The sequence below is a fragment of the Acidobacteriota bacterium genome (genome assembly GCA_016196035.1).
Lineage (GTDB): Bacteria > Acidobacteriota > Blastocatellia > RBC074 > RBC074 > JACPYM01.
Genome location: JACPYM010000008.1, coordinates 1 through 115,343 on the forward strand (window position 1 = coordinate 1; position 115,343 = coordinate 115,343).

At 58.9% G+C, this 115,343-nt stretch carries 81 protein-coding genes, 1 tRNA gene and 1 pseudogene (1 of these 83 running past the window's edge); 40 read left to right on the forward strand and 43 right to left on the reverse strand.

Annotated features, from left to right (window positions below; genetic code table 11):
- Nucleotides 1-448: 448 nt before the first annotated feature.
- The 3 genes from HY011_03140 to HY011_03150 form a co-directional block, all read right to left on the reverse strand.
- On the reverse strand, nt 449-793 hold the full coding sequence (locus HY011_03140) for a hypothetical protein (protein ID MBI3421908.1): 345 nt from the start codon (nt 791-793) through the stop codon (nt 449-451).
- Between the two features lie 201 nt (nt 794-994).
- Nucleotides 995-1,957, reverse strand: a complete 963-nt coding sequence (locus tag HY011_03145; protein ID MBI3421909.1) for a COX15/CtaA family protein — start codon at nt 1,955-1,957, stop codon at nt 995-997.
- Nucleotides 1,958-2,066: 109 nt separating this feature from the next.
- Nucleotides 2,067-2,348 (reverse strand): hypothetical protein, encoded by a 282-nt coding sequence (locus HY011_03150; protein MBI3421910.1) that lies wholly within the window; start codon nt 2,346-2,348, stop codon nt 2,067-2,069.
- 248 nt (nt 2,349-2,596) lie between these two features.
- Here HY011_03150 and HY011_03155 point away from each other — a divergent pair, with 248 nt between their 5' ends.
- The 4 genes from HY011_03155 to HY011_03170 are packed head-to-tail and all read left to right on the forward strand — an operon-like array spanning nt 2,597 to nt 7,652.
- Entirely contained in the window at nt 2,597-3,076 is a 480-nt protein-coding gene (locus HY011_03155) for an SRPBCC family protein (protein MBI3421911.1), read from the forward strand.
- Nucleotides 3,077-3,089: 13 nt separating this feature from the next.
- Nucleotides 3,090-3,830, forward strand: a complete 741-nt coding sequence (locus HY011_03160) for an ABC transporter ATP-binding protein (protein MBI3421912.1) — start codon at nt 3,090-3,092, stop codon at nt 3,828-3,830.
- Nucleotides 3,817-6,444, forward strand: coding sequence for an ABC transporter permease (locus HY011_03165; GenBank protein ID MBI3421913.1), 2,628 nt, complete (start codon nt 3,817-3,819; stop codon nt 6,442-6,444). The genes HY011_03160 and HY011_03165 overlap by 14 nt, the downstream gene beginning before the upstream one ends.
- Before the next feature lie 2 nt (nt 6,445-6,446).
- Nucleotides 6,447-7,652, forward strand: coding sequence for a carotenoid 1,2-hydratase (locus HY011_03170; GenBank protein ID MBI3421914.1), 1,206 nt, complete (start codon nt 6,447-6,449; stop codon nt 7,650-7,652).
- Nucleotides 7,653-7,761: 109 nt separating this feature from the next.
- Here the strand turns inward: HY011_03170 and thiL are convergent, their stop codons facing one another.
- The gene (gene thiL / locus HY011_03175) at nt 7,762-8,856 is read right to left on the reverse strand and encodes a thiamine-phosphate kinase (protein ID MBI3421915.1); all 1,095 of its coding nucleotides are present in this window, start codon (nt 8,854-8,856) and stop codon (nt 7,762-7,764) included.
- A 409-nt stretch (nt 8,857-9,265) separates the two neighbouring features.
- Between thiL and HY011_03180 the strand changes: the two genes are divergently transcribed.
- The 3 genes from HY011_03180 to HY011_03190 all read left to right on the forward strand — a co-directional run bounded on the left by HY011_03180 (nt 9,266) and on the right by HY011_03190 (nt 12,088).
- Entirely contained in the window at nt 9,266-9,850 is a 585-nt protein-coding gene (locus tag HY011_03180; GenBank protein ID MBI3421916.1) for a hypothetical protein, read from the forward strand.
- Between the two features lie 86 nt (nt 9,851-9,936).
- Complete coding sequence (locus HY011_03185; GenBank protein MBI3421917.1) at nt 9,937-11,460, forward strand: DUF2271 domain-containing protein; 1,524 nt, start codon at nt 9,937-9,939, stop codon at nt 11,458-11,460.
- 10 nt (nt 11,461-11,470) lie between these two features.
- Nucleotides 11,471-12,088, forward strand: a complete 618-nt coding sequence (locus tag HY011_03190) for a PepSY-associated TM helix domain-containing protein (protein MBI3421918.1) — start codon at nt 11,471-11,473, stop codon at nt 12,086-12,088.
- Between the two features lie 159 nt (nt 12,089-12,247).
- Here HY011_03190 and HY011_03195 read toward each other — a convergent pair whose 3' ends face one another.
- Nucleotides 12,248-15,166: an insulinase family protein gene (locus tag HY011_03195; GenBank protein ID MBI3421919.1), complete on the reverse strand. Its 2,919-nt coding sequence runs from the start codon at nt 15,164-15,166 to the stop codon at nt 12,248-12,250.
- Between the two features lie 324 nt (nt 15,167-15,490).
- On the opposite strand from HY011_03195, the gene HY011_03200 reads away from it, so the two are divergent.
- Nucleotides 15,491-15,940: a peptidylprolyl isomerase gene (locus tag HY011_03200; GenBank protein MBI3421920.1), complete on the forward strand. Its 450-nt coding sequence runs from the start codon at nt 15,491-15,493 to the stop codon at nt 15,938-15,940.
- Nucleotides 15,941-16,109: 169 nt separating this feature from the next.
- Here the strand turns inward: HY011_03200 and HY011_03205 are convergent, their stop codons facing one another.
- On the reverse strand, nt 16,110-18,950 hold the full coding sequence (locus HY011_03205; GenBank protein ID MBI3421921.1) for an AsmA family protein: 2,841 nt from the start codon (nt 18,948-18,950) through the stop codon (nt 16,110-16,112).
- Between HY011_03205 and HY011_03210 the strand changes: the two genes are divergently transcribed.
- Both HY011_03210 and HY011_03215 read left to right on the forward strand, forming a co-directional pair.
- Nucleotides 18,949-19,122 (forward strand): hypothetical protein, encoded by a 174-nt coding sequence (locus HY011_03210; protein MBI3421922.1) that lies wholly within the window; start codon nt 18,949-18,951, stop codon nt 19,120-19,122. The genes HY011_03205 and HY011_03210 overlap by 2 nt on opposite strands.
- A gap of 555 nt (nt 19,123-19,677) precedes the next feature.
- Complete coding sequence (locus tag HY011_03215) at nt 19,678-20,130, forward strand: response regulator (GenBank protein MBI3421923.1); 453 nt, start codon at nt 19,678-19,680, stop codon at nt 20,128-20,130.
- Nucleotides 20,131-20,260: 130 nt separating this feature from the next.
- Here HY011_03215 and HY011_03220 read toward each other — a convergent pair whose 3' ends face one another.
- The 8 genes from HY011_03220 to HY011_03255 all read right to left on the reverse strand — a co-directional run bounded on the left by HY011_03220 (nt 20,261) and on the right by HY011_03255 (nt 33,875).
- Nucleotides 20,261-20,641 carry a BON domain-containing protein gene (locus HY011_03220; GenBank protein ID MBI3421924.1) on the reverse strand — a complete coding sequence of 127 codons (381 nt, stop codon included), beginning with the start codon at nt 20,639-20,641 and terminating at the stop codon, nt 20,261-20,263.
- A gap of 266 nt (nt 20,642-20,907) precedes the next feature.
- A complete protein-coding gene (locus HY011_03225) occupies nt 20,908-21,675 on the reverse strand; it encodes a hypothetical protein (GenBank protein ID MBI3421925.1) in 768 nt (255 codons plus the stop codon).
- Nucleotides 21,676-21,756: 81 nt separating this feature from the next.
- Nucleotides 21,757-23,031: a S8 family peptidase gene (locus HY011_03230; protein MBI3421926.1), complete on the reverse strand. Its 1,275-nt coding sequence runs from the start codon at nt 23,029-23,031 to the stop codon at nt 21,757-21,759.
- Nucleotides 23,032-23,427: 396 nt separating this feature from the next.
- Nucleotides 23,428-26,352 (reverse strand): hypothetical protein, encoded by a 2,925-nt coding sequence (locus tag HY011_03235; protein MBI3421927.1) that lies wholly within the window; start codon nt 26,350-26,352, stop codon nt 23,428-23,430.
- A 449-nt stretch (nt 26,353-26,801) separates the two neighbouring features.
- A complete protein-coding gene (locus HY011_03240; protein MBI3421928.1) occupies nt 26,802-28,652 on the reverse strand; it encodes a hypothetical protein in 1,851 nt (616 codons plus the stop codon).
- Between the two features lie 179 nt (nt 28,653-28,831).
- Nucleotides 28,832-29,803, reverse strand: coding sequence for a hypothetical protein (locus HY011_03245; GenBank protein MBI3421929.1), 972 nt, complete (start codon nt 29,801-29,803; stop codon nt 28,832-28,834).
- A gap of 81 nt (nt 29,804-29,884) precedes the next feature.
- Nucleotides 29,885-30,508 carry a hypothetical protein gene (locus HY011_03250; GenBank protein MBI3421930.1) on the reverse strand — a complete coding sequence of 208 codons (624 nt, stop codon included), beginning with the start codon at nt 30,506-30,508 and terminating at the stop codon, nt 29,885-29,887.
- 10 nt (nt 30,509-30,518) lie between these two features.
- The gene (locus tag HY011_03255) at nt 30,519-33,875 is read right to left on the reverse strand and encodes a CHAT domain-containing protein (protein MBI3421931.1); all 3,357 of its coding nucleotides are present in this window, start codon (nt 33,873-33,875) and stop codon (nt 30,519-30,521) included.
- Between the two features lie 270 nt (nt 33,876-34,145).
- Here HY011_03255 and HY011_03260 point away from each other — a divergent pair, with 270 nt between their 5' ends.
- On the forward strand, nt 34,146-34,460 hold the full coding sequence (locus HY011_03260) for a nitrite reductase (NAD(P)H) small subunit (GenBank protein ID MBI3421932.1): 315 nt from the start codon (nt 34,146-34,148) through the stop codon (nt 34,458-34,460).
- A gap of 31 nt (nt 34,461-34,491) precedes the next feature.
- Here HY011_03260 and HY011_03265 read toward each other — a convergent pair whose 3' ends face one another.
- The 4 genes from HY011_03265 to HY011_03280 form a co-directional block, all read right to left on the reverse strand.
- Nucleotides 34,492-34,893, reverse strand: a complete 402-nt coding sequence (locus HY011_03265) for a hypothetical protein (GenBank protein ID MBI3421933.1) — start codon at nt 34,891-34,893, stop codon at nt 34,492-34,494.
- A gap of 66 nt (nt 34,894-34,959) precedes the next feature.
- The gene (nadA, locus tag HY011_03270) at nt 34,960-36,096 is read right to left on the reverse strand and encodes a quinolinate synthase NadA (GenBank protein ID MBI3421934.1); all 1,137 of its coding nucleotides are present in this window, start codon (nt 36,094-36,096) and stop codon (nt 34,960-34,962) included.
- Nucleotides 36,097-36,257: 161 nt separating this feature from the next.
- Nucleotides 36,258-37,613, reverse strand: a complete 1,356-nt coding sequence (locus HY011_03275; protein MBI3421935.1) for a sigma-54-dependent Fis family transcriptional regulator — start codon at nt 37,611-37,613, stop codon at nt 36,258-36,260.
- Nucleotides 37,614-37,763: 150 nt separating this feature from the next.
- Nucleotides 37,764-40,004 (reverse strand): HAMP domain-containing protein, encoded by a 2,241-nt coding sequence (locus HY011_03280; GenBank protein MBI3421936.1) that lies wholly within the window; start codon nt 40,002-40,004, stop codon nt 37,764-37,766.
- 74 nt (nt 40,005-40,078) lie between these two features.
- Here HY011_03280 and HY011_03285 point away from each other — a divergent pair, with 74 nt between their 5' ends.
- Together HY011_03285 and HY011_03290 are read left to right on the forward strand one after the other, a co-directional pair.
- On the forward strand, nt 40,079-41,086 hold the full coding sequence (locus HY011_03285) for a CPBP family intramembrane metalloprotease (GenBank protein MBI3421937.1): 1,008 nt from the start codon (nt 40,079-40,081) through the stop codon (nt 41,084-41,086).
- 222 nt (nt 41,087-41,308) lie between these two features.
- The gene (locus tag HY011_03290; protein ID MBI3421938.1) at nt 41,309-42,937 is read left to right on the forward strand and encodes a phosphoenolpyruvate carboxykinase; all 1,629 of its coding nucleotides are present in this window, start codon (nt 41,309-41,311) and stop codon (nt 42,935-42,937) included.
- A gap of 147 nt (nt 42,938-43,084) precedes the next feature.
- Here HY011_03290 and HY011_03295 read toward each other — a convergent pair whose 3' ends face one another.
- The 4 genes from HY011_03295 to queD all read right to left on the reverse strand — a co-directional run bounded on the left by HY011_03295 (nt 43,085) and on the right by queD (nt 47,004).
- On the reverse strand, nt 43,085-44,848 hold the full coding sequence (locus HY011_03295; protein ID MBI3421939.1) for a tail fiber domain-containing protein: 1,764 nt from the start codon (nt 44,846-44,848) through the stop codon (nt 43,085-43,087).
- 314 nt (nt 44,849-45,162) lie between these two features.
- Nucleotides 45,163-46,305, reverse strand: a complete 1,143-nt coding sequence (gene thiO, locus HY011_03300; protein ID MBI3421940.1) for a glycine oxidase ThiO — start codon at nt 46,303-46,305, stop codon at nt 45,163-45,165.
- A gap of 12 nt (nt 46,306-46,317) precedes the next feature.
- Entirely contained in the window at nt 46,318-46,602 is a 285-nt protein-coding gene (locus tag HY011_03305; protein ID MBI3421941.1) for a hypothetical protein, read from the reverse strand.
- Nucleotides 46,603-46,626: 24 nt separating this feature from the next.
- The gene (gene queD, locus HY011_03310; protein ID MBI3421942.1) at nt 46,627-47,004 is read right to left on the reverse strand and encodes a 6-carboxytetrahydropterin synthase QueD; all 378 of its coding nucleotides are present in this window, start codon (nt 47,002-47,004) and stop codon (nt 46,627-46,629) included.
- Between the two features lie 120 nt (nt 47,005-47,124).
- Between queD and HY011_03315 the strand changes: the two genes are divergently transcribed.
- Nucleotides 47,125-48,138, forward strand: a complete 1,014-nt coding sequence (locus HY011_03315) for an isocitrate dehydrogenase (NAD(+)) (GenBank protein ID MBI3421943.1) — start codon at nt 47,125-47,127, stop codon at nt 48,136-48,138.
- Between the two features lie 80 nt (nt 48,139-48,218).
- On the opposite strand, the gene HY011_03320 is transcribed toward HY011_03315, so the two are convergent.
- The 8 genes from HY011_03320 to HY011_03355 form a co-directional block, all read right to left on the reverse strand.
- Nucleotides 48,219-48,545 carry a cupin domain-containing protein gene (locus HY011_03320; protein MBI3421944.1) on the reverse strand — a complete coding sequence of 109 codons (327 nt, stop codon included), beginning with the start codon at nt 48,543-48,545 and terminating at the stop codon, nt 48,219-48,221.
- A gap of 59 nt (nt 48,546-48,604) precedes the next feature.
- Nucleotides 48,605-49,354, reverse strand: a complete 750-nt coding sequence (locus HY011_03325) for a hypothetical protein (GenBank protein ID MBI3421945.1) — start codon at nt 49,352-49,354, stop codon at nt 48,605-48,607.
- Between the two features lie 308 nt (nt 49,355-49,662).
- Entirely contained in the window at nt 49,663-53,652 is a 3,990-nt protein-coding gene (locus tag HY011_03330) for a carboxypeptidase regulatory-like domain-containing protein (GenBank protein MBI3421946.1), read from the reverse strand.
- 420 nt (nt 53,653-54,072) lie between these two features.
- Entirely contained in the window at nt 54,073-58,038 is a 3,966-nt protein-coding gene (locus tag HY011_03335; GenBank protein MBI3421947.1) for a TonB-dependent receptor, read from the reverse strand.
- A gap of 335 nt (nt 58,039-58,373) precedes the next feature.
- Nucleotides 58,374-58,748: a hypothetical protein gene (locus tag HY011_03340; protein MBI3421948.1), complete on the reverse strand. Its 375-nt coding sequence runs from the start codon at nt 58,746-58,748 to the stop codon at nt 58,374-58,376.
- 12 nt (nt 58,749-58,760) lie between these two features.
- Nucleotides 58,761-59,780 (reverse strand): 3-deoxy-7-phosphoheptulonate synthase, encoded by a 1,020-nt coding sequence (gene aroF, locus HY011_03345; GenBank protein MBI3421949.1) that lies wholly within the window; start codon nt 59,778-59,780, stop codon nt 58,761-58,763.
- A 63-nt stretch (nt 59,781-59,843) separates the two neighbouring features.
- The gene (pheA, locus tag HY011_03350; GenBank protein MBI3421950.1) at nt 59,844-60,695 is read right to left on the reverse strand and encodes a prephenate dehydratase; all 852 of its coding nucleotides are present in this window, start codon (nt 60,693-60,695) and stop codon (nt 59,844-59,846) included.
- 451 nt (nt 60,696-61,146) lie between these two features.
- The gene (locus HY011_03355; protein ID MBI3421951.1) at nt 61,147-61,794 is read right to left on the reverse strand and encodes a YdcF family protein; all 648 of its coding nucleotides are present in this window, start codon (nt 61,792-61,794) and stop codon (nt 61,147-61,149) included.
- Nucleotides 61,795-62,078: 284 nt separating this feature from the next.
- On the opposite strand from HY011_03355, the gene HY011_03360 reads away from it, so the two are divergent.
- From HY011_03360 to HY011_03415, 12 genes are all read left to right on the forward strand, one after another.
- Nucleotides 62,079-63,353, forward strand: coding sequence for a Gfo/Idh/MocA family oxidoreductase (locus HY011_03360; protein ID MBI3421952.1), 1,275 nt, complete (start codon nt 62,079-62,081; stop codon nt 63,351-63,353).
- A 90-nt stretch (nt 63,354-63,443) separates the two neighbouring features.
- Nucleotides 63,444-63,794: a hypothetical protein gene (locus HY011_03365; GenBank protein ID MBI3421953.1), complete on the forward strand. Its 351-nt coding sequence runs from the start codon at nt 63,444-63,446 to the stop codon at nt 63,792-63,794.
- Nucleotides 63,795-63,858: 64 nt separating this feature from the next.
- Nucleotides 63,859-65,505 (forward strand): NAD(P)H-hydrate dehydratase, encoded by a 1,647-nt coding sequence (locus HY011_03370; GenBank protein MBI3421954.1) that lies wholly within the window; start codon nt 63,859-63,861, stop codon nt 65,503-65,505.
- Entirely contained in the window at nt 65,505-66,071 is a 567-nt protein-coding gene (gene tsaE, locus HY011_03375; protein ID MBI3421955.1) for a tRNA (adenosine(37)-N6)-threonylcarbamoyltransferase complex ATPase subunit type 1 TsaE, read from the forward strand. Before HY011_03370 ends, tsaE begins: the two co-directional genes overlap by 1 nt.
- 650 nt (nt 66,072-66,721) lie before the next feature.
- Complete coding sequence (locus HY011_03380; GenBank protein MBI3421956.1) at nt 66,722-67,639, forward strand: LysR family transcriptional regulator; 918 nt, start codon at nt 66,722-66,724, stop codon at nt 67,637-67,639.
- Nucleotides 67,640-67,709: 70 nt separating this feature from the next.
- Nucleotides 67,710-68,903: a hypothetical protein gene (locus HY011_03385; GenBank protein ID MBI3421957.1), complete on the forward strand. Its 1,194-nt coding sequence runs from the start codon at nt 67,710-67,712 to the stop codon at nt 68,901-68,903.
- A 165-nt stretch (nt 68,904-69,068) separates the two neighbouring features.
- Nucleotides 69,069-69,491 carry a Holliday junction resolvase RuvX gene (ruvX, locus tag HY011_03390; GenBank protein MBI3421958.1) on the forward strand — a complete coding sequence of 141 codons (423 nt, stop codon included), beginning with the start codon at nt 69,069-69,071 and terminating at the stop codon, nt 69,489-69,491.
- 20 nt (nt 69,492-69,511) lie between these two features.
- Nucleotides 69,512-70,687, forward strand: coding sequence for an endolytic transglycosylase MltG (gene mltG, locus HY011_03395; GenBank protein MBI3421959.1), 1,176 nt, complete (start codon nt 69,512-69,514; stop codon nt 70,685-70,687).
- A gap of 282 nt (nt 70,688-70,969) precedes the next feature.
- Nucleotides 70,970-72,523 (forward strand): hypothetical protein, encoded by a 1,554-nt coding sequence (locus HY011_03400; GenBank protein ID MBI3421960.1) that lies wholly within the window; start codon nt 70,970-70,972, stop codon nt 72,521-72,523.
- A 9-nt stretch (nt 72,524-72,532) separates the two neighbouring features.
- Nucleotides 72,533-73,438: a DUF4350 domain-containing protein gene (locus HY011_03405; GenBank protein ID MBI3421961.1), complete on the forward strand. Its 906-nt coding sequence runs from the start codon at nt 72,533-72,535 to the stop codon at nt 73,436-73,438.
- 799 nt (nt 73,439-74,237) lie between these two features.
- On the forward strand, nt 74,238-76,418 hold the full coding sequence (locus HY011_03410) for a hypothetical protein (GenBank protein ID MBI3421962.1): 2,181 nt from the start codon (nt 74,238-74,240) through the stop codon (nt 76,416-76,418).
- Between the two features lie 213 nt (nt 76,419-76,631).
- Nucleotides 76,632-78,887, forward strand: a complete 2,256-nt coding sequence (locus tag HY011_03415; GenBank protein ID MBI3421963.1) for a transglycosylase SLT domain-containing protein — start codon at nt 76,632-76,634, stop codon at nt 78,885-78,887.
- Nucleotides 78,888-79,083: 196 nt separating this feature from the next.
- On the opposite strand, the gene HY011_03420 is transcribed toward HY011_03415, so the two are convergent.
- Entirely contained in the window at nt 79,084-82,506 is a 3,423-nt protein-coding gene (locus tag HY011_03420) for a PD40 domain-containing protein (protein MBI3421964.1), read from the reverse strand.
- 357 nt (nt 82,507-82,863) lie between these two features.
- On the opposite strand from HY011_03420, the gene HY011_03425 reads away from it, so the two are divergent.
- The 4 genes from HY011_03425 to HY011_03440 are packed head-to-tail and all read left to right on the forward strand — an operon-like array spanning nt 82,864 to nt 87,546.
- A complete protein-coding gene (locus HY011_03425) occupies nt 82,864-84,699 on the forward strand; it encodes a hypothetical protein (GenBank protein ID MBI3421965.1) in 1,836 nt (611 codons plus the stop codon).
- Between the two features lie 24 nt (nt 84,700-84,723).
- The gene (locus HY011_03430) at nt 84,724-85,605 is read left to right on the forward strand and encodes a sugar phosphate isomerase/epimerase (protein MBI3421966.1); all 882 of its coding nucleotides are present in this window, start codon (nt 84,724-84,726) and stop codon (nt 85,603-85,605) included.
- Between the two features lie 50 nt (nt 85,606-85,655).
- On the forward strand, nt 85,656-86,111 hold the full coding sequence (locus HY011_03435; GenBank protein MBI3421967.1) for a DUF1311 domain-containing protein: 456 nt from the start codon (nt 85,656-85,658) through the stop codon (nt 86,109-86,111).
- 4 nt (nt 86,112-86,115) lie between these two features.
- Nucleotides 86,116-87,546, forward strand: a complete 1,431-nt coding sequence (locus tag HY011_03440) for a hypothetical protein (protein MBI3421968.1) — start codon at nt 86,116-86,118, stop codon at nt 87,544-87,546.
- 239 nt (nt 87,547-87,785) lie between these two features.
- Here HY011_03440 and HY011_03445 read toward each other — a convergent pair whose 3' ends face one another.
- Together HY011_03445 and HY011_03450 are read right to left on the reverse strand one after the other, a co-directional pair.
- Entirely contained in the window at nt 87,786-88,664 is an 879-nt protein-coding gene (locus tag HY011_03445) for a tetratricopeptide repeat protein (GenBank protein ID MBI3421969.1), read from the reverse strand.
- 174 nt (nt 88,665-88,838) lie between these two features.
- A complete protein-coding gene (locus HY011_03450; protein MBI3421970.1) occupies nt 88,839-89,024 on the reverse strand; it encodes a hypothetical protein in 186 nt (61 codons plus the stop codon).
- A 264-nt stretch (nt 89,025-89,288) separates the two neighbouring features.
- Between HY011_03450 and HY011_03455 the strand changes: the two genes are divergently transcribed.
- Genes HY011_03455 through HY011_03465 form a run of 3 tightly spaced genes read left to right on the forward strand, consistent with a single transcriptional unit; the run spans nt 89,289 to nt 93,791 of the window.
- Nucleotides 89,289-89,873 (forward strand): sigma-70 family RNA polymerase sigma factor, encoded by a 585-nt coding sequence (locus HY011_03455; GenBank protein MBI3421971.1) that lies wholly within the window; start codon nt 89,289-89,291, stop codon nt 89,871-89,873.
- Nucleotides 89,863-92,436: a protein kinase gene (locus HY011_03460; GenBank protein ID MBI3421972.1), complete on the forward strand. Its 2,574-nt coding sequence runs from the start codon at nt 89,863-89,865 to the stop codon at nt 92,434-92,436. The genes HY011_03455 and HY011_03460 overlap by 11 nt, the downstream gene beginning before the upstream one ends.
- Nucleotides 92,437-92,465: 29 nt before the next feature.
- Nucleotides 92,466-93,791 carry an amidohydrolase family protein gene (locus HY011_03465; GenBank protein ID MBI3421973.1) on the forward strand — a complete coding sequence of 442 codons (1,326 nt, stop codon included), beginning with the start codon at nt 92,466-92,468 and terminating at the stop codon, nt 93,789-93,791.
- 61 nt (nt 93,792-93,852) lie between these two features.
- Here HY011_03465 and HY011_03470 read toward each other — a convergent pair whose 3' ends face one another.
- Entirely contained in the window at nt 93,853-94,392 is a 540-nt protein-coding gene (locus tag HY011_03470) for a hypothetical protein (protein ID MBI3421974.1), read from the reverse strand.
- An 80-nt stretch (nt 94,393-94,472) separates the two neighbouring features.
- Here HY011_03470 and HY011_03475 point away from each other — a divergent pair, with 80 nt between their 5' ends.
- Nucleotides 94,473-94,871, forward strand: coding sequence for a tetratricopeptide repeat protein (locus HY011_03475; GenBank protein ID MBI3421975.1), 399 nt, complete (start codon nt 94,473-94,475; stop codon nt 94,869-94,871).
- A 106-nt stretch (nt 94,872-94,977) separates the two neighbouring features.
- On the opposite strand, the gene HY011_03480 is transcribed toward HY011_03475, so the two are convergent.
- The 5 genes and pseudogenes from HY011_03480 to HY011_03500 form a co-directional block, all read right to left on the reverse strand.
- A complete protein-coding gene (locus HY011_03480; protein ID MBI3421976.1) occupies nt 94,978-98,943 on the reverse strand; it encodes a DUF11 domain-containing protein in 3,966 nt (1,321 codons plus the stop codon).
- Nucleotides 98,944-98,970: 27 nt separating this feature from the next.
- Nucleotides 98,971-99,372 carry a hypothetical protein gene (locus HY011_03485; protein MBI3421977.1) on the reverse strand — a complete coding sequence of 134 codons (402 nt, stop codon included), beginning with the start codon at nt 99,370-99,372 and terminating at the stop codon, nt 98,971-98,973.
- On the reverse strand, nt 99,336-101,045 hold the full coding sequence (locus HY011_03490; GenBank protein MBI3421978.1) for an SBBP repeat-containing protein: 1,710 nt from the start codon (nt 101,043-101,045) through the stop codon (nt 99,336-99,338). Before HY011_03490 ends, HY011_03485 begins: the two co-directional genes overlap by 37 nt.
- A 145-nt stretch (nt 101,046-101,190) precedes the next feature.
- Nucleotides 101,191-101,595: pseudogene (locus tag HY011_03495) on the reverse strand (SBBP repeat-containing protein).
- Nucleotides 101,517-103,298, reverse strand: coding sequence for an SBBP repeat-containing protein (locus HY011_03500; GenBank protein MBI3421979.1), 1,782 nt, complete (start codon nt 103,296-103,298; stop codon nt 101,517-101,519). The pseudogene HY011_03495 and the gene HY011_03500 overlap by 79 nt, the downstream one beginning before the upstream one ends.
- 345 nt (nt 103,299-103,643) lie before the next feature.
- Between HY011_03500 and HY011_03505 the strand changes: the two genes are divergently transcribed.
- From HY011_03505 to HY011_03520, 4 genes are all read left to right on the forward strand, one after another.
- Complete coding sequence (locus HY011_03505) at nt 103,644-106,157, forward strand: protein kinase (GenBank protein ID MBI3421980.1); 2,514 nt, start codon at nt 103,644-103,646, stop codon at nt 106,155-106,157.
- A gap of 158 nt (nt 106,158-106,315) precedes the next feature.
- Complete coding sequence (locus tag HY011_03510) at nt 106,316-108,349, forward strand: S9 family peptidase (protein ID MBI3421981.1); 2,034 nt, start codon at nt 106,316-106,318, stop codon at nt 108,347-108,349.
- Nucleotides 108,350-108,464: 115 nt separating this feature from the next.
- Entirely contained in the window at nt 108,465-108,830 is a 366-nt protein-coding gene (locus HY011_03515) for a type II toxin-antitoxin system RelE/ParE family toxin (GenBank protein ID MBI3421982.1), read from the forward strand.
- 5 nt (nt 108,831-108,835) lie between these two features.
- Complete coding sequence (locus HY011_03520; GenBank protein MBI3421983.1) at nt 108,836-109,162, forward strand: XRE family transcriptional regulator; 327 nt, start codon at nt 108,836-108,838, stop codon at nt 109,160-109,162.
- A gap of 242 nt (nt 109,163-109,404) precedes the next feature.
- On the opposite strand, the gene vsr is transcribed toward HY011_03520, so the two are convergent.
- Together vsr and HY011_03530 are read right to left on the reverse strand one after the other, a co-directional pair.
- Nucleotides 109,405-109,812: a DNA mismatch endonuclease Vsr gene (gene vsr, locus HY011_03525; protein MBI3421984.1), complete on the reverse strand. Its 408-nt coding sequence runs from the start codon at nt 109,810-109,812 to the stop codon at nt 109,405-109,407.
- 4 nt (nt 109,813-109,816) lie between these two features.
- Nucleotides 109,817-110,671, reverse strand: a complete 855-nt coding sequence (locus HY011_03530) for a restriction endonuclease (protein MBI3421985.1) — start codon at nt 110,669-110,671, stop codon at nt 109,817-109,819.
- A 192-nt stretch (nt 110,672-110,863) separates the two neighbouring features.
- On the opposite strand from HY011_03530, the gene HY011_03535 reads away from it, so the two are divergent.
- Nucleotides 110,864-111,661 (forward strand): restriction endonuclease, encoded by a 798-nt coding sequence (locus HY011_03535; GenBank protein ID MBI3421986.1) that lies wholly within the window; start codon nt 110,864-110,866, stop codon nt 111,659-111,661.
- Nucleotides 111,662-111,954: 293 nt separating this feature from the next.
- Here HY011_03535 and HY011_03540 read toward each other — a convergent pair whose 3' ends face one another.
- A complete protein-coding gene (locus tag HY011_03540; protein ID MBI3421987.1) occupies nt 111,955-112,923 on the reverse strand; it encodes a quinone oxidoreductase in 969 nt (322 codons plus the stop codon).
- Between the two features lie 171 nt (nt 112,924-113,094).
- Nucleotides 113,095-113,178, reverse strand: a tRNA-Leu gene (locus HY011_03545).
- A gap of 421 nt (nt 113,179-113,599) precedes the next feature.
- Here HY011_03545 and HY011_03550 point away from each other — a divergent pair.
- Nucleotides 113,600-115,343: the 5' portion of a beta-propeller fold lactonase family protein gene (locus HY011_03550; GenBank protein ID MBI3421988.1), read on the forward strand. 671 nt of this gene lie beyond the right edge of the window; the window shows 1,744 of its 2,415 coding nt (coding positions 1-1,744); the start codon lies at nt 113,600-113,602; its stop codon lies off the right edge, out of view.

Here is a 115,343-nt window from a genome sequence, read left to right on the forward strand (position 1 = left end):
TTCGGTCAGCAGGTTCGATTAGTCTCCTTTACGTGGTCAATCGCCACAACGAGATGATTCAACCTCTGACCTATCTACTCCAGCTACTTTCGCAACTGGAGTTTACCGCCGCACCTCTTACTCATCATGCCGTCTCCTTTGGAATAATTGGATGCGCGGCAAATTTTTCATTCACCTGCTTTCAAAGAACTGAGCAAGGACTATGCCAGCTTGCGAGTCATATCAGTCACACTGATATGACTATGGTTACTCTTCCTAATGTCGGGAACGGCGAAGCTGCACCATCCATTTTTCTGAATTTCGTTTTGGTTTTCGTTTTTCTAAAGCGAGCATTTCTCAAAGCCCGAAGCTAAAGCCAGAAAACTACGGCTGGCAGGCCGGTGGAAACGAAGCCGAGGGTGCCCTCAACGTGGCAGTATACCGGGCGTCAATATACTGCTGTGCTTGTTTATATCGTATCCAAACGCAAGGCAAGGGCTGCGTAATCAGGCCGGTCTGCCGAGGTCCGGTGAAAGTGACTCCGTAGGATTTGCCCAGCTTGAATCAAAAACACACCAGGCATTTGCAACGTGTCGCCGATGGGCAAACCGACCGGATGCCCATTTTTAATGCAGGATTCGAAGCCGCGCACCCAAACGCGCAGCCCCATCACCTGGCCCAAACCGCCGCGTTTCAGCTTGAATGCTTTGTAAAGTCTGGCCCCCGGATCACTCACGCGCGGCACATCGCCGAGGCCGTAACGCGCGAAAAGTTCTGCACCTTGTTGTTCATTGCCCATGTGCACGAACGCCAACTGCGTTCCGATCGCAGCGATGGCCGTGCGTTGTGCCTGCACATCGGCCAGCGCTTCGCGGCAGAACGTTCAACCCAGGTGGCGCAGAAAGACGAGCAGCAAGGGGCGCTCCGCCGAAAGCTCGGCGAGCGTCGTACCGAATTGCGTCCGTGCGGACGATAAGTCAGGTGTGGGTTGATGCATAAATGCCTCGCGTGATGTTCAAGCTGTCGCAGCCGCTTCGATGGTTGCCAGCCTTGCGCTGTGCAACTGCGGTGTCAGCGCGGCGGCGGTGAGCAGCACCAGCGCAATCCAAATCAAATCGGAAAGCAGCAGGTGCACAAGCTGCAACCAGGTGGGCGCGTGCAAGAGCAAATTGCTGATGCCCACAGTCAGTTGAAGCACGACCAACACGATCAACGAAATTGACAGCCAGTTCGTCCAAACGCTGGGCCGTTGCGCGCGAATCGTGTTGGCGACGAAGGCGAGCAATGTGCTGACGAAAAGCGCGATCAAGGGATGATAAAACCGCAAACGGATGAGCAGATGTGAGGTTGGCGACAGGTCTTGCTGCAAGCCTTCGGCCAGTGAGGTGACGGGGAAAAGTGTGGCGCCCAAGGCGGTGATGGCGCCGCTGACGCCCAAAATCAAAGTGCCCGCGAGTGCCGCCGTCAGCAGCCAGGCACTGTTGTCCTGTTTAGGTGGTGTTGTGGGTTGGGGTTGCTGGTCTTCGATGGCGGCCCACAGTGTTAACGTAAAAGCGCCCAGCATCAGGAAGGTGTTGATCAAATGGCCTGACATCCACAGCGCGCGGGCGCTGGATTTGTTTTCGGCGACATATTCAAACAACACCAGACCCGCGCCGACCAGCGCTTCGGTCAGGATGAAGAAGCCAGAAAAAAAGGCCCAGCGCCGCACGGCATGTCCGCGCTCGTAAGCGCGAAACGCCCAAGCGATTAGGCCTGCGACCAACAACAATGCGAGACCACTGGTCAGGCGGTGCGAATACTCAATCAGCGTTTGCAACGTGGGCGCGCGCGGAATGATTTCGCCATTGCAGAGCGGCCAATGGCTGCCGCAACCAGCGCCGGAACCCGAGGCGCGGACGTAAGCTCCCCAGGCGATCACGGCCAGGTTAAAGGCCAAGACCACACAGGCGTACTTCGCAAAACGATTCAGCTTCATGACGGCTTAAACCTCGCAAAGGAAGATAAAGATGATGCTCGCAGGCAGCATACACCCGGCAAGGTGGCGTCACCAAAAGTTGCGGTTCGAGTTAGCGAATTGCCGTGAATTACAACTCACGCGGGCTGACATATTGCTCGTAACGGCGCAGCGGTTCCCAGTTCGGATCGTAATCGAGCCGCGTTTCGGGCGCGCGCGCTTCGAGATTGACGACTTCGACGGCTTCGATAAAGAGGCGGTCAAGGCTCTCGATGGGGCTGCCGTTACGCACACAAGCGGCCAAATGCGTCTTGACGACTTTGGCGACCTGTTCACGCGTATCGTCAGAAAGTTTGCTGATCAATTTGACGGTTTGGTCGGATAACTTCGGTAAGGGTGCCTGAAATTTCATTGCTGCCTTCTCCTTTTTATGTGTGAGGGATGATAAGTCTGCTTTTTGCGCGTAAATTGAAACCGACTTGATAAACTGCTTGGGCCAAAATTTCAATAGCTTAGAAAAATAAATGCGCGCCAGGCTGAAATAAATGTTGTGGTCAAGCCATCTGTACATCACTTACGAGGCATTACGGCGCGCTTGCCGTAACACTGCGAATGCCGGGCTAAACTCTCTACACAAAAGGGATGAAAGAAACGCCTTCAATGCAAACACAGACTTTTCGACAAGAATCCGAGATCCATGCGCCGCCAGCGGCAGTCTTCGCCTGGCACGAACGGCCAGGGGCGATTGAAGAGTTGACGCCGCCCTGGGAACGGGTCGAAGTGTTGGAGCGGGCGCGTAATTTGCAAATTGGCGCGCGCATGGTTTTCAAAATTCGCAGCGGGCCACTATCGCAACTCTGGGTGGCGGAACACATTGAAGATGATCCGCCGCTTCTTTTCACCGATGTACAGCGGCGGGGGCCGTTCGCGTACTGGGTGCATCGCCATCGTTTTGAACCGTCGGCGTCAGGCCAGACGCGGATGATTGACGAGGTCGAATACGCGCTGCCGTTGGGCTGGCTAGGCGAACTGTTGGCGGGCTGGTTTGTGCGCGCGAAGTTGCAGAGAATGTTCGCCTATCGTCATCAAATCGTAACGCAGGCGCTGAGTCGTAACGAGTCTGCTGCCAAAGCGGATTAACCCATGCGGCTGGATTGCTGAGGTACACGTGGCTGTATTGTTTGCTGAACAAATCAAGAAAACCTATCAGGACGGGGAAGCGCCCTTCGCCGCCGTGCGTGACGTCAGCCTGACGCTTGCGGCGGGCGAATTCGTGGCGTTGATGGGCCCCTCCGGCTGCGGCAAGTCTACGTTGTTACATTTGTGCGGTGCGATGGAACGCCCGACGAGGGGCCGGTTGGAAATCGAAGGCCGCGACCTAAGTCAGTTGAATGACGATCAGTTGACGCGGTTACGGCGCGAACGGCTTGGTTTCGTCTTTCAGTTTTTCAACCTGTTGCCGACGCTGACGGTGATCGAAAACATCGCGTTGCCGCTGCAATTGGCTGGCGCTGACACGCGCCAAGCCGAAACACGCGCACAAGCATTGGCCGACCGCGTAGGCCTGAGCCACCGTTTGCGCCATTACCCGCAGCAGCTTTCCGGCGGTGAACTGCAACGTGCGGCGATTGCGCGGGCGATTTTGCATCAACCGGCGCTGCTGATCGCCGACGAACCGACCGGTAATCTGGATTCGGAAAACGGCGCGCGCGTGCTGGCGTTGCTGGACGAACTCAATCGCGAAATGGGCGTGACGATGTTGCTGGCGACGCACAGCGCCGAAATTGCCGCTGCCGCCCAGCGCGTCGTTCACATGCGCGATGGCTTGATTGAAAAGATCGTTGCAGGCCGCGCCTCTTCAGCACAAATGGCGGAGTTGCATGCGGCAATTTAACCGGCTGTTTGCCCAATTCATCATCCGCCACCTACTGCAAGAACGGTTGCGTTCGGCTGCAACCATTCTCGGTATTGCGCTCGGCATCGCCGTCATCATCGCCATTCAATTGACCAACGCCAGTTCGGTGCGCGGTTTTGCCAAAGCGCTCGAAACGATGTCGGGTAAGACTTCGCTCGAAGTCTTCAATGCCGGGGGCGCGGGCTTGGGCTTTGACGAATTGCGTCTGCGCGATTTGGGTTGGTTACGCGCTTACGGGCAAATCAGTCCCGTGATCGAGGGCGATGCCGATGTGAAAACTGGCCCCAGCACGCGCGAAAGCGTGCGCGTGCTGGGCGTAGACATCCTGCGTGACCGTTCTTTTCGCGCTTACAGCCTGCTGGAATTCGCCGCGAAAGGGCGCCAGCCCAGTCGCCAGGAATTTCTGACGCTGCTCATTGATCCGCACGCCGTCATCCTGACCGAAAAATTCGCGCGGCGACACGGCTGGCAAGTCGGCAGCACGGTTGAAATGACCTGCGCCGATCAAGCGGAAAACTTTGTCGTGCGCGGCTTGCTGAAAGACGAAGGCGTGGGACGGACGCTGGATGGCAACTTCGCTTTGATGGACATCGCTGCCGCCCAGTTGGCGTTTCAGCGGTTGGGGCGGATTGATCGGCTGGATGTGTTGCTACAGGCAGACCAAGCGATTGACCTTGCCGAAGAGCAGATCAAACAGCGCTTGGCGACGAACGAAACGTTGCGGGGCTTGCAAGTGCAACGCCTGGCGCGGCGCGGGCGGCAGATCGAAAAGATGCTCGAAGCCTTTCATTTCAACCTGACGGCGCTGTCATACATCGCGCTGCTGGTCGGGCTGTTTTTGATTTACAACACGGTTTCGATCTCGGTCATCACGCGGCGCGCTGAAATCGGCACGCTGCGCGCGTTGGGCGCGACCAGCCAACAAGTGCTCGTCTTATTCTTGGCCGAAGCCGCGTTGCTCGCCGTGCTCGGCTGCGCGCTCGGTGTGCTCTTCGGGCGGCTGCTTTCCTACGGCGCAGTCAAGCTGACGGCAACGACGGTCAACGCGCTTTATATCGCGACCGCCGCCGCGCCGCCGCCGTTGGAATTCAGGCATCTCGTCCTGGCGTTTGCGTTGGGCTTGCCGCTGGCCCTGCTCGCGGCCACGTTGCCCGCGTTGGAGGCGGCGCGCGTGACGCCGACGACGGCGATGCGCGGGCACGACCGGCTGGAATCGCGCTTCCGGTTGCGCGCCTTGTCTTGGGTCGCGCCCTTATTGCTGCTCGCCTTTACCTGGTGGTTCGCGCAGCAACGCGCCGTCGCGGGCCTGCCGCTGTTCGGTTATGCGGCGGCGCTCGCCATCGTATTTGGCGCGGCCTTGCTGGTGCCTGCGGTGTTGTTCGTCGTGGGGCGTTTGGGGCGGCGTCCGTTGACCGCGTTATTCGCCGTCGAAGGGCGCTTGGCGAACGCCAACTTGGCAGGCGCGATCCCACGGCTTTCGATTTCCGTCGCGGCGCTGGCGGTCAGCCTTTCGATGATGACGGCGGTGGCGGTGTTAATCGGCAGCTTCCGCGAAACGGTCGTGTATTGGGTCGAGCAAACTTTGCAGGCCGATTTGTATATGCGCCCGGCGGCGCGGCACAACGTCGCGACCGAGGCGACGTTTTCGCCCGCAGCCGTCGCGCAGGTGCGTGCGCATCCGGCAGTCGCGGCGGCAGAGGCCTTTCGCAATTTCGATGTGCCTTACGGCAGCGGACTGGTCACGGTCGGTGCGGGCGAATTCGGCGTCGTGTTGGCGCGCGGCAAGTTGCTCTTCAAAGACCCGGCTAACTTAGAGGCGGGCAAAGCGGCCATGCGCGGGGCGATTGGGCGCGACGCGGTGGTGGTGTCGGAAAGCTTCGCCATCAAGTATGACAAGCGCGTCGGTGACGTGATCACTTTGCCGACACCGCAAGGCGCGCGTACCTTTCAAATCGTCGCGGTGTATTACGACTATTCCAGCGATCGCGGCATTGTGGTGATGCAGCGCGGCACGCTGGCGAAATACTGGGGCGAGCAATTGCCGACTAGCTTGACTGCGTACCTAAAAGATGGCGCGAACGCCGATGCGGTGAAAGACGAGTTGTTGAAAGCTTTTGGCGAGCGTTATCGCGTGCTGATTTACACCAACACCGGCATCCGGCAGGAAGTCCTGCGCATTTTCGACAGCACCTTTGCGATCACCTACGCGCTGGAAGCCATTGCGATTTTCGTGGCGATTCTCGGCGTCGCCAGCACTTTGCTGACGCTGCTGCTCGAACGCAAACGCGAATTGGCGCTGTTACGCCTGATCGGCGCTGACCGGCAGCAGGTGCGCAAGATGGTGATGATCGAAGCGGCGTTGATCGGCGGTGTCAGCCAGAGCATGGGGCTGGTCGTTGGGCTGTTGTTATCGCTGGTGCTGATTTATGTGATCAACGTGCAAAGCTTCGGCTGGACGATCCAGTTTCATCTGCCGGTGCTATTTTTGCTGCAATCGTCGTTGCTGATTTTGGTAGTGACGACGTTGTCGGGCATTTACCCGGCGAATCGCGCGGCAGAGATGCATGCGGCGGCAGAGGTGAGCGAGGAATAACAATGGATGAGAACGTGGCTCAAAGCAAAAAGGACAAGAGTGGCAAGAAGAAGCAAAACAAATTCCTGGTTTTGCTTTCTTTGTTCTTTTGCCTTTTTTGTGTTTACTCGCGACTTCCCGCGCAAGGCTCGTCGGCAGGACAAGTCAATCCACCAGCGTCTGCGCAGTTGGCCGGTAATTGGAAACAAGCCTTGCCGCCGTACCAATTCAACTTTCCCGCCGCCCATGCCAGCCATCCCGAATACAAAATCGAGTGGTGGTATTACACCGGCAATTTGGCCGCGCAGGGTGGGCGGCGCTTTGGTTATCAACTGACCTTCTTCCGCATCGGTGTGGAGCGTATGCCACAAAATGCCTCGCGCTGGGCCGTGCGCGATTTGTACGCGGCGCATCTGGCCGTGACCGATGTGGCGGGTCAGCGCTTCCGCTTTGGCGATAAACTGAATCGCGCGGGCATTGGCTGGGCGGGCGCAGAGACCGCCACCTATCGCGTTTGGAACGAAGATTGGGAAGCGCGGCAGGACGTGAACGGCCAACATCTGTTGCGAGCGTTCGAGCGTGAGTTTGGCTTAGACTTACAACTGGCCGAGGGCAAAGTGCCCGTGGCGCACGGTGCGCGCGGCGTCAGCCAGAAAGGCACACAGCCCGGCAATGCCTCGCATTACTATTCGCTGACGCGCATGCCGACGCGCGGGACCTTGACGCTGAACGGCGAACGCATTCCGGTCGAAGGCGCAAGCTGGATGGATCACGAGTTCGGCACGAGCTATTTGGAACCCGCGCAACTCGGCTGGGATTGGTTCTCGTTACAATTGGATGACGGAACGGAACTGATGTTGTATCGCTTCCGGCGGCAGGACGGCGCGCGTGACCCGTTGTCGAGCGGGACGCTGGTCGCAGCCAATGGCCAAACAACCGGCTTGAAGTTCGATGCCTTTGCATTGACGCCCTTGCGCGAATGGCGTTCGGATAGCGGCGCGCGCTATCCCGTCGAATGGCGCGTGCAGATTCCCGCGCGCGAGTTGGAATTGATTGTGCATGCGGCCCTCGACCAACAAGAACTGCGCACCGAAGGCTCGACCGGCGTGAGTTATTGGGAAGGCGCCATCGAAGTCAGCGGCACGCAACGCGGGCGTGCAGTGACAGGTCGCGGATACTTGGAGCTGACCGGCTACGCGGGCCAGGCGATGGGGGCGGTAATGCAGTGAGCAGACGAGGCCAGGGATTCGGGGCGCGCGACTAGCTGTCTTTGTATCCGACGTAAGCCACGCCCAAAACCAAACCTAGCCCCCAGCCCCGAATCCCTACCCCTTGTCCTTACCTAAATTTTTGCGTTTTTTGCTCCGGAGGGGCAGTGGGCAGTGGCCGGGTATGGAATCCAATGTCCTTGAAATGCTCGTAACCGTGCGTGTTCAGCGGTCTGATTTCAGCGCCGGTGCGCAACAGAACTTTTGTTTGAGAGTCTGCCGCGACAATCTCGCCAATGCGCGTGAGCGGCAAGCCGCAAACTTGCGCCAGTTGCTGCAATTCGGCTTCGGCTTTGCCATTCGCCGTAAACAGCAATTCGTAATCCTCGCCGCCGCTCACGGCCAATTGAAACGCGGCGTGCGCTGCCGTAGCGATTAAGCCGACTTCTTTGGCCACGGGAACCGCAACTTGGTCTAGCACGGCGCTGACGTGGCTCGCTTCGCACAGGTGCTCTAAATCCTGTGCCAGTCCATCACTCACATCAATCATTGCATGCGCCAAGCCGCGTTCGCCTAAAAGTTGCCCGAACTCGCTGCGTGCCGCTGGCCGCAAGTGTGCGCGGAGCGCTTGCTGTTCCAGGCTCGTGCTGGTTTCGTCCACGCGCGCGCCACGCAACAACAACTGCAAGCCCGCTGCTGCTGCGCCCAAGTATCCGGTGACATAAATGCCATCGCCGATTTGCGCGCCGCTGCGCCGCAGCGCGCGCCCGGCCTCGCAATCGCCCAGCACGCACGAATCAATGGCCAACCCGTGCAGCGTCGCCGAAATGTCGCCGCCGATGAGCACTACGCCACGGCGTTCGGCGAGCGCGAAGTAGCCGTCAAAAAACGCTTCCCAAAATAAATCTGATCGAAGCGCTGCCGAAATTGCCAGCGTGAGCATGGCATAGCGCGGGACGCCGCCCATCGCGGCAATATCGCTGAGGCTGACGGCCAACGCCTTGTGACCGAGCCAGGCAGGGAGGGCGTATTCAAGTTTGAAATCAATGTCCTCGACCAGCATGTCTGTGGTAATCAGCAACTCGCGGCCAGCGCGTGGGCGAAAGACCGCCGCGTCATCGCCAACGCCCAACGACAATTCCGGCGCTGGCACGCGACTCTGTTGCACGCGTTCACGAATACGATTGATAAAAGCGAATTCGCCATTCATAGAAAAGTCCGCCATAGAAAAGTCCGCTTGAGCGGGCGTGATGTTTGTTTGCGCTGCCGATTGTGCAGAAACCAAAACAAGCAAGCAATCCACGCGCACGCCAAACCCGCGCGTCATTTTCCGCATTGGTCAGCCTGAACAACAGCCGCAGCCGTTCCAAATTTCAGTTTGTGGCAGTGTCGTGCTTGAGGGTCGAATGCTGGTGCCTGGCGCCTGATTCCTGCTAAGCCGAAAATCAGCCATCATTTTTAGCCTGGCGGGAATCGGGCGCCAGGCACCAGCATTCGGTTTAAGCCTCACTGGTCACTGCTCCCTTCAACTGAGATTGCAAACAATGTGACCGGCGCGTTTGGATGAGCGTCATGTAGGCAGCCAGATCAACTGGCGGCAGAATGATCATCAGTTCGTTAAGGGAGAAATGAAGATGAGCAAACGTCTTATTGTGGGCATTGTCGTGAGTGTATTCACCTTGGGTTTAGCAGCTTTGTATGCGCAAGACGGGCCGCCAGGCGGCAGACGTGGCGGCGGGCGCGAGATGCTGCGCATGTTTCCGTTGATGGCCGCACTCGATGCCGATGGCGACGGTGTGCTTTCCGCCGAAGAAATCAGCAATGCCGCTGCGGCTTTGCGCAAACTCGACAAAAATGGCGATGGCCAACTGACCGAAGAAGAACTCCGCCCCAACTTCCCGCCGGGCGGGCCGGGTGGCCCGGGTGGATTTGGCGGACGAGAGGGCAGAGGCCCTGAAGGAGCGGGCGGCCCCAACCCCGACGAAATGGTCAAGCAGTTGCTGGAATTCGATAAGAACGGCGATGGCCAACTCCAAAAGGCTGAAGTCCCCGAACGCATGCTCGGTCTGTTTGAACGCGGCGACACCAACAAAGACGGCGTGCTGAGCAAAGAAGAGTTACGCAAACTGGCCGAAACCCAAAGCCAAGGCGTAAGACGCGATGAACGCGACGAACATCGTGAAGGCGAGCGGCGTCCCCAGCGTCCGCAAGACAATTAACCGAACTCCCCATCAGACATCATCAAATTTGCGGGGCTCGCGGGGCTCAGGTTGGGCCCCGCCTAACTATCCGTTTGGCAATAAGCATGAAAATTCGATTTTTATTGGCAATTTGTCTGTGCGCGCTGGTATGCAACGGCAGCAGCAAACCGGCTGCGGCACGTGCGAACTGGCATGTCGCGCAATTTGAAAACGTGCTGGGCACTTCGCTCGAAATGAAGTTCGCCGCCGCTTCTGACGCAGTCGCCGCGCGCGCTGAAAATGCCGCGCTGGCCGAAATCGAACGCGTCTCGCACCTCTTGAGCGGCTATGAGCAAACCAGCGAATTCAACCGTTGGCTTAAAACGTCCGGCGAACCCGTGCGCGTATCGCCTGAGTTGTTTGAAGTGCTCAGCCTGTTTGAGCAATGGCGCGCGCAAACCAATGGCGCGCTCGATCCGGCGGCGCAGGTCGTCTCGACCTTGTGGAAGCAAGCCGCCGCACAACAACGTGTGCCGACCACGGCTGAATTGCAAGCCGCCGTCAGCGCGATTCGCCAACCGCATTATCGCCTCGACGCGGCGGCGCAAACGGCGACGCGCTTGAGCGCTGCGCCGTTAATTCTCAATTCATTTGCCAAAAGCTATATCGTGAATCGTGCCGCCGAGGCCGCGCTGGCTGCGGTGAAACTCGACGGCATCGTTGTCAACAGCGGCGGCGATTTGGTCGTGCGCGGCGCGCTGGCCGAACCCGTGCGCATTGCTGATCCCCAAGCCGATGCTGAAAACGATGCGCCGCTGGCGCGCCTGTTGATTCGCAATCGCGCCGTCGCCACCAGCGGCAATTACCGGCGCGGCGTCACGATCAAGGGGCAGTGGTATTCGCACATTGTTGACCCGCGCACCGCGCAACCCGTTGATCACGTCATCAGCGCCACCGTCGTTGCGCCGCAAGCCGCCGACGCGGGCGCACTGGCGACGACGTTCTGTGTCTTGCAACCCGCCGAAAGCGCCAAGCTGGCCGCGACGGTGCCAGGCATCGAGTATTTGCTGATTACCAAAACCGGTGAACGCATCGAAAGCAAAGGCTGGCGCGCCTTGGAAATGCCTGCCGCACCGCGCGCGCAGGCGGCGGCAAAATCGGCGGCGGCGCCGGGCGCACAGGCTTGGGATCAATCGTTTGAATTGGCGATCAACTTCGAACTGGCGCGCCTTGACGACATGCGCGCGCGGCGGCCTTATGTCGCGGTGTGGGTCGAGGACAAAGATCACTTCCCCGTGCGCACCATCGCGCTGTGGTATCAGAAGCCGCGTTGGTTGCCTGACCTGAAATCGTGGTCACACGGCGACCGTATGCGCTCAATGGCCGAGGGCACAGATTTGGCGAGTTCCGTTTCCAGCGCAACGCGCTCGCCCGGCAAGTACACGCTCAAATGGGACGGCAAAGACAACAGCGGCAAGTTCGTCGCGCCGGGCAAATACACCGTGTTCATCGAAGCGGCGCGCGAACACGGCACCTATCAACTGATGCGGCAGGAAATGGATTTCAAAGGCGTCGCCGCGCAAGCTAACTTGCCGGGTAATACCGAAATCACTGCGGCCTCGCTGGATTATCGCAAGAAGAGCCGTTGAGACTGCACGCATGGCTGAACAAAAATCGCATCACTATACGCACCTGCGGCATCAGGTCGCTTCGTGGGGACGCTGGCTGCACATTTACCTTTCGATGGCGAGCTTCGCCATCCTGTTTTTCTTTGCCGTGACGGGGTTGACGCTCAATCACACAGACTGGTTCAGCGCGCAACAACGCACGGCGCAACTCAAAGGCAACGTCGAGACCAAGTGGGTGCAAGTTGCCGATGCCGAAGTCAACAAACTCGCTCTCGTCGAACACCTGCGCAACACCCACGGCATCAAAGGAGCGTTGAGTGACCTGCGGCTCGACGACGCGCAATGCGCCGTTTCGTTCAAAGGGCCGGGTTACGCGGCGGATGCGTTTATCAATCGCGAGACGGGCGCCTACGAGTTAACCGAAACGCGCAGCGGCTTTGTCGCGGTTCTGAATGACTTGCACAAGGGCCGCGACTCGGGCCGCGTGTGGTCGTGGTTGATTGATCTTTCCGCAGTCTTGATGACGCTGGTTTCGCTCACCGGGATGCTGCTGATCTGGTTCGTCAAAAAGCGGCGGATGAGCGGGCTGATCTTGGCGGGCGTGGGCGCAGTGGTTTGCTATTTGGTGTATGTGATTTGGATTCCGTGACGGCATTGGGTGCGCCACCTGGGAGCGCAGGCGTCTCGCCTGCTGTAAAAGAAGCCGCGCAGCCTTCCTCATCCCTAACCTCGCGAGCGGCGAAAGCAGGGATAAGGAAGCTGCGCGGCTTCTATCTTTGCAGGCAAGGATGCCTGCGTACCCAGGGCTTTACTGCCCGCGCACGACGCCGCGCCCAATCTGCGTCGGCTTGACGATCTTTTCGGCCACGCGTGTGAAATCGGAGCGCTTGACCGCGCGCAACAAATCCGGCTGGTTCTCAATCTCAGAAGGTTTGCGCCCGACCAGCACGGCGCGCGCGTATTCGAGCGCCCGCAATTCATTTTGCTGCAAGTCAATGGCGTAAGAGCCAATCGTGAAATTGCGCCCGCGCTCAAACTCTTCATCCGTCGGCGCTTTGGAAATCAACAACGCAAATTCATCGCGCACCGTTTCAAACGCCTTTTGCTCGTTGGCAGGATCGGTCGTCAGGAAGGCATAGAACGCGCCTGATGCCAGCCGCAAATCGGGTTGCACGGCGACCGGATCGGTGATGCCCTGCTTGGCGCGCAATTCGTCAGGAAAGCGGCCCGTCGAAGTCAGTGCGCCGAGCATCCGCAGCACCAAATAATCCGCCGCATCTTTTTCCGCCGTGCGGAAGCCGATGGCTTGGGCAGTTTGCGGACGCGGGCGTTGTTCGATCATCTCTTGCGGCGGCATGGTCAGTGGCGGCAGATTGGCTTTCATCGTCTTGTCCAAATCGCCGCGTTTGAAGCCGTCGGAAAAGATGCGCGAGACCAGCGCCGAACCGTCGGTGTCACCGGCGATGATGACCAGCGGGAATTGCCGTTTGACGGTTTTAGCGTGCCAGGCTTCCAGCTTGTCTTCGGTCAGCCCTTTGATAACATCGGCGGAACCGAGACGCGGCAAGCCATACGGATGGCCGCCGGGATAGAGCGAGGCCCAGAGCAATTCGAGGGCGCGCGCTTTGGCGTTGTCGCGCAGTTTCAATTGATCGGCCAGCAGCGCATCGCGTTCGCGCGTCAGTTCAGGTTTGTCGAAATAAGGATTTTCCAGAATATCAATCAACAGCTTGACCGCCGGTTCGGCGTTGCGCGAAAGCACATCGAGCGTGTAGCCGAAAAAGTCTGGCTCGTTCACGACGCGAATGTCGCCGCCATAGCTTTCCAATTCAAGCGCGATCAAATCGCCCTTGCGCGAAGTCGTGCTGCGCAACATCGAACGCAGCATCAATTCGGTTGTGCCGTTGGTGGCGGCGTCTTCGGTCAAGCGCCCGCCTTGAAAGTAAACGCCGACCGTGAGTTTGGGCAGCGACTTGTCTTCGCGCACGTATGCGCGCGGCCCACGCAGGACAGAAAAGTCTTTGATTGGCTGGGGCAGTTCGGCAATCAACACGTTGCGGCCTTCGATCACGCCGCCGCGCTCTTCGCCTTGTTTGAAGGTTTTCAGTGCGACCGCCGGTTTGACCTCTTCGGGCTTGATGGGTTGCGCGGCGTTGGGCGCAAAGGTCACCACCAACTCGGCAAATTTGTCGGGCGTGAAAGTGCGCGGCGTCGCGGTGGCCGGTTCGTATTCGTGCACGCTGGTGTTGGCGAGCGTCAGGTATCTGGCCGCCGCCGCTTGCACCTGTTGCGCGGTGACGGCGCGCGTGCGTTCGACAAAGGTGTCGAGCGCGCGGTAATCGCCGAGCAGCGCATAGTAATTGCCCACCAAGGCCGCCTCTTCGCTTTGCCCGCCCAAGTCGTCAAAGTAGCGCTTTTCGAGCAAGGCTTTGGCGCGTTGCAATTCGCCCTCGCTCAGCAATTCGCGTTTGAATTTTTCCAATTCGCGGAAGTAATCGGCCTCGACGCGATCAATGCGGCCCGGTTCGACGCGCAATTGCACGGCGAACATCCCGACATTGGGCAGCGTGTAATAACTCGCGCCCGATTCGGTCGGCAAGCCCGAACGCTCGGGCAACATCTGCGCCAGGCGCGCGCCGCGACCCAAGCCGAGCGTGGCGGCCAGCACTTCCAATACGGCTTGTTCCTGCTGCGCCTCTTTCGTTTTATCCAACGCCGCCACGCGATAGCCGATGGTCACGAGCGTCTGGCTGATGTCGCCGCGTGTATTGCTGTAACGCAGCCTGGCTTGCGGCGCTTCTTCCAGCGTGCTCTGTGTTGAAGGCGTCGGCGTCGGCGTCGGTGTCGGAGTGGGCGTCGGCGTCGGTTTGCCTTTGGCGGGCGCGGGCGTGGGCGTTGGTTTGGGTGTTGGCGCGGGCTTGTTCAAATTGCCAAAGGTCATTTGTATTTGTCCAGCGGCCTGCACGGCGAAAATGTCGCCGACCAGCGTCAGCACGATGTATTGCGGTTGATAATGTTCCTGCCAGAAAGCCAGCACCTGTTCGCGCGTCACGGTTGAGAGCATCGTCTCGTTCACGCTGCGCCCGCGTTTCAAGCGGTGCGTCGTGAAGGCGGTGGCGAACATGCGATCCAAGCCGTAAGCATCCAACCGCTCGGTCTGGCGCTTGCTTTCCTGCGCCATCCCGGCGGCGACCTGCTTCAATTCCCTTTCGTCAAAGGCCGGGTTGAGCATCAAGTCGGTCAGCAATTCCAGCATGCCGTTCAGGCTTTCGGCGGGCGCAATGAGGCTGAACGAAGCGTGATCGTAATCGCTCTCGGCTTGCAGCACCCCGCCCAAACGCGCGGCTTCTTTTTCAATCGTGCCCGCCGGACGTTTGGCCGTCCCGCGCAAAATCAGGCGCTGGACGAGTTGCGCCAGGCCTGCCTGTTCGTCGGTTTCGCTCAGCGTGCCGACTCTGACCAGCACATTGATGGCGACCAGCGGCGTGGCGTGGCGTTCGCGGATGAGTATGTGCATCCCGTTTTTCAGCACGCAGCGCGTGGTGATGCCGTCAATATCGAAGCGCAACAATTTGCCGCCGTCGGGCGGATTGAGCACGGTTTTCGGAATGTTGACAGCAGGTGCTGGCGCTTTGGGCGGCGGCGGCGGCGTATTGCGCCCGCGCCCACTTTGCGCATGAGCCAGCACAGAGAAACTAAGAATGAAAGCGATGAGTTGGTGACGCATGCTAAAAACCTTTTGCTTTGGAATTACCGCAATCGTTGAACGGCTGCACGCCCGATTGCTTGCCCAATTTAGCATAGCCAGGCGTCAAATACGGCTTGGCTGAAGTAGCGCAACCCGCCGAGGTTGCGCCGCTCATTAACTACGATCAGGGTTACGCTGTCCACATGACGCTACTGATGAAGCAGCGCAACCTCGGCAGGTTGCGCTACTATTGCGGCGGCATTCAGGGTCGGATGATTTTACAAGTGCCCCAATGTGCGGAAGAATGCAGCAGCGAATTACGGCTAATCGTAATTTCCGAAATACTGACAGAGGAGTCAAAACATGGCTGATACCAACAACCGCTCGGCAATCATCGAAACCAACAAAGGCACGATCACCTTTGAATTGTTTGAATCCGACGCGCCGATTACGACCGAAAATTTTATCACCCTGGCCGAACAGGGCTTTTATGACGGACTGACCTTTCACCGCTATGTCGCCGATTTCGTCATCCAGGGTGGCTGTCCGCAAGGCACGGGCACGGGCGGTTCGGGCCGCAACATCCCACTTGAGGTCAAAGCCCATTTGAAACATGGTGAAGCGGGCGGGGTGGCAATGGCGCGCTCCCAGCATCCTGACAGCGCCAGTTCGCAGTTTTACATCACGCTTGCGCCCGCGCCGTTTTTGGACATGCAATATGCTGTTTTTGGGCGTGTGACTGACGGTCTGGATGTCGCGTTGAATTTGCGCCAGGGCGACAAGATGACCAAAGTCACCATCGCCGATGCGTAAGCAAGCATGCGGCTTAACTCGAAAAGGAGAAAGGCTAACCACGTGCGGGTTAGCCTTTCCTGTTTCCTGGGTACGCACCGCTGCCAGCGTGCAGGACTGATTCAGAAGTACAGGGGGTTCGACTGTGCTCACAGCCGAGTCGGCACGCTGGCAGCGGTGCGTACCCAGGCTAGGGCTTATCTTTCTTCCGCAACTTGTCGAAGACGCCTTTCAACAAATCCGCCGGTTTCGTCGCCGGCGTCGGCTTTGTTTCCGCCGGTTTATTCGGGTCTGCCTGCGGGGCGTCAGGTTTGGTTGGATTAATCTTTTTCTTGAGTTGATCGAACAGGCTCTCTTTCAATTGCGCCGTCGCGCGTTTTTGCAGCAACGCGGAATTCAGGCCGAAACTCGGCTCTTTCAACGATCCTGAGACCTTCAGCGGCAAGGCCAGCACGCCTTGATCCACAAAGAAATTGCCAAACAGCGCAGACAGCCCGGCAGGCGCTTTGGCCGCTGTCGCGCTGCCAGTCGTTGCGTCGGCGCTGGCCGCGTTGCCCGGTAAGAAACGCTTGGTCAACGCCGCGCTGAGCCGCACCAGCAGGTCATAATTGATCGTTGGCACGGCTCCCAATTGCATCGCGCCGTCACCGTTGACCTGTATGTCATCCATCACAATCTGCAACGCATCCATCGTCAGCCGTCCCTGCTCAAAACGCAGATTGGTTTTCAGCGAACGGAAGGCCGTGCCCGCGCCGCCCGTAGGCAGGTTGGTGAACTTGCCCAACACCTCGACCTGTTTCATCAAATCGAAGCTCGTGAATTTGCCGTTGTTGATGGCAATCGCGCCGTTGCCGACGAGCGATTGCGCCAACTGCTCGCCCGCGTGACCGCGCCCGCGCACGTCAATCGAACCGTCGGCCTGCCCATAAATCGCGCTCGGCTGCCCGCCCGACGACAGCAGTTGATTGATGTTCAAATTGTTGAAGCGGCCTTGCAACCCGACGGCGGGCGGATTTTGCGCCTGATCAATGCGCAGCGTGCCTTGATAGCTGCCGCCGAAAGCTTTGAGCGTGACCGGGTCGAGCGTCGTCACCTGATTGACCAATGTGACGTTGCTGCTCACGTCGGTCGCGGTCAGCGTTTCAAGCTGCAACTTGCCGACGGAAAGTTTGCCTTCGGCGCGCATATCATTGCCTGCCGCCTGGCGCTTGGGCGCGTTGTCCGTCGCGCCGCTTTCATTCAAGGCCTGCTGCAATTCGGCGACGTTGAGTTGATTGGCTTGCAGATCAAAGGCGACCAACGATTGCGCAAAGGATTTGATTTGCACCCAGCCCGCCGCCTGACTTGCGCCGAGTTGCGCTTGCAAGTTGTCGAGCCGCGCGCTGTCGCCGGTGAAATTCAAATTGGCGTTGGCGATTTCCAGCGGTTTTTTTAGTTGCGCCGGTTGCAAACGCACGCCAGACAATTTGCCCTGCCCGTTGATTTGCAACGCGCGACCCGCCTTGCCCAGGTTCGTCTCCAGCGTCGCGGTCAGCGAAGCCGTGCCGCTGCCGCTGGCGTTAGGCCGCGCGCCAAAGGCTTCAGCAATATGCAGCAGGTCGCCGACCTGGGCGTTGCTGGTGGCAAGTTCCAGATGCGCGCGCGGCGCTTGGTCGAGTGGGCCGTAATTGCTCAGCGTCAGCCCTTTGAAATCCACCGTGGTTTGCGAAAGGGTCGAGCGAAACGGCGCGGCGGTGATCGTTTGCGGTGTGCAATTCAATTTCAGTTCGCTGACTTGCATGGCTTGCGGCAATTGGGCGCTTTGGAATTTCAGGTCGCGCACTTCGGCCTGGCCCTGCAAGGCGACGTTTTGCGAATTGCCAGTGGCGCGCAATTTTATCGTCGCCGCGCCACTGGCCTTGGTTCCGGCGGGCGGGCCAAAGCCCAGCGCGTAAGCCGATTCGAGCAAGCTGTCGAGCGCGATGCGGTCGCCTTGCAGTTGCAAATCGTAAGTCGGGTGCGCGGGCAATTGATTGATTTGCCCGGTGACGCTGACGGCGGTTTTGCCCAGCGTGAGATCGCCTTGTTCGATCTGCACGCCGATGTTGGTGGCGCCCGTGGCGTCTTTAACAGACTTGGCGATGAGTTTGAATTTGGCTGCGAGCGGCGTGCGGGCCGGTTCGACAGCGGCGACGAAGCGCCATTGTTCGGCTTTGAATTGTCCGCTGGTTTTCAATCCGTCCGCCAATTTGCCCGCGATTTCAGCGTCTACGGTGAGCTTGCCCGCGTGTGCGCTTTGCTCGCCCAGCAACGCTTCGAGGCTGGCGAGTTCGACCTGTTGCAGCTTCACCCGCGCGTCCAGCGGCGTTTGCGTGGCGTCTTTGGCGTCGAGCGGCCCCGCCGTGCCGCTGATTTGCAATTGGCCCGCCTGTGCGCCCGGCATCGTCACACCGAGTTCAAAATCGAAGGCGCGGCGCGGCGCAAAACCCGCGAGCATGAGATTCACGCCGCTATAGGTTTTCTCGACCGGCGGCGTCAGCGTGCGGTCAATCAATTTGAAGCTGCCGTTGGTGACGCGCAAATTCAACGGCGCTGGTTCAGCCTCACCGCCCGCCGCTTGCAGCGGTTTGAGCGTGCTCCAGTTCCACTTTTCCGGCGTCGCCTTGATCAACGTCACGACGGGTTCGATCAACTCCAGCCCCGCCACTTGCGGATTGCCGCGCAAGAGCGACAGCCAGCCCAGCCGCAAGCGCACGGCTTTGGCCTGCACAAAGGCGCCCGACGCAATTTGCGGATCATCGCCGATTTGCACGTCATCCACATTGACGTTGAGCAGCGGCCAAACGTGCAAGCTCAGCGCACCCAAGCCGACCTGGCGGCCCAACCGCTGTTCGAGTTGGCCGGCGATTTGCGGGCGGTAATTGTTAATGTTGATCAGATGCGGCAGGGCCAATGCGCTTAGCAACAACAAACCAAGCAGGGCGGCCAAGCCCAGGGCTGGTTTGAACCAGCGGCTGGCGCGCAACGATTTCCAAGCGGCGGGGCTAGTCATGATCTTCCTCAACAGTCAGGGGAGTTATCACAGATATGTCTATGCGCAGCTTACTCTCAACCGGCTCGAAATGACATGCGCACATGCCGCCGCGCGTCAAAATCCTGCCGACGCACAAATTGATTTTCGCAAACATGGGCGTGCGCTGGTGAATGAAAAAACTGCTGCGTAAAAGCAGCACGCGAATACTTGGCAAAACGTGCCAGCGCGTAACAAATACACGCCCAGCGTGTAGAAAGGTAAAGTTTCGCCTTTGCATGACTGCGCTTACTCCTTGTCCGGGTTGACGCTGTACCGCGCTAACATTTCTTTTTCCTGGTTCGGCCAAAAGACAAATCACCCAATAAAAATAGGCATTTTGCCCAGTTGTTGCCTTCCTTTTCCGAAGTGACTTAACAAAGCCATATCGTAGTGCCAACGCAATGGCACACTGGTTGCGAATGTGTATGGCGTCAGTCAACGAGTAGTTGGCGTTAGGTGAGGCGCAGGGTCGTGCGCAAGAAACAGGTGAGTTTGAATAACAAAAGTTGAAGTTGACGTTACAGCAAAAGTTGTGCGGGTCTATCGGTTTTCAGACAAGGCGCAACGATTCGCATTTGATATGGGGATGCCAAAGGCGAATCGGGAAAACCGTTGCTGGGGTGAGCGACGATTCTCGTCTGAAGGCCGGTAGGCCCGGCAATCCTCTCAAGCCAATCGGCAAAGCCATTCGGTGAGGTAACAAGCTATGGCTACGAGAGAGAACAACAAACAGGCTGGACACGCTGGGAATTTGGTTTTGATTGCCGACGATAACGCTGATGTACAGGCGGTGCTCGGCATCTTGTTGCGCGGCGCTGGGTTTCAAACGGTCACAGCGTTTGATGGTGAAGAGGCCGTGGATGTGGCGGCGCAAACGCAACCTGATCTGGTTTTAATGGATATTGTTTTGCCGCGTCTGGATGGTCTGACGGCGGCCCGCAGGATTCGCAAGCTCGCGGGGATGGAGCGCGTCCCGATTGTCGGTTGTTCGGCTTACGAACCGGAAAACCCGGAGAACGAAGCAGAAGCCGAAAGCACGCGCACCCAATACGGGCAATTGAATGCGTTTCTGCGCAAACCTACGGATTTTTCTACGCTGCTCACGGTAATGCAGTACCTCCTTGAGCAGCCTCCTCTGGCTCAGACCGGTTTTCACTGACCGGACTGACCAATGCCCTCCCCAACACTCCCGCCTTTCCGCTCGTGTCGTCCTCTCGGACAAAAAATGGGGAACGTCGTAAGAGTCGCAACGACGTTCCCCAACCGCTTTTCAAGCCTGCCTGAACAAACTAATTCTTCTTTTCCGCCGGTTTCTTTTCGGCTTTCTTTGCGCCTGCGGCCACGGTCATGTCGTTCTTGACCTGTTTTGCGCCGCAGCCTTTGGCATAGCGTGTCGCCGCACCTTTTGCGCCGCCATTCTTGGCCTCGCCCGTAATGGTCGCCGTGCCACCGCTGACCGTCACGCTGGGCGGTTTGTCTTTCAAACTCGCCGCCCCGGCGAATTTATCCTGAATGCATTTGAGAATGTCGGCGTCCGCCGTGGGCAGCGCCGCTTTGGCTTTGGCGGCTTTCGGCTTGGCCTCGGTTTTTTTCTGCATGTCCTGCGCCATGACGTTGCATGTAAGCAGGACAAACACTGCAATGGTCAATACAGCATTGATTCGTTTCATTTAGATCTCTCCATGGTTAATCGAAAAGGGTTAGTCGAAGGAACCGGGACACGCAATCAATGGCACGCTGCGTTTCCCGCTGAGTCCGCGCAATTCTCAAAACCTGCTGGGTATGTTCGGCTCTTGCTGAATCTCATGCGGCTTTGGATTTGCGAGTCGCATTGTGCAGACATTGTTGTTTTTTGGCAATGCCGCTTGGCTTTGGTCAGGACTTTTGCAAACCTCTCAAATGACCTTTGCCCCTTTGGAGCAGTTTGCAATCGAGTTTACGGCAAAGGCAGATGCCCCGTGTCAGTCAAGGAGAACGGCAGCGGCTTCGTGCTGCGCATGCGCCGCAACCGCCGAAACACGAGCAGATGCCCGAACCACGCCGCTTGCACCAAAAACGCGGGCAACCAGACCCAGGGCCAATCGGCGATGAACGTATTCGCCGGTTCATTGAAAAAACGGCGTAGCGGCAGCGGAGCCGAGAGTAAGGCGATGGTAACGATGTTGATGAGCAGCGCGAGACCGATCAGGTTGAACGCCCAAAGCGCCCAGTGCGGCAGCGCTGTGCGTTTGCTCCAGAGCAGCAAGAGCAACGCCAGCGTGCCGGTGATAATGTCGAAGTTGCGCCCGGCATAAGTCATTTGCACTGGGACGACGTTTTCCTGATAGAGCCGATGCAACAGCCATTCGAGCGGCAGCCGAAACACTTGAAACCCGATCAGCCAGCCGATAGGGAGGCCTTCGATCAAACGTGTGCCATAACTCGAAAACGCCAGCCACGTCGTCAGCAAGAAGGCTGAAACCAGCAGCAAGGGGAATCGCGGCGGGCGGGCGGTGAAATCGTGCAGCCAGCCGCTCAATGCAAGCGCCGCCGGTACAGCCAGCCAGACCAGCAAAATGAAGAGGACGTTGCGTGTCCACCGATTCGTTGTCGCAGCCGTTTCGCTGTCAGCAGCGGCCTGGCGCTGGCCTATCCACCAGCAACCGGCGACGAACGCGACGAGCAGTAAAAAGACTATTTGAGAGAGAGTAGATGCTTGGGACATTAGTCTTTCCTTGTGTTTGGGTCTTCGGATTTCGCAGGGCGGCGTAGAGCAGGTCGGGAACCTGCTCTACGCATTGTATGGTTAAGGTCGCTGCATCCAGAAGTCATAAAAGCCATTGCCGCTGTAGGCATAAACCCTCCACATGTAATAGCCCGGTATGCCGTAAAACGAGATGTCTTCATTCGGCGTAGGGCTTTCAGAACTGGCGACGATCACCCATTGTGTACCGTTCCACCACCAGAGATACAAATCGAAATCCGTGCCTTCGGGGGCGCGTAATGATCCTCTGTGAGAGCCGTAAGAAGCGCTGTAGTAATACGTCCCGTTCGGCTCGAAAGACTCCTGCCCCTTGAATAGCAGACCTGTGTAATGCTCGCTATTACCGCCGCCACCGTTATCGGCGAATTGCGCAAAAAGCAATTTGTCAGGTGAACCCGGTCCGGCCTCGCTGACCGCGCCCGCCGTGGCGTTGTCGAGCAGCGCGCGATTGACCTCGGCGGGTGTCGCATTAGGGTGGGTTTCGAGGTAAAGCGCCGCCGCGCCCGCCACGTGCGGCGTCGCCATCGAAGTGCCGCTCATGACCTGCGTGGCGTAATCGTTCGCAATGCCCGCGCTGGTGATCCCCGAGCCAGGGGCGAAGATGTTTACGCAGGCGCCGTAATTGGAAAACGAAGAGCGCACATCGGCATTGGTTGCGGCGCCCACGGTGATGGTGCCTTCGGCGCGCGCGGGCGAAACGTTGCACGCATCCTGATGATCGTTCATGGCGGCTACGACGAAGGTCACACCTGCCGCGATAGCGTTTTTCACGGCGGTATCCATGGCCTGGCTTACCGGGCCGCCGCCGCTCAGGTTGGCGATGGCGGGTTTAATGTGATTGGCCGTCACCCAATCTACTCCTGCGATCATGTCCGACATATTCCCCACGCCCTGGCAGTCGAAGATGCGCACGGCATAAAGGTTCACTCCCTTGGCTACGCCATACGTTGCGCCGCCAATCGTACCCGCGACGTGCGTGCCGTGCCCGTGACAATCGTTGATGCCATTTCCGTCATTGACCGCGTCGAAGGCGGGCGTCACGCGCCCATTGAATTCCGTATGCGTCGCGCGAATGCCAGTGTCAATCACATAAACATTCACGCCGCGCCCGGTCGTGTTGTAAGTGTAGCTGTTGTCCAGCGGCAGTTGGCGCTGATCTATGCGGTCAAGTCCCCAGGTAGCGTTGCCTTGCGTCAGATTTTCCGGCGTGGTTTCGTCCGGCGTAAGTGGCTCAACGCCGACTTCGGTGTCTTCTTCGACATAGGCAACACGCGGGTCTTGGCTGAGCGCCAGGGCCTGCGCCTCACTCATTTCCATCACATAACCGTTGAGCGCGTGTTGGTACGTCCGCCTGATCTGCGCGCCATAACCGGCCTCAAGCGCGCCGCCAATGGCCGCGACCGAGGCTTCACGCGCGAAGCTATTCACAGCCTCAGCGTGCAAAACGACGATGTAGCGATTGGCGATGGCTCGCGCATTGGCGTGTTTGCGAAATTTGGTCTGCACGACTTGCGCTTGAAACTTGGCCTGGCCGTGCACCGGCGTGAGTCTGGGCAACGCCGCCCACAACGCCGTCAGCACCAGCAAGGTCAGCGGCAAATGCCGCGCGAGTTGGCGCCGCCGAGTTATCACACTGCTGCAAAATGTCTTCGTCATCTGAGTTTTCATACGACTTCTCCTTCTCCGAATGTTTTGGCAGCCATTGGGCCTGCCTTATTTGATGTTGATTCTGACTGTGTTTGCCGCCTTGCCATCCACCACCAGCACCAAGTCCTGTTCGCCGCGCCCCAGCAGGCTACGCGGTAGCAAGGCATTGATTTGATCCCCGCCAGGGTCGCTCGGATTCGCGCCCGCGAATTGCACGGGTAAGACAATGCCGCCGAGTTTGAGACTGACGCTCGACAACCCCGGGTGATTGCGCAGCCCGGTGCCGAACAGAATCAAGTAGACCTGTTCGCTCGCGCCGCCCAGATCAATCGGACGCGGCACGAAGCGGCGTTGCGCGGCGTCATATTGTGCGACTTCCTCAAAGCTCAGCTTCTCGTCTTTGACGCGCACGGTGACTGCCGTCGGCACGCCTTGCCCGTTGCCGTTCGCGGTGAAAAGTCCCGGCGCGACCGCCACGATTTGCGCCGTGCCCGTCGAAACCGTGCCGTCGCCGCTGGTCACGGTGATCGTCACCGGCCCGACAGCCGTTTGCCACGGCAGGTAGTAATTGATCTGATTGGGCGAGACGAAAAAGAGACCGGCGGCGCGGGTCACACCCTGGCTATCGGTGATTTTGACCGTCGTGCCCAGCAGCACGGGCGCCACAAACCCTGCCGCCACGCCCGTCGCCAGCCGCTCGCCAAAGGCCGTCACGATCATGCCGCTCGCCAATTCGCCGCCTCTGAAACTCGCCGCCGAGACATTCGCCAGCTTGCCCTGGGTTGGCGCGCCGGTGGCCGTGGCCTTGATTTTGAAAGTGGCCGGGCCGGGGCCGTAATTGATGACCATCACGTAATACGTGCCGACCCGCAACGCTGGCGCACTGGCGGGCGTGATGGTGAGCGATTCAGAGTACGCATCCGTCTCCACTTTGTAGTCGGTGGTCAGGTAACCGCCTTCCAGCCCGACGCGTTCGCCGAAGCGCACGCAAAAATCCATGTCCGTATTGGCGTCCAATTCGATTTTGAGTTGCGTCGCGCCGCTGGGCACCTGAATCGTGTACTGCGTGCCAGAGGCCCAGCCGATATAAGGATCAAATCTGACCATGTAGGCGTCTTGCGGCACGCCCGAAGTCAGCGCCACCGTGGCGGGGCCGGGCATGGGCGTCGGGGTTGGCACGGGCGTCGGCGTGGGCGTGGGGGCCGGGCCGCCAATTTGCACCAACGCGCGGATCAGAGCGTTGGCCGGGGGGTCGCCAGGGTCGGTGATCGACGCAAAGCTCGCGCCGTTGTTATCCGAATAGAAACTGCGCGTTTCCGCCGCGCCGTTTTGGTCAATGGCGAAGCCCGTTCCCAGATACGGCGCGGGCGCTTGATAGCCGACATAAAAATCGCCGCTGGTAAGCGTCGGACCGTTGGGAATAGGGAATTCCAAAAACAGCTCGTTGCTGGCGCTGGGCACGGTCGTTTCGATGCGCGTGAATTGATTGCCCGCCGGTGGTTGCCCATTCGCGTTTTGCTGGGCAGCGATCCACAACGTGATCGGTTGCCCGGTCGGATTAGGCTCTTCCCCAATTTGGGGAACCATCAGGCGCAGCTTGCGCAAAGTGGCCGGGTAACTGGGCGGCGTCAAACGATTGACCACGATCAACCCATCGCCAAAGCCGGCAAATTCCTGCGTCCCGTCATCGAGTTTCAATTCGGCCTCGCGCGGATTGGGCAGCGGGTTGGTGCGATAGCCGATCCACTCCATGGCCGCGCGGTCGTTCTCGGTCAAATCATAGCGGTACCCCCGCAGCGTGAGCGGGTCCATTACACCGAGATATTGTTGGGTATAGAAGAAGTCTTTCCAGTGTCCGGCTTGCCGTAAATCGCCGCCGCTGTGATCACTCCGGCCCGTCGAGAGCGGCAGTTCCGCACCGCCGCCAAAAAAGACCTGCTCGCCGCCGGACGATTGCACGCGCAACGCCGACCCAAAGGTCGCAGCCGTTACACCGGGACGGAAGCGGAACAAGTCCAACACCGAAAGCATAGGCGGTTGATCCAGGCGTAATTCCTTTCTGCCGACGCCCGAGAAAAAGCCGAGCACGTGGCCGATCTCGTGAATGGCGGTCGCCGTGAAATCGGACCGCTTGAGCTTGATGCCGTCACTCTGATCGAAATCAAAGTTGAGGGCCGAATTGAAACCGATGCGCGGCGGCGGCCCCCAGCCTTCCGGCTCATGCTCCGGATCAGCCACGGGCGCAATTCGTCCGAGCGCGCGCAACATGGCCGAGCTATAGAACATTTCCGTGGCGGGGCCTTGGTTGGTCGGCACGTGATCTGGCGGCAGCGCGCGGTAAAAGGCCGCTTCTTGCGGACTGCCCGCGCCGTTGATGAGTTCAGTGCGGATAAGCGGGTAAGCATTTGGACGCGAGAGATTCTGCGAATGCGTTTTACCGCCATAACCGTCAAAAGATTGGCCGAAGAAGGTCGGCCCAAAATCCACGTCAATCACTACGGTGATCGGATTTTGAATCAGCGCCTCCCACACGCGGGCCGCGCGCAGGAAAGCCGTCTTGGCTTCGGGGAACTGATCGAGCTGCGAGGTGCCGCGCAAGACGATCTTCAAACCCGGCTGCACCTGCCCTGGCGCGCCGGGCGCAACCGCCTCGTCATTGAGCGCCTGTAAGGGCAAGCCGTGCGCGCGCCGCAGCGCCTGCGCCTCCGCAACGGTCGCTTCGCGGCAATCCAACTGCCCCGCGCGCAGTTCGAGCACCATGCCGCCCTCCACCGCCGCGAGTTGCGGATCGGCTTGCGGTTGGGTGGCAGGCGTTGCCGGATGCGCCGCGCGCACGCGCTGCACGGGACGTTGCGGCGCTGCGGCGGCACGCGCGGCAGACGCCGGTTGTAACTTCGCGCCAACCACGCCCGCCATCAACAGACAGCCGAGCGCGGTCAAAAACAGCGTTGTGCGCAGGCCGGATACGGCGTTGCGGATGTGTCGTTTCATGTTTCCCTCCTCCGATTATTTTCTCTGGTGATCGTTCCTCGTCCGTAGTCCCGGCTGATGGTGTTTGAAAAATAGATTTAACAAACGGATCGAACCACTGGGAACACTGGGAACACTGGGAAAATCAATGGGTTACCGGCTTTCCCAGTGTCCCCCGTGTCCCCAGTGGTTGCTTCACTTTGATTGTTAAACTTATTTTTCAAAGACCATCAGCCGGAAGCTTCCATAGTTCGAGACTTCCGCCTGAAGGCGGGGCTACGAACGGGTTTATTAGATCGGTTTTCATTTGCGTGTACGGTAGGCGCGCCGCGCCGGGACAGTACCGCGCGCGTGAGCAAGCGGCGCTTCGGTGTTGCGTCAGTCAGCCGTGCTTGACGCGCCGCTTGCTCACGCGCGCGGTACTGTCCCGCTGCGCGGCTTTTTTGCCATACACCGAAGTGAAAACCGATCTAGTTGCTGATGTCTATTGCGCTGGGAAGGCGCGTGTCCGGCGGCACGGGCGGCAGACCGACGACGCGGCGCTCGCCCTGAGGGTGCTCCGGCGTGAAGACGTCCACCCACTCGAAGGGGCCGGCGTTCCCCGGCACGCGCGCCGCCACCGTCCACTGGCCGTCCGCGTTGCGCACGAGCGCCAGCGGTACGCCGTGTTCGTCAAGGCGCATTTGGTAAGCTTGGCGGAGTTGCATCCACGCCTGCGTCTGCGCGAATTCGTCGCCCGCCAGCGGCGTTGACGGTCCGCCATCGGGCAACGGCGAATGGTAATCGGCTAGGCCGCCGCTCGCGCGAAACACGAGGATGCCGTGGTTGTCGAGCAGCGCCGCGTTCGGCCCGCGCCCCTCGGTCAATTGCAGGCGCACGATGATTTGTGTTTGCCGGGCTGGCCCGCCGGTGGAATTGGCGCGCGTGACGCTCTGCAACTGCAAGCCGAAATTCGGCCCGAGGCCGAGTCTGCTTTGATTGGCTTGCAACGCCTGCGCGATCTGTTCGTCGCCCCATGACGGCAGCAGGTACAGTTGCGGCAGGGCCGCTTCGTGCGCTTGCCATTCGCGCACCGAATCGGCGTCGAAAATTTCGCGCCGCATGAATTCGTCCACCAGCACGGTGTGATAGCGGCTGCCGAAAAATTCCTTATCTACTTTGAGGTAGGCTTTGCCGACGTCTTCCAACGTCATCTGGTTTTCGGGCGTGAAATCGGTGGCGCGCATTTGGATGATGCCCATGATCTCGCCGGCCTGGCGCATGGCTTCAGCAGCGCCCAGCGCGCCTTTCAACTCGTCGTAAATCCGCAGGAAGATTTTGTAGGCCGCACCGGTCAGCACTTCCGAGCGGTGGTGTATTTCTTCATCGGTGTCGGAAACTTTCTTGTCGTTGAAGGCGTCACGTAAAGCCGTGCCCGCGCCCAACAGCGCCGCGAAGGCTTCATTCATGCGCGTGGCCGCGCTCGACTGGTTTAAGTCGCCGTGGGTTTCGTTCAGCAATTGTTGCACCCGCGCCGGGTTGCGCAACGAAGCCCACAACGCGGTTTGGTCGCCGAACGATTCGCCCCAGAAACTAAAGCCCAGGTCGTCGCCATACGAGTTCGGCTTGAGCGCGAAATGCAGCGCATGCCCGGACTCATGCGCCGCGATCTCCCACGAAGACGCCAGCTCGTAAAACTTGATGTCCGTTTCGCCGGGCAGACGGTAAGGCACAATGCCAAAGAACAGGCCGTGCGCGGAACGGCTGTGAAAGGCATTGAAGTCAATGTAAAAGTGCGGGCGAATCAGCAACAGCCCGTCGCTGCCCCAGGCGATGTCGCGCCCCGCCCAGGCCTCCGCCGCGTCTTTGGCGGCATTGGCCGCCGCGAAGGCGGTGTTCATCCCCAGGTGCAAATTATTCGGCGACCAGACTTGCAAGCCTTCGCGGCGGATGATCTTGCCGTCCGGCCCGCGTTCGGGAGTGAACAAGGGAAAGCGCGCTTCATGTGGGAACCGGAAATCGCCTTGCTGATTCGCCAACGGCAGCGGCCAGGGATTCCAGGCAACCGCCTCAAGCTCCCATTTGATAGGGTCTAGCGTGTTGAAAATAACGCGCTCGTCCTCAACCCAAACCTGCTTGTTTCTGAGTATGAGGCACCCGCTTTCGTCCATTCCGAACTTGGCCGCATCCAGATGTTCAATGTCCGCCACTGCCACAAACGGGTCGTCGCGATAACACGAAAGCGGAATGAACGCCCCTCTGGCGGGAATCGTCTGTGCCTGTACGACCGGCAGTAGCAACGCCAGCAACACAAATTTGAACAGCAACAATTGCTTTTTCATGGTGAATCCCTCTCTCCTCTCCAAACGTTAATCAGTTGCGGCGCGGCCATCTGGCGGCGCGCGCGTTTTCTTTCACCCCGTACTGGCAGGAGTTCGGAAAACACCACACAGAAATTTTTATCACTTGGCGGAATTGCGTGAATTCATCAAGAAGCGGGCTAAGTCGGCTTTGGTAGGAATTATTTCTTCAGCACGTCGAAGTAGTAATAACGCACCGCTTCGGTTTGTTGCGTCGCGGTCACGCCCTTGAGCGTCAGTTCGTATTGGCCCGCGCTGAGCGTGCTGGCAGGGATGGTCAGTTGAATGACGCGGCCCGCGCGCGCGGTTTGCGGACGCAACTGATCGCGTGCCCAGACCGGCTGGCCTTGCGCGGTGCGGAGTTCGACGCGGTAGCGCTTGAAATCGTCTGCGCGCTCAAGCCCGACCTGCAACCGCGTCGTGCGCACCATGGGCGGCAGCAGCAACTGCGGACGGGTGGTGCCGCCACGCGCGATGCCCGGCGGCAAAAACAGCGCCGCAAAGAACGGCGCGCTGACGGCGCTGCCCGGCGTATGCTGGCGTTCGAGCTGTTGGGCCAACTCCTGGCTGTGCGCGCGTTCGCGTTCGAGTTGCGCGGCGAGCTCGGCGTTGCGCGCGCGTTCGCTGGCGGCTTGCTGGCGCAACGTTTCTGCCTGCTGCTGCCGCGTGTGCTGCTCCGCTTGAAGCTGTGCGAGTTGTGAGCGCAACCCGCGCGTCACGTTGAATAGCCACAGTCCGCCGATCACGAGCAGCAACGCCGCCGCCGCTAACGAAAATTGCAGCGCCGGCTGCCAGCCGCGCAGGAAAGCGCTTAACGCTTCCCACCAATGAGCCGTGGCCGGTTGCTCAGCCGCTTCAACCGCAGGGACGAGGCGCGCCAACGCGCGCGCGAATTCGACTTTCTTTTGTCGTTCGACAGAAACGAGAAAGCGGCTTTCAAACTGTTTTCGTTCCGTTTCGTTAAGCGCCCCGCGCACATATTCGTCAATCAAATCGTTCTCGGCATCCTCGATGTGGCGCAGGTAGTCGCGCTCTGCAAACGCGCGCTCTTCCAACCGCGCCTGCTCGTCTTCGGGCAAATCGCCCAGCAGATAACGCACGATCAATTGTTCATTCGCAGCTTTCAGTTCCATGTTCTTCTGCGGCTCCTGGGGATGTCTCGAACGGGAGAAGATGATTACCTTCACCCCGTACTGACGCGCCGCCAAAATCCATCACAGCTTTTTTTTCAAACACTGCTCGACACATTCTTGCAACTTCTCGCGCAACCGCAGCGCCCGCATCCGCAGCGTATTGATCGGCACTTTGAAGTGATCGGTCAGCCGCTTGCGGTTCTCAATCTTTGCGCCTTTATCGCCCTGGTAGTAATGCAAGATCAGTTCGCGGTTCTCAGCCGAGAGGCTTTGCAGGCAATGTTCCAGGCACGCAACGCGCGGGTCTAGCTCTTCAAATTCATAAACAACCGGTTCGGCGTTGCCGAGTTCGCTCAATGCGGTTTGCTGTTTAGCCAGTTCCTTGCGAATTTCGAGCAGCAACAACCGCGCGACGCCGATGGCGTATTGGGCCGGTTCCCGCAGCGTTTCGCCCGCGCTGAGTTTGCGGGCGACGCGGTTGAGCGTTTCATCGGCGTGTTCTTCAGGAAACGGGCAGCCGCGCCATTCAAACAGGCGCAGCAAATTGCCGCGCACTTCCAGATATTTCTTCCCGGCAATTTCGCGGTCTGCGTCAAAAGCGGCTAGCAACAGATCAAAGGCGTCCTGGGTCAAGGCCCATTGGCGGCGCGGCGCCGACGCGGCGGACGCATTGCTTTCCAAGTTGGCATCGGCGCGCTGATCCATCGTGCTGCGTTCACTTCCATTCGCCCTGCAACGTAAAGACGGCCCAGTAATACGGCGTTTCCCAGCGTTTGTCTTGCCACAGCGAAACCTGCGCCGCGCGCAAGGCCGCCGCCGCTGTCATTTTTTCGCCCAACATGCGTTGGTAAAAACGCTTCATCAATTCCGCCGCCGCGCGGTCGTCGGTGCGCCACAGGCTGGCAGCCACACGCGGCGCGCCCGCGTACATAAACCCGCGTGTCAGGCCGATCATGCCTTCGCCTTTGACTTCTTTGCCGAGCGCTGTTTCGCAGGCGCTGAGCACGACGAGTTCCGCCGACAAGCGCAGGTTATAAATTTCGTGCAGCCGCAAAAACCCGTTGCGCGGCTGTCCCCGTTCATCCACTTGTGACAAGACGATGCCGGAAAGTTCAGGATGCTGCTGGTTGATCAGCGCATGCGTCGCAAAATGCACGATGCGGTAATCGCCCAACTCCGCGCTGGTCGCCGTTTCACGATTGGCGGCGAAATCGAGCGCCTTCAGCGTCTGCGCGGCGGGCGCGAGGCTGGCAATCTCTTCGGCTTCGGCGCGGCTGAAGCGCAATCGAACAAACTCCGCCTCGCCCGTGCGCGTGGCGTTTGCCGTCGCCAGGCGCGGGTCGTTGCCTTGAAAGACCGGATCGGCCAACACGGCCAGCGCCTTCCCGGCTGATTTGCGGCTGGCGTTTTCCTGCCGCAGCACAGCGAGTACAGACGCCGAGGGCAGGCTGACGATTTCGTGGGCGGCAATCAGGGGCTGGGGGCTAGGGGCTGGGGGCTGCTTCTGCTTAGCCCCTAATCTCCCGTCGCTAGCTGCTGCTGCTGGCAACTGCTTCTGCTTAGCCCCTAACCCCCAGTCCCTCGCCCCTAATTCTGGCAGCGCCGCGAACGGCACGTATTGCAGCACGCTGTCGGCCACGATCAGCAACCGTTTCGCGCCCAATTCGGCGGCGACCGGGCTTAACAACACCTGGCTCAGCGCCGCCGCCGCGGGCGAATAGGCGGCGGCGGCTTGCTCCAAACGCCGTCGGCGTTGTTCCGGCGTTTCATTTGCGGGAGCTTGGTTGCGCGCGGTCAACGAGTCGTAAACGCGCCGCGCCGCCACTTCGATGTCGGCGCGCTTGGGCAAGGCAAAACTCTTGATAGAGGTTGGTGTAACGGCCCAGAGCCAACTCCGCTCTTCGCCCAGCGCGTATTCGAGCAAGAGCGTGTCGGCGTCAAGCACCGTGGTTTGAATCTCGTTCAGGTTGAGCGGCGCGGGTTGCGTGAGCGCGGCATAGCGCGGACTGGCGCGCCGAATCTCTGTTTGCACCTGTTCATAGTCGGTCGTCAACGCGCTGATTTCTTTGGCGGCGGTGGCGGCTTGTTCAGTCGTGTGCTTGCCGTTGAGCAACCGCATCTGGGCTGCCGCTTTTGTATCGAGCGCTTGTTGCAGCGTGTGTTCGCGGGCCAGCAAATCGGATGAAACGCCCTGCCGCAGGTCGGCGCGGGCTTCGGTCAGGAGTTCGAGCAAGCTGCGGGCGTGGGCGCGTTCGCAAGTTTGCAGCGCAACGGCAGCGTAGCCTGCGGCGGGTTGCTGCTCGTGCAAGCGCATCAGCAAATCAATGTCGAGTTCGTAATACTGTTGGACGGACGCCAGGTAAGAAGTGCGCAGCCCCTGACTGGCGACTTTGGTGCGCAGCGCTTCCACGAGGGCGAGCGCGGCTGCGCTTTGCGCCTGGGCATCCGTCAGTTGATTGAGGTCGCGTTGCGCGACGGCCAGGTTATACCGCGTGATCGCTTCCCCGCTGCGGTCGCTGATGATTTGCCGCAAGGACAGCGCCTGCTTGAAGCATTCGAGCGCTTTCGGGAATTCGCCCAATCCGCGGTATGCGCGCCCTTGATTGGTGAGCGTGATGGCCTCGCCGCGCCGGTCGCCGATTTCGCGCCGAAGCTGTAATGCCTGTTCATAAAACTGTAGCGCTTTGCGCTGATCGCCTAAATCGCCGTAGGTCTTACCCAGATTGCCCAAGGTGGTCGCTTCCATCGAACGCGCTCCCCGGCTGAGTGGCAGGGCGCGTTGATAGTATTCCAGCGCCTTTTGATGTTCTTTCAACTTGCCATAGGCCACGGCGATGTTATTGAGCGCGGTGGCTTCTTCGACGCGGTTCCCGGTGGCGCGCTTGAGTTCCAGCACTTGTTCCAGAAACTCCAACGCCTTCAGCGGGTCGCCCAAGTCATCATAGAGTGTGGCGATGTTATTGAGTGCCGTGCTTTCCCCCGCCCGATGATTGAGCGCCCGGTAAAGCGGCAGGGCGCGCTGATAAGAGTCCAGCGCCTGCTGGCTCTCACCCAGATAATTCTGTACGAGGCCGATGTTATTCAGCAGCGTGGCCTCGCCGTATGGATCGCGCATGGCCCGCTTGAGTACTAGCGCGCGGTTGAAAAGCTCCAACGCCTGTTGTTGTTCGCCGAGGCCGCTGTAAATCACGCCCATGTTGCCGAACACGGCGGCTTCCATTGAACGATCACCCAGCGCCTGATAGATGTCCAACGCCTGCTGATACGGCGTGAGCGCCTTTTGCGGATCGCCCAATTCGCCATAAACCGCGCCCATGTTATAGAGCGTTTGGGCGGCGCCGCTGCGGTTGCCAGCCGCCTGATGGAGCGGCAACGCCCGTTGCTGATAGGCCAGTGCCTGCCGGGATTCGCCGAGTAGTTTGTACAAATGCCCGATGGTGGAGAGCGTAACGGCCTCTTGGCCGCGATCTCCCAGGGCCTGCCAGAGCGGAATCACTTTTTCGTATTTCTCAATCCCCTGCCGCACGGAATCCGCCGATCCCTGATAGGTAATCGTGGCCTCCGCAAAGGCACGTTCGGCGATGATGCGCGCTTTGTCCTGTGGTGTCGCCGCCCGCACCTCTTCTAGCCTCACCTCATAACGCCCCTGCGGCGCATGCTGCTGCATCGGGCGCACCTGCAACCGATAAGCGCCAGAGGTTTCCGCAACCAGCGAAACCGGCTCCGGGCCTTCCGCGCCAACCGGGCTGTCGAGATCGGCGAGCTTCTGACCGTTGGGGCTGTAAAGCGTGACCAGCAAATTAACGCCCTGTTGCTCAACCACCGCGCGCATGAACTGCCCGGCGGCAAGTTCGATCTGGTAGGCGTGCGTTTCGCCGCCGCTGATTTCCCGGCTCAGCGGTTTGCCCAGTTCGAGCGACACATTGTCTTGCGCAAACAAGCGGGCGGGCGGGTGCATCGTCAGCAGGCTCAGGGCCAGCAGACTGGCGCAAAACGCACGCCAAACATTCGGGCCGCGGCGGAAGTCGGTCTGAACAGCAGAACTGGCGAGATGGAAACAAGGCTGGCGCATAACTGTGCTCCTGTGTTGAACCTGCGCATGCGGTTCGCGTCGTTCGTAACCACGCTCAAAGCGCGGGCGACCTTGCAAAAGCTTCGGGCAATCTGTAACTCAAAAAAGTAGGCGTGGCAACTTCATGCCCGTCTAAAAGGTGCGGGTTCCTCCGCCTGCCCTTAACATGCCCGAAGCCGCAACAACGCGCGTTTGTGGCCTCAGCAAAGTACGCACTACGGCAACGCGCAGGTTTGAGTTGCCGAAATTGTTCGGCATAATCCAGCGCCTATGCCAGACGAAAAACGCTTCCACCGCGTCGCCACCCGCGCCGAAATCACACCACAAACCGGCCTGCGAGTGCAGGTCGGGACGCATGAAATCGCCATCTTCAATCGCGCGGGCACTCTTTACGCGCTCGACAACCACTGCCCCCATCGCGGCGCTTCGCTCGCTGAAGGTTTTGTGGATGGCGGGCGTGTGCTTTGCCCGCTGCACCTATTCGATTTTGATTTGCAGACGGGGATGTGCGGTGCGGTAGGTGAATTGAAAGTGATGACGTATGAGGTGAAGGTGGAAAGTGATGAGGTCTTTGTGCTGGTTTGAACCGTTTGGTGGAATACAATTTGGCAGCGTTTCAACTGCACAGCTTATTCAGCCCCCTTGCTTCTACCCAGCCAAAAACACGCTTTAACACCCACCACGGCACACCGGCGACATCCAGTTCGATTTCAATGTCAGAAAACTGATCTGTGAAATCCGCGAGCCAGATCGGCCCAACCTGTTCAAGCGATTCGCCTGCCTCGGTACACACTCGGAGAGCAAGCGCATCTTTGGCTCTGAAGGTGGCGATGCCCTCTGGCGTACTGGAATTGGTGTAGTCTGAATATCGGATGGTGTTCCAGATGACGGGCTGAATTCTCTGATACGCATCGGTTGGGTGGAATACGCCCGACACGCCACCCATTGATGGGTCTGTCGGCGTGAGATCAGCCCAACCAACTAGGTCATTACCAGCGAATAGTAGAATTCTTGTCACGGTTGTCCTTCACGCCAGAGTTCACCAGGGTAGCAGCCGAACTATCAGTTCGCTGGAGATAAGCCATCATTGAATCTGCAACATCCGATCCAACGCCACCCGCGCCCAGCGCGCCGTCTCGTCATCCACTTTGATCTGATTGACGACGTGGCCCGCCGCCAGATTCTCTAACGACCAGGCCAGATTTTCGGGCGCGATGCGGAACATGGTCGCGCACATGCACAAGTCGGGTGCGAGCAGCGTGACCAGCTTGTCGGGGTGCTGTTTCGTCAGGCGATTGACCAGATTCAATTCCGTGCCCACGGCCCATTGGCTGCCTGCCGGAGCTTCACAAACGGTCTTGATGATGTATTCGGTCGAGCCGTTCAGATCGGCTTTACTGACGACTTCATATTTGCATTCGGGATGCACCAGCACCTTAATGCCCGGATGTTCGGCGCGGCGGTCGTCCACGTGACGCGGCAAAAAGCGCCCGTGCACCGAACAGAAACCTTTCCACAAAATCAGCTTGGCCGCGCGCAACTGCTCCGGCGTGTTGCCGCCCAGTGGTTGGCGCGGGTCCCACACCGCCATACGGTCGAGCGGGATGCCGAACTTGACGCCCGTGTTGCGGCCCAGATGTTCATCGGGGAAGAAGAACAATTTCTCGCTCTGTCGCAGCGCCCAATCAAACAGCGGCACGGCATTGGATGAAGTGCAAACCACGCCTTCGTGACGGCCACAAAATGCCTTGATGGCCGCCGATGAATTCATATAGGTGATCGGCAACATTGAGGCGATGCCCAGCTCTTCTAATTGCTCCCAAGCCGACTCGACCTGTTCGATCTGCGCCATGTCGGCCATCGAACAGCCCGCCGCCAGATCGGGCAGGATGACCTGCTGCTGCGCGCCGCTCAGGATGTCCGCCGATTCGGCCATGAAATGCACGCCGCAAAACACGATGTAATCGGCGTCGGGGCGCGTGTTGGCCTGCTGCGCCAGTTTGAACGAATCACCCGTGAAATCGGCGTGGCAGACGACATCGTCGCGCTGATAGTGATGCCCCAGAATCACGACGCGGTCGCCGAGCGCGCGCTTGGCCGCTTGGATGCGGTCGTAAAGTTCATGTTCGCCCAGGCTCAGATAGTCTTCGATTTTTTTCACGCCGCCCGGATTCATCGTGACGTGCGGAGCGTAGGTTGGTGTCGCGGTTGTCGTGCTCATGCTTCCTCCTGCTTGTTTTGGTTAGTGTACTTTGTACACCGCAGGCAAAGTGTACTGGTGACACTAAGTCTGCGCAAGTGGATTTTTGGTTGAAGGGGATTAAAGAAAGATTGTGCTGAAATTGATCGAACTTTTGCTTGGCGAAGCGACACAGATAGCCATCAACTCTCTTGTCCCCGATTGATGCCGAGCGCCTTCATGCGCCGGTAAAGATGGCTGCGATCAATGCCCATCAGTTCAGCCGTGCGCGTAATGTGGCCTTCGGTTTCGGCCAGTTTGCGCAGAATGTATTCGCGTTCATAAGTCTCAGCGGCCGCGCGGTAAGAGTCGAAATTGTAGCTGGACGCGGGCGGCACCTCGGCCCCCAGAATCGGCAGGTCGTCGGCTTCGATCTGTGGCCGCGCGTGCATGATGATGACGCGCTCGACCGTGTTGCGCAGTTCGCGCACGTTGCCGGGCCAACTGTAACTTTGCATCCGCTCAATAGCCGAAGGTTTGAACTCTTTGGGCGGGCGGCCATTGGCGACCGAAAATTCGCGGCGGAAGTGTTCGACCAGCAGCGGCACGTCTTCCAGCCGTTCGCGCAACGGCGGGATTTCAAACGGGATGACGTTCAGGCGATAAAACAGATCAGCGCGAAAGGCGCCGCTCTCGATTTCTTCTTCCAGCTTCTTGTTGGTGGCGGCGATCACACGCACATCCACGTTGACCGTCGCTTCTGATCCCACTGGCTCGAAGCGTTGCTCTTCCAGGGCGCGCAAAACTTTGGATTGCGTCCTCAGACTCATATCGCCGACTTCATCGAGAAAGAGCGTCGCGCCATCGGCCCGCTCGAACTTGCCGCGCTTGGCCTGGGTCGCGCCGCTGAACGCGCCTTTGAGGTGGCCAAAGAGTTCCGATTCGATCAACTCTTCTGGGATCGCGGCGCAATTCACTTCGACGAAGGGTTTGCTGGCGCGCAGGGATTGAGCGTGCAGCGCGCGTGCGACCAGTTCTTTGCCGGTGCCCGATTCGCCATACAACAGCACGCGCCCGCTGGTCGGCGCGGCGTAACGAATCTGCTGGCGCAAGGCGCGCATCGGCACCGATTCGCCGATCATCGCGTAGCCGCGTTCGAGTTGGGCCTGCAATTCGGAGTTGGCAGTTTCGAGTTCGCGCTGGCGAATTGCGTTCTTGATGGTCAGCACGGTCTTTTCGAGCGCCAAGGGTTTTTCGATGAAATCGTAAGCGCCCAGCTTGGTCGCGCGCACGGCGGTCTCGATGCGCCCGTGGCCTGAGATCATCACGACGCTGACATCGGGATAGGCCGCTTTGATGCGCGCCAGTGTTTCCAACCCATCCATGCCCGGCATCCAAACGTCCAGCAGCACGCAGGCAAACAAGCGGCGTTCGAGCGCGTGCAAAGACTCTTCGCCACTTGCCACGGCAGTGACGCTGAAACCTTCGTCTTCGAGCACGCCGGTCAGCGATTGGCGGATGCCGGGTTCGTCATCCACGATTAATATCGAATGGGCCATAAGTTCAGTGCTTGGCCCTGGGAGCGCAGGCATCTCTGCCTGCTATAAAAGAAGTCGCGCAGCCTTCCTTATCCCTGATCTGGGAAGAAGGAAGGCTTCGCCACTTTTTATAAAACAGGCAAGGGTGCCTGCGCTCCCAGGTTTATACGTTCAATTATTCAACGGCAACTCAAGCGTGAAGCGGGCGCCGCGCGGCAGGTTTTCGCTCACGCGGATGCGCCCCTGATGTTCGGCCACGATACGGCTAACGATGGCCAGCCCCAAGCCGGTGCCGCGTTTGCGCGTCGAAAAGTATGGGTCAAAGATACGTTCGCGGTCAGCGGGCACAATGCCGGGGCCGGTGTCGGCGACGGTCAGTTCCAGCGCATCGCGGTCGGCGAGTTCGCGCGTTTCAACCGTGATGCGGCGTTCGTGTTGCGCATCGTTGCTGCTGGAGATTGCCTCAGCAGCATTATCAATCAAGTTGACCAATACGCGTTTGAGCTGTTCGGGATCGAGCCAGACCGATGGTAAATCAGAAGCCAGCCGCGTTTCCAAGCGCACACCATCCAACCGTTCGTCATAAAGTTTGAGCGCGCCCGCGACCACGACATTCAACGAACTGAGTTCGAGTTGTGCGTTAGGCAAACGAGCGAAAGTCGAAAATTCATCCACCATGCGTTGCAGCGTCTCGACCTCGGTGCCGATCAACGTCGTGCATTCGCGCACCAGCTTTGACTGGCGTTCGGTCAGATTGGACGGCGAACCATTCGAGCCATTCGTACCATCTGCGTTCAGCAACAGGTTTTTCGCCAGCCGATCTGCGGACAAACGAATCGGCGTCAGCGGATTTTTGATCTCGTGCGCCATGCGGCGGGCGACCTCGCTCCAGGCGGCGCGGCGTTGGGCTTCGATCAGTTCGCTTAAATCTTCCAGCACGATGACCGCGCCGCGCGTTTGGCCCGCCGGATCGTGCAGCGCCGTGACCGTGATGGCGGCGTCGAGCTTGGCATTGTTGGCAAGCGTGAAATGGACTTCGCGCGTGACCGAATTGACGCGGGCGGCGCGGCGCGTCATACGGCGTAACTCTTCGCGTTGCTCTTCGGGCAGCAGCGCGCCCAGTGCTACGCCGGATTCGGGCGGCGCATCCAGATGCAATAGGCGTTGCGCCGCCGGATTGATCGTCGTGATGTTGCTGTGTTCGTCCAGCGAGATCACGCCCGCCGAGAGGCTTTGCAAAATGGTTTCGATGTAGCGGCGGCGCTCTTCCAGCGTGCGCCGGTTGGACGACATTTCCGCCGTCATCTCATTGAACGACGTGGCCAGCGCGGCCAATTCGTCATCGCCCACGACGCTGGCGCGATAATCCAGATCGCCTTGCCGTATGTGTTGCGTTGCTTGCGCCAGTTGTTGCACCGGATCGGCGATGCCGCGCGCGACATAGAGCGCCAGCCAGAAGGCGATGAACAGCACCAGCAGCGTCAGCAGCAAGAGCGTTTGCATTGAAGTCTGGCGAATGGCGCGTTTGTCGCTTTTGAGTTTTTCGTAAGTCGTCTCGACCTCGCGGATGCGGTTGATGTTGTTGGCGAAATCTTCTTCGGCTGGCTGGGCGATGACAAAGGCGCCGCCCTGTTCGGTGGGCACGGCGGCGACCAAATGGATCGTGGCTTTGCCCTGCGCCGCCGATTCGGTCAATTCGGCGCTGAAACGTGCGCCCTGCAAGGCCTTTGCGCGCGCTGCCAGCCAAGTCTGGCGAAACTTGTCGGAAAGCTGCCGGGGATCGAGCTGGCCATGCTGGGCGATGATTTGTCCGTCTTTGTCGTGCAATTGCCCCAGTTCCAGATGCTGCGTGGCGGCCTCTTTGCCAAGGATCGCGAAACGTTGTTCGGGCGCGGCGTGCAAAAGCATACGGCTAATCGTCTCGGCGGTGCGTTCCAACCCTTCGCGTTCGCCTTTGAGATATTGCGACTGGATGTAAAGCGCATTGGAGAGCATCTCGTCCGCCGGTAAGCTGAACCATTTCTCCAGGCTGCGATTGAGAAAGCCGTAGGCCCCGAAAAACATAAACGTCACCGGCAACAACGACAGTACGACCGAATAAAACACCAGCCGCTGTTTGAACCGCGCCCCCGACTTGCCCGCTTGCTGTTCGCGGCGCAACTTGATGATGTTGCGTACAAACACCATCAGCAACACCACAAAGGCCAGGAAGTTGAACGTCGAGAGCGCAAAGAGAATATACGTGCCGCTGGCCGTATCCGGACGCACCCAGGGCAGCGTGTCGAAGGCTTGCTGAACGAACAGCAGCGTAAACAGCAGGCCCGTGATGACCGCCAACACCACAATGCGCGTGCGGCGGCGCTGGATGCGGCGCGCGAGTTGTTCATCGGTTTGCGTGGCGGGTGTGTTCATCTTGAGTGCCTTGTAAATGTTTAGGAAAGTTGCGCCCGTGGATTCTAGCGCAGCGTTTGGAAGCGCGGCAATCTATGTTCAATAACCGCATCTTGCCCAGCCAGCAACCACGCACCTATGATGCGGCGCGTATGAGCCTTTTCATCCACCCGCAAACCGGATTGTTACGCAGCGGCTGGCGTGTGCTGGGGTTTGTGTCCATTGCCGTGCTGCCACGCATTGCGGCGGCGTTCGTTACCCTCCCAGCGCCTGCGACGGCGAAGACCGAAGCTGTCTTTGAGATGAGCGGCGCAATGATCGTGGTTTATCTGGCGCTGGTCATTTGGGTCGCACTGGTGTCGTGGTTCTGTCTGCACTTTCTGGAAGGGTTGCGTTTCGGCGCGCTCGGCTATGCACTGCATCGCGGCTGGTGGCGCGATGTCTTGCTGGGGTTGGCGATGAGCGTGTTGATGATCGTCGTGGTCGTCGCGCTGCAAACCCTGAGCGGCGGCACAAAATTGCAATTCAATCCGCTGGGCTGGCGCACGTTGATTGGCGGCTTCACACTGGCGAGTGGCTTGCTGTTGATGGCGGCGGTGTTTGAAGAAATTGTCTTTCGTGGCTATGCCTTTCAAACACTGTTACGCGATGTCCCGGCGGTCGTGCCAATGGTCTTACTCGCGTTGGTCTTCGGTTTGGCGCATTGGTCGAATCCCAACCGGACGCTGTTTTCGGCTATCAACACAGCGTTGGCGGGCGTGTGGCTGGCGGTCGCCTATCTGAAAACACGCAGCTTGTGGTTTCCGACGGCGCTGCATTTCGGCTGGAATTGGACGATGGGCTTGTGCTTTGGCTTGCCGATTAGCGGCCTGCCGTTGCGCAATTCGTTGTTGCTTTCAACCGATCAAGGGCCGCGCTGGTTGACGGGCGGCAGTTATGGTTGCGAGGGCGGCGTGCCCGCGACCATTATTTTCGCGCTCGCCACGCTTTTGATTTGGCGCGCCGGGTGGTTACGGGCGACGCCGGAGATGGTTTCGGCTACGGCTCAATGCGCACCGGAAACCGAAGCACCGCTCAAACTCGGTCTCAATGAACCTGCTTGATTGCTGGTTGGTATTACCACCTGTGACCACGCCAAACGCATTCACTTTTCCGCGCTGATTGGCTATCTTGCCCACGTAATAAAAATTCTAAATGCCCTCATTACTGCGGGTGATTGCGTTATCCACCCACACGAACAAGGCAAAACACGAAATCATCATTTCTGGCGCGAGAACCAAGCGCGCTGATGACAATCGCAACGTCATTCAACAAAGGAGCGGTTTATGGATCCGAGACCTGTGAAAGTGACGACCCAAGCGGGCTGGAATCCCAGCAGCTACGGTCTCGATAAACAAGGCTTGTTGGCCAAGCTGGCGTATTGGAATTTACCAGCCGGAGAACTTTACGAGCACGTCATTCGCCGCAACGAAGGCCAAGTCGCCCACCTGGGGCCGCTGGTCGTCAACACGGGCCAGCACACGGGCCGTTCGCCCAACGACAAATTCATCGTGCGCGAACCGTCCTGCGAAGAACACGTCTGGTGGGGCAAGGTCAATCGCCCATTTACCGAAGCCAACTTCGACCGCATTTACGCCAAGGTGTTGCAGCACCTGCAATCACAAGAAGTTTATGTCCAGGATTGTTTCGCGGGCGCCGACCCGGCCTTCCGCGTCCCGATTCGCGTGATCACCGAATACGCCTGGCACAGCCTGTTTGCGCGCCACATGTTCGTGCGCCCCGATTGGGACAAACAAGCGGCCAGCCACGTGCCCGAGTTCACCGTCATCAACACGCCCTCGTTGCAAGCCCACCCGGCGACCGATGGCACCACCTCCGGCACTTACATCCTGATGAATTTCGCGCGCAAGTTGATCCTGATCGGCGGCACCAGCTACGCGGGCGAGACCAAGAAGTCCATCTTCACGCTGTTGAATTACCTGCTGCCCTTGCGCGGCGTGCTCTCGATGCACTGTTCGGCCAACATTGGCGCGAGCGGCGACGCGGCGATTTTCTTCGGGTTGTCGGGCACAGGCAAAACGACGCTCTCGGCTGACCCCGAACGCAAGCTGATCGGCGATGATGAACACGGCTGGTCGGAACGCGGCGTCTTCAACATCGAAGGCGGCTGTTACGCCAAAGTCATCAACCTCTCGCCCGCAGCCGAACCGGAGATTTATGCCTGCACGCGCCGCTTTGCTACGGTGCTCGAAAACGTGACGATGGACCCAGTCACGCGCCGCTTGAACCTGGACGATGGTTCTGTCACCGAAAACACGCGCGCGGCCTATCCGCTGTCTTACATCTCGAACCATGAACCGTCGGGCATGGGCGGCCATCCGAAAAACATCATAATGCTCACCGCCGACGCCTTCGGCATTCTGCCGCCGATTGCGAAGCTGACGCCCGAACAGGCGATGTACCACTTCATTTCCGGCTATACGGCCAAGCTGGCGGGCACCGAAAAAGGTTTGAGCAGCGAGCCGCAAGCGACCTTTTCGACCTGCTTCGGCGCGCCGTTTATGGTGCATCATCCGGGCGTGTATGCCGAACTGTTGCGCGAACGCATCGCCAAGCACAATGCCAATTGCTGGCTGGTCAACACCGGCTGGTCGGGCGGGCCGTATGGCGTCGGGCAGCGCATGAAAATCGCCTACACACGCGCGATGGTGCGCGCCGCGCTGGACGGACGTTTGAACGATGTGCCGACCGAAGCCGATCCGATCTTCGGCGTGCATGTGCCGACGGCTTGCCCCGATGTGCCGAGCGAAGTGCTGAAACCGCGCAACACCTGGCCGGACAAAAACGCCTACGACGAAAAGGCCAGGCATCTGGCGAAGCTGTTTAACGAAAACTTCAAACAATTTGAAGCGGGCGTGACGGAAGCGGTGAAGGCGGCAGGGCCGCGCGCCTAGGTGCTAGGTGTAGCGGCGCTTGTGTGAAGATGTAAGTAGGCGGCAGCGGCTTCAAAGCTTCTGCCGCCTTTGATTTTTTACGAGCGGTTTTCGTCTTCCGCCTCGCGGCAAAGAAGTCTCGCGGCAAGCAGCACCCAAGAGCGGCCATTACTTGCAGAGCGCGGCCCTGCGATGATTGGCGCAGACCAGCTGCTTCAAGGCTTTGATCTCACCGCGCTGGCTGGCGAGTTGGGCTTGTTGTTGGTCGTTGCGCCGTTGCTCAGCGCTGAGTTGTTTTTGATATTGCGCGATCTGCGCCTGCTGTTCCTGGATGGCCCTGATCGCCACCGGCAGCAGTCCGAGGTAGTTCAGGCCGAGCGGTTGGGCTGGGTCAGCCTCACGTTGTACCAACTCCGGCAGCACATCCTCAACCTCCTGGGCGATTAGGCCGAGTTGGAGTTGCCCCTCCGGCTGCGCTTTCCACTTCCAGGTCACAGGCCGCAACCGGAGCACTTGCGACAGACCGTAGCCGAGCGGCTTGACCTGCTGTTTCAGCCGGGCGTCGGAGGGGTTTGAGAAGACGCCGTCAACGATGAGATTGCCGGTGATCCCTACTCGGCCATTGAAATAACCGGCGTGGCCGATGGTGTTGCTGTTACCGTTATCTCCGTAGACGCCCGTGCCGGAAATTGTATTTCCGGCCACTCCAAAACCACCGGGGCTATAGCCCGAAACGCCCGTGCCGCTGCCGGTACTGAGGCCGCTCACCGCAATGCCGTTAATGTTATTATCGCTTTGGCCTTGTATGCCGATGCCGCTACTGCTGAGACCATACACGCCATAGCCGCTATTGCTTCTGCCAAACACCCCATCTCCCGTGCTACTTTGGCCAGCCACGCCGCTCGCGAGGGTACTAGAGCCAATTACGCCATAATTGCTGGTGCTTTCGCCATGCACACCGAAGTTAGCGCCGCTCTTGGCAAAAATGCCGGTGTCGTTGCCACCCTCAACATGAAGCTTAACTAAAGGGTTAGTAGTCCCAATGCCCACATAGCCTGAGGCCCGCTGGATGAACAGGTGTGTCCCAATGCCGTTGCCAGCGTCGTTGTACGCATCAAGCCTGAAATTGGAGCCTGCGTTGCTGCCGCTTTCCGCGCTATTGTCGGCGAACAGCAGCCAGCGGTTGAAGTTGTTCTTGCGGTAAGCGAGGACGGAGTTTTGAGACGCCGCCGTGGCATCAATGATGACGTAGGCGTCTGCGCCGGAGCGCCGCGCCGTGACGACTGCTCCATCGCCGTTGGCGCCTGTGATCGTGACGCCGCCATTGGCCCTCAGATTGCCGCCCAGCGTGCCGTTGCCGCTGATATTGAAATTGCTGGCGGCTTGCGGGCTGGTTGTGTTCTGAATGTAATTCGCGCTGCCCGCCGTCGGCGGGCGCGCATCGCTCAAGCGCGCGTCGCCCGTCAAGATATACTGATTGGCCGCCACGCCGCCCAACTGCAAGGCATTCTGCGCCGTCATCGTGTTCAGACTCTGCACGGCATACGGCGTCGAGGTGATCGGTTGTAGCGGGCTGAGCGCAGTGAATACGCCGGTGCTCACGCCCGGCCGCACGCCGATTTCCAGCCAGCGATTCGCCCCCGAAAAAGCCGCCGCTCCGAAATCGAGCGTCACGCTGAAGATGCCATTGGCGACTGCCACATCCTCGCGGACGAGGGTCGTGCCCACCTGATTGCCGCTTACCAGCGCATCGAAGAGACGAAACTGCAAATCATACGCGCCAGTGGCGGGATTGCCCGCGTCCGTAAGTTTGCCTTGATAGGTGAACGCGGTCGTTTGGGCCAACGCGGTGGCGCAGACGCTGATCGCCAACAACAGCATCAACGACAGCCAGGCCGCCCATTTGCAATCAGCCTGAGACAGATGATTCATAGCAACTTCTCCTTTACTTGCAAACATTGATGTTCGGATGGTCAGCCGACCGGCTAACGACGCACGCGTCAACGCAAACAAGCAGTCAGTTGACCGCGTGAGAGCGCGTAATCGTAGCCTGCTCAGTGGCGATTGTGTAGCTTGCTCAAGCATAGCAGGGCGGCGGCATAAAGTAGTTTGGTAGTGATGAACAGTAAGGCTGTGGTTTTGCCGTCGCGTAGTGGCGACCTGAGTTTAGCCCGGCGTTTCAACGCTAGCATAGCGGTGTCTGTGGAAACTTGGCGTTCTTGGCGTCTTGATGTTCCGGAGATTCTTTAGTGGGCAGGCAAGTTAAACCGCGCAAGGCTGAATGGTGCGAGATCAACGGACGGCACGCCACCCAGCACCAGTTCGCTCACTACCTTAGCTGTGATCGGCGTCAACAGGATGCCGTTGCGGTAATGGCCCGTGGCATAAATCAACCCTTGCACCTCAGCATCTGCCCCCAGCACCGGCCAATCATCACCGGCTTTCGGGCGCAAACCGGCCCAGGTTTCGACCAATGGCTGCGCGGCCAGCGCAGGCGTCAGCGCACATGCACGCTGGATGATCGAAGCAATGCCGCCAGCGGTGTTGCGTTTATCGTAGCCCGCATCCTCAGTGGTGGAACCGGCAATCACGAAGCCGCTGAGGCGCGGAATCAAATAAGCGTCGCGCGCGTAAACGACGTGTTGCAGCGGTGGCTCAGGCATTTCAAACGCCACCATCTGCCCGCGCACCGGTTTGACCTTTGCCAGATGCGAAAGCAGTCCAGCCTGGAGCGGGATTGTGGTTGACCAACTGCCAGCGGCGAGGATGACGGTATTGGCGTCGAGGTGCTCACGCGAGGTCAAGACGCCGGTCACGCGCGCATCGGCAATCTCAACCGACAGGGCTTCGGTGCGCGGCTGGAACACGACGCCAGCCTTGCGCGCGGCCAGTTCGAGCGCCTTGACCAGTCGCCGATTGTCTACCTGATGATCGTCGGGGAATTTCAGCGCCCAGCGCAGCTTGTCGGTGACCAGAGGTTCCAGCTTGCGCACGCAATTGGCCTTTAGCTTTTTGACGTTCAACCCCGCCGCGTGTTGCCATTGCCAGCGGTGTTCTAGTTCCGCTTCGTCTTCGTCAGTCAGCGCCAGATAGAGCGTGCCTTCGATGCGGTATTCGATGTCAATGCCAGAGGCTGCGCGCAATTCGCGGGCGAAATCGGCGTAGAGGGCGCGGCTGGCTACGCACAGATCGAAGAAGGCATCGGCGCGGTCGGCTTCGGCCAGCGGGGCGAGCATACCGCCCGCCGCCCAGGAAGCTTCCTGACCGATAGCGCCGCGTTCGATGACGACGACGCGTTGACCGGCTTGGGCCAGGTGCCAGGCGATGGAACAGCCAATGACACCGCCACCGATGATGGCGGTGTCAAAGCTGGGAAAGGATGCTGACATGTGGGAACCGAATTACGCCGCACTGGGCGCAGCATCCGTGGGTGGCGCGGGCGGCGCGTCTTCCGTGAAGCCACAGGCGCGATCGTCTTCGCGGCGGATGTGGCGGGCGCGTTCGACGTGGCGCTCCATGCACTTAATCTCTTCGTCAATCAGCGTGTCAACGACGCTCTTGATGCCGGTCAGCACGTCTTTTTTGAATTTGGCGAAGTCGTCGGCGGTCTCTTCGGGCAGGGCGGCCCAGAGCGAACTAAACAGATCGCCCAGCGGATCGAAAACGTGGTCTTGTGGTTCAGCCATTGTGTTACTCCTTGGTTCCAACGGTTAATCAATCGAGCAACTGACGACGCAGTTGTCGGTTTCCCAGAGGCGCACCTTGTAAACCTGAAGCCGGTCGTTGTTGATTTGCGCGCCGACTTCACGCAGGAAGTAAGCGGCAATCTCTTCGGCAGTCGAATTGATCTCGCGCTCAAAGGGCGGCAGGTCGTTGATGTTGCGATGATCCAGATAATCCACTACTTTGCCGGTCGCCACTTTCAGGTCAGCGAAATCAATCAACATGCCAATTTGGTTGAGTTGGCGGCCCCGCGCGTGGACTTCGACCTTGTAATTGTGTCCGTGCAGGTTGGCGCATTTGCCTACGTAATCGCGCAGGTAATGCGCCGACGAAAAACTCATCTGGATCATGACTTCGTGCAACATCGGCGGCGAGTATAGCACGCAGAAAAGTTGAAAGTTCAAAGGGCGGCGGCTAAAGTGGCGAGGCAATCAACCCATCACGTTGAACTGACAACTGACAACTATGAATCGCTAACTCAACTTATGACACACAAAATCACCCTCATTCCCGGCGACGGCATCGGGCCGGAGATCTCAGGCGCGGTCGTGCGCATCATCGAAGCCAGTGGCGTTGACATCGAATGGGAGAGCTACATCGCAGGGGCTGAGGCGCTCGCGCGCTTTGGCGATCCGCTGCCGGACAACGTGCTCGAATCCATCCGGCGCAACAAGGTCGCCTTGAAAGGGCCGCTGACCACGCCGGTCGGCAAAGGCTTCGCCAGCGTCAACGTGCGTTTGCGCAAGACCCTAGACCTTTACGCCAACCTGCGCCCGGTGCGCACACTGCCCGCGATCAAGACGCCCTTTGGCGACCTCGATCTGATCATTGTGCGCGAAAACACCGAGGGGCTTTATGCCGGGCTGGAGCACATGGTCATCCCCGGTGTGGCGCAAAGTTTGAAGATCATCACCGAGAAGGCTTCGACGCGCATCGCGCGGTTCGCCTTCGAACTAGCGCGCCGCGATGGCCGCAAGCGGATCACTTGCATCCACAAGGCCAATATCATGAAGCTTTCCGACGGCCTGTTCCTGGACTGCTTCCGTGCGGTCGCGGCGGACTATCCTGACATCCGGGCCGACGACCGGATCGTGGACAACGCCTGCATGCAACTGGTGATGAACCCGCAGCAATTCGATATGCTGTTGCTGGAAAACCTGTATGGCGACATCGTTTCTGACTTGGCGGCTGGCCTGGTCGGCGGCCTGGGTGTCGTGCCGGGCGCTAACATTGGCGAACTGGGCGCGGTGTTTGAAGCCGTGCACGGCAGCGCACCCGACATTGCGGGCAAGAATCTAGCTAACCCGACGGCGCTGTTGCAATCTGGGATTCAGATGTTGCGCTATCTGGGCGAACGCACGGCTGCCGATTTGATTGAAAAAGCGTTGTTTCACACCCTGTCGTCAAAGAACGTCCGCACACGCGATCTGGGCGGCACGGCGCATACGACGGAGTACACCGAAGCGATTGTAGCTTCGATGAAAGAGCTGGGCGGTTGAAGCGCAAAGACAAGCATGAACAAAGAAGGGCGGCGTTGATCGAATTGGATCAACGCCGCCCTTTTGCACTGAGCAACCGTTTATTTGAAATTCGGATTGGGCGTCATAAACACGAGCAGCGTCAGCCGTTCGGCACTGGCGTTTTTCACGCCGTGCACTGAACCTGCCGGGGCGAACACGATTTGCTGCTCGCCCAATTCTTCAAACTCTTCGCCCACTTGAAACGTGCCGCGCCCGTTGAGCACGTAATAGAGCTTGTCTTCATCCGCGTGGGCGTGCGCCTTTTGCGCCTGCCCCGGTTCCAGGCAGTACACGTCGCAGAAAAAATTCCTGGTTTCAAACAGGTTCAACTTCTGCATCTTTTCAGCGGAAAAGCGCAGGTTTGCGAGCACATCTTTGTGATTCATCTCGATTGTCTATCAATCAGTTGGTTGGGGAAATCGCCAAGCCGAATCCAACACTCGGCTCAATATTCCAGCTTGCCGTTGTACATCATCTCCGGCACCTTGAACCGCATGTTGAGTTTGAAGTCCTTGCCGACCTCGGAATAAAACCGCACGTAACCGCTGTCTTCGGTGATGAACGGCTTGTCTTCATACGCTCTGGGAAAGATGAACTTGGCACCCATGCCATCGCTGATCGGGGCTTTGTAATCTTTCAGGAACAGGCGCTTGCCATCCTTGCGTTCCAGATAAGTCGCGTTGGCCAGCAACCCCAGATTGGCGGAGTTGAAAGTTTGCATGACACGGCCCGTAAAGCGTTGATCACTGCTGTCATAATCAACCGCGACCACGATCCATTCGTTGGAAGTTTGCTCGGCAAAGGCCTTCAACTGCGCTTCCATCTGCGGGTTTTGCAAGATGACGCGACGCGCAAAGGCTTCGCGCACGGGTTTGGCGGACAGGAAACGGATACGGAAATTGATATTGACCGCCTGGTTGAGCGCGCCCTGCGCATTGCGGTCGTTGCCGCCGGTCAGGCCGCCGCTGTTGCCGGTCGAAGCCGCCCCGCGCGTAGTGCCGCCGCCGCTCGCCGTCGGGCTGTAAAACATTTCCGACGTATTAGTCTCGGTCTGCGTCTGCCCCCAGGGAGAATCATTGAGCATTTTCAGCGCTTCCTTTTCATTCCATTCCTGCCAGGGTTTGAATTTCTTTTGCGCCGTGGCGAGCAGGCTGAAGGCGAGAATCAGGAAAATGGTTAGCGCGAGCAGCTTCATAGTTTACCTCCTTGTGATTGCCAGCAATCGCCGTCTGTAACGTTGAGTGATGCTCCGCCCCAGGGTTCAACTCATTATCAGTGATGGCCGGGACGGACAGGCTAACGGACGCCGGTAGTGTTGCGCGTTTGCTTAAACGACGCAAGCAGTCCGGGTTTCAGTTGCAAGGAATAGCGTTGCGCAGCTTATTCCCTGTGCAACGCGCCGCCAACCAAAACCTTGGGCGCGGCGGTGCACCATAAAAAACGGGAGGGGCGTGCCAGCAACCTGCCGCGCCCCTCCCCGTCCGATTGGGTGAACCGGAAGTTTTAGAAATTGAAGCGAGCGACCAATTGCACCAACCGTCCACCCGGGTCTTGCGTGTTGGACGAATCGGTGTAAGCCGTCGTCACCTGACCAAAGGTCTGGCTCGATGGGTTGATGAAGGCATTGCCGGTCGGGTTGAAGAAGTTGATGTTGTTAAATGCATTCAGGAATTCGCCGCGCAATTCAAAATTGTAACGCTCGGTGAATTTGACGCGCTTGACCACGCTCAAATCCCAACGGGTGAATTTCGGGCCGGTGACAAACAGGTTCTGCGGCGCGCATTGACCGTTGTAAACCTGAAGGCAGTTGGCGTTGCTAGCCGGCGCCAGATAACGGCCCGTCGGCGCGCCCGAAGCGCCGTAGCCGGTGGCCGCCGTGGCGCTGGTGCCAAAGGCCTTGATTGTATTGTCAATGATGTCCTGCGGCAGGATGTAAACGACCTTCTTCGCATCGTCGAAGCGCAGCTTGTAGGCGTCGCGTAACTCTTTCATCGTCATCCCGACCAAGCTCAAGTTGCCGCTATTGCTGGCGGCGAGGTCGAACAACTGGCCGCTCTGAATACGCGCGGAGCCGTCGAATTCCCAGCCTCCGACCAGGCTATCCATCAAGCGGCTGGTTTTGCCGAAGAACGCCTGCCCGCGTCCGAATGGCAGGCCGTACACCCAATTCACCTTGAAGGCGTGGCGCAGCGTGTTGGTGTCCAGCGCATTGATGCGCGGCGCGCGGAACGAGACGCGCTGCGAACTGAAGGCTTTGGCGAATTGATAATTGGCCTGTACCAACAGCCCTTTTGAGAGGCGGCGGCGCAGATCAATTTGCAGACCGTCGTAGCGAGTGTAGCCGCCATTGCCAGTGAAATTCGCGCCGCCGCGCAGGTCGGGATTGGTCAGCATGAAATTCGCCCCCAGCCCAGCCCGCCCGGCATTGGTGCGGAAGGTCGCGCTGGCGTCAAGATTGGCGGCGAAGCTCGACGCCTGGCACGCGCCTGTGCCGGTCGAGTTGCAGATGTTGGGATTGTTCAACGCCAGCGTATTCACAAACGTGCTGCTGGTGAAATTAGTGGAAGTATAGTTGGTCGCGATACCCGCCTGCGCCGCCGGCAGCCCTTGGAAGTACGCCAGGATGATCGGCAAAGGCGACTGCCCCGGCAGACCTCGGTAAGCGAAGCTGCAAGCGGGTTGGTTGGGTTGTCCGCAAGTCGGATTGGCGGCGATAAAGGCTTGCAGGTTCCGCTGTGCCAGCTTGAATTCATTGAGCAGGCCGTTTTCCGCGATGTTGTTCTCGACCGCGTTGAGATTGTAGGTCGTCCAGCCACGCAGGAAGCGATTGCCGACGTAGCGCACTTCGACCGCCATGCTCCTGGTGATTTCACGCTGGATGCCGAAGCTCCACGATTGCGTGTAAGGCACCTTGAGATTCGGATCGAAGGTATTCGCCGAATTCGTCACCGCGCCTGTCAGCGGATAAACCGGTGTGTCATTGAACGTGGGCGCACCCAACCGGCTGGTTTCGCGCAACAGCAACGGCAGCGCACCCAGATTGCCCGTCGCGATGTCGCGGTTGGTGGTGATGGTGATGCCGGGGTTGGCCGAAATGATTCCACGGAATTCGCCGATGCCGCGGCGACTGTAGGCCAGCGAGTAGCCGCCGCGCACCACCGTCTGGCCGCCTTCGCCGACGAGGCGTTTGAGCCAGCCGCTCTTGGCATTCGGACTCCAGGCCAGACCGAAGCTGGGCGCGAAGTTTTTGTAGTCGGTGTTGTAGGACTGATCGCCCGCCTTGAATTGATTGAACTGCGTGACGCGGCCTGGAAGCGTCGTGCTGCTCGACAGGGCAGGCTTGAAGAGATTGCCCGGCCCGGAAACGCCCCAAGCGTCGTTGATGCTGGCGTAGGTGTAGCTGCTGTTGAGCGGATAGAACGAGCCTTGCAATTCCCAACGCAAGCCGTAATTGAGCGTCAAGTTCGGACGCATGCGCCAGGTGTCCTGCGCAAAAAGACCTAGCTCTTTCTGCCGCGAACGTTCAAAAGCGTTGCCCAGATAGACATACTTGCCGGTCTTCTCGACCAACCGCGCGTTGCCGTTGATGGCCGTGATACGCCCGGTCAGGATGGCGTAAATGGCTTTGGCGTTGTTGATGTCCGTGGTGTTGGCACCCTGGAAGTTCGCTGTGGTGAACATCGCATTCGCCGGGTCGCTGGTGTCCACGCCAAAGTTGAGCGAAGGCACGAGTGTCTGAGCATTAAACGTCAAAGTGACCCAGGACAATTGGCCGCCCAGGCTGAAGCCGTGCGCGCCGCGCGTCCAGTTCACGGTGTCACTGACGGTGCGGTACAGTGGATTGCGGCGACTGGGCGCGCTGGTGGCCGTCGGGTTGCTGATGCCCGCCGCCGCAAAGAAGCCGCCCGTGCTGCCGGCGGTGCCGAAGGCGAAGCCCGCCTGATTCGCCACCGACTGGCTGAAATCCGCCGCGCTCGCGGTCGGATTGAAACGCGAAGGGCCGCCCGAAAGACCGGCGCGCAGTTCGTTGACGAGGCTCGAACTCAAAGTCGAACGCAGCGCGACGGAACCGGTATAGCGATCCGCCGGCTGACTGCCTTGATTCGGGAAGCCGGGGAATTGCGGCTCGACGTTGTTGAGAAAGTCAGGCCCGCCGCGGCCATCCAGATAGCTCCAGCTTGTTTCGACGTGATGTTTGTCGGTCACATTGACATCAAAGCGCACGGTCGGGCGCTTGTTGATGCTAAAGCCGGTCGGGTTATAGCTGAACCGTTGCAGGTTCGGATCGGTCAATTGCGTGATGCCACCGGTGGCGGCGGTCGCCGAGCGAATATCACCCAACAGTTTTCCAATGGTCGGGTCAATGGTTGAAGTGCAAGGGACAGGCGTCGCGCCTTGCGGTGCACAATTGTTACCGGCCGCCAGCGTCAACAGGTTCACCGTGCGCACCTGGCCCGACACGTTATATTGAAAAACGCCTGACTGCGTCAGCGGATTGAGAATCGTGCGTTGACGGCTGACTTGGCTCGGCTGGCGCGACTCTTCATAGTTGACGAAGAAGAAAGCTCGGTTGCGGCCATTGAAAATTTTCGGTAGCCAGATTGGCCCGCCTACGCGAAAGCCATATTGATTGAACAGCACGCGGTCACGGGGCGCTTTGCCGGTGCGCGGATCAGCCGGCAGATCGCGGTTGTTGAACCAATAGTTGGAATTGAGCCAGGGGTTGCGATGATATTCATAAAGGCTGCCGTGCAAATTATTGCTGCCCTGTCGCGAGACGAATTTGATTTGCACCGCACCCAAACCGCCGCCTTGCGCTTCGGGCGTGGCGGTGGAGACGGTGACTTCCTCAACCGAATCAAGGCTGGGCGCGACACGGGTGAAAAAGCCGTCGGTGGACTTGTTGAAATTGTCCTGAATGTTGATGCCATCCAGCGTGATGTCAATGGCGCTGGTGGGCAGCCCGTTGATCGTCGAGTTGCGATTCTGACCCGGCGTATTGACCCCCGCCATCAGCGTGACAAAGTTGAGTGGGTTGCGCGAAACCAGCGGCAGATTGGCAATCTGGTTGACGCTCAGCGTGGTGCTGATGTTGGCCGTCTGCGATTGCACGACCTCGCCCCCGCCCTGCACAACAACGGTTTCACTGGCCGCGCCGAGTTCGAGCGTGACATTGGTCGTCGCCGGTACACCCGTGTCAATTTTAACGCCTTCCACGTTGATGGATTTGAAGCCCGTGGCGGAAATGGCGACATTGTAAGTCCCAGGCCCCAGCGAGGGCACGGTGTAAGTCCCATTGCCAGCCGTGGCGGCCCTGAATTCAGCGCCGGTGGCAGTATTTTTCACCGTGACTGTGGCGCCAGGCACGACTGCCCCGTTCGGGTCAGTGACTGTTCCTGAAAGCGGTGCGGTCACCTGCCCGAAGGCTGTGACTCCCAGCAGCACCAGCAGCAGAACGAAGACAGTGGCGACATTGACGATTTTGTGTTGCATAGGTAAGCGACCTCCGATTGTCGTGTGTTGAAATAGGCTCAAACGCGGGCAGTATGAAACACTGTCCGCGTGCGTGATGATGACCAATCATTACGAAAGTAATGAGAACCCACGCCGTAACTTACAACGGCCTGGCGGCGCATTCGATTTTCGTGTCTTGCGTTGGTGGCGCTTTAGTATGTGGATGAATTCGTAACCAGAAAAGCTAGCAATGGCCGGGATCATAGCCAGATTACCGAATTCCTGCAATAAAAACTGACAGCGATTTGATCTTAATCGCCCGCTTCAGCCAAGCTTTCCGCCGATGTTGCGCGAAACAGGAAATTCATCAAAATCCCTTGAGTAATAAAAACGGAGGAGCGCGTAACAAGCTGCGCTCCTCCGTGGGTGGTCTTCGCGGTCGGGTGAACCGGAAGCTCGTTAGAAATTAAAGCGGCCGACAAATTGAACCAGCCGTCCGCCGGGATCCTGGGTATTGTTCACATCGCGATAAGCCGAGGTGACCTGACCAAAATTCGCATTGCTGGCGGTGTTACTCGGCGCGACATTGGTGTTACCCAGGAAGTTGATGTTGTTGAACGCGTTCAGGAATTCAGCCCGGAACTCGAAGTTGGTGCGCTCGGTGATGCTGACCCGTTTGATCACACTCAGATCGTAGCGGGCGAAATTCGGGCCTTGAATAATCAGGTTCGTGAAGCCGCATTGACCGGTCACGGCCTGAATACAGTTCTTGCCGTTGGCCGGCGCAATGTAACGGCCCGTGGGCGCCAGCGGCTGGCCCGCCGAATCAAGCGGATAGCCGCTTGCCGTCGTGGCGCTCACGCTGAAGGCCCGGATAGTGTTGTCCACGATGTCTTGCGGGAAGATGTAGACCCGTTTGTTGGCATCGTCGAAGCGCAGCTTGTAGGCCTTCTGCAAATCCTTGCGCGTCATCCCGACCAGATTGACGTTGCCCAGGTCGAGATTGGCGCCGGTTTGCAGGCGCGCCGTGCCGTTCCATTCCCAGCCGCCCACGAGCCGGTCCAACCCGCGGCCAGCATTGCCGAATAACCATTTGCCTTTGCCGATGGGCAGTTCATAAACCCAGTTGGCCTTGAACGCCTGCGCCAGCGTCCCGCCATTGGTCGTGAAAAGCGCATTGACACGCGGGACACGGAACGAATTGCGCAGGCCATTGAAGCTCTTGGCAAAGGTGTAGTTGCTTTCCAACAGCAGTCCCTTGGACAGGCGGCGGCGGAAGTCCACTTGCAAGCCATCATAGCGGCTGTAGCCGCCATTGCCGGTGAAATTAGCCCCGCCTTGCAAGTCCGGATTGACCAGGAATAAGTTCGCCGGTAAGCCGGCATTCAACGCATTTTGCCGGAAGGTCGCACTGCCCAACAGCCCCTGCGTAGAACTGGTTGAGGCAGGTAGGAAAGGTAGCGGATTAGTAAGCGCCAGCGGATTGACGAAATTCGCGGCGGCGAAATTGGCGGACGTGTAATTGGTAAAAACATTGGGATCAACTTTGCCGCTGAAATAGCCTAGATAGATCGGTAGCGGCGATGTGCCCGTCCCAGGGCCAAAGTAGCGGAAGTTCGCCCCGCGTCCATTCGCAATATTGGCCTGCAAGTTAGCTTGCGCCTTCTTGAACTCGTCGAGGAAGCCGTTCTCGACGATGTTGGTCTCGTTGAGATTGTAGGTCACCCACTGTTGCAAATTGAGGGTGTGCACATAGCGCACCTCAATCGCCATGTTCTTGCTCAGTTCGCGCTGCACCCCAAGCGTCCAGGATTGCGCGTAGGGCACCTGTAGGTTGGGATCGAAGATATTCGCCGAACTGGTAATAGCCACGGCGGCTGAACCCGCCACGAGTGCGCTAGCCCGGTCGGTCGAGAAATCTGCCGGGCCAAGCCGGGACGGCTGACTCAATAACACCGGCAGCGCTTCGCCCGTCTTAACCAGATTCCCAATCGTCGTGCTGCGCGTCGCCGAGAGCGTCAGACCCGGATTGGCGTCAAAGACGCCGCTGAACGAAGCGCCACCCTGACGTTCAAAGGCAATCGAATAACCGCCGCGTATCACTGTTTGTCCGCCCTCGCCCACGAGGCGTTTCAACCAGCCGTCTGTTTTGCCAACCGTCCAGGCAAACCCGACGCTCGGCGCGAAATTGTTCTTGTCGGTGTTATAGGCTTTGTCGCCATTTTTGTATTGGGTAAACCTGGTGGCGCTGCCACCCGTCGCGCCGGGTTTGAAGAGGTTGCCCGCCCCTGAGGCCCCGTACAGATCGTTCACGGACGTGATGTTGTATACGTCATTGAGCGTTTGGAACGGCAGTTGGAATTCATAGCGCAAGCCGCCGGTCAGTGTCAGGTTCTGACGCACCCGCCAGGAGTCCTGCCCATAGAAGCCCCATTCACGCATGCGGAAGCGCCGGACTTGCGGCGCGAGGTATTCATACTTATTGGTCTTTTCATTGAGCACGGCATTGGCCGTGACCGCCGTCACGCGTCCGGTCAAGACGGCATAAAGATTCTGGGCGTCGGTCAGATTGGTGCCCGATAAGCCCGTGTTCGCAGTGGTGAACACGGTAGCGGCGGGGTCGCCGGAAGCCAGGCCAAAGGTGATCGTCGGCACTAGCGTTTGATCATAGAGCCAGGTATTGACCTGCGTGAACTGGCCGCCAAAGCTCAAGTTGTGCGCGCCCCGTGTCCAGTTCAGGTTGTCGGCGAAATCCCAAATCGGCGAATTGCGGCGGCTGGGCGCGGTCGTATTCGTCGCTGTGGTGATACTGCTGAAGGCACTAATATTGAGATTGAAGCCAGCTTGATTCCCCACCGAACCGGAAAATTGCGAGGCATTGACATCCGGGAAGAAAAGTACGGTACCGCCATTCAGCCCCACGCGCGCTTCATTAACCACCGAAGATGACAGCGTCGAGCGCAACGTCAACGAATCGGCAAAGCGGTTCGAGAATTGGCCGCCGTGATTGGGGAAACCAGGGAACTGCGGGTCACGGCTATTGAGGGTGTCAATCGTGGTCACATAGCTTTGATAGTTATAGGTATTTTCCAGCCGATGCTTGTTCGTCAAATTGACATCGAAGCGGATCGTCGGCAGATAGCGAATCCCCATGCTCCCATTGCTGAAAGTGAACGTGTCTAAATTGGGATTGCTTTGCGGCACAATACCGCCGGTGTTGGCGCTTGAACTGCGAATGTCGGCCAGCAATTTCCCCACCACCGGATCAACCGTCGAGACCTGATTGTTCCGGCGGGCCAGATCCAGCAAATCCACGGTGCGCGTCTCGCCACTCACCACATACCGGAAAATGCCTTTCTGCGTATCTGTGTTCATGATCGTGCGCTGGCGCGACACTTGGTTGGGCTGACGGAATTCCTCAAAGTTGACGAAGAAGAACGCCTTGTCGCGGCCATTGAACAGCTTCGGGATTCTGATTGGCCCGCCTATACGCCCGCCGAATTGATTGAACAAATTGGCGGCCCGGGGCGCTTTGCATTTTTCGGGGTCATAGGCTTCCTGGACTCCGTTACAAAGCTTGGCCGTCTGCACGTCATAGGGCGTCGTGTCGCGGTTCGTGAACCAGTAGTTGGAATTGAGCACGGTATTGCGGTGATACTCATAGAGACTGCCGTGAAATTCATTGGTTCCTTGCCGGGTGGCGAACTTGATTTGAATCGCTCCCTGTCCACCACTTTCCGCGCCCGGTGTTGCCGTCGAGAGCGTGACCTCCTGGATCGCATCCACACTGGGCGAGATATAGCTGAAAAATCCATCACCGTTCTTGTTGAAGTTGTCTTGCGTGTTCAAGCCATCCAGCGTCACGCTGTAAGCGCTGGATGGCAGCCCGTTGATGGTGGAATTACGCGGGCTGGCCGTGGCCGCTGAACTGACACCCGGCAGCATGGTCAGAAAGTAGATGGTATTGCGCGACTGAAGCGGCAATTCAGCAATCTGTTTAGTGGAAATGGTCGTGGAGATGGTGGCGGATTGAGTTTGCAACACCTCGCCGCCGCCTTGCACTACGACCGATTCAGTGGCGGCGCCGACTTCAAGCGTTACATTGGCAGTCGCCGGGGCACCGACATCCACTTTGACATCCTGCACGATCACGCGCTTGAACCCAGCCGCCTCAACCGTCACCGTGTAAACACCCGTACCAAGCGCGGGTACAGTGTAAGTTCCGTTGCTGGCGGTGGTCACCTTGAATTCCAAACCGGTCGCGCTGTTTTTGACACTGACATGGGCGCCCTGAATGACCGCGCCGTTCGGGTCAGCGACGAGACCTGCAAGCGTGGAAGTCGAACTGCTTTGACCAAGACTGGGCAGACAGCACACGAGGGTGACGAAAATGCTGGCGACAACCCGACAGAAAAAGCTTTGCATAGGTACGAGCCTCCTGGAGGTAAAGTTGGATTCATCCTTAACCCGGTGAACCAGAGAACCAACGTTTCGCTCCATCAAGTAACCGGGCCGCGTGATGGTAATTATTCCGTTGTCTGATAATTCCGTCTCAAGAAGATGAGAGATAGGATTTCCACCTGCTTGGAAGCAAGCTGTATGCCCGTAGGAATGCTATGTCGCTGGCATTGAAGCATCACAACTTACAGGTAGTGACTTTGTAGCTAGCCCATCCGCCCCTCCATTTTTTTGGACAGGGTTGAATTTTTCGGATGACTAACTTGTTTGGCCCAATGTCAGGGCTGATTGGGAAGTCGTGTCTATTGCTTTTTGAGGCGGCGGGTTTGCAGCACTTCTGCGGTGTGAATCGGGGTCGCGTGATTGAGGACGGTATGGCTGATCGTAATTAAGAGTTGGTCATCTCTGCCACGAAAGCGTCCTTGCAAAGGGCGGTCACCGGTTTGCGTCACCACGCCCATCCGCACCCAATTCCAGAATTGCTTTTGGGTAATCCAGTATTCCTTGCCATCGTTGCAGACGATCAATGCCGTTTTTTTGACTCTCATATTTTGCGTGGTGCGGTTGCGTTGGGGAATCAACAGCGCGGTTTTGGACGGGACGGATTTTGCCACGCCGACTGAAGCATAAGCAAGCGCGCGGTCAGCCGTGCTGACGACCCCTCTGGCCGTCGGCACGGCTGATCATGATCAATTCGACTCGCTTTTACGCAAAGTAACGTAAGGTTGCAGTTCGCGCATCATCGTCGTGAATTCTTCGAAGCGCAGTGATTGCGGGCCGTCCGACCAGGCTTCTTCGGGTTTTGGATGCACTTCGGTCATCAAGCCGTCAGCGCCGACGGCGACGGCGGCCTTGGCCAGCGGGCGCACCAAGCTGCGCTTGCCCGTGCCGTGACTGGGGTCAACGATGATGGGCAGGTGGCTCAACTCATTGATCACCGGCACGGCCGCCAGGTCTAGGGTGTTGCGCGTGGCCGTCTCGAAGGTGCGAATGCCACGTTCGCATAGAATCACATCGGGATTGCCGTGCGCGACAATGTATTCCGCCGAGAGCAGGAATTCGCGGATCGTTGCCGATAGTCCGCGTTTCAACATCACCGGTTTGCCAATCGTGCCCAGCTTTTTCAACAAGGCGAAGTTCTGCATGTTACGCGCCCCGATTTGCAGGATGTCGGCGTATTCGGCCACCAATTCGACATCGTCGCTGTCCAACACTTCAGTGATCACGCGCAAGCCGGTCTTTTCGCGCGCTTCCGCCAGCAGCTTCAGCCCTTCTTCAGCCAGGCCCTGAAATTCATAAGGCGAGGTGCGCGGTTTATAGGCGCCGCCGCGCAGCAGGTTCGCGCCTTGTTTAGCGACGTGTTCGGCTGTGCTTAAGAGTTGTTCGCGCCCTTCGACCGAACAGGGGCCAGCCATCACTACAAAGCCGCCATCGCCGATGCTGACATCGCCCACGCGAATCACTGTTTTCTGTTTTTTGACCTCTTTGCTGACTAGCTTAAACGGTTGCAGGATGGGAAAAGCATCTTCCACACCGTCCGCCGACTTGATGTGTTCGATGTGTTCTTTCTTGTCACCGGGGCCGACGGCGGCGATGACGGTGCGCTCGGTGCCTTTGATAACGTGCGGGGCGTAGCCGAAGCCGCGGATGCGGTCACAGATGTGATTGATCTGGTCTTCGGATGCTCCGGGTTGCATTGCTACGATCATGGTTGTGTGCTCCTGTTGGTGAAAAAGTCGAAAAGAGTTTGAATGAAAAGGCGCCGCCGTGCCTCAGCTTTCCGGCAACGCCGCGTGCTGATAACAGCCCAGCACTTTGATGTGATGGGCGAATTCGGCCAGATGCGCCAGCGCGTGCTGGACGCGCGCCTCAGCCAGATTGCCGGTGAAATCTACATAAAAACTATATTCCCAAGGGTGACCGCCAAGTGGGCGCGATTCGATCTTCGACAGGTCAATGTCGCGCAAAGCGAACACTGCCATCGCGCGAAAGAGCGCGCCCGTTTCGTTCTTCAGCGTAAAGACAATCGAAGTTTTGTCAGCAGCGGCAGGCGAGTCGCCCGCTTCGTCAGCGCGCGTGAGCAGCAGGAAGCGGGTGAAGTTCTGGCGGTCGTCTTCGATCCCGCGCAGCAGAATTTCCGCGTTGTAAACTTCGGCGGCGGCGGCGCTGGCAATTGCGGCGGCGCCCGTCTCGCGGCTTTGCATAATCAGTTTGACGCTGCCCGCCGTGTCATACGCCGCGACTGCCTTCAGCGTGGGGTGCGTCGCAAAGAAGCGCTGGCATTGCCCCAGGGCGACCGGGTGCGAATAGACCTTTTCAATTGCTTCGAGTTGCGTGCCCGGCGCGGCAATCAGGTTGTGGACGATGCGCAGATTGACTTCGCCCACCACGCGCAACTGGTCGTGTTGCAGCAACAGGTCGTAATTCTGATGAACCGCGCCATACAACGAATTCTCAATTGGGGCGAGGCAATAGCGGCACGCGCCGTTTTCGACGGCGGCGAACATCTGTTCAAACGTCTCGCAGGGCAGCAATTCGATGGCCTCGCCCAACAGTTTGCGCGCGGCTTCGCTACTGAAGGCGCCAGCTTCGCCTTGATAGGCCACGGTTTGATTTGGGTTCATGGTTGGTTCCTCTGGGACGCTGGAACGGGACGGTACCGCGCGCGTAGGCAAGCGGCGCGTCAACTCCGGCGCATTGTCTCAACGGCACCGTCTCCGCTTGTCCAGGCGCGCGGTGCCGTCCTGTTATAAAAACCGAACGGCCCTTCTCTCGTTTGGAGAGAAGGGCCGTTCGGTTGATCTCGCTTTTGCGTCAGGCGTTAGATGAGCGAGCCTCCGACCCTTCTGTCGTTGCTAAAGTAAAAATAGAAGCTAAACGCGAAGGAGGAGCGCGCAGACCAGGACCACAACGCGGCACGCTTGCTCAGCTTTCGATTTGTGGTCAGCCTGGAATTCATACTGTTTGGTGAAAGTATCAAGACGCAGCGCATTATGCGGATGGCTTCAGAAGCTGTCAAGAAAGGCTAGGGTCGTAGGCGATAAGCAAATTGAATATACCTATAAACGGCTTGGCTCATTTAATCGGCAGGCGTTCGCCCAACACGGTCTCAGGCGGCGTCAGGCGCAGATTGAAAAAGGCTTTGATCTCAGCCGCCCATTCGCGCACACGCTGATAATCCACTTCGTGTTTGAGCTTGATGTCGCTGGCGACGCCAACCGCATCTAGCCCCAATTCGTTCGCCAGATACAGCGAGCGCGGCAAATGATAACGTTGCGTGACCAGCACCGCGTGCCGCAATCCGAAGACTTCTTTGGCGCGCAAACAGGTTTCGTAAGTCGAGCGCCCGGCATAATCAATCACCGCGTCTTTCTTATCCACCGCGTGCGTGATGAGGTATTCGTACATGGCCTTGGGTTCGTTGTAGCTGGGATGACGATTGTCACCGGAGACCAAAATCTTGTCTATCTGTTTGGCGCGATAAAGTTCGATGGCCGTGTCCACGCGGTCTTCCAGCATGGGCGAGAGTTCCCCGTTGCTGAACACGCTCGCGCCGAATACGACCGCCACGCGCGGGCGCGGCCAGTTCTCGATATTCAACCGTGCTGGATTGGCGATGATCCGCCGGTCATAACTATGAACTTCAAAATGAATGCCCCACAGGAAAAGCGCTGTGAGCAAGAGCAGGACAATGACAATGAAAAAACGCGCACGACTTGTCATTAAAGCACCAGAGGAGAAAACCGGAAATGCCGGGGCGGGCGCTATCAAACTATCTGCTCGCCAAAGCTGTCAAGCTGAATGTCACTTGACGTTGAGATTGGCTTTACCACTTCAACCGCGATTGACTACAATGCGCGCGACTGCACTAGGTTGAGATCCCAGGTTGGGATGGTTGACGCGATTTCCGCACTCCACTGCTCAAACGTAAATCATTGTGAATGGCTGGCGCTGGCTTTGCGGCTGCGCCTTTAACTTCCAAATTGACCAAATAGAGAGGACGACTTATGAAGAAAGAACAAGACCTCGTTTCACGCCGGACATTTGTCAAAGGCACCGCGGCTGTGACCGCCGCTTCAGCTTTCACGATTGTCGAAGCGAAATCGGTGCGCGGCACCACCGCCAATTCGATGGTTGAAATCGGCTGGGTCGGTAATGGCGGCCAAGGCACGCGCGACGCCCAGTTGCTGGAACAGACCGGCGAAGCCAAGATTGTCGCCGTCGGCGATTATTTCAAAACCCAGGCGGACAAGGCCGCCACGCGTTTCAAAGTGGATGCCAACCGCACTCACGTCGGCATTGACGCTTACAAAGAAGTCATCGGTTCCAAAGTGGACGCCGTGTTGCTGACCACGCCGCCGGGCTTCCGCCCCGAACATTTCAAAGCCGCCGTCGCCGCCAAAAAGCATGTTTATGCCGAAAAGCCGCTGGCTGTGGACGTGCCCGGCTGCCACATGGTGATGGAAGCGGGCGACAAGGCGAAAATGCAAAACCTGACCGTTGTGGTCGGTTTGCAACGCCACTATTCAAAAGCCTATCGCGCCGCCAAGAAGATTTTTGACGAAGGTGGAATGGGTCAGGCCGTGATGGCACATTCAGCCTGGGATCAAGGCAAAATCTGGCCCGACCGGCGCGGCAAACGCGCTGACTGGAAATCGCAGATGGATTTTGAAGTCCAGCATTGGTACTTCTTCAAATGGCTTTGCGGTGACCACATCGTCGAGCAGAACATTCACAACATTGACGTGATCAACTGGTTCATGGGCGCGCCCCCTGTGCGCGCCAGTGGCATTTGCAGCCTGACCGACAAACGCGAGGGCCTCGGCGACATCATGGATCACTTTGCGATCACGTATGAGTACGCCAACGGCGTGCTCTCGTCGAACACTTGCGTGCAAGTTGATGGCGTGGTCGGCGACGTTTCGGAAACGATTCGCGGCACCAAAGGCACCTTCACCACCACGGCCGGTAAAGGTGGCACGGGCGGCGTGCGCATCGAAGCCCTCGCCACCCGTAAAGACCCTAATCCCGCGCCGATTTACAAATACGAAGGCGGCGACGACAAGCACTACGATCAAGAGGCCGCCACCTTTGTCGCCAGCGTGCTGGGCAAGGGCGAAGGCGAAGACAAGTACCGCAACGACACCAAGTACGGCGTCGAAAGCACCTTCACTGCGATTCTCGGACGTGAATCGGCCTACCGCAAAGCGGCGCTGAACTGGAACGAACTGTGGAACGAGAACAAGAAGATCGGCTTCAAACCCGAATCGAAGGCGGACTAATCGCCAGCGCAGTTCTAATCAAAAGGCGCAAGCGGAACGTCCGCTTGCGCCTTTTCGTTAGTACGAACCAGAGATTAACCTTCGTTGCGTATGAGCCAGAGCACACCCTTTCGGCCACTCTTACCCGAAGGTTGGTTTTATCCTGATTTGGCGACCGCGCAGGGACTCTATGCTGAGCTTCAACAGGAGTTGCCGCGCGGCCATTTACTTTATGGACGCGCGGTCGAGACGTTTGCCTGGCGCGCAGGGGCAACTGATGACGTCTTGTTTCGCCACCTGGATGAGCCTACGCGCTTCACCGTTATTCATCTATCCTGGCGGGGCCGCACCGAAATCAACGCCCAATATCCGCCCGTCGAGTTTGACGGCATGTTCGACGAGTTCAGCGCCACCGAAGAACGCCTTTACGGGCTCACAGTGCCAATCAGCGAAGATGAATGAGGCGGAGGCAAAGAGCATGTGGCCTTCTTGCGCTCTTTTTGTGGCAGGCGATAATGCATAAACGATGAAGATTTTTACGGCGGCACAAATGCGCGAGTTGGATCGGCTGACGGTCGAACGTTGCGGGATTCCCTATGCGACGTTGATGGAGACGGCAGGGGGTCACGTGGTCGAAGCGATTCTCAAAGAATACGGGCCAGTTGAAGGAAAGTGGGTTGCCGTCTATTGCGGAAAAGGCAATAACGGTGGGGATGGAGCGGTGATTGCTCGGCTGCTTTGGCTACGTGGTGCGGCGCATATAGAGGTGTTTCTCTTCGGCAAACTGGATGATACAAAAGACGCAGCACGCGCGAATTTTGAGGCCGTGAAATGCTCTGGCGAGAGACCTGACAAAGTAAACTTCTTCCGTAATTCAATTTCATTCACCGAGGTAAATAAAGAGACCGATGAGGCGGACTTTATGGCTCCCGGTGCCGATCTCGTGATAGATGCGTTGTTCGGCACAGGACTAACGAAACCTGCACAAGGTCTGTTGACGAGCGCCATTAGTTGCATCAACGGCTTTGCTAAGGATGTCCCGGTGATTTCAGTAGATATCCCTTCCGGCCTTTCTTCCGACCATGAATACCCAATCGGTCCGCACGTCCGCGCTGATCTCACCGTTTCCTTCACCGGCCCCAAAATCGGTAACGTCCTGGCGCCCGCTTGTGAGGCCAACGGCAAATTGGTCATCGCGCCCATTGGCACACCTGAATGGCTTTTGGATGAAGTCGGTTCGCAACTCAACCTCGTCGAAGAACAACAAATCAAAGCTTTCCTGGACGCCTCGCGCCGTCCGGCTCACGCGCACAAAACCTCTGTCGGTGACGTACTGCTCATCGCCGGTTCGCGCGGCAAAACCGGCGCAGCGGCGCTGTCCGCCGAAACCATCCTGCGCGCCGGCGCGGGCCTCGTCACCGTTGCCACGGCGCAATCCGCCCAAGTCTTGCTTGTCACGCAATGCCAAAATGAAGTGATGACCGAGGGCTTGGACGAAAACGAAGCGGGCGCGATCACGCACGCCTCACTCGACCGCGCTTTGCAACTGGCGGCCAAGCGCACTGTACTCGCGCTCGGCCCCGGTTTGTCGGCCAGCGACAAGAGCACGCGCCACTTCGTGCGCGAATTCGTTGAACGCCGCACTGCTCCACTGGTCATTGACGCCGATGGTTTGAACGCGCGCGCGCCCTGGTCCGCTGAACTAAAAGGCACGGACGAGTTGCCAATCATCATCACGCCGCATCCGGGTGAGATGGCGCGGCTGACCGGCAAGACCAACGCCGAGATCAACGCCGACCGGCTGAATATCGCGCGCGCATTCGCCACGCAACATCACGTCATTACTGTGCTCAAAGGCAGCCGCTCGCTCATCGCCGCGCCCAACGGCCAGGTTTACGTCAATCCGACCGGCAATGCCGGAATGGCGACGGCGGGTTCGGGCGATGTGTTGACGGGCCTGCTTGCCGGTTTGCTTGCACAACATCCATCAATGCCGCTCGAAGCGACCATTGCCGCCGTTTACCTGCACGGGCTCGCCGGCGATCTTGCTGCGGCCAAACTCGGCCAACGCTCGCTAATTGCTTCTGACTTGATCGCCCATTTGAGCGAAGCCATTTTGCAAGTTGGCGGTGCGGCGGAACGCGGCCAATTCAGTTCCATCACCACGCTCTAATGCCTGAAATTCCCACCGGACAATTCACTACGCACTCTGCCGAAGAGACCTTTGAGTTGGCGTATGGCATTGGTGAGGCGCTCGACCGTGCAACTGTTTTCCTGCTGCAAGGCGATCTGGGCGCAGGCAAGACCGTCTTTGCCAAAGGCATCGCGGCGGGCCTGGACATTGATCCGGTCGAGGTCAACAGCCCTACGTTTACACTGGTCAATGCGCATCAAGGCCGCTTGAAGTTGCACCACCTTGATCTGTATCGCCTGGCTGGCCACGCGGCTGAGGTTTTCGAATTGGGGTTGAGTGAATTACTGGGTGAGCCGGACACCGTTGTGTTGATTGAATGGCCGGAGCGGCTAGTACTCCATCAAGCTGAAAATGAGGGATGTAGGGCGGGATTTAATCCCGCCCTACATCCCGGATGCGCTCTCAGCATCCATCACTTACAGCTTGATGGAGTACTAGGTTCATTTCCCATCCAAGATGCTTATCAAGTGCGGATTGAGGAGGGCGGCGAGGATGTGCGGCAGATCAGTGTTCAGCCACTCAACCCAGCAACTGTTCACGAATAAGCCGACCTTTGGTGGTCGCAAAAAATTAGGCTGCGGAAGTTATTCCGCAGCCTATTGTCAGGACGACTTGATGATGTTGCTTAACGAGCCAATGAGCATTGCCCTTACCACGTCTGCACACGGGCAAGAGCATTCGACACAGCCGTGCGGGTTGACCCGCCGGTTATGAAGACAATTGCCGTTGTGCCGAACGAATCCTTGCTTGCTTTCGGCCCAACGGTTTATGAAAGAGCAGGTATAAGAAAGAGTATGCTTCAGGCAGCGCTGCGTAACCGCGCCGCGCTCGTTTTGGCGCACGCGGACACGGCCACACGGCGCGTTATTTTCAGAGATTCGCAATTTGATCCCAGCAAAGTTGCGTTCCTTGCGAATGATGCCTCTGAGACGACTCTGTTTGGTCGTTCAATTCGTCAGTCGGGCCGCTTCAAAATTAGAAGTCAAACCCGATCCCGTTTCGCTCCTTCTCCGGCTGCCCCCTTCGTCAGTCTAGTTAAAATCCCTTACCGAAGACTGCTGCCGGGTGCTTGGAAGCTCTTTTCGACCGTGAGTATGCGAGCGGGCTTGCCATTTGTCCAATTCATTGTTCTAATCCTGGTCATCGAATCAACTAATGACTTGGGGTTCGCTCTGTGGGGGTAGTCCAGATGGAAATGACACAACTACGTACTTTTCGCTCAGTCGCCGAAACGCTCAATTTCACGCGCGCAGCAGAACGCTTGCACCTGACGCAATCCGCCGTCAGCCATCAGATCAAAGCGTTGGAAGAGGAATTGGGCGAGCCGTTATTCATCCGCGCCAAACGCGGCGTGAAGCTCTCGCAGGCCGGCAAGCTCGCGCTCGAACACGTCGAACGTATTCTGGATGAGGCCGAAGCCTTGCGCGAACGCGTCTCGGGCCGCACTAGCGAACCGCAAGGGCGTGTGCGCGTGGCGGCGGCGACGCAGGCCTTTGTTTATCTGTTCGCGCCGCTGTTTGAATCGTTCATGGATTCGCATCCGGGTGTTGATTTGGCTTTTCGCACGACGGCGAGCACAGAACAAACCGTGGCTGATATTTTGAATGGCGCGGCGGATGTGGGCTTCGCCTCCTTGGCGGTGTATTCACCAAACTTGCAGGTGACAAAAATCTTTGACGATGAACTGGTGCTGGCTGTCAGTAGCGAACATCGGCTGGCGAGAAAGCGCGCAGCAACGGTCGAAGAGATCGAACACGAGCGCTTTATTCTCTTTGAGCGTGGTGCTTCGATTCGGCGTGCGACCGATCAATTTTTCGACCAAATCGGCGTGCGGCCTGATCTGGCGTTGGAATCGAACGATACGTTCTTTATCAAACGGATGGTCGAACGTGGCGTCGGCGTGTCACTTGTTCCTTCTTGGACTGTGATGGAAGAGATCAAGGCGGGCAAGCTGGCGCAGTTACGCATCACTGGTCACCGTTTGCGGCGCTCGGTGGCAATGGTTTCATTGGGGCGCTTTCAACCCTCGCCGGCGCGCGCGTTCATTGCTTATATCTTACGCCACAAAGCTAAATTGCAGGCGATGGCGGAGGGCGAACCGAAGAGTAAGTGAGATAGACGCTGGCCGCTGCGCTGGCTATCATCGGCAACCAATCCTGAAACCGAACCTGAGGAGAGCAGACGTGATTCCGCACTTACGCGCCAAGTTTAATGCGAGCTTTACCGAAACAAAGTATCAGCAATTTTTGCAAACCCTTAACGAAGCGACCGGCACCCAGATCGAATTCCGTTCGTGCGAAACGCCTGTTTTTTTGCCGCAAGACTTGCTTCACGTGATGGCGCAAAGCGCGCGCGAACTGATCGCACAATTGCGCACGCCGGAATATCACGCGGTTTCGCCCCGCGCCATTCCGGCGGAGTTTCATGCGCCGAATGAAGGCACACACCCCAGTTTTATCGTGGTGGATTTCGCGGTGACGCGCGCGGCGGATGGGCAGTTCGCACCGAAGCTGATCGAGTTACAAGGCTGCGCTTCGCTCTATGCGTTTCAGTTGGTGATGCCACACGTGTACCAGCAATTCTATGACTTGAGCGGGTTGGACTACTTGCTTGACGGAATGAGCGATGAAAACTATCTGGCGTTGTTGCGCCGCACAATTCTGAAAGACCATGCACCTGAGCAGGTTGTGTTGCTGGAGATCGAACCCCTCGCGCAAAAAACGCTGCCCGATTTCCGGGCAACCGAAAAGTTGCTTGGCATTAAAACGGTGGATGTCGCCCATATTCAGAAACAAGGCCAGCGGCTGTTTTACGAAGAAGACGGACGGCAAATTGAAATTCGCCGTGTTTACAACCGCGTCATCATTGACGAATTGGTGCGCAAGGGCGTGCAAATCAACTTTGATTTCCGCGACGAACTCGACGTGGAATGGGCCGGCCATCCGAATTGGTATTTCCGCTTGAGCAAATTCTCGCTGCCGTATCTCAACCATCCGACGGTGCCACGCGCCTGGTTTCTGGATCAGTTGGATGCTTATCCGGACGATCTTGACCAGTTCGTGCTTAAGCCACTTTTCTCGTTTGCAGGCAGCGGCGTCAGAGTCAATATCGTGCGCGCCGATTTGGATGCGGTACCTCAGGCACAACGCGGCGATTTCCTGCTGCAAGAGAAAGTCGCATACGAACCAGTCATCCTCACACCCGATGAACCCAGCAAAGTCGAAGTACGCGTGATGTTCCTGTGGCCCGACGACGCGGCTGAGCCAATCGCCGTGACGACGCTGACACGGCTGAGCAAAGGCGTGATGATGGGCGTGGATTTCAACAAGAACAAAACCTGGGTTGGTTCATCCTGCGCTTTTTGGGAACGCCACTGAGCATTAGAATTCACACGAAAGAATCCACCACAAAGCAACAAAGAAAACGAAGAACGGCTGACAACCAATGGCATAGGGACAAAGCGCCGCTTCGTTGTTTCGTGGTTTCATTTTCTTCAAGACATCCGTTTGACGTGCCTCAGCGATGCTCGGCATACTTCCCGCGTGATGCGAGTAATGGCCTTGGATTTCGGCGCCAAAGCGATTGGCGTGGCGCTCTCGGACGAATTGCAATTGACGGCGCGCCCGTTGACGACGCTACGGCGCGACAAATTGAAATTCGCCGAAGTGCTTGAGCGGCTGGCGGCGCTGGTAACCGATCACGAAATCGGCACGCTCGTCATTGGCTTGCCGTTGAATATGGATGGCACGCGCGGCCCCGCGACCTCGCGCGTCGAAAGCTTTATCGCCGAACTCAAGCGGCACGTCACGATTCCCATTCAAATGATTGATGAACGGCTAACTTCGCACGAAGCCGATCAGAGGTTGCGCGCGCAGGGCGCAAAGCAGCGCGAACGCCGCGCCAAATCGGATGAATATGCGGCAACGTTGATCTTGCAGGACTATCTGGCCTCGCAAGCACTTTAACTCGGAAAGACTCTGTACGAATGACAGCATCTGAAACTCCCCCCACTCCCGAACCGGAAAAACCGGCGGCAACGGCTTCGACGTCTCCTGTGACGCCGCGCGCGCCGGTTGAACAGCCTGCAAAATCATTCGCGCTCCTGAAAAAGATTTTGCTCGTGTTTTTGGGTTTGACTGTCTTGGGCGTGAGCGCGCTCTTCGCCGGGCAAGCCTGGCTGAAAGGCGCGGTTAAACAACCGCACGCGCACAACGCCGCCAAAAAGATCATCACCTTCAAACCCGGCACCGGCAGTTCTGAAATCATCGCCACCTTACAACGCGAAGGCGTCTTGGCGAGCGCCCTGCCCACCAAGCTCTGGCTGCGGTTTTTCGCGGGCAATCAGAAATTCAAAGCGGGCGATTACGAATTCGCCTCGCCCATCGCGCCGCTCGAAGTCATCAACAAGCTGGTCAAAGGCGAAGTCGCCACGCATTCCTTCACCATTCCCGAAGGCTACAACCAATGGGACATCGCGCGGATTCTGGGTTCGCTGCAAGGCTTGAAACAGCCACCACTCGCCAATCCCGATGAGGCGCAGGCGTTGCTGAAAAATATTTCTCTGATTGCCGACCTAGACCCGGCGGCCCAGGATTTAGAAGGCTATCTGTTCCCCGACACCTACGAATTCACGACCACGACGACGCGTGAACAGTTGGTCGAGGCAATGGTCAAACGCTTCCGCAAAGTTTACACGCCGGAATTGCAGCAACGCGCGGCGGCCTTGGGCTGGAACGCGCGGCGCGCCGTCACCTTCGCCTCGTTGATTGAGAAAGAAGCCAAAGTGGATGCCGAGCGCGAGTTGATTTCGTCGGTCTATCACAACCGGTTGCGGCTGGGCGAACGGCTGGCCTGCGACCCGACGGTGATTTATGCCGCGCTGCTCGCAGGCAAGTATCGCGGCAAGATTTACCGCAGCGACCTGGATCGCCCGTCGCCGTATAACACCTATATGTTCCCCGGCATGCCGCCCGGCCCGATTGCCTCGCCGGGCAAACGGTCGCTGCAAGCGGCGCTCAATCCGGTGCAAAGCGACTATCTGTACTTCGTCGTAGATGTAACGAAGAACGATGGTTCGCACAAGTTTTCCGTTTCATCAGCAGATCACGACCGGGCTGTGCAGTTGTTGCGGCAACAAGAGCGGGAGACACAGCCACACTAGGTCAATTTGCAATTGAGTTTACGGTCGCATCGCGCTGGGACGGTACCGCGCGCGTGAGCAAGCGGTGTGTCAGGCTTATACCATTGGCTGAACTGCCCACGGCCCGCTTGCTCACGCGCGCGGTACCGTCCCGCTCAATGCAAGCGTGTGCCAGGTGGCCGTTCAAACGAACGCGAAGAGGACGGTCAAAAACTGCACCCGTCCGCCTCGTTTTCTGCGTTATTTTGAGGTGAACCCCTTTGCCTGAGTTTCAACCGCACACGCATTTTTGGAGAAGGAATCATGCAACAATCATGGCGAGGTCTCTCGGCGCTCTTGTTCAGTTGCGCCCTGCTGTTCATTCCACACCCAACGCTAGCCCAATCCCCTGACAAAGTCATCAAGCAAGCCATTAAAGCCATGAGCAATGGTAAAGGTGAAAAAGCCTTGCGCGCTGTGCATTCGTGGCAGATCAAAGGTCAAATCACACGGCTGAGTGACAAGGCCACCGGCAGTTATCAGGCCATGGCTATGCTGCCGAATCTTTACACCAGTTCTTTTGATGTCGCCGGTTTTGAAGTCGCGTCGGGCTTCAACGGCAAATCTTCGTGGATGCGCGATTCGCGCGAAGGCTTGCGCACGTTGACCGGTTTGGCGAGCCGCGATTTTGCCGCCGAGGCCGCCTATCGCAATGCGCGCTGGCTGGATTACAAAAAGGAAAAGGGCAAACTGTCGCTGGCCGGAACCAGCGACATCAACGGCAAGCCCGCCAATGCTGTGCAATTCACGACGGCCAAAGGCGTGAAGATCAAAATATTTTTCGACGCGGCAACCGGCTTGTTAGTGCGCGAGGAATTACCGGCGGGCGAAACGGTGCGCACCTTTGATTACACCGATCACCGGCTGGTTGACGGCGTGCTGGAAGCGCACACGATTCTGATCAATGACGGCAAAGAGCAATTCGAGATCAAGCTGGCCGAGGTTAAACACAACGTCACGCTGGACAAGGCCGCCTTTGAATTCCCAAAGCTTGCCGACGAACCGCTGCCGGACATTGACGCCTTGCTGAAAGAGGTCAAAGCGAATGAAGACCGCATAGACGAGTTGCTGGAAAAGTACACTTACACCGAAACCATCACGAGCCGTGAATTGGAACAGAACGGCCAACTGCGCGAGAAAGAATCCGAGACGTTTGAGTTGACGTTTTTCAAAGGCCATCGCATCCGCCGCCAGACCGGCAAAAACGGCAAGCCGTTCACGCCCAGCGAAGAAGCCGATGAACAGAAGCGCGTCGAGAAACGCATCCGCGACATCGAAAAGAAAGAAGCCGAAAAAGACAAGAAAGCCAAAGAACGCGAGGTGGCGCAAGGCAACAGCGGCTCGCCCGATCCTGAGCGCGGTCAACGCATCTCGATTTCGGATGTCTTGCGTGCCAGCAAACTGGTCAACCCGCGCCGCGAACGCTTTCGTGGGCGCGAGGTGATCGTCTTCGATTTCGAGCCGCTGCCCGGTTACAAACCGCAGAAGGATTACGAGAAGTTTTTTGGCAAGATGGCCGGGGCCATCTGGGTGGATGTGACTGACAAACAGGTCGCGCGCGTCGAGGCGCGTTTGGTTGAAGCTTTTAAGATCGCGGGTGGCTTGCTGGCGGCGTTGCGCGAGGGCGCATCCTTCACGCTGGAAGCGGATCGCATCAATGACGAAATCTGGTTGCCGACGCGCGCCGACATCAACCTGGCGGTCAAGGTGCTGCTGGTCAAAGGCATCAACGTGACACAATCCATTGCTTACGGAAATTACAAACGCTTCAACGTTGACGCAGAGAAAGAGAAGCTGAAAGACCCCATCAAACCATAAGGAGCCGCGATGAAACCTGGTGTTGCTGTTTGCTTGCTCGTGTTTTGTGCCGTGGCTGCGTTCGGCCAGCAAGTGCCTGATCCGAACTTCGACGTAAAAGTCGCGCGTCCGGCTTATACCAAGCAACGGCCAAAGGTGCTGTTTGACGAAGCGCACTTCAACTTCCACACGACCGATGGCCGCTATCAACCCTTTGCCGCGCTCATCACCAACGATGGTTGCGTCGTGACACCCAACAAACAGAAATTCACGAAGCAAAGTCTGGCTGGATATAACGTGCTGGTCATCGCCAATGCGCTCGGCGCGGCGCAAATGGGCGCGCCGGAAGCCAGCCAGCCGGCCTTCACCGAAGCAGAATGCCAGGCGGTGCGCGCGTGGGTGCAAGCAGGCGGCGCGTTGTTGCTCATCGCCGATCACGCGCCGATGGGCGCGGCGGCAGAACGCCTGGGCCAACAATTCGGCGTGGGGATGAGCAAGGGGTACACCTCCGACCCGGAGCACTATCCGAAAGAGTCAAACAATCAGGGCTTCATCCAATTCAATCGCGAGAATGGCTTACTCGGCGAGCACGCCATCGCACGCGGGCGCAATGCGGATGAACGTCTCAATCACATTCAATCTTTCACAGGCCAATCGCTGAAAGGGCCGCCAGACAGCGTGGCTTTTTTGAAGCTGGCCGACACTGCCGTAGACGTAAACCGCCCGACCAACACGCGCACCTCTGCGGCCGGACGGGCGCAAGGCCTTGCTTTGCAATTCGGTAACGGGCGCGTCGTCGTCATGGGCGAAGCGGCCATGCTTTCGGCGCAATTGGCCGGGCCGCAACAAATGAAAATGGGCATGAATCAGCCGGGCCTGGATAATAAGCAGTTAGTGCTAAACCTCATGCATTGGCTGACCAAGCTCTTGAAGTAAGCAGCCAGGGCTTCTTTTCTTGGTAGTGGGTCAAAGGGGAGAGAGCCAAGCCGCAGATCAACGCCGACCAACGCAGATCAATTCCATTGGCTATTCGGCTTGCTCTGCGTTTTTCAGCGTTCATCTGCGGCGAGACCTCTTCTCTTTGAGCCACCACACTTTTCTTTTCCATCTGCCAGCGTCTGAACCTGTGCCAACTGGATCGTGGGCGTTCATAAGCAGGCAAAACTTACTGGCTCGCCTGAAGGTTGCTTGAACGGATTCAAAGCTAAATCAGGCACAACCGTCCGATGAGCTTGGTGCTAGGGGCAATCGCGCGGAATACTTTCCAGACCTTAAGGCGCTGGGTAAAGTGCCAGGCGCTGAGTGGCAAATCACGCCTGACAGCGCAGGCGGTCAGCACGTCCGAAGAGCCTCTTTTTGCCTAAGGAAAGCCGCCGAACGAATGATTGACAAGCCCTGCTAAACGCATAATAATCCAGCGTCTTTGTCGTTTAATTAGACAACAGGCTGTAAGACTCCAGCGGTGCTTCAGACAGAAATTGACCGTAAGCGCTTGTGCTTCGGCTTGGCTCATTACAGCAGTTTCGGATGTATCTACTACTCCTGCTGACCCTATGTTATTGAATTCGCAAATGAGCCACGCTGCTTTCAAACAATAGAACATAAGTGCCTGTCTGAACATCTGAACGTCGTCATCCCTTTTCCCAGAGTAAAACCCGCAAGGCTAACGACACATTCATAGTTTGCCCCCCGCGCACAGTTCCCGTCGCCGAGGGTGTAAAAACGGAGGAACGCAGTGTTTGAAGACGAAAACCCGAATTGGCCAGACTGGGAAGCTGAGTTGCAGCAACGCGTCAGCGACTTGCTGTCTGCTCGTCTCAATCCGCTTCAAGCCGAGCTTGAACGCTTGCAAACCGCCGTCACCGAAGCACACACGCGGTTGCAAGAGCAAAATCAGGCAAAGGTGACAACGGAAGAAACGGCGGCCCTCAACACCCACGTCAAAACGCTGCTCGACAGTTCGGTGGGAAAAGCGGAACAGCAATTTCAGGAGCGCCTGAACGCCGAAGTCGAAAAAAGCCGGGCCGAGTTACGTCAACAACTCGAGGCTGAATTCCAAACCCAATTGGCCCAAAGCGAGGCGGCGGCCAAAGCGGCGGTCGAGGCTGAAGCGGAACAATTCCGCGCGCAAATTGCCGCACTAACAGCCAGCCAAGTCGTCAGTGCGCCTCCCACGACCGTCACGGCGCCGCCCAATTACAGTTTGCTCAAAACCGCTGTCGAAGAAATTGACGCCCAGCGCACCCAATCAGAAACGTTGACCGCGCTGATCAACCGCGCCGCGCACTTTTCGCCGCGCGTGGTGTTTTATGTTGTTAAAAGCGGCGAGGCGGTCGGCTGGAAGGCCTTGGGCTTTGACAATGGATTGAGCGATGAGACGGCCCGCTCGTTGGCTGTTTCGATTCAGGCTCCTTCTTTGCTTGGGCAAGCCCTGACCGAGCAGCACACCGCCATTGCGCTCAACCCGGCGCAAGCTGATTTGGCACCCGTGCTGGGCCGCTTTAGCCACCCGGTTCCGGCTGGTGCGGTCGCTGTGCCGTTGGTGGTGCGCGGCAAAGCCGCCGCCGTGCTGTATGCCGATTCGGGCGCTGAGTCTGACGACGCCGTGCAATTGGAAGCGCTGGAAACCTTAGTGCAGATCGCCAGCATGGCGATTGAGTTGCTCCCCGTGCGGCGCAGTGCGGGCGAAGTCGCCCGTTCGCAACCCACAGTACAACCAAACGCCCAACCGGCCGCCGCGCCGCCCGCCCAGCCTGTCGCAGTACCCGCGCCAGTGGAAGCGCCCACGCCAACGCCGGTGGCAGAACCTGCCTCGCCAGCCGCGCCACAGGCTGCGGTAGAAGAGACGCCACCACCCGCTTGGGAAAATCCGGCCCTAGCGCAAAGGACGGAAGATCCCGCGCCGGTTAGCCATACCGAGCCTTATGCAGGAGACCCCACCACGACCAGACCCGGTGAAGGGGACGCCCCAGCGACTGTGAGCGCACCCGCTGAAGCTTATGCAGCGCAAGCTCAATATATTCAATCGGTACAAACAGGAGAATTGAAACCGAGCGTTCCTGCTTACGTCGAGCCGGCTCCGCCCGCGTTCCAAACGGTCGAACCTGAGCCAGAAGCGCCCGAGTCGGAGGTGCCATCCATCTTTGATTTGGTGCGAGGCAATGCGGCGGAACCGGCCGTTGCCACGCCGCCAGCGCCTCTGCCTTTTTCCAATTTCGCACCGCCCGAAACCCCGTCCTTAGGGCTGACAGCAGAACCTGGCCCCCAATCGAGTGTCCAACTGCCGGATTGGATGCAACGACTACAGGAAGAGGAACCCGCGCCAGCAGCGTCCGTGAGTCCCGCCACGAATCCGGCCTGGGCGCCAGCGGAAGAGGCGTTTGCGCCCACGCCGCCTGCTGTTCCCCCCGCGCCGCCCACACCACCGCCCATCCGCATTCCGTCGTTATCCGAATACGCCAATCACACTGAGGACGCAGAGACAGAGCGGTTGCCTTTGCCAGTGGCACCGCCGCCGATTGCGCCCTTTCAGGCCGATGCGCCGTCCGTGCGGTTTTCCTTCAATCAACCTTCCGAACCGCCGCGTTATGCCGCCCCCTCGCTTTCGGTCACGAATGCCGCGACCGAAACGGAAGTGCGCGCCCACAATGATGCGCGGCGCTTTGCGCGCCTGCTGGTTTCAGAGATCAAGCTTTACAACGCCGCCAAAGTGAATGAAGGCCGCCGTCAGGCCGATCTTTATGATCGGTTGCGCGACGAGATCGATCGCAGCCGCAAGGTCTATGACAAGCGCGTTTCCCCCGCCGTCGCCACCAAGTTCGATTATTTCTATGACGAACTCGTGCAGACGCTGGCCGAGGGCGACCCCTCCAAGCTGGGTTCAAACTGCCCCGGCCCTGTGATGATGGGACAATAATCCCGCGCATCTAATCACAAACTTGTCTGCCGCTGACGCAATCAGGCCGATTGCGTCAGCGGTTTCCTGTGTTAAACTGCGCCCGGTTTTACCCCCCGCGCGACGGTTTCGATCAGCTCACCTGGTGCCCCGTCGGGTACGTCTGACACGCCGCCTGCATCGTCTGAAGCATGTCCCCTTGCATTACGTTTGAAGCAGTCTGGAGCTAGTTCTATGAAATATATCCCCTTTCCCCTGGTCAGACTCGTGGGAGTCGCCGGTCTGGTGTTGCTACTGTCACTGGGGCTGCGTACCGCGTATTCAACCGCGACCGCACAAACGCAGAGCAAACCGAACACCGGCGGGACTGACAACGCGCGCGCGCAATTGCGCATTGCGGTGGCCTCGAATAACGACGCCGAATTACAAAAACTAGAGACCGCTTTCCCCCACACCGAGGAAGCGGCCTTGGCGCGTTTGCTCCGCGGGTATTTGCGTCTGCAAGCCAAAGATTACGCCACTGCCATTGCGCTCTCGAGCGATCCGGCCATCGCCACTTACAGCGCGCTAGGTGATTACGCGTTGCAACAACGCGCGCAGTCCTTGCACGACAGCGGTCAAGCCGAACTCGCCGAAAAGACCTATCGCCAACTGGCCAACAAATTCCCGACCTCTCTGCTGGCCCGTCCGGCAACGCTGCAAGCCGCCGGTTCGGCCTTTCTGCGCGGCGAATATCAAACCACGCTGAATGACTTGGCCGCGCTGGCCGAGGCCAAAGACGCCACCGCGCTAAAATTGAAAGCCGATGCGCTGGAAAAACTGGGCCGCCGCGCCGATACGATCAACACGCTCCGGCAACTCTATTTTGAAGCGCCCCATTCCGCCGAGGCTGGGCAAGTCGCCGCCCGGCTCACCGCATTGGGCGCGTCTACGGCAGCCGCCGACGCCAATCAATTGCGCCACCGGGCGGACAGACTTTTCAGCAATAGCCTATATGTGCTGGCGGGGCAGGCTTACGAACAACTTGCGCGAATGAATGCCGCCGCCGCCAATGATGACGCCTGGTTGCGGGCGGGCATCAGCTATTACAAGGGCAATTCATTTGCGTCCGCCATCACTGCGTTGGGCAATGTGCGCGCACGCACGCCGAAGCTGGTGAGCGAATCGCAGTATTATCTGGGCGCTTCGAACTTCGCGTTACACAACGAAGCGCAAACGTTGGCCGCCATCACCGAGATCAAGCGCATCGTGCCGGATAGCCCATACATCGCGGCGTTGCTCTTTAGTCTCGGGCGCAGTTACGAGAAGCGTAGCCTCTTGCCTCAGGCGGCGGCCTACTACGAACAAGTCGCGCGTCAGTTTCCCACTTCCCCCAATGCCGACGAAGCTCATTTCTGGCTGGCCTGGCGGGCGCACGAAGCGAAGGATTACGCCACTGCCGCGCGCCTGCTTGCTGAACACCTCGCGCTCTATGGCAACACGACCGAGAATCGCGGCAAAGCGGCCTTCTGGGCGGCCGTTGACGCGGAACGCGCGGGCGACCGCAATCGCGCGGTGGCGTTGTATCGAGCCTTGCAAAAACGCTATGGCGCGGGCTGGTACGGCATCAATGCCGAACGCCGCGCGTCAATGCTTGTCCAAACCGGCGCGCAAGCGCTCGATCCAACCAAAGATGCGGCCCTCGCCAAAGCCATTGCCGGCTTGCAAGACATCACGCGCACGGTCGAAACGCTCAAAGACAGCGACCGCGAACGGCTGACCAAAGCCAATCAACTCGCGACCATCGCGCTGCACCAATCGGCCTTTAACGAACTGGAAGCCGCGCGCGCCAATGCCGGCACTTCGCCGTTGATCAACTTGCGCATCGCCCAGCTTTACCGGCAACGCAACGAACCGACGGCGGCCATCAATGCGCTCAAGCGTGCCTACCCCGATTACGCGCAGACCCTGCCCGAAGAGATGTCGCGCGAAGCCTGGGAGGTTTTTTATCCGCTCAACTTCTGGTCGGCCATCAAGGAGCAGGCCAAAACGCATCACCTCGATCCCTACTACATCGCCGGCTTGATCCGGCAAGAGACGATCTTCAATCCGCAGGCGCGCAGCCGCGCCAATGCCATTGGCTTGATGCAATTGCTGCCGTCAACGGGTCAATTGGTCGCGCGGAAATATGGCGTGGGTGGTGGCCGCGTGGCCCTGGCGGATCTATACAACCCCATGATCAACCTGCAACTCGGGACGGGTTATCTGGCGCAACTGGTGGGTGAATTCGGACGGTTGGAATATGTTGCCGCCGCCTACAACGGCGGCCCTTCGCGGGTGGCGCGCTGGTTGCGCGAACGGCCCAACCCGGAAATCGAAGAGTGGGTCGAAAGCATTCCGCTCAGCGAAACGCGGCTTTATGTGCAGGGCGTTTATCGCAATATGCGCCAGTACCAGCGGCTTTATGACGAACAAGGACGGTTCAAGAGCAACGTGCCGTCATTGCCTTAAGCAATGCGCTCGCAATAAACAGTTACAGGCCCTGCGCGATTTCTCTCGCGCAGGGCCTGTTTTATTTTGCCTGACCGGTTGCGGCGCATGCCGCCCCGCCTGAATACAGGTCACCGTCGTTCGAGTCCTGTGCGTGCGTCTGGCAGCAGCCAGAAAAACACTGGCGCGCGTGGCTCGGCCACGGACGCCGCTCGTCTCAGCGCTGTCCGCCCGCGCGCGCCGGTTTGCTCTCTTGCGCCAACTGCCCACGTAAGACCTCGATGGCCTTTTCAATCTGCCGGTCGTGCCCGGTCAGGAAATCGGCCGGCCCGTTATCAATCAACACATCGGGCACCACACCGTAATTCTCCATGTTCTCGCCCCTGGCCGTGAAGACACCCGCGCCAGGTGTGCGCAGGGCCGAACCGTCCAGCAGCGTGTAGGAGCCAGTGCCGATCACTGCGCCGTAAGTGGGCATCCCGACCAGCTTGCCCAGGCCCAGCGCGCGGAAGCCATCCGGGAACATCTCGGCATCGCTGGCCGAACGCTCGTTTTGCATCACGACCATCGGGCCAAAGAAGGCTTGCGCGGGACGCCGGACATCCAGCGAGTCGCGGCCACGGGTGACTTGATAGACTTTGCGTTGACCCAGAATCTGCAACAACTCTTGGTCAATGCCGCCGCCGCCATTGAAACGCTGATCAATGATGAGCGCCTGCTTGTCTTGATTTTCGAGCAGATCACGTTGGAATTTCGCCAGCGAGGGCGCGTCCATTGCGCGAATGTGCAAGTAGCCGATTTCGTTGTTGGTAAGTTTGGCGACCATCTGTTTGCGCTCGGCCACCCAACGTTCATAGAGCAGATTGCCGTGCGCGGCGGCGTTGAGCGGTTCCAGACTGACCGTCCACGCGCCCTCAAGCGAAGGCTTCGTGTTCACCAGAAATTCAAACTTGCGGCCCGGCAGAATGTTGAAGAGCTTCCAGTAATTGTCGCCCGCCTTCAGTGGCTTCTCGTTCACGGCCAAAATGTAATTGCCCGCCGCCAGCTTCACGAAGTCGCGGTCGGCGGGGCCGTTCTTGTAGATGTACGACACCTTGTAATAACCCGCCGCGTCGGCTTCCAGATCGAAGCCGGGATAGCGGGTCTGGATGCGTTCTTCCGGCGTTTGCGTCGGCAAGCGGGTGCCGCCTGAAATGCCGGTGTGCGAGGCATTGAGGTCGCCGATCATCTCCATAATCAGGTTCTGCAACTCTTCGGTGTCGGCAAGGTGTTCGAGCAGCGGTTCGTAAACGTTTTTGGCCGCCGCCCAATCCACACCGTGCATCTTGGCGTCGTAGAAACGATTCTTCATCACGCGCCAGGCTTCGTTGAACACCTGTTTGCGCTCGGCGGTTAAATCAATCTCCATCCGCACGGTGAAGTTGATGCGGCGCGGCGCAAGCCCAGCGGCTGCCGTCGTGGTCGGCGCGCCCGCACCGAAACCGCCGCCACCGCCGCCGCCGCGCCCGCCACCACCACCTGCGGTTGGAACTGCCGCGCCCTCAGTCGGCGGGGCAATCGCCAGCGTATAAAGCCCGCGACCTTGCATGAAATAAATGCTGCGGCCATCTCTGGCCCACTGCGGTTCGGCGAATCCGCCAAAGCCGCCACCACCACCGCGTCCGCCACCGCCGCCAGCTTCCGCCACGGTGGTGTTGAGCCGTGTCAGGCGGGAACCGTCTTCGGCGATGGTGTACATCCCTGGGCCGCCTGCCGCCGCGTCGCCAGGAGCGCCAGCGCCCTGGGCCATAAACAAGTAGGTGCGGCTGTCGGGTGCGGGAACTACGGTCGAGACCGAACCGGGCATGCGCGTAAGTTGCGTGATGCGCCGCTCAATGCCTGCCCACTCAATCTTGACCTGCACGCTGGGGGGCGTGCCTGCGCCGCCACGTGTTCCACGTGCGCCGCCGGGGGCATCTTGCGGCGCGGCTTCGGCTTGGGCCTCAGTGTTGATGTCTCGATCCGTCGGGTCTTTCTCAAGCGGGGTCAACGCCACGCTATAAAGTTGGGCCGTGCCGCGCCCGGTCGTCGAGGCAATGCTCGCCGCGCCCACGCCGCCCAATAACAACAGCTTCTTGCCGTCGGGCGTCCACTTCGCGCCGCTCGATTGCAGGAAAAGATCGGGCGCTTCAATCAGGCGTTCCTGCCCGGTCGCCAGTTCTTTTACCCACACGTGCGGACGCAGCAATTTGTCCTGCTTGGCGTAAGCGAGCCACTTGCCGTCGGGCGAGAACTGCGGCCCTTGAATGTTGCCGGCCTCGCTGGAGGCCAGCACTTCTTCCTTACCCGTTTCAATATCCACGCTGCGCAATTTGTGATCGGAACCCGACCAGAGCAGTGACTTGGAATCGTTCGACCAGACGAGCGCGGATTTGTCGCAATCGGCGTCGCTGAGCTTTTTCAGGTTCTTGCCAAGTTCGTCCGAAATCCAGACTTCTTCGCGGCCCGTGCGATCAGAGACAAAGGCGACCCACTTGCCATTGGGCGACCAGCGCGGCGATTGTTCTTTCCAGGGCGTTTCGGTGACGCGCTGCGGTTCGCCACGGTCGGTCGCGATGGTGAAAATCTCGCTGTGCACGGCCACGGCGGCGCGCCGGTTCGAGGGCGAAAGGTGGAAGGCTTCGAGATCGTTGTTGAGCGTGACCAATTCGACGTCGTTGTCTTTCACGTCGGACTGGATGTCGAGGCGAATCTCGGTGCTTTTCCCGCTCGCGGTGTCCAGCTTCCACAGACCGAAGTTGTCTTCATAGACAATCGTTTTGCCATCGTAAGAAATACTGGGAAAGAAAAGATTGCCATCGGTGTGGTGCGTGATCTGAACGGCCTTGCCGCCTTTTTCCGAAATCTTCCAGATATTGTTGACGCTCTTCATGACTTCGGGGCCGCCGAACTTGATGTTTTTTTCGTTCGGCAGTTCATTCGACACGAAGTAAATCTCGCCGTTGCGCCCGTACATCGGCCAGAGGTAATTGCCCTTGTAATCTTCGCCGCCGAGCTTGGTGAATTTGTTGGCGGCGACGTCCATGACCCACAAGTCTGCCGCATAGCTGCCGCGATAATGTTTGCGCGACCAACCGCCGGGATGGCGCGTGAAGGCGAGCTTCGCGCCATCGGGCGCATAGCTGCCAGACGAACCCCAATCGGTCTTGAGCGGCTGTTCCATGCCGCCTTCCGCCGAAACTTCCCAGAGCGTGCTGACACTGGGGAAGACGCCCTGCCCGCGCGAGGATTCAAAGACGATCCGGCGTCCGTCGGTGCTCCAACCGACGACGTTATCGTTGGCGCTGTGAAAGGTCAGTTGGCGCGGTTTGCCGCCGCTGGCCGGCATCACATACACGTCGTAATTGCCGTCCCGATTCGAGGAGAACGCGATCCAGTTTCCATCCGGCGAGAAGCGCGGATAAATGTCGCGCGCCTGATGCACCGTCAGCCGCCGGACGTTTTGCCCCGTCTCATCGGCGATCCAGATGTCGCCCAGATAGGTGAACACGATTTTGCCTTGGTGGTAATGCGGGTAACGCACCAGCCTGACGTCGCGGCCCAAAGCCACGAACGGCAAACAGCACACAAGCAGAAAAGCGAAAGCGGATAGGCGTTTCATAAGCGATGCTCCTTTGAAGGGTTGTCTAAACGAAGAATGGAAAGTGGTCGTCTGTCATGACGCCCCAAGCGGCGGGTCGGTTACAAACGGCGGTATTGGCGCGAGCAGGGGGGGCAAAAGAGAGATTACGGAACAGAGGGAATAACGGAACAGCCAGAACTGGCTTGGCTAGCCCCGTTCCGTGTGTTCCGTTATTTCCGTCTGTTCCGTAATCTCTCCCCATTGATCCACTACTCAAACGGCATTGCGCCCGTCAGAGCCTACACCTATCATAGCCACGTTCGGGCGCGCGTTTTCATTCAAGCGCGGCGGCTCTAAAAACCGTCGCCTCATCTTCCAACAAGCAAACAATTCAAAATGGCGCAGCATAAGTGTTTCGCGGGCGTGATGGCGGTGTGGTTGGCGTTGGCGACGGTGACGCTCGCCCAGACTGCGCCGCCCGCCGGGCAATGGCGTTGGTTGAATCCGCGCCTGCAAGGCAATCCGCTGTACGCGGTGAAATTCAGCGAGGCGCGGCGCGGGCTGGCCGCCGGACGCGATGGCACGCTGTTGCGCACCGAAGACGGCGGGCAACGCTGGACGCCCACGCGCACGGGCCTGAGCACGCCGTTTTACGGGTTGGCGCTGTTAGGAACCAAAGCCTGGGTCGTGGGCGCGCGCGGCACGATTCTCTTTTCGCGCGATGGCGGCGCGAATTGGAAGCCGCAAGAAAGCGGTTACAAAAAACATTTGTACGGCGTCTGGTTCAGCGATGAGCGGCGCGGCTGGGCCGTCGGGGTCGAAGGCGCAATGCTGGCGACCGTGGACGGCGGCGAACATTGGACGCCGCAAGCCAGCGGCGTGAGCAAGCATTTGCAAGCCATCGCCTTCATCAATGATCGGTTGGGCGTCGCCGTGGGCGCCGAAGGCACTTTGCTCGTGACCGGCAACGGCGGGCAGAGTTGGGAAAAGAGCGCGACCGCAACACCGCGCAATCTGACCGGCGTTTGTGCCGTCGCGCCGAATCGTTTTTGGATCGCCGGCAGCAATGGAACCATTCTAAACAGCGTGGACGCTGGCGCGCATTGGACGGAACAAGCCAGCAACACGGCGACGAATTTGACCGCCGTTTCTTTCATTGACGGTGAACGCGGCTGGGCGGCGGGCGCTGAGGGCGTGCTGTTGGCCACCAGCGATGGCGGCGCGAGTTGGAGCGCGCAACTTTCCAACAGCGCGCAGCAATTGAACGCGCTGCATTTCATCAATGCCAAAATCGGCTGGACGGCGGGCGAAAGCGGCGCGTTGCTGGCGACCACCGACGGCGGCGAGCAATGGCAGCCTCTGACTTTTGGGCCAACCGAAACGCTCAACGCCGTGCACTTCCTGAATGAGCAACGCGGTTGGGCCGTGGGCGACAACGGCACGATTTTATTCACCGCCGAGGGCGAACGCTGGCAGCCGCAAACGGCGGGAACCGCCGCGAATTTGCGCGCCGTGCGCTTTGCCGATGCGCAACGCGGCTGGGTCGTCGGCGAACGCGGCACCATCCTGGCAACGACCGATGGTGGCGCGCATTGGCTGCCCGTGAGCAGCGGCACCGAAGAGAATCTGCACAGCCTCGCCTTCGCTTCCGCCAAGCTCGGTTGGGTGGTCGGCGCGGCGGGCTTGATCCGGCAGACCAGCGACGGCGGCGCGACCTGGACGGCGCAAGCTTCCGGCACCGAAGCCTGGCTCGAAGCCGTAACCTTTGTTGACAGCAAAACCGGCTGGGCCGTGGGCGAAGCGGGCACGATCCTGCACACGGATGACGGCGGCGCGACCTGGCGCAAGCAGGAGGGCGGAACGCCGCGCTGGCTTTACGGCGTGAGCTTCACCGATGCCCGCAACGGTTGGGCGGTGGGCGAAGAAGGTTTGATTTTGAGCACGACGGATGGCGGCGAAACCTGGACGGTGCAAATCAGCGGCGTGACCAGCCATTTGCTCAGTGTGCACGCCGCCAATGCGCGCCGCGTGCTGGCCGTGGGCATGAACGGTTTTATAGTGCAAACGAACGATGGCGGCAAGACCTGGCAGCGCGACGTGAGCGGCACAACGACGCCGTTGCGCGGCGTGTTTGCGCGCGGCGAGCAAGCCTGGGCCGTCGGACGCGCGGGCGCGATTCTGCGTTACGCCGGCCTCGGCGCTGAGTTCAAGACTGTGTTCGGCTCAAAATGAATTGACTGGCAAACAAGGAGAACGATGAAACACGCAATGCATAACTGGATGAGACCGGAACCGATTGAGACAACGCTGGATCGTTTGCACCGGCTGGGCTACGACAGCATCGAACTCAAAGGCGAACCGGCGCACTACAACTGGCACGAAGTGCGCAGCTTGCTTTACAAATACCAGCTCGAATGCCTGGGCACGGTAACGCTGATGTTCGAGGGGCGCGACCTGATTCATCCCAGCCAAGAGGTGCGCACAGATGCGATCAACTACATGAAAGATTGCATCCGCATGGCCCATGCGCTGGGCGGAAAGATGTTTTGCATCGTGCCCTCGGTGGTCGGCAAAGTGAAACCGCTAGCCTCGGCTGCCGAAGAGTGGAACTGGGCCGTCGCCGGCTTGAAAGAAGTCGCGGCCTTTGCCGGTGAGCATGACATCACGGCGGGCATTGAGCCGCTCAACCGCTTCGAGACCTATTTCATCAATCGCCACGACCAAGCGTTGCGGCTGGCTGAAGAGGTCGGTCACGATTTGCGCGTCGTGCTGGACGCCTTTCACATCAACATCGAAGAGGTTGATCCCATGCAGGCGATTCGCAATGTCGGCGACCGGCTGCTCGACTTTCACGTCGCCGACAACAACCGCAAACCCTGCGGACAAGGCCGCTACGATTGGGCCGAGGTGATCGCGACGCTGAAATCCGTCAATTATCAGGGCTGCCTGACCGGCGAGTTTGTCTTGTTTGAAGACCGCACGCCGCTGGGGGCGTTGGCTGCGACAAATGCGCGTGCGGCGACCGCTACCGGCGAACCGCAGTTTTATCAAGAACACGCTTCCGGCCTGATTTCAGCGGCGGAATACGATCAGGCGTGTAAAAGCAACATTGAGCATTTGAAGGCGTGCGGCGCGTGAGTTTTGTACAGCGGGCTGCCAGCCTGCTGTTTGTTTCAGGAGAAACCACCATGAATCGTAGGTTGACTATCAACATAGCAACGGCCAAGCAAACAGCAGGCTGGCAGCCTGCTGTACAAGGCGCGGCCATTCTCATTGCGCTGTGCCTCGGTGCGCTTTCAAGCGTGGCGCAAAAACCGGCCACGCAAACCAAAAAGCAAGCCTGTGCCGACTTGACGGCGCAAAACGACATGAATCGTTGCGCCGCCGATGAATACAAAAAAGCCGATGCCGAGTTGAACAAGGTCTATCAGCAACTCCTGCCCAAGCTGGAAGGCGAGCACAAAGAGAAACTCAAAGTTGCCCAGCGCGCCTGGCTCGCCTTTCGCGATGCGCATTGCGAATTCGAGGCCTTCAGCTTTGAGGGCGGTTCGATGCAACCGCTGATGCGGGATAGCTGTCTGGAAGCCGTCACGCGCGAACGCACCAAACAGTTGCGCGGCGCTTTGCAAGAGGCCGCGAAATAACCTCATGCCACCGCCCGACCTACAGCACAGCGTGCAAACAGCCGCGGCGCAATTTCAGCAACTATACGGCCCCGGCCCGGTGCGCGTGCTGCGCGCCCCGGCGCGGCTGAACATCCTGGGCGAACACGTGGATTATGTTTCCTATCTGCCCACCGCCTCGTTGCCGTTCGGCAGCCACGAACACGCGATGTTGCTGCTGTGGCGCCCGCGTGCCGATGGGCAAGTGCACGGGGCTTCTTTGAACCAGGCGTTTGCCCCGTTCACCTTTGCGTTGGGTGAAGGTCGCACCGACAGCCCGACCTGGGAATCCTGGTTGGAGCAGCAAACGCCGCCCGCCGCGCATTGGAGCAATTATGTGCGCGGCGCCTGCTTTTTCGCGCAATGGCAGCAGGGCGCAGCACTCGCCAACGGCTTTGATTTTCTGGTTGATTCGGCGATTCCACCGCGCGGTGGTTCGTCGTCTTCATCGGCGCTGACGGTGCTCGCAGGCGCGGCGGCGCGGTTGGCAAATCAAATTGAATACACACCCGCGCAACTCGCCCAAGCTTCGTCGCAGGCCGAATGGTATTGCGGCACGCGCGGCGGCGCGCTCGATCACACGGCGATCTGTTTGGCCCAACGCGGACGGGCGCTGTGGTTGTCTTATGCCGCTGGCGCTGTGCGGCCGCTGCCGTTACTCAACGACAAGTATTGCTGGCTGACCTGCTTTACGCATGAGGCCGACAAGGGCAGCCGCGTGCTGTTGGAATACAACGCACGCGCTGCCGTCGCGCGCGTCTTGCTGCCCGCGCTGCTGGCTGACTTGCAAGAGCACCGCGACGGTTTTGCGCAAAGCTGGCAAACAGCGTTGCGGCAATTGCAAACGGGCGAGTCTGCCGCATTTGCAACACTGGCCGAATGCCTGAACGAGTTGCCGCCGGTCATCACACTGGCCGAATTTGCGCGGCATTATCCGCAGGCCGCAGGCGAATGCGCGCGGCTCTTTCCGGCGCTGGTGCATGAACGGCGAGATGAGTTAATTAAGCTGGCCGACCGCGCCCGTCATCATTTGGGCGAGATCGAACGCGTTGAGGCGGCGGTCAAGCTGTTGCAGGCCACCGCAGCCGAAGACGAGGCCGCGCTGGCGCAAACGGCCCGCGACCTGGGCGCATTGCTCAATGCCTCACACGCCAGCTTGCGCGACCTTTACGAAGTCAGCACGCCTGAAGTCGAAAGCCTGCGCAACGTGTTGCTGGCCGATCCGCATGTTTACGGCGCGCGTTTGATGGGGGGCGGCTTCGGCGGCGTAGTGCTGGCGTTGACGGAGCAAGCGCACGTGACGGCGTTGCGGGAACGCGCGCAGCGTGACTGGTACGCACCGCACGGACGTGACGGCGTGGCCGAGGGCGCGTTGCTCGTTTCGACGCCGGGCGCGGGTCTGCGAATCGTGACCTAGATCGGTTTTCACTTCGGTGTAGGGCAAAAGCTGCGCAGCGGGGCAGTACCGCGCGCGTGAGCAAGCGGAGCTTACGTCGTTGCGCCAGTCTGCCGTACTTGACGCGCCGCTTGCTCACGCGCGCGGTACTGCCCCAGCGTGGCGTGCCTACCGTACACGCAAACCGATCTAATGCACCTGAAGAAACAACAAAGGTGGGATTGCCGCGTTCGACCAGAAATCGAGCGAACATTGGCGGCTCAGGCGGCGACGGCTGTTCCGGTCAATATGCGCCGAAGCCCCGCGTAATTCTCGCGGCAAGCCACGAGCTTCGGATGAGTGGGCGCCAGCACACGCTCAAAGAGCGCCAGCGCGCGGCCATAAAGTTGTTCGGCTTCGGCATAGCGGCGCTGCTTTTTCAACAGCACGGCCAGATTGTTGAGCGTCAGCGCCACGTCGGGGTGTTCCGCGCCCAGCAGTTTTTCCTTCAACGCCAGCGCGCGGCGGTAAAGTTGTTCGGCCTCGGCAAAGTAACCTTGCCCGTGTTTGAGCGCCGCCAAATTATTCAGGTTCACGGCAATCTCATACGCGGCTTGTTCGTCGCCCGCCGCTAGCCGCGCTTCAAACAGCGCCAGCACGCGCCGGTAAATTGGTTCGGATTCGTCATACCTCTTTTGCCCATCCAGCAGCGCGGCCAGCGCGGCCAGATCAGCGGCGACATCCACATGCTCCGGCCCCAGCGCTTTCTCTCTGATCTCGACGGAGCGGCGGGCAAAGGGTTCGCCCGCCGCGTAACGTCCGCGCGCGTGTTCCAGCCCGCCGAGGTTGTGGTAAATGGTCGCCACGTGCGGATGCGCCGCGCCGTATTTGCGTTCTGTGATTGTCAGCGCGCGTTGATAAAGCTGTCCGGCGGCGTCGAAATTGCCGGAGTATTTATAGAGCACGGCCAGATTGTTGAGCACGACCGCGACCTCGGCGTGCGCAGGGCCAAAGATGGTTTCAGTCAGCGCCAGCGCGTTCAGGTAAAGCGTCTCGGCCTGGCTGTACTGGCCTTGCGCGCGGCAAGCATCGGCGCGTTGCAGCAGCCAACGGGCGTGCGAGGCTTGCGTGTTTGACGGATTGGCTTGCAGATTGGGCATCGCGGTCTCCTTTGCCAGAGTTGAAAAACGTGGCGCTTATCGCCTGCCGGTAAGGCGAACAACACTCCGGCTGCTGCCGAACAGCCAGGGGCGCGAAAAACGGGGCTGCCGCCAGCGGGCCGTGGTGACCACGCACCCGCTGGTTGGGGCAAAGCTGTCGTCTGCTGTTGCAGCTCAATTGTCGCTCAGCAGCGTCTCGTTGTGGTTGCGAGCAAAGCCTGGTGCGATGACTTCTTCCAACTCTTCGACGCACAGATCAACTTCCAGCGTCTCGTTGTGGTTGGGCACGAGTGCGGGCGCAATCACTGCTTCCATCTCTTCCACGTTCAATTCGATTTCTTTGTTGTCTACGGTATTCATGACTTTCTCCTCGTTTGAATGGGCGGCAACGAATGCCGGGTTTGGGTTGTGGGTTGCCGCCGTCGCTTGATGGCTGGCTTCCCGCGTTCTTTGAGAGCCGCTTTCTTGCGTTCTCACCTAGATAAACGGGAACTGTCGCGGGGAGCTATCATCGCGCTGGAAAAAATCTGCGAATTTTGCGAAAGGCTTCGACCTGTCGCCTGGCGGGGCTATAATCCGCGCGCTACCCGCAATTGATTTCAGGCAAACAACCCGGAGGCGCGGATGCCCACTACGTCGCACGAAGTCACGCAATGGCTGCACGAATGGAGCAATGGCGAGCAAGCGGCGCTCGACCGTTTGCTGCCCGTGGTCTATGGCGAACTGCGCCAGATGGCGCATCGTTACATGGCACGGCAAAACCCCGGCCACACGCTGCAAACCGCGGCGCTCATCAACGAAGCCTTTCTCAAACTGGTCGGCCAACCCGACAAACACTTTGCGAACCGCGCCCATTTTTTCGGCGTCGCGGCCCAGGCGATGCGTTCCATCCTGGTGGATTACGCGCGCGCCAAGCAGTTCGCCAAACGCGGCGGCGGGGCGCAGGTGGTCGCGCTTGACGAAGCGCTGACCGTATCCGCCGAACGTGCGGCGGAGTTGGTGGCGCTCGATGACGCCCTGCACGAACTGGCCAAGATGGATGCGCGCAAATGCCGCGTGGTGGAGTTGCGCTACTTCGGCGGCCTGAGTGTGGAAGAGACGGCGGAAGTGTTGAAAGTATCGGCCATCACGGTGATGCGTGATTGGAGTATGGCCAAAGCCTGGCTGCACCGCGCGCTTAGCCAGAGCGCTAACAAAGATGACGCCTGAACGCTGGCAACAGATCGAAGCGCTTTACCACGCCGCGCTGGAGCTTGCCCCGGCGGCCCGTGTTGCTTTCCTGGCCGAGGCCTGCGCAAGCGATGCCGAACTGCGCCACGAAGTCGAATCGTTGCTCACCGCCAACGAACAAGCCGCCAGCTTTATTGAGAAACCTCCCAGTGACATCGCTGCCGGAATGATGGCGGAACATTCGGTACGTTCGCTGGCGGACCGCACCTTTGGTCATTACCGAATCATTTCCATGCTTGGAGCGGGTGGCATGGGCGAAGTTTACCGCGCGCAGGACTTGCGACTTGACCGTGACGTGGCCGTCAAAATCCTGCCCGCACATCTAGCACAAGACGCCGAGGCCTTACGCCGCTTTGAACGCGAAGCCAAAGCCGTGGCCGCGCTCTCGCACCCGAACATCCTGGCGATCTTCGATTTCGGCACGGAAAGCAATGTCAGTTACGCGGTGATGGAATTGCTCGAAGGCGAGACGCTGCGCGCGCGGCTCGCACGCGCGGCCTTGCCGTGGCGGCAGGCGGTTGAAATCGCCGCCGCTGTCGCCGACGGGCTGGCCGCCGCGCACGCCAAAGGCATCATTCACCGCGACCTGAAACCGGAGAACATCTTTCTGACTGCGGATGGGCAGATCAAGATTCTCGACTTCGGCATCGCGCGCGTGAAGCACGCCGTGACGACCGAAACCGAGACAATGACCGGCACGACCAGACCGGGGACGATTTTGGGCACGGTTGGTTATATGTCGCCGGAGCAGGTGAAAGGTGAGCCAGCCGAAGCGCCGAGCGACCTCTTCGCGCTGGGTTGCGTGTTGTACGAGATGGTCAGCGGGCGGCGGCCTTTTGCCGGTGCGACGGTGACCGAAACGATTGCCGCAATCTTGCGCGACGAACCGCCAGCGCTGGCTGGCTTGCAACCAGCCGTGCCCGCCAAGCTGGAACAGCTCATCAAACATTGTTTGGAAAAGAAAGCGGCTGCGCGCTTTCAGGCGGCGCGCGATCTGAGCTTTGATTTGCGGCAGCTTCTCAGCGAGAGCGGCGGTTTGGCGGTTGCCGCGAAACCAGCCAAAGCGCGTGGGCGGACTGCTACCTTGAGCGTCGCGGCAGTTGCGCTGATGCTGGCGGCTGCCAGTTTGATTTATCTTTTCAATCGCAGCGGCGCGGCGCTTGATTCGCTCGCTGTGCTACCGTTGCGCAACGTCAGCGGTGATGAGGAGGTCGAATATCTGAGCGAAGGCATCACCGAGAGCCTCATCAACAGCCTGTCGCAACTGCCGCAATTGAAGCGCGTCATCGCGCGCAGCACGGTCGCCAGTTACAAAGACAAAGAGGTTGACCCGCGCGTCATTGGCAAGGATTTGCAAGTCCGTTCCCTGCTCATCGGGAAGCTGACCAAGCGGGGCGACGAATTGATTATCGGAGCGGAGTTGGTCAATACCGCCGATGGCTCGCGTTTGTGGGGCGATTCCACGCGGCGCAAACTGGCCGACGCGATGCTGATTCAAGCCGAACTCGCCCAGCAGATCGCCGAAAAATTGCGCCTCAGATTGAGCGGCGCCGAGCAGCAACGCCTGGCCAAACGCCCGACCGACAACCCCGAAGCCTATCGCCTGTTTGTCGAGGGCCGCCACTACTCGCAGTTGCGGACAACGGACGGGACGAAGCAAGGCATTGAGTTGTTGCAGCAAGCAGTTCGGCTGGACTCTGGTTATGCGCTCGCCTATGCCGGGCTGGCGGATGGTTATTACAACTCTTCAAGTATGTATGAGCCGCCAGCCGCAGCCATGCCGAAAGTCAAAGCGGCAGCGGCCCAGGCCTTACAACTGGATGAAACGCTGGCTGAAGCGCATACGGCGTTAGCCCAGGTCAAAGCTTTTTATGATTGGGAATGGCCGGAGGCCGAAAAGGAACTCAAGCGGGCGCTCGAACTCAATCCCGGCTATGCGCGTGCGGCCTTTGTTTACGGGATGATTTTGTCTGAACAAGGCCGTATGGACGAAGCCCTCGGGCAATTCACCCGGGCGCACGAACTGGATCCGCTGAGCTTGGAGACCTCCGCGTGGATAGCATTCGCCTACTACCTGAACCGCAAATACGATGCGTCAATTGAGGAAAGCAAAAAGCTGGTGGCAACCGACCGGAATTTTTATGTGGCGCACCTCAACCTTGCGCTGGCTTTTGAACAGACCGGGCGCTTTGCCGAAGCCGAAGCCGAGCTTAAGCAATGGCAGTCAATAGACCCTGCCAGCCCCTATCCGAAAGCGCTGCTCGCACACCTGTACGCCAGCAGCGGGAAGCCGGCAGCGGCGCAGAAAATACTGGGCGAATTATTGAAAGCAGACGCGCCGAAAAATTATGTTGATCCCTATTTCATCAGCTTGATTTACACCGGGCTAGGCGATAAAGAGCAAGCCTTCGCCTGGCTGGAGCGAGCATATCAGGCCAGGTCAGAAGACCTGCTCAATCTCAAGAAAGAGCCACGACTCGACAGCTTGCGCGCCGATCCGCGTTTCACCGATTTGCTGCGCCGCCTGCAGCTCGCGCCTTAACCTGTTGCGTCACGAGAGAGGAACTCACGATGCCCATTGTCCGAATCCTTGTTACGTTCTGCGCCGTGCTTGCCTTGCTGCCACTGTGGCAGACGGCAACCGCTGTCGCCCCTTTGAAAGCCTTGCGCTTTGGCAAGCTCATTGACGGCTCCGGCCAGGTACTCGGCAACGCCGTGGTCGTCATCGAAAACGACCGCATCCGCAGCGTGGGCACGGGCGCGAGCGCCCTTCCCGCCAGCGCCGAAGTGTTTGACCTGTCGCGTTACACCGCGCTGCCGGGGCTGATTGATGTGCACACGCATATGACCTATTACTGGGATCAGAAGCCGGGCACGCGGCCCTGGGCGCAATTGCAGGAGCGCATGCCCGCGATGACCCTCTATCTGGCGCAGGCGAACGCGCGCCAGACGCTCGAAACCGGCGTGACGACGGTGCGCGATCTGGGCAGCTTCGATTATCTGGACATCGCCATGCGCGACCTGATCAACACCGGCGCGATGCCGGGGCCGCGCATGTTCGTTTCCGGTTTCGGCGTGCAAATCACCTACGAAGCGCCGAAGCCCGGTTACGTTTCGCCGCGCGGCGGGCAGGCGGATGGCGTGGCCGAAGTCATGCGCGTCGTGCGGCAACAGGTCGCCGCCGGTGCCGACGTGATCAAAATGTACGGTTCGACCGGCAGCGCCGATGATCTGTCCGGCCAGCAGACATTCACCTTTGAAGAAATGCAGGCCGCCGTCGAGGCCGCGCATAAACTGGGCAAACGCATTGCGATTCATTCCTACGGGCCAGCGGGCGCGCGTGACGCCGTGCGCGCGGGCGCCGATTCGCTCGAACACGCCGTAGACCTTGACGATGAAACCATTGCCGAGATGGTGCGGCGCAAGACTTTCTATGTGCCGACGATAGATCACAATCGCTACTATGCCGAAGCGCGCGAGCAGTTCGGCTACAGCGCGGAAATCGCTCAACAGTTGAACGCCTTTGTCCAACGCAACCTGGCAACAGCGCGGCTCGCGCACAAAGCGGGCGTGCGGTTTGCGATGGGCAGCGATGCGGTGATGACGATGTTCGGCCAAAATACGCGCGAGCTGGGCTGGTTTGTCAAAGCCGGGATGACGTCTGCCGAAGCGTTGGCAACCGCCACGACGAATGGCGCGGCGCTGCTGGGGATGGAAAAGAGTATCGGTGCAATTGCGGCGGGCTATTACGCCGACATCGTGGCGGTCGAAGGCGATCCGCTGGCCGACATTGAAGTCGTCATCAACAAAGTGCGTTGGGTGATGAAGAGTGGCGTTGTCGTCGTTGATAAAACCAAAACGCCCGCCGCCGCCGAGGGCGCGAAGCCGCCCAGATAGGGCTAAGGGCGCGGGACGTGTTTCAACAGCGAAGCTGTCAACGCCCCTCGCCTGGCGTGCTTCAAGGCGCGACGGTCAGGTGATAGGTCGTATCAATTCCGAAAGCCGTGCTGCCGAAGTGGAGCGTGTGCCAGCCTGGGGACAAGGGGGCCAACAGGAGATAGTACCCATCGCCCACCCCGCTGCCTGACATGCCCGCTCCGACAGGCCCGAAAATCCAGGGGTCGGGCGCCGTGAATGAGAACTGCGTTGAGACGGCCCGGTAACGCTCCAAGCCTTGCGGCGGAACGCCGTCAATCTCACAGAAGAACGCCGTTGTATCAATTTGGTCGGCCAGTACCTGCGCGCAACCGCGTTGCTCCGCAGCCGTGTCACCGTGGAGGGGCGCATCCTCCAGACTCGAGCATTCCACGTTGGCGAGCGGGAAGAACAAGGCCTTGCCGACAGGCACCGTGAGCGTGCACGTCGCAGTTCCGAACTGGCCCGCCAGGAACCACACCGGCCCAGCCTGGCCCGCTTCGCTCGGATCGGAGCAACCGATGAACGGATGTCCCGGCGTCACTGGCAGCGACAAACCCCATTGCCACCACTTGGCGCTCAACTGCTTACTACGTTGGGCGGCGCTATGACGAGGCGCTCGCACAATGCCGGCAGGCCCTCGAACTACAGCGGGATTTTTACATGACGCACTCGACGCTGGGTCTAGTGTATGAGCAGCAAGGAAAATGGCCGGAAGCGCTGGCGGAGTTCAACGAGTCGCGCTGCGCTGACCCCAAACAGCCCTTCACCCTGGGCCATCTCGGACACGCCTACGCGCTGGCGGGCCAACGCGGCGAAGCCCTGCGGATGCTGGCTGAAATGAAAAGCATTGCCGCGCAGGACACGTATGTTGACCCGGTGGCCGTGGCCTTCGTTCATGCCGGTTTGGGCGATAAGGACGGCGCGTTTGCGGAACTGGAACAGGCCTATCAAGCGCGGGATGAGAACTTGATTCATTACAAGGATGCCCCGCTGTTTGATGGCCTGCGCGCCGACCCGCGCTTTGCTGATTTATTGCGCCGGTTGCGACTCACTCCTTGAATCCATGAACAGCCGCGCCGGAGGTCAGTTGAAAGAGCCTATCAAACAGCGCGCCCGCGCCTGTGGGAACGCGAGCGCGCTTTGCTCAACCGCCGCCTAACGGTACCTAACGGTGGATAACGATGCTGCCGCCGCCCAGCACCGTGGTCAGGTCAGCACTGTCAGGCGCATTCATCTGGTTGTCGTAAACCAGCCCGCCCCCGTTGTTGTTCCAGATGCGAATGCGGAACTTGTCCGCACCGCCCCCGCCTGGTTCCTGCCCGTCAATCGCCGTGAGCATGAAGCGGTAATCGCCCGCGCCGTTGATGGTGCCCGCGCCTTTGTATTGGGCGCGCGCGCCGCTGATGACCATCCATTCATAGCTCGTGCTGCTGAAGTTCAGATTGCCCGCCTTGAACTGGAACTCGGTGTTGCCCGTCGGGACGGTCTGGCCGTTCTGGTACTTCGAGACGAAGCCGAAGTTGGCCTTGCCGGTCAGCGCCGGATTCGGCACATACGCACCGGCGGGTGAATTGATCCAACCGCCGCCCGTCACCCAGCCGCCGTTCGGGTCATAAATCACAACCAACAGGTCAAGCCCGTCAATCGTGCTGGCCGACCCTGTGCCGCCGCAACCATCCGTCACCGTCAGCGTGACTTTGTAAACGCCCGCTTCTGTGAAGGTGAAGCTGCCGGTGATTGCGCCGGTCGCTTCGTTGACCGTGCCTGCTTGCGCGAGCGCGTCAACCGTCCAGGTGGCCGTGTGCGTGCCGCCTGCGTTGTCGGTAAAGCTGCCAGTGAAGTTGACAGGCGTATTCACGGGGTAAACCGCGCCAGTCGCCGAGCCGGTGAGTGTGACTGCCGGAGCCGGATTCGTGACGGTGATCTGTTGCTGGCACGAAGCGCGATTGCCCGCCGCATCCGTTGCTGTCCACGTGATGGTCGTCGTGCCGAGCGGATACGCGGCATTGAGCGCCTGCCCATCGCTGCGCACGCCGGCCACAGACACGCCAGCGCAATTGTCACTCGCGGTCGCCGCGCCCGGACTCACCGTCGCGCCGCACAGACCGGCAAGGTTGCCCGCGACGCTGAGATTGGCCGGGCACGCAAGCACGGGCGGTGTGTTGTCAACGACGGTCACAGTTTGCGTCGCGGTGGCCGTATTGCCATTCCCATCGTTCGCCGTGTAAGTGATGGTGGTCGTGCCGACGGGGAAGAGATTGCCTGCTGGCACGCCACTGCGCGTGATGGTTGCGCCGCCGCAGTTGTCACTGGCCGTTGCCGCGCCGAGCTGCGCTTCGCTGACTACAACGCCGCAGACGGTGGCGCTTGCGCTGGTGGTTATGCTCACTGGCGCGGGCGCGGTGATGGTTGGGGGCGGATCAGACGCTGTAATCAAGGCCGTCGCCGCGTTGTTGCCGGTCAGCGTGTCGGGCGTGGCCGAACTGACTGTGGCCGTGTTGTTGAGCACGGTTCCGTTACTCACCGAACAATTGACCTGCGCGGCGATGGTGATGGTTGCCGCCGCCCCCGCCTCCAGCGACGCGAACGAGACGGTGCGATTGGCGCCTGAACCGCCGCATACGCCGCCGCCCGTGGTGGCGCAACTGATGAACGTCAGCGCATTCGGCAAGTTGTCAGTCACTAGAACTGACGCGGCAAGGCCCGGCCCGTGGTTGGTCACCACCAGCGTGTAGGTGAGTTGCGCGCCCGTCAACACAGGGTCTGGCGTGGCCGTATTGGTGAGCGCCAAATCCGCCGCTGCATTCACAGTGGCGCTGGCCGTCGCCGTGTTATTGGCTGTGTTCGGGTCAAACTCGTTGCCCGCCACACTGGCCGTGTTGCTGATCGTCCCGCCTGTCGTAGGCGTGACGACAAGCGTAAAGCTGGCCGTCGCGCCGTTGCTCAAAGAACCGGCAGCGCAGGTCACGAGGCCGCCTGCCTGACTGCAACCCAGAGAAGCAGAAACGAAGCTCACACTTGCCGGCAGTTGATCGGTGATGGTTACTCCCGTCGCTGGCGAAGGGCCGTTGTTGGTGGCGGCGAGTGTGTAGGTCAACGAATTGAAGACCGTCACCGGATTGGGCGAAGCGGATTTCGTGATTGACAGATCGGCGCGCGGCAGCACTGTGGTGACGGCGGTCGCCGAGTTGTTCGCCGCGTTGGGGTCGGTTTGGTTGCCCGTCACACTGGCTGTGTTGGTAATCGAAGGCACGGCTGCGGCCTCAGGGATCACCACGATGGTTACATTCGCGGTGACGCCATTGGCAAGATTGCCGATGTTGCACGTGACCGTTCGCGTTTCGCCATTGTAGCCGCAACTTTGCCCTGTGGCGCCAATGGCAAATGAGGCTACGTCAAAGGTGACCGCCGCAGGCAGCGTGTCGGTCACAACTACGCCGGTGGCTGGCGACGGGCCGTTGTTAGTGGCTCTGATCTCATAAGTCAGCGGGCTGCCCACAAACACCGGGTCGGGCAGATCGGTTTTCGTGATGGACAACTCGGCTTTCGGATTGACCGTCGTGCTCGCCGTGGTTGAATTGTTGCCGGGCGTGGGATCGGTCTCAGCGCCCGTCACGCTGGCGATGTTGTTGAGAGTTCCCGCTGCGGATGCGTTGGGGGTGACGACGATGGTGATCGTTGCGGAAGCCCCGTTGGACAGTGCGCCAACGTTGCAAATGACCGTGCCGCTCGTTTGCGTACAGCTTCCGCTGGTTGCCGCAGCCGAGCTAACCGTCACGGTGGATGGCAAGTGATCGGTTATCGTCACGCCCGTCGCGTCCGCTGGGCCATTGTTGGTCACGCTGGCCGTATAGGTCAGATTGTCTCCCACCAGCACCGGATCGGGTGCGTCGGCCAGCGCGATTACCAGGTCGGTCACGGCGTTGACCGTGGTGGTTTGCGTCGCCGTGTTGTTGGCGGTGTTGGGATCGAAGATGTCGCTCGTGACGCTCGCGGTGTTGCTGGTGGCGGGCACTGCCGCCGCCGTAGGGATGACGATGATGGTGACTCCTGCCGCTTGATTGATGGCGAGCGTGCCCAGATTACAAGTGATCGTACTCGTTCCGCTGCAGGCAGCCGAAGCCGAAACAAAGTTCACGCCCGCTGGCAAGGTGTCGGCGACAGTCACGCCCGTGGCTGGCGAAGGGCCGTTGTTCGTGACGCGAATGGTGTACGTCAGATTGCCGCCCACCAGCACCGGGTCAGGCGCGTCGGTCTTGGTGATGGACAGATCAGCTTTCGGATTGACCGCTGTGCTCTGCGTGGCGGCGTTGTTAGCGGTGTTCGGATCAAAGACCGCGCTCGTCACGCTGGCCGTATTGTTGATCGCCCCGCTTCCTGTTGGTCGCAGCACGATTGTGATGGTCGCGTTGGCCGCGCTCGCCAGCGTGCCCAGGTTGCACGTGACTGTGCCGAACGCCTGGCTACAGCCTGCCGAGGCCGAGACGAATGTGCCCGGCGGCAGTGTGTCGCTGAGGGTGACGCCGGGCGCGCTGGAAGGGCCGTTGTTGCTTACGACCAGCGTGTAAGTCAGATCGTCGCCCGCGAACACAGGGTCGGGCGCATCGGACATGGTCAGCGCGAGATCGGCGCTGTGAATGACCGTTGTCGTCGCCGTAGCCGCGTTGTTGGCGGTGTTGGAGTCAATCTCGGTCGCCGTCACGCTCGCCGTGTTGCTGACGCTGGTTCCGGCCAGCGCCAATGTCGGTTGAACGATGATCGTCACCGTGGCCGTGCCGCCGTTGTTGAGCGTGCCGAGATTGCACGTGACCGTGCTCGTCCCGCTGCACGTGCCCTGGCTGGCCGCAGCCGAAACGAAGCTCAGGCCCGACGGCAGCGCATCGCTCACACTAACATTGGTTGCCGCATTGGGGCCGCTGTTGGCGACGTTAAGCGTGTACGTCAGATTGCCGCCCACCGGCGCGGGGTCGGGCGCGTCACTCTTGGTGAGCGACAGATCCGCCACTGGGATCGCCTGCGTCACCAGCGTCAAATCCGCCGGATTGTAGTTCGCCTGATAGTTGCGGTAATCCGGCTTGTTCAGATAATTGATCGCCGCAAAACTGCCGCTGCGCGTGGTGTAGGTCAACACCTTGAAGGCGTCGCCCCCATTCGGTGTTTACCCGGCGAGCGTCGTGACATTGAGCACGCCATTCAACGTCGCCGTGCCGGAGACGTTGAACTGATCGAACCCGCTGCCCGCGCTGGTTCCGCCAAGATCAAGGTTGAGCGTGCCCGCTGCGGTTTGGGTGAAATTGCCGGTGATACTGAGGACGCCAGTCGGCCCGGTTGGCGCGGTGTCTTTGCTTGGACTGACGCTGCCTCCCGTGTTGGACACGTTGGCCGTGATGGTGCCGGTACCGGTCAGGCCTCCGCCTTGCAGATTGAAGGTGTTGGTGCTGGTGATCGTACCGCCGGCGAGACTCGTGGCGCCTGCGGTTTGAGTGACACTACCGGTAAATTGCAGTGTCCCGGTTTGCGCGCTCACGGTGCCGGTGTTTTTGAAAACGATGCCACACACCCTGTCGTGCTGGTGTCGAATGACTTCTTGAACAGCCCTGCATTGTTGAACGTCCCTGTGGACGTTCCATTGAGCAACTGATTGCCTTGCGCGTCGAAGGTCGCGCCCGCCTGGTTGTTGATGACCGCCGCGCCGCTGAAGTTGACATCGCCCGCCGTCCAAGTCGCCGTACCCGCGTTGTTGAGCATGCGACTACTGAGCGTCCGGCTGCCACCGCTAAGGCTCATTCCGCCGTTGGCATTGGTCACGCCCGTGCCACTCATCGTTCCGGCTGTCCAAGTCAACAGACCGGAAATGTTGAGTGTGGCAGGCCCGGTCAATTCTCCGGCGTAATTCGTGCTCGAATTGTAGGCGATATTTGAGGTGCCAACTGACATTGCCCCATTGAAATTCAGGTTTACCTTGCTGCCTGTCACATTGAATGTTGTCGGTGCGGTCGCCGGATTGGAACTGACGTTCGCTGTTCCGGCGTTGGCCGTGAAGGTGCTGCCAAAATTGGTGATCGTGCCGTTGAAGTTCACGGTCGGAGTCCCGCCCCCGCCCGTGGCGTTCAACGTCGTGCTATTCGTGACGTTGTACGTGCTCCCGAGATTGGCCGTGCCGCCGGTGAAGGTTACCGCCGGGGCGGTAATATCTGCTCCGGCGTTAAACGTACTCGTGCTGGCGGAGCCAGAGGGAGTAAAGTCAAACACTGTCCCCGCGGAGCCGGTGAATGGCCCGGTATGCGTGCCCCCAGCGAAGCTCAGCGTGCCGCTCAGCAATTGCACGCTGCCGGTATTGTTGAAAGTGACAAATACACCGGTCGTGCCGGTGCCGGTGGATTTCTTGAACAGACCCGCGTTATTGAATGTCCCATTCCCCCCGCCAAGCATATTCAGGTTGTTCTGCGCATCGAAGGTCGCGCCGACCAGATTATTGAGAACCGCCGAACTGCCGAAGTTCAGATCCCCTGCCGTCCAGGTTGCCAGCCCCACATTATTGAGCGTTCGGCCGCTGAGGCTTTTCCCACCGCCGCTCAAGACGAGCCCGCCTGTGGCATCGGTTACACCTGAACCGCTCATCGTTCCCCCGCTCCACGTCGTCAGACCGGCGACAGCCAGTCCGCCTGTGCCCGCGAGTGTTCCGCTGCTGAGCGTGAATGTATTGTTGATGATTGACGTATTGTTGAGCGTCAGCGTGCCGCCGTTGAGCGTCACCGCGCCATCGCTGTTGAAACTGTTCGTGACGGTCAGCCCGCCGGCTGAAAAGACCAAACTACCGTTGCTGCCGAGGCTGTTGATCGTGTATGTGCCCGACGAGAGCGTGACGGTGACGCCTGACGGGATGCACACGTCATCGGTTGAAACCGGCAGTGTGCCGCCGCTCCAATTGGCCGCCGTCTGCCACGTGCCGCTGCCCGCAAGCCAGGTTTTGGTTCCCGCACAGGTGAGCGTGGCGGCTTCGGCGCTGGACGCCGCATCAATCTTGGCGACGAATGCATCCGTCCCGCCGTTCGGCGCTGAGCGGGCTGATTTGGTCGTCGGGAAATCGGTGGAGTTGGTCGCGCCGGTCAGATACAGCATGCCTGCCGCGTCAATGGCGAGCGCGCGCGCTTCGTCGTCGCCGCTGCCGCCGAGGTACGTCGAGAAGGAGAGCGCGGAACCCGCTTCGTTCAGCTTCGCGGCTTTGCACAAAAACCTCTAAAAATGACGGACTTTTTGTGCAGGTTGAAAAAAAGCGGCGATAAGTCATTTGGATTTGCGCGCGCTTCTACGCAATCACTCGACTTTTTGTGCAAGCGGCGATAAGTCATTTGGATTTGCGCGCGCTTCTACGCAATCACTCGACTTTTTGTGCAAACGGGACTTTTTGTGCAAAGCCCAGCTTCGCCACAAAAGCGTCTGACGCGCCGCCGCCGAAATGCTGCTGCAACGAATTGGCCGTGGGCATGTCCTGTGAATTCGTCCGTCCGATCACACTGGCGCGGTTGGCGTAATCCAGGGCGATGCCAAAGCTGCGCTCGTCGCCGCTGCCGCCGAAATATGTGGCGTAGGTCAACGTGGAGCCGTCGCCGTTCAGCTTGGCGATGAAAACATCGCTGCCGCCGCCCGGTTTGGCTTGCAGCGCGTTGGTGACTGGGAGATCGGGTGAATCGGTCACGCCCGTCAGATACGCGTTGCCTGCCGCATCCACCGCAATGCCGCAGCCTTCGTCGGCTCCTGCGCCGCCAAGGAATGTCGCATAAACAGCGCCGAACCGGCTTGATTCAGCTTCACGACAAAGGCTTCTGTCTGCCCTTCAAGTATCGAGCGGAACGCCTTGGCTAAGGGGAAATCGGGTGAACTGGTTTGGCCCGTCACGTAAGCCTGGCCTTCGGCATCCACTGCAAGGCTCGTGGCCAGATCATCGCCGCTGCCGCCGAGATAGGTGGAATAGACAATCGAATCAGCGCCGCGCGCCGCCAGCGGGCGCAGCTTCATCACAAAAGCATCGTGCGCGCCGCCGCCGTATGCGGGCCGTAACGAATCGGGCGCGAGCGGCAAGCCTCCTTCTGTATTGCCCACCAAATACAAAGCGCCGCTGGCATCCAGCGCGACGGCGCGAACATCGTCAGTTCCCGCGCCGCCCAGGTAAGTCGAATAAACGAGCTTTGAACCGGTCGCGTCCAGGGCCGCGACGAAAGCGTCTTTCCCGCCGCCCAGTTTGCTTTGTGGCGCGTTGATGGTGGGGAAAGAAGTCGCGGCCGTTCGCCCTGTCACATAAGCATTGCCCCGTGCATCCACCGCGATGGCCTGCCCGGCGCTTTCGCCTTTGCCGCCCAGATAGCTGGCATAAAAAAGCGACTTGCCATCCGCGCCCAGCTTGGCGACGAAAGCGGCAGAGTTGCCGCCTTCGTTTTGCATGGGGCCTTCAGCGGCGGGAAAACTAGCGGCGGATGAACCGACCGTGCCTGTGACGTAAACGTTGCCTGCGCTGTCCACCGTGATGCCGTTGCCCGCTTCATTCCCCGTGCTGCCGAGCAAACCGGAGTAAACCAGCACTGCCGGATCAATCACCAGCGGCTGGTTGCGGTCATACGCGCCAAGACTGAATCCATAAGCCTGCGCGCGCCCGCTCGCGGCAGTTTGCAATGCATACGCCGAGGCGACTTCCACACGCCGGCCATCCTGAACCTGATAGGCCAGCGGACGTTCATCGCGGAATCCACCGGCCGGCGTGCGGATTTCAAGCTGCCCCGCCGGATTGACTTCGACCGCCGCAGCGCCTCGATAGGCCAATTGAATCCGGCTGGGATTGGCGCCCGGATTCACCACGAATTCGTACTTCAAGCGGTTGACCGTGCCCGCATAGACCAAATCAATTCCCGGCCAGAGGTTGCGATAGACAATCCGCGCATAGGTTTTCAACCCGGCCTGCCAGTGCTGGCGCGGGCCGTCAAAATGGCTGATTGCCGCCGGAGTCGTCTCTTGCCCCACGGGACGCGCCGCCGGATCAGCACCCACAAAATCGAGCTTCAACGCCCAAGGTTGCACGGCGGCTGGCGGGTGAGCCGCGTTGAAAGACGCCGGTTGTAATTTCGTTGCGCCGCTCAGCGCAAAGGTGAGGCCTGTGTGGGTGAAGTAAAGCGAGGTCTCGCGGCCTTGCAGGTAATACGCGACGCGCGCGTCCAACTGTCCACGGTTTTCGATAAAGTAAAGGGGCAGCCCGTCAAAGGCCCTGGTTGCTGTTACCTTTTTTGCGATCTGCGCGCCAGGCTGCCCAACTTGCGCAGTTAGGGCGTCACCTGTTTTCGGCGCAGCGGGGGAGAGTGGGACGCTGGCATTTTTGCGCGTGAACATGGCTGGCGCTCCGAACCGGTTCCAGTTGTGGCAGAAAAACGTCGTCAACACGGCGAGCGCGAGCGTCAAACTCAGCCAAACGATGCGATGATTGTTTTGCGGTTTCATAAATCCCCTTTCGAGCCGACGGGAGGCGGCAACGCGCGCGCCGCCGCCCCCGTGACTCTCTTTGCCGAGCACGTACAAATTTGGTTAACAGCAAGTGATTTGCGGCGAATTGGCAGACCCGCTTGCGAGGGCTTCCATCAAGAGAAACGAGAAATTTGGCCGAGACCTATCAGCGCGGCGAAAATTTTCTATGAACGGCGGGAACCAGAATTTTTGTATCCCGCCTAGTTGGATGAGCCAAAACCTGCGCACTGAGGGTACAATCCGCGCCGTCCGGACGACGATGATCCCTGGCGCCTGTCTGCGCGACAATGACCGGCGAAGTAGCCTGAGAATAACTCGAAGATGATTCCCGAACAGCTTTCCCACTATCGCATCATCCGCCAAATCGGCGCGGGCGGCATGGGCGAGGTGTATCTCGCCGAAGACCAGCAACTGGGGCGGCAGGTCGCGCTCAAATTGCTGCCGCCCAAATTCACGCAAGACAAAGAACGCCTGCGCCGTTTTGAGCAGGAAGCGCACGCCGCCAGCCGTCTGAGCCATCCGCACATCATGACCATCTACGAAGTCGGCGCGGTGGAGGGGCTGCATTTCATCGTCACCGAATACATCAAGGGGCGCACGCTCAAAGCGCGTTTGGCCGAAGGCCGTTTGCGTGTAGAAGAGGCGCTGGAGCTGATCGCGCAAGTGGCGAGTGCGCTGGACGCCTTGCACCAGGCGGGCATCGTGCATCGGGACATCAAGCCAGAGAACCTGATGCAACACGAAGACGGTTATTTGAAGCTGCTCGATTTCGGCCTGGCCAAGCTGTCAGAGCCGCTCTGGTTTACCCGCGCCGTCCCGCAAGATATGGCCGTGACGCAGGCCGAAGAAGCGGAAGCGCCGTTTGCCGATCCCTTTGCCACACAATTCGACGCGTCCCAAAAAGCCAAACGTGAAGGCTTGGCCGAAACGACGCCGGGATTGATTCTGGGTACGCTGCGCTATATGTCGCCCGAACAGGCGCGCGGGCAAAAGGTAGACGCGCGCAGCGATCTGTTCAGCCTGGGCATCGTGTTTTATGAAATGCTGACCGGGCGGCCACCGTTTGATGGGCCGACGACCGGCGATGTGATGGTGGCCTTGTTGGATCGCCAGCCCCAACCGCTCAAACGCTACGCCCCTGAAATCAACGCTGAGGTGGAAGCCTGGCTGGCCAAGGCGCTGGCCAAAGAGCGCCATGAGCGGTATCAAACGGCGGCGGAATTGCTGACTGAGTTGAAGTGCGTGCAACGCAGTTGGCGGCGCGCGACGAGCGGCGCAGGCGATAGCCCGACGGGCCGCGTCGCCCTTGAGACAGAACCGTTAGAGGAAACGCCCGTTGATTCGTCGGGCGGCAGGAAAGCCGGACGCAGCGGTTCCGCGCCCGCTGGCGATTCATCGGGCGCATCCGGTCGTGCCAGCGGGCGACGCGGGGCGCGGGCGTTTGATTCGTTGGCCGTGCTGCCCTTTGTCAATGCCAGCGCCAGTTCCAGCGGCAGTGACGATGCCGGTTACTTGAGCGAAGGCATCCCCGAAAGTTTGATTCGCAATCTGGCGCGCTTGCCGCAATTGCGCGTGATGGCGTGGAGTACGATGGCGCGCTATCGCGGCCAGGAACACGATCCGTTGACGGTCGGGCGCGAACTGGGCGTGAGCGCAGTCTTTGCCGGACGCTTGCATCAATTCAGCGAACGGCTGGTCATCAAAGCTGAATTGGTCAGCACTGCCGACGGTTCGCAAATCTGGGGCGGGCAATATCAACGCGCGCTGGCCGACGTCTTTGCCCTCGAACAGGAAATCGCCCAAGAGCTTTGCCAAAACCTGCGACTGCGTTTGAACGAAGCCGAGCAGGCCCAGGTGGCGCGGCGTTACACCGAAAATCCGGCGGCCTATCGCGCGTTTTTGCAAGGCCGCTATTATTGGCAGCAACGCTCTGCCGCCGGTTTGCGCCAAGCCATCGCCGCCTTTCAACAAGCGATTGCGCTCGACCCTACCTATGCGCCCGCGCACGTCGGGCTGGCGGATTGTTTCATGATCCTGGGCGCTTACGGCGCAATGCCGCCGCGCATGGTGATGCCCCAGGCCAAACAATTGATATTGCGCGCGCTGCAACTCGACCACACCTTGGCCGAAGCGCATGCCTCGCTGGGCGCGCTGCACGCCTGGTTTGATTGGGATTGGCCTGCATCTGAACGCGAATTCAAGCGCGCTATGGAATTGAATCCAACATACGCAATGGCCCCGCACTGGTACGCCTCGATCTATCTGGCGGCGCAGGGGCGTTTGGACGAAGCGCTGGAATACCAGCAACGCGCCGCCCAACTGGAACCGTTGTCGCTGGTGATCAACACCAATCTAGGCTGGATCACCTATCAGGCGCGCGCTTATGAACAGGCCGCCACCCATTGCCAACGCGCGCTGGAATTGCAACCGGCGCACGTGCAGGCGCTCTATTACCTGGCGCTGGTGCACATTCAACAAGAACGCTTTGATGAAGCCATCAGCCTGTTGCAGAAATCCTGGGAAATTTCCGGCGAAGGCACGGTGCTGCGCGGCGGGTTGGGTTATGCCTACGCGCGGGCCGGACAACGCGCCGAGGCTGAAGCGGTGTTGGCCGAACTCACCGCGCTGTTGCCAACGCAACAAGGCTCGCATTATTTTTTGGCCATGGTGCAGGCCGGGCTGGGCCACACTGAGGCCGCGTTGCAAGCGCTGGAACTGGCCTTTGAAGAACGTGTTTGTATGCTGGTGCATCTGCCGACGGAGCCGATCTTCGACAGTTTGCGCCACGCAGCGCGCTTTACCGAATTGATTCGGCGTGTAGGATTGTCGGCATAAACGCGCGGCGCAATCGAAACCTGATCTGAGTCAAAAGACTGGCAATCAATCACACGCGCGTGATTGATTGCCAGCCGTTTCCCGTTCACCTTCACCAATCCAATTCGGAGGCAGGCGCAAATTCTGCCTCCCCTCCTCTTTCGCAAAGAAAGGTTCGTATGAAAAAACTCGCGCTTATTCCCGTCCTGGTTTTGACGCTGCTCGTCGCCGTGGCGAGCGCAACCGGTGACAAACACTTCACCAGCGAAGACGCGCTCGCGCTGAAAACCCTCGGCGCGCCGCAATTTTCGCCCGACGGCAAACGCCTCGCGTACACCGTCAGCGAATGGGATCGCAAAGAAGACCGCCGCGTCAGCCACATCTATCTGGTGACGACCGACGGCAGCAAAACCATCAAACTGACCAACGGCGAAAAAGGCGAGAACGCGCCGCAATGGTCGCCCGATGGCACGCGCATCGCCTTCCTGGCTGACCGCAGCGTTAATAACAGTGGGGGCGCGCAACTCTGGCTCATTCCCGCCGACGGTGGTGAAGCCGAAAAGCTGACCAGTGAAGAGAACGGCGTGCAAAGCTTCCGCTGGTCGCCCGATAGCAAGCAGATCGCCTTCATTACACGCGATACGCCCAAAGACAAAGAGGCGCGTGAGAAAAAGAAGAAAGACAAGTTCGACACGATCACCGTTGACCGCGATTTGAATTATTCGCACCTCTGGACGATCAACATCGAAAGCAAAGACAAAAAACGCCTGACCGAAGGCGAATTCTCCGTCCAGACGCCGCAATGGTCGCCCGACGGCAAATGGCTCGCTTATGCCGCGTCAAAAGCCGCCGCGCAAGAAAGCATCTTCACCGACATTTCCAATGACCGCGACAGCGACATCTTTGTGATTTCCGCAACGGGCGGCGCGGCGCGCAAACTCACAACCAACCCCTCCGCCGACGCCAATCCGCAATGGTCGCCCGATGGCAAATGGATCGCTTATGTCGCAAACACCGATTCGTGGGCGTCAAAGGCCGATGTAATGTTGATTGATGTCAACGGCGGCACACCCAAAAATCTGACCGCGAGCTTTATCGAATCCGCAGGCAGCGGTCTGACCTGGTCGCCCGACGGCAAGACGCTTTATTTCAGCAGCGGCGTCGGCATGTACAATCACGTTTACAGCTTGCCAGTCGCAGGCGGAACCGTCAGCAACGTGACTTCAGGCAAACTCAACTACGGCCAATTCGATCTTTCCGCCGATGGCAAACGCCTGGCGTATACGCTGAACGACAGCCGCACGCCTGACAACATTTGGGTTTCGACGCTGGGCCAGAACGACGCCAAACGACTGACGCAGGTCAATCCGCAAATCAGCGACTTCGCCATCGCCGAGACCGAAGTCATCAAGTGGAAGGGCACCGACAATTTCGACATCGAAGGGTTGCTGCTCAAACCGCTCGGCTATCAGGCGGGCAGGAAATATCCGCTCATCCTGCAAATCCACGGCGGCCCTTACGGCAAATTCAGCGATACCTTCAACGCGCGCAATCAGATTTGGGCGGCCAATGGTTACGCCGTGCTGATGCCCAATCCACGCGGCTCGACGGGTTACGGCAACAAATTCACCGTCGCCAATCTCAATGATTGGGGTGGCAAAGACTTCCAGGACATCATGGCCGGCGTAGACGCTGTGATCGCGCGCGGCCTCGCCGATGCCGACAAATGCGTCGTGATGGGCGGCAGCTACGGCGGCTTTATGACCTTCTGGACGGTCTCGCAAACCGACCGCTTCAAAGCCGCCATCGGCCACGCCGCCATCAGCGACTGGTACAGCTTCCACGGCCAGAGCGACATTCCGGGCCTGATGGAATACGGCTTCAAAGGCAATTCGTGGGAGGTGCCCGAAAATTACCGCCGCTGGTCGCCGATGACCTACGTCAGCAAGGTCAAAACCCCGCTGATGATCACCCACGGCGAACGCGACCAGCGCGTCAACATCCAGCAAGGCGAACAGTATTACCGCGCCCTCAAAAAACGCGGCGTCGAAGTCGTGTTTTACCGCTACCCGCGCGAAGGCCACGGCATTCAGGAACCCAACCACGTGATTGACCTGACCACGCGGCAGTTGGAATGGTTCGATACGCATTTGGGGATTAAGCGGGAGAAAGCGGGAGAGTTGAAGGCGGCGGGAGCGAGCGGAATGAAGTGAATTGCGTTTACGAGGCGAAAGGCGGATTGCTGAGAGTTGCGCCAATCCGCCTTTCCTCAGCTTGCCCAGCGTTCGCAATAATGCGAATATGTCCAGCCAGTGGAGGGAACCCTTCATGCCGCAAACCAACGTAGTTATTTTTCAGGACGAAGACGGAAGCACGCCTTTTTTGAAATGGTTTGATGAGCTACCAGCCAAAGCGCAAAGCAAATGCCGCGTGCGATTGGAGCGATTGGCGCAACTCGGCCATGAACTGCGCCGCCCTGAGGCCGATTTCTTACGTGATCAGATTTATGAACTGCGCATCGGCTTGGGAGGCATCAATTACCGCAGCCTGTATTTCTTTCACGGCAATGTTGCGGCAGTGCTCTCGCACGGCATTGTGAAGGAGCGCGCTGTGCCGCCCAGCGAAATTGATTTAGCGGTCAAGCGGAAGCAGCAATTCATTGCGAATCCTGACCGCCATACGCATGTGGAGTAAACGAGATGGCCGAAAAAAAGAAAACTTCCGATGCCTTGGCAATCCTGCATCGCCGCTATTACGCGGGCAAACCGGAACGGTTGGCGGAGTTGGAAGAAGCCCGCGCCAATGATTCGGTTGCACGCAAAATCACTGCCTTACGTGAGAAGGCGGGGCTTTCGCAACGGCAATTAGCGAAATTGATCGGCACAACTGCGTCGGTGATTTGCCGACTGGAAAACGCCGAGTATGAAGGGCATTCGCTGGCGATGCTGAACCGTATTGCTGCCGCGCTCGATCAACGGCTGGAAATTCGCTTTGTCCCATTACGCAAGGAGCGCAAGGCTGCTTGAACCTGAGCGCATAGTCGCCCATCCCGCGAAGGCCACGGCATCCAGGAACCCAATCACATCATTGACCTCACCGCGCGGCAGTTGGCATGGTTCGATGCGCATTTGGGGATTAAGCGGGAGAAGACGGGAGAGTTGAAGGCGGCGGGGGCGAGCGGGGCGAATTGACAATGTACCGGTTATTCAAACAAGGCGGAACCACGTGGGTCAATCAACCTTCGTGGTTCCGTCCTGTTTTTAGGCGTTCACGCTTCAAGAAAGCGTCGTACTTTGCCGGTCAGTTTGGCTAAATCCTCAGTCTCGCATTCCCACACGGCCAAACACTTCCAACCCAGTTTTTTAAGCTGCACTTGATGCTCTGCGTCGCGCACCTTATTCCGCTCCATTTTCGGAATCCAGTAATCCTGATTCGATTTTGGCAGGCGTGAGATGGCGCAGTTTTGATGCTGATGCCAGAAGCAGCCATGCACGAAGATCACTTTGCGGCGTTTGGCAAAAACAAGGTCGGGCCGTCCTGGCAGCTTGCCGCCGTGCAACCGGTAACGATAGCCGAGACTATGCACGAGACGGCGCACAACCATTTCAGGCTTCATGCCTTTGCTGCGGATGCGCCGCATATTTTCGCTGCGTCTTTCAGGCGAAATCGTATCCACTTGGTCACACGGCGAGATCAAGGGGCAAATCTGAAATATCTTTCAGCCGCTTACCGTCAATCATGATTTGCAGTAATTCCAGCGAGTCTGAGTTTAAGTTTTCCACTGTCTCAACGAGTTCAGTCAACGCAAAGTGATAAACGCAATCAATGTCGCCTGTGCCTAACGCGATGGAGGCGATTCTGGCGGGCAGCGGTTCGCCTGTCACCACAGCGATGTGCGGTAGATGACCTTTGCGGTTGCGGATTAGGTTCAAGGCTTCGGAGCGCGAGTTTTGCGAGCGGTCGCTACGGATAGTCCATTTGCAAGAGATGCTGGCATGCAGCAAAGGCCGGACGTTGTTTCTCTTTCGCAAGCTTGCCCACAAGGCAGTCTGGTCATCAACAATCGCCCCTTGCGCGTTGAGCGTCAAATTATCTTCAGGCTGGCGCGAGATGATGATGTCGGGCGTGATCGTGTAATCGCTGCTCAGCAGGGCGGCAAGTTCGGCGTTTTCTTCGGCGGCTTGGTAGAGGGCAATCAAGTGCGCATATTGTTCAAACGGTGCAATCAACAAACGATTTCTTGTCCCGACTGATTCAACCGACCATTCACTTGGCCTGAGATGCTTTAATTGCAAATAGGTCTCTTCAATGAATTGTTTGCAAGCGCCTTCAAATTGCCGCCCCGAAGTTTGCCCAGCCAATCGCAGTTCCCCAATCCCCGAGCCGACACGGCTCAAAATTCCAGAGGCAAAAGCGACGCTGGCCTGACTATGTCTGTCGGCATTGGTTGGGACTCCCTGCGCATCCGCATTCAGCACGGACGATAGTAACGCCGTGTGAAAGTGTTTTCTTGCCCTTGCGAAAACGCTATCCATGAACAACTCCTTTACGTAATATCCGGCTCACTGTCAGTGAGGCAACCGACGTTAAGTTGTGCGGCTCAGCATTTGACAGCTTTCTGCCATATACATAAGCATCGGAAGTCACGATATTATGGAAACTAGGCCGTGAGCAAGGCGGGTAACCTGCGGAGTGTTGAGGATAATTACGGAGGAGTGAACTGCAATATGGATACGCTACCTCATAGAAACGAGTTGATGAGACCAACTGTTGAAGCTATCAGATCGCTTGGCGGTTCAGGTTCTGTCGAGGAAATTGTCGAAAAGGTGATTTCCATCCTCGGGATACCCGATGAACTTGTGACTCGTCCCTATATCACCAAGCGCGGTAATGAGGACGGTAGAACACAACTTGAATACGAACTTGCGTGGGTAAGAACCTACCTAAAACAACTTGGGGTTTTAGAAAACTCCGCGCGTGGTGTATGGGCCAGGACGGGAAAGGAATTTATAGATGAAACCGGAGTAGCATTAACCACCCCCGATAAAGCTGCCGTCTCTGTTGATTGGCGGGAACGCATCAACAAATGTCTCGTTGAAATACTTTCTCCGTCTGCATTCGAACGGCTCGTCCAGCGCATGCTTCGGGAGACAGGCTTTGCGCAGGTCGAAGTAACGGGCAGAACAGGAGATGGCGGAATTGATGGGAAAGGCATTGCGAAAATCAATGGAATCCTTAGCTTCAGGGTTGTCTTCCAATGCAAGCGTTATCGTGGAAGTGTTAGTGCTAGTGAAATTCGAGATTTCCGAGGAGCTATGCAAGGGCGTGCAGATAAAGGTCTCTTCATCACCACCGGCTATTTCACGCGCGATGCTGTAAAAGAGGCAACTCGTGATGGTGCAATTGCAATTGACATCGTTGATGGCGAGAAGCTCGCAGAGAAATTAAAAGAGCTTTCCCTTGGGGTAAAAATCGAACTTGTAGAAAATATTGTGGTGGATGAAGAGTGGTTCAAGGCAATTTAGGTTAGCATTCGCTTCACCACCTATCATCGGTTACCAAGACGACTGTTAAGGCATACATAATACGCATGAATTCCCCAAGTTGTTGACATAGCACAGTTGCTATTCGTGCCCACTAGCTTCGCGCACCGGATAACGCGAAGCGCGCCACGCCCGCACAAATCTCTATCGAAGTCAGCCGTTTCATTGTGTCGTGTGACATTCTCCTTGCGAATTGATTACTGGGATTTGCAGTTGGTCAGCATCATAGGAAGAGGCTGACAGCGCAACTTTTACAAGCCGCAACACAACTCCTTCTATGGGATCAACAACACCTTCCCCGTCGTCTTCCGCCCTTCCAATTGCCGCTGCGCTTCGGCGGCGTCGGCCAGCGGGAAGGTCTTTTCAATCCGCAGCTTCAATTCGCCCGCCGCGATCCAATTGAACAACTCGCCCGCGCGCCAGAGCAATTCTGCGCGCGTGGCGGCGTATTGGGCGAGGCTGGGGCGCGTCAGAAACAGCGAACCTTTTTGCGCGAGCAACGCAGGATCAAACGCCGTGACCGGGCCGCTGGATTGGCCGAAGAGCGCGAGCATGCCGCGCGGGGCGAGGCAGTTGAGGCTTTTCAAAAACGTATCGCGCCCGACGGAATCATAAACGACTTGCACGCCGTGCCCGTCGGTCAGGCGGCGCGTTTCCTGTTCAAAATCTTGTTCGGTGTAAAGGATCACGTCGTCGGCTCCGGCGGCGCGGGCGAGTTCGGCTTTGGCGGCGGTCGAGACGGTGCCGATGGCGCGGGCGCCGAAATGTTTGGCGAGTTGGATGAGCAAGAGGCCTACGCCACCCGCTGCCGCGTGGATCAGCGCGGTTTCGCCCGCTTTGAGCGTGTGGACGGACGTGACCAGGTAATGCGCGGTCATGCCTTGCAACATCGTGGCGGCGGCTTGTGCGGATGTGACACCAGCGGGGACGTTGACCAGCTTCCAGGCTGGCACGACGGCGTATTCGGCATACGCGCCCGGTTGCATGGCATAGGCAACGCGATCACCGACGGCGAGGTCGGTGACGCCTGCGCCGAGGGCTTCGACGACGCCTGCGGCTTCCATGCCAGGGATAAAGGGGCGCGGCAGCGGATAGAGACCGGTGCGGTGATAGACGTCAATGTAATTGAGGCCGATGGCTTCGAGTTTGACGAGGGCTTCCCCGGCTTGGGGGGTGGGTGTGGCGGTATCTTCGTAGCTCAGAACTTCTGGCCCGCCGCAGTTGTGAATGACGATGGCTTTCATAAGGCTCCTTGTCTGCGATGTTCGCTTCGTTCGTTTGGGGAGTTGAATGGTTGCAATGCTGCCGCCGGGATTTTACACGTTGACAACCGTCCGTGCTCAAGGCACAGCGAGACTCCGTAAAATCAGTTGCGGAATTGAAAATGAAGGAGGTGAATGGAAGAAAAGTGAAGATGGGGATGGTGGGAATCGAACCCACACTACCGTAAGGTAACGGGTTTTTGAGACCCGCGCGTCTACCAATTCCGCCACGTCCCCGTAGCTTTTCAAGCAACAATGGCAAGCATCAAAAGCGGGGCGATTATATGTACCGGTTCCCGCTTGGTCAAGCAGCCAACCCGGCATGCCTTCACGCAGAATTTAGCCGCGCTTACTTGCCCATGTCAGCCAATCGGTTTAACGTTCGCACTATCTTTTCACGCACTTCGCTCAATCCAACAACGTTTACGCACCAGGAGCTGCTATGACCCGTCGTTGCTTGCCGTTCATTGCCTGTCTATTCCTCTTTAGTTTGCTGGCGCCCACACCGCCTAAGCCCGTGCAGGCGCAAACCAAAAAACCATCGGCGGCGCGCCGCTTACCCGGCCCTACGGCGCAAGGCACGCTGCTGCCGAATGGCTGGACGCTGACGCCCGCTGGGCAACAAATCCCGGTGAGCGATCTGCCGATGAATATGGTCTTGAGCAAGGACGGGCGTTATCTGCTGACGACAACCAATGGCAATGGCGATCAGACGGTCAATGTCATTGACGCGCAAAGCGGACAGAGCACGCAAAACATCATCGTCAAAAAATCCTGGCTCGGCTTGGAATTCGCGCCCGACGGCAAACGCTTTTTCGTTTCGGGCGGCGATGACAACGAAATACTGATCTTTGATTTTGCCGCAGGCCATGCGACCGAAGCGGGCAAGATCAATTTGGGCAGCAACGAGTACCACGCCCTCACCGACCGCCAACGCACCGAAGCGCGGCGCAAGGGCGCGGGCGAATACGCCTTCCCCGCCGGGATGTCGGTCACGCCCGATGGCAAATGGCTTTATGTCGCCGAGAATCTCAGCAACAAAGTCGCCGTCATCGATCTGGCGACGCAACAGGTCGTGACCAAAATCAGTGTGGGCGAATATCCGTATGATTGTTTGCTCGCGCCCGATGGCAAGCGCGTGTATGTCAGCAACTGGGGGGCGCGCAGCGTGGCGGTGATTGACACCGCGACCAACCAAGTCGCGGGCAACATTCAAACCGGCGATCATCCGAACGATCTGGAAATCACGCGCAACGGCAAGACGCTCTATGTCGCCAACGCCAACAGCAACACGGTCTCGGTGATTGACACCGCGCAGTTGAAAGAGGTCGAAGCCATCTCGACCGCGCTGCATCCAAAATCGCCAGCGGGCAGCACGCCCAACGCGGTCGCGCTCGCGCCCGATGAACGCACGCTTTACATCGCCAACGCCGATAACAACGACGTGGCGATTGTGGATGTGAGCAAGCGCGGCGCGGCCACGGTCAAAGGCTTTGTGCCGACCGGCTGGTATCCGGCCTCGGTGCGCGTCAGCCGCGATGGCCGGCGGCTGTTCGTCGCCAATGGCAAAGGCGTCGCCTCAGCAGCAAATCCCAAAGGCCCGCAGCCCAAACCGGGGATGTCGCGGGCCGACCGCAAAGATATTCAATACATCGGCAGCCTGCTCACTGGCACTGTTTCGTTGATCAACGTGCCCGGCCCCGCGCAACTCAAACAGATGACGCGGCAGGTTTACGCCAACTCGCCTTACACCGACGAATTGCTCAAGGCCGCGCGTGCGCCGCGTGAGAAGACGGCGATCCCCGTGCGCATCGGCGAGGCTTCGCCGATTAAGCACGTGATTTATGTCATCAAGGAAAACCGCACCTACGACCAAGTGCTCGGCGACATGAAAGAGGGCAACGGCGACGCCAGCTTGTGCCTGTTTGGCGAAGACGTGACGCCCAACCAGCATGCCCTCGCGCGCGACTTCGTGCTCTTCGACAATTTTTATGTGGACGCCGAGGTTTCCGCCGACGGACATAATTGGTCAACGGCGGCCTATGCGACCGATTACGTCGAGAAGACCTGGCCGACCAACTATTCCAGCCGCGGGCGCAGCTACGATTACGAGGGCGAAAAGAAAATCTCGCGCCCGACCAAAGGCTACATCTGGGATCACTGCAAGGCGGCGGGGGTGAGCTATCGCAGCTACGGCGAATTCGTGCATGCGCGCGAAGGCAAGCCGGGCGGCGGCGGCGAGACAGGCGCGCCCCTGAACACCACGCCAAAGAAAGAGAACTACACGCACGAAGACGCGCTGCAAGGCCACTTCAGTCCGGCCTTCCCGTCGTGGGATTTGGAAATCCCTGACATCACCCGCATCAAAACCTGGACGCAAGAATTCCGCGAGTACGAACAGA

What these genes read in the sequence shown, in the direction of transcription:
- HY011_03460 (MBI3421972.1), top strand. Translation starts at nt 89,863, where the DNA reads ATGACGCCTGAACGCTGGCAACAGATCGAAGCGCTTTACCACGCCGCG.
- mltG (MBI3421959.1), top strand. Translation starts at nt 69,512, where the DNA reads ATGACAGCATCTGAAACTCCCCCCACTCCCGAACCGGAAAAACCGGCG.
- HY011_03535 (MBI3421986.1), top strand. Translation starts at nt 110,864, where the DNA reads ATGGATACGCTACCTCATAGAAACGAGTTGATGAGACCAACTGTTGAA.
- HY011_03275 (MBI3421935.1), bottom strand. Translation starts at nt 37,613, where the DNA reads ATGGCCCATTCGATATTAATCGTGGATGACGAACCCGGCATCCGCCAA.
- HY011_03510 (MBI3421981.1), top strand. Translation starts at nt 106,316, where the DNA reads ATGAAAAAACTCGCGCTTATTCCCGTCCTGGTTTTGACGCTGCTCGTC.
- HY011_03295 (MBI3421939.1), bottom strand. Translation starts at nt 44,848, where the DNA reads ATGAATCATCTGTCTCAGGCTGATTGCAAATGGGCGGCCTGGCTGTCG.
- HY011_03210 (MBI3421922.1), top strand. Translation starts at nt 18,949, where the DNA reads ATGATCTTCCTCAACAGTCAGGGGAGTTATCACAGATATGTCTATGCG.
- HY011_03320 (MBI3421944.1), bottom strand. Translation starts at nt 48,545, where the DNA reads ATGAATCACAAAGATGTGCTCGCAAACCTGCGCTTTTCCGCTGAAAAG.
- HY011_03225 (MBI3421925.1), bottom strand. Translation starts at nt 21,675, where the DNA reads ATGTCCCAAGCATCTACTCTCTCTCAAATAGTCTTTTTACTGCTCGTC.
- HY011_03185 (MBI3421917.1), top strand. Translation starts at nt 9,937, where the DNA reads ATGAAAATTCGATTTTTATTGGCAATTTGTCTGTGCGCGCTGGTATGC.
- HY011_03520 (MBI3421983.1), top strand. Translation starts at nt 108,836, where the DNA reads ATGGCCGAAAAAAAGAAAACTTCCGATGCCTTGGCAATCCTGCATCGC.
- HY011_03540 (MBI3421987.1), bottom strand. Translation starts at nt 112,923, where the DNA reads ATGAAAGCCATCGTCATTCACAACTGCGGCGGGCCAGAAGTTCTGAGC.
- HY011_03335 (MBI3421947.1), bottom strand. Translation starts at nt 58,038, where the DNA reads ATGCAAAGCTTTTTCTGTCGGGTTGTCGCCAGCATTTTCGTCACCCTC.
- HY011_03315 (MBI3421943.1), top strand. Translation starts at nt 47,125, where the DNA reads ATGACACACAAAATCACCCTCATTCCCGGCGACGGCATCGGGCCGGAG.
- HY011_03195 (MBI3421919.1), bottom strand. Translation starts at nt 15,166, where the DNA reads ATGCGTCACCAACTCATCGCTTTCATTCTTAGTTTCTCTGTGCTGGCT.
- HY011_03230 (MBI3421926.1), bottom strand. Translation starts at nt 23,031, where the DNA reads ATGGAAATGAGTGAGGCGCAGGCCCTGGCGCTCAGCCAAGACCCGCGT.
- HY011_03440 (MBI3421968.1), top strand. Translation starts at nt 86,116, where the DNA reads ATGCCACCGCCCGACCTACAGCACAGCGTGCAAACAGCCGCGGCGCAA.
- HY011_03430 (MBI3421966.1), top strand. Translation starts at nt 84,724, where the DNA reads ATGAAACACGCAATGCATAACTGGATGAGACCGGAACCGATTGAGACA.
- HY011_03240 (MBI3421928.1), bottom strand. Translation starts at nt 28,652, where the DNA reads ATGAAAAAGCAATTGTTGCTGTTCAAATTTGTGTTGCTGGCGTTGCTA.
- HY011_03150 (MBI3421910.1), bottom strand. Translation starts at nt 2,348, where the DNA reads ATGAAATTTCAGGCACCCTTACCGAAGTTATCCGACCAAACCGTCAAA.
- pheA (MBI3421950.1), bottom strand. Translation starts at nt 60,695, where the DNA reads ATGAACCCAAATCAAACCGTGGCCTATCAAGGCGAAGCTGGCGCCTTC.
- HY011_03235 (MBI3421927.1), bottom strand. Translation starts at nt 26,352, where the DNA reads ATGAAACGACACATCCGCAACGCCGTATCCGGCCTGCGCACAACGCTG.
- thiO (MBI3421940.1), bottom strand. Translation starts at nt 46,305, where the DNA reads ATGTCAGCATCCTTTCCCAGCTTTGACACCGCCATCATCGGTGGCGGT.
- HY011_03330 (MBI3421946.1), bottom strand. Translation starts at nt 53,652, where the DNA reads ATGCAACACAAAATCGTCAATGTCGCCACTGTCTTCGTTCTGCTGCTG.
- nadA (MBI3421934.1), bottom strand. Translation starts at nt 36,096, where the DNA reads ATGAGCACGACAACCGCGACACCAACCTACGCTCCGCACGTCACGATG.
- HY011_03405 (MBI3421961.1), top strand. Translation starts at nt 72,533, where the DNA reads ATGAAACCTGGTGTTGCTGTTTGCTTGCTCGTGTTTTGTGCCGTGGCT.
- HY011_03325 (MBI3421945.1), bottom strand. Translation starts at nt 49,354, where the DNA reads ATGAAGCTGCTCGCGCTAACCATTTTCCTGATTCTCGCCTTCAGCCTG.
- HY011_03420 (MBI3421964.1), bottom strand. Translation starts at nt 82,506, where the DNA reads ATGAAACGCCTATCCGCTTTCGCTTTTCTGCTTGTGTGCTGTTTGCCG.
- HY011_03360 (MBI3421952.1), top strand. Translation starts at nt 62,079, where the DNA reads ATGAAGAAAGAACAAGACCTCGTTTCACGCCGGACATTTGTCAAAGGC.
- HY011_03260 (MBI3421932.1), top strand. Translation starts at nt 34,146, where the DNA reads ATGCCAGACGAAAAACGCTTCCACCGCGTCGCCACCCGCGCCGAAATC.
- HY011_03370 (MBI3421954.1), top strand. Translation starts at nt 63,859, where the DNA reads ATGAAGATTTTTACGGCGGCACAAATGCGCGAGTTGGATCGGCTGACG.
- HY011_03475 (MBI3421975.1), top strand. Translation starts at nt 94,473, where the DNA reads ATGACGCACTCGACGCTGGGTCTAGTGTATGAGCAGCAAGGAAAATGG.
- HY011_03380 (MBI3421956.1), top strand. Translation starts at nt 66,722, where the DNA reads ATGACACAACTACGTACTTTTCGCTCAGTCGCCGAAACGCTCAATTTC.
- HY011_03200 (MBI3421920.1), top strand. Translation starts at nt 15,491, where the DNA reads ATGGCTGATACCAACAACCGCTCGGCAATCATCGAAACCAACAAAGGC.
- HY011_03180 (MBI3421916.1), top strand. Translation starts at nt 9,266, where the DNA reads ATGAGCAAACGTCTTATTGTGGGCATTGTCGTGAGTGTATTCACCTTG.
- HY011_03165 (MBI3421913.1), top strand. Translation starts at nt 3,817, where the DNA reads ATGCGGCAATTTAACCGGCTGTTTGCCCAATTCATCATCCGCCACCTA.
- HY011_03155 (MBI3421911.1), top strand. Translation starts at nt 2,597, where the DNA reads ATGCAAACACAGACTTTTCGACAAGAATCCGAGATCCATGCGCCGCCA.
- HY011_03220 (MBI3421924.1), bottom strand. Translation starts at nt 20,641, where the DNA reads ATGAAACGAATCAATGCTGTATTGACCATTGCAGTGTTTGTCCTGCTT.
- thiL (MBI3421915.1), bottom strand. Translation starts at nt 8,856, where the DNA reads ATGGCGGACTTTTCTATGAATGGCGAATTCGCTTTTATCAATCGTATT.
- HY011_03500 (MBI3421979.1), bottom strand. Translation starts at nt 103,298, where the DNA reads ATGAAACCGCAAAACAATCATCGCATCGTTTGGCTGAGTTTGACGCTC.
- HY011_03245 (MBI3421929.1), bottom strand. Translation starts at nt 29,803, where the DNA reads ATGGAACTGAAAGCTGCGAATGAACAATTGATCGTGCGTTATCTGCTG.
- HY011_03255 (MBI3421931.1), bottom strand. Translation starts at nt 33,875, where the DNA reads ATGCGCCAGCCTTGTTTCCATCTCGCCAGTTCTGCTGTTCAGACCGAC.
- HY011_03290 (MBI3421938.1), top strand. Translation starts at nt 41,309, where the DNA reads ATGGATCCGAGACCTGTGAAAGTGACGACCCAAGCGGGCTGGAATCCC.
- HY011_03530 (MBI3421985.1), bottom strand. Translation starts at nt 110,671, where the DNA reads ATGGATAGCGTTTTCGCAAGGGCAAGAAAACACTTTCACACGGCGTTA.
- HY011_03215 (MBI3421923.1), top strand. Translation starts at nt 19,678, where the DNA reads ATGGCTACGAGAGAGAACAACAAACAGGCTGGACACGCTGGGAATTTG.
- HY011_03505 (MBI3421980.1), top strand. Translation starts at nt 103,644, where the DNA reads ATGATTCCCGAACAGCTTTCCCACTATCGCATCATCCGCCAAATCGGC.
- HY011_03355 (MBI3421951.1), bottom strand. Translation starts at nt 61,794, where the DNA reads ATGACAAGTCGTGCGCGTTTTTTCATTGTCATTGTCCTGCTCTTGCTC.
- HY011_03250 (MBI3421930.1), bottom strand. Translation starts at nt 30,508, where the DNA reads ATGGATCAGCGCGCCGATGCCAACTTGGAAAGCAATGCGTCCGCCGCG.
- HY011_03305 (MBI3421941.1), bottom strand. Translation starts at nt 46,602, where the DNA reads ATGGCTGAACCACAAGACCACGTTTTCGATCCGCTGGGCGATCTGTTT.
- HY011_03190 (MBI3421918.1), top strand. Translation starts at nt 11,471, where the DNA reads ATGGCTGAACAAAAATCGCATCACTATACGCACCTGCGGCATCAGGTC.
- HY011_03435 (MBI3421967.1), top strand. Translation starts at nt 85,656, where the DNA reads ATGAATCGTAGGTTGACTATCAACATAGCAACGGCCAAGCAAACAGCA.
- HY011_03415 (MBI3421963.1), top strand. Translation starts at nt 76,632, where the DNA reads ATGAAATATATCCCCTTTCCCCTGGTCAGACTCGTGGGAGTCGCCGGT.
- tsaE (MBI3421955.1), top strand. Translation starts at nt 65,505, where the DNA reads ATGCCTGAAATTCCCACCGGACAATTCACTACGCACTCTGCCGAAGAG.
- aroF (MBI3421949.1), bottom strand. Translation starts at nt 59,780, where the DNA reads ATGATCGTAGCAATGCAACCCGGAGCATCCGAAGACCAGATCAATCAC.
- HY011_03280 (MBI3421936.1), bottom strand. Translation starts at nt 40,004, where the DNA reads ATGAACACACCCGCCACGCAAACCGATGAACAACTCGCGCGCCGCATC.
- HY011_03465 (MBI3421973.1), top strand. Translation starts at nt 92,466, where the DNA reads ATGCCCATTGTCCGAATCCTTGTTACGTTCTGCGCCGTGCTTGCCTTG.
- HY011_03170 (MBI3421914.1), top strand. Translation starts at nt 6,447, where the DNA reads ATGGATGAGAACGTGGCTCAAAGCAAAAAGGACAAGAGTGGCAAGAAG.
- HY011_03365 (MBI3421953.1), top strand. Translation starts at nt 63,444, where the DNA reads ATGAGCCAGAGCACACCCTTTCGGCCACTCTTACCCGAAGGTTGGTTT.
- HY011_03205 (MBI3421921.1), bottom strand. Translation starts at nt 18,950, where the DNA reads ATGACTAGCCCCGCCGCTTGGAAATCGTTGCGCGCCAGCCGCTGGTTC.
- HY011_03425 (MBI3421965.1), top strand. Translation starts at nt 82,864, where the DNA reads ATGGCGCAGCATAAGTGTTTCGCGGGCGTGATGGCGGTGTGGTTGGCG.
- HY011_03145 (MBI3421909.1), bottom strand. Translation starts at nt 1,957, where the DNA reads ATGAAGCTGAATCGTTTTGCGAAGTACGCCTGTGTGGTCTTGGCCTTT.
- queD (MBI3421942.1), bottom strand. Translation starts at nt 47,004, where the DNA reads ATGTTGCACGAAGTCATGATCCAGATGAGTTTTTCGTCGGCGCATTAC.
- HY011_03450 (MBI3421970.1), bottom strand. Translation starts at nt 89,024, where the DNA reads ATGAATACCGTAGACAACAAAGAAATCGAATTGAACGTGGAAGAGATG.
- HY011_03455 (MBI3421971.1), top strand. Translation starts at nt 89,289, where the DNA reads ATGCCCACTACGTCGCACGAAGTCACGCAATGGCTGCACGAATGGAGC.
- HY011_03285 (MBI3421937.1), top strand. Translation starts at nt 40,079, where the DNA reads ATGTTCAATAACCGCATCTTGCCCAGCCAGCAACCACGCACCTATGAT.
- HY011_03515 (MBI3421982.1), top strand. Translation starts at nt 108,465, where the DNA reads ATGCCGCAAACCAACGTAGTTATTTTTCAGGACGAAGACGGAAGCACG.
- HY011_03445 (MBI3421969.1), bottom strand. Translation starts at nt 88,664, where the DNA reads ATGCCCAATCTGCAAGCCAATCCGTCAAACACGCAAGCCTCGCACGCC.
- HY011_03400 (MBI3421960.1), top strand. Translation starts at nt 70,970, where the DNA reads ATGCAACAATCATGGCGAGGTCTCTCGGCGCTCTTGTTCAGTTGCGCC.